This window comes from Escherichia sp. TW09308, assembly GCF_000208565.1.
In the GTDB taxonomy this organism is placed as follows: Bacteria; Pseudomonadota; Gammaproteobacteria; order Enterobacterales; family Enterobacteriaceae; genus Escherichia; species Escherichia marmotae.
Map to the genome: position 1 here is coordinate 2,012,202 of NZ_AEME01000001.1, position 113,521 is coordinate 2,125,722.

A 113,521-nucleotide genomic window follows, 5' to 3' on the forward strand; every position below is an offset into this window, starting at 1 on the left:
GTGGAACGACTATCTGTTTGCGTCGATTTTCCTCTCCAGCGCCAGCAATTTCACCTTACCAGTGGGCCTGAACGCGCTGTTCAGTACGCCTGATTACATCTGGGGACGGATGATGGCGGCCTCGCTGGTGACCGCATTGCCGGTGGTGATTATGTATGCGCTTTCGGAACGTTTTATTAAGAGTGGTTTGACCGCCGGTGGCGTGAAGGGCTAAAGCGGCCAGTTTCTTTACAAGGAGTTTTACATGAAAAAGTTAGTAGCCACAGCACCGCGCGTTGCTGCGCTGGTTGAGTATGAAGATCGGGCGATTTTAGCCAATGAAGTGAAGATCCGCATGCGTTTCGGCGCACCGAAACACGGAACGGAAGTGGTCGACTTCCGCGCCGCCAGCCCGTTTATCGATGAAGACTTTAACGGCGAATGGCAGATGTTCACCCCGCGTCCGGCAGATGCGCCGCGCGGCATTGAGTTTGGCAAATTCCAGCTTGGCAACATGGTGGTTGGCGACATTATCGAGTGCGGAAGCGACGTTACCGACTACGCGGTGGGCGACAGCGTATGTGGCTACGGCCCGCTCTCCGAGACGGTCATCATTAACGCAGTGAATAACTACAAGCTGCGCAAAATGCCGCAAGGCAGCTCCTGGAAAAACGCCGTCTGTTACGACCCGGCGCAGTTTGCCATGAGCGGCGTGCGCGATGCCAACGTACGCGTAGGGGATTTTGTCGTGGTGGTAGGGCTTGGCGCGATCGGTCAAATTGCCATCCAACTGGCGAAACGCGCTGGCGCATCGGTGGTAATTGGCGTCGATCCTATTGCCCATCGCTGTGAAATTGCCCGTCGCCACGGTGCTGATTTCTGCCTTAACCCCATTGGCACTGACGTAGGCAAAGAGATCAAAACGCTGACCGGCAAGCAGGGTGCTGATGTGATTATCGAAACCAGCGGTTACGCCGACGCGCTGCAATCGGCGTTGCGCGGTCTGGCCTACGGCGGCACCATCTCTTATGTCGCGTTTGCCAAACCATTTGCTGAAGGTTTTAACCTCGGACGCGAAGCGCATTTCAATAACGCCAAAATTGTTTTCTCCCGCGCGTGCAGCGAACCGAACCCGGATTATCCGCGCTGGAGCCGTAAGCGTATTGAAGAAACCTGCTGGGAACTGCTGATGAACGGTTATCTCAATTGCGAAGATTTAATCGACCCGGTAGTGACCTTTGCCAACAGCCCGGAAAGCTACATGCAGTATGTCGATCAGCATCCGGAACAGAGCATCAAAATGGGCGTTACGTTTTAATTCAAAGGAATGAAAAAATGAAAATAGGCACACAGAATCAGGCATTCTTTCCGGAAAATATCCGCGAGAAATTTCGTTATATCAAAGAGATGGGCTTCGATGGTTTTGAGATTGACGGCAAACTGCTGGTCAACAACATCGAAGAAGTCAAAGCGGCGATCAAAGAAACCGGTTTACCAGTGACCACCGCCTGCGGCGGCTATGACGGCTGGATTGGTGACTTTATCGAAGAGCGTCGTCTTAATGGCTTAAAGCAGATCGAACGCATTCTCGAAGCGCTGGCAGAAGTGGGGGGTAAAGGTATCGTCGTTCCGGCAGCGTGGGGCATGTTTACCTTCCGCTTACCGCCGATGACCTCGCCGCGTAGCCTGGACGGCGACCGCAAAATGGTGAGTGATTCCCTGCGCGTACTGGAACAGGTCGCCGCGCGTACCGGAACCGTGGTGTATCTCGAACCGTTAAACCGCTATCAGGATCATATGATCAACACCCTCGCCGATGCTCGTCGTTACATCGTCGAAAACAATCTTAAACATGTGCAGATTATCGGCGATTTCTATCACATGAACATCGAAGAAGATAACCTGGCGCAGGCGCTGCACGACAACCGTGACTTGCTCGGTCATGTGCATATTGCGGATAACCATCGCTACCAACCGGGCAGTGGCACCCTCGATTTCCACGCGCTGTTTGAACAACTGCGCGCCGATAACTATCAGGGTTATGTGGTGTATGAAGGGCGTATCCGGGCAGAAGATCCTGCCCAGGCGTACCGTGATTCGTTGACCTGGTTGCGTACCTGCTAAGAGGTCTTTGTGAAAAGTGCAATGACAAGCTCTCCACTGCGGGTCGCGATAATAGGCGCAGGCCAGGTGGCGGATAAGGTTCATGCTTCGTACTACTGCACCCGCAACGATCTGGAACTGGTGGCTGTCTGTGACAGCCGCCTTTCCCAGGCGCAGGCGCTGGCAGAAAAATACGGGAATGCATCCGTGTGGGACGATCCGCAGGCCATGCTGCTGGCGGTGAAACCTGATGTGGTTAGCGTCTGCTCACCTAACCGTTTTCATTACGAACATACCCTGATGGCGCTGGAAGCGGGCTGCCATGTGATGTGCGAAAAACCGCCCGCCATGACGCCAGAACAGGCGCGGGAAATGTGCGATACCGCGCGCAAACTGGGCAAGGTGCTGGCCTACGACTTTCACCATCGTTTTGCGCTCGATACGCAACATCTGCGTGAACAGGTGACCAACGGCGTTTTGGGAGAGATTTACGTTACCACCGCCCGCGCCCTGCGTCGCTGCGGCGTTCCCGGCTGGGGTGTCTTTACCAATAAAGAACTGCAGGGTGGTGGCCCGCTGATCGACATCGGCATTCATATGCTGGATGCTGCGATGTATGTGCTGGGCTTTCCGGCGGTGAAAAGCGTGAATGCGCATAGTTTTCAAAAGATCGGCACGCAAAAGAGCTGTGGTCAATTTGGCGAGTGGGATCCGGCAACTTACAGCGTCGAAGATTCGCTGTTTGGCACCATTGAATTTCATAACGGCGGCATTCTGTGGCTGGAAACGTCATTTGCACTCAACATCCGCGAACAGTCGATTATGAACGTCAGTTTTTGTGGTGATAAAGCCGGTGCGACGCTGTTTCCAGCACATATCTACACCGATAACAACGGTGAATTAATGACGCTGATGCAACGGGAAATGGCAGACGACAACCGCCATTTGCGCAGCATGGAAGCTTTTATCAATCACGTACAGGGCAAGCCCGTGATGATAGCCGACGCCGAGCAGGGGTACATCATCCAGCAACTGGTGGCGGCGTTGTATCAATCCGCAGAAACAGGGACACGTGTGGAATTATGACCAGGCCAGTAACGTTATCAGAACCCCATTTCAGCCAGCATACCCTGAACAAGTATGCATCGCTGATGGCGCAGGGGAACGGCTATCTTGGGCTTCGCGCCAGCCATGAAGAAGATTACACGCGCCAGACGCGCGGCATGTATCTGGCGGGGCTGTATCATCGGGCGGGTAAAGGTGAAATCAACGAACTGGTGAACCTGCCTGATATCTTGGGGATGGAGATTGCCATAAATGGTGAGGTTTTCTCGTTATCCCGCGAAGCCTGGCAGCGTGAACTTGACTTTTCCAGTGGAGAATTACGCCGTAGCGTTGTCTGGCGTACCAGCAACGGCACAGGTTACACCATCGCCAGCCGTCGCTTTGTTTCGGCAGACCAACTGCCGCTCATTGCGCTGGAAATCACTATTACGCCACTGGACGCCGACGCGTCAGTGCTGATTTCAACAGGCATTGACGCCACGCAAACCAACCACGGTCGCCAGCATCTCGACGAAACCCAGGTGCGGGTGTTTGGTCAGCATTTGATGCAGGGGATCTACACCACCCAGGATGGGCGCAGTGATGTGGCCATCAGTTGTTGCTGCCAGGTGAGCGGTGATGTGCAGCAATGCTATACCGCCAAAGAGCGCCGTTTACTGCAACATACCAGTGCGCAGCTTCATGCAGGCGAGACAGTGACGTTGCAAAAACTGGTGTGGATCGACTGGCGGGATGACAGGCAAGCTGCTTTAGACGAGTGGGGCAGCGCGTCGCTTCGCCAGCTTGAAATGTGCGCGCAGCAGAGTTACGACCAACTTCTTGCAGCATCAACAGAAAACTGGCGTCAATGGTGGCAGAAACGTCGTATCACGGTAAATGGCGGCGATGCGCACGATCAGCAAGCGTTAGATTATGCGCTTTATCATCTGCGCATCATGACGCCTGCTCACGACGAGCGCAGCAGCATTGCGGCAAAAGGCTTAACCGGCGAAGGCTACAAAGGCCACGTTTTCTGGGATACAGAAGTATTTTTACTGCCGTTCCATCTGTTTAGCGATCCGACGGTTGCCCGAAGTTTACTGCGTTATCGCTGGCACAACTTGCCAGGCGCGCAGGAGAAAGCGCGACGCAACGGCTGGCAGGGCGCGCTATTTCCGTGGGAAAGCGCGCGCAGCGGCGAAGAAGAGACGCCGGAATTTGCCGCCATTAACATTCGCACCGGGCTGCGGCAAAAAGTGGCCTCGGCGCAGGCGGAACATCATCTGGTGGCCGATATCGCCTGGGCGGTTATTCAATACTGGCAGACCACGGGGGATGAAAGTTTCATCGCTCATGAAGGCATGGCGCTACTTCTGGAAACTGCAAAGTTCTGGATTAGCCGCGCGGTGAGGGTTAACGACCGTCTGGAAATTCATGATGTTATTGGGCCAGACGAATATACCGAACATGTCAATAATAACGCCTTCACCAGCTATATGGCGTATTACAACGTCCAGCAGGCGCTGAGTATTGCCCGCCAGTTTGGCTGTAGCGACGACGCGTTTATTCATCATGCCGAAATGTTCTTTAAAGAACTGCGGCTGCCAGAAATTCAGCCCGACGGCGTTTTGCCGCAGGATGATTCGTTTATGGCTAAGCCGGCGATTAATCTGGCGAAATACAAAGCGGCGGCGGGGAAGCAAACCATACTGCTGGATTATTCACGCGCAGAAGTGAACGAGATGCAGATCCTCAAACAAGCTGATGTGGTGATGCTCAATTACATGCTGCCGGAGCAGTTCTCAGCGGCATCGTGTCTTGCCAATCTGCAATTTTATGAACCGCGCACTATTCACGACTCGTCATTAAGTAAAGCAATCCACGGCATTGTTGCCGCACGCTGTGGCCTGCTGACCCAAAGTTATCAGTTCTGGCGCGAGGGGACTGAAATCGATCTTGGTGCTGATCCGCATAGTTGTGATGATGGTATCCATGCTGCCGCAACTGGCGCTATCTGGCTGGGGGCAATTCAGGGTTTTGCCGGGGTGAGCGTGCGTGACGGTGAATTGCATCTCAATCCGGCGTTACCTGAGCAGTGGCAACAGTTGTCTTTCCCTCTGTTCTGGCAGGGCTGCGAATTACAGGTCACTCTCGACGCGCAGCGTATTGCGATTCGAACTTCTGCGCCCGTTTCACTGCGTTTGAACGGTCAGCTTATATCCGTGGCTGAAGAATCTGTTTTCTGTTTGGGTGATTTTATTTTGCCCTTCAATGGGACCGCTACCACGCATCAGGAGGATGAATGAAACTGCAAGGGGTAATTTTCGATCTGGATGGTGTAATCACCGATACCGCGCATCTGCATTTCCAGGCGTGGCAGCAGATTGCCGCTGAAATTGGCATCAGCATTGATGCGCAGTTTAACGAATCCCTAAAAGGGATCAGCCGCGATGAGTCTCTGCGGCGCATTCTGCAACACGGGGGCAAAGAGGGCGACTTTAACCCGCAGGAGCGGGAGCAACTGGCGTATCGCAAAAATCTGCTTTACGTCCACTCACTGCGTGAGCTGACGGTTAATGCTGTGCTGCCCGGTATTCGCAATTTGCTGGCAGAGCTCCGTGCACAGCAGATTCCGGTAGGGCTGGCTTCCGTCTCCCTGAATGCGCCGACGATTTTAGCGGCGCTGGAGCTGCGCGAGTTTTTCACCTTCTGCGCGGATGCTTCCCAACTTAAAAACTCGAAACCGGATCCGGAAATCTTTCTCGCTGCCTGTGCCGGGCTGGGCGTGCCGCCGCAGGCATGTATCGGCATTGAAGATGCGCAGGCGGGCATTGACGCCATTAACGCCAGCGGTATGCGCTCGGTGGGGATCGGCGCGGGCTTAACCGGGGCGCAATTACTGTTGCCCTCAACGGACTCCCTGACCTGGTCGCGGTTATCGGCCTTCTGGCAAAACGTATAGCAAAGGAATCAACATGGCTCAGCTTTCGTTACAACATATTCAAAAAATCTACGATAACCAGGTGCATGTGGTGAAGGACTTCAACCTGGAAATTGCCGATAAAGAGTTCATCGTGTTTGTCGGCCCGTCGGGCTGCGGTAAATCGACCACCCTGCGCATGATTGCCGGGCTTGAGGAGATCAGCGGCGGCGATCTGTTGATCGACGGCAAACGAATGAATGACGTTCCAGCCAAAGCACGCAATATCGCGATGGTGTTCCAGAACTACGCGTTGTATCCGCATATGACGGTCTACGACAACATGGCGTTTGGCCTGAAGATGCAAAAAATCGCCAAAGAGGTGATTGATGAGCGGGTGAACTGGGCGGCGCAAATTCTCGGCCTGCGTGAGTACCTGAAACGCAAGCCGGGCGCGCTTTCCGGCGGGCAACGCCAGCGTGTGGCGCTCGGGCGGGCGATTGTGCGCGAAGCGGGCGTGTTTTTAATGGATGAACCGCTCTCTAACCTTGATGCCAAGCTGCGCGTACAAATGCGCGCAGAGATCAGCAAGCTGCATCAGAAACTGAACACCACCATGATCTACGTGACCCACGATCAGACCGAAGCGATGACCATGGCGACGCGGATTGTGATTATGAAAGACGGGATTGTTCAGCAAGTAGGTGCGCCGAAAACCGTTTATAACCAACCCGCGAATATGTTTGTTGCCGGATTTATTGGATCACCAGCGATGAATTTTATTCGCGGCACGATCGATGGCGATAAATTCGTTACGGAAACGCTTAAATTAACCATTCCCGAAGAGAAATTAGCGGTTCTGAAAACACAGGAAAGTTTGCATAAGCCCATCGTGATGGGAATACGCCCGGAAGATATTCATCCGGACGCGCAAGAGGAAAATAACATTTCCGCCAAAATTAGCGTGGCAGAATTAACCGGTGCGGAATTTATGCTCTACACCACGGTTGGGGGGCACGAGTTAGTGGTCCGTGCTGGTGCGTTAAATGATTATCATGCAGGAGAAAATATCACTATTCATTTTGATATGACGAAATGTCATTTCTTTGATGCAGAAACGGAAATAGCAATTCGCTAAATACAGGGGGAAGGCATTCCCCCAGGATAATACAAGGAACAATAATGAAAAAGTTATTACCCTGTACCGCACTGGTGATGTGTGCGGGGATGGCCTGCGCACAGGCCGAGGAAAGGAACGACTGGCACTTTAATATCGGCGCGATGTACGAAATAGAAAACGTCGAGGGTTATGGCGAAGATATGGATGGGCTGGCGGAGCCTTCAGTCTATTTTAATGCCGCCAACGGGCCGTGGAGAATTGCTCTGGCCTATTATCAGGAAGGGCCGGTAGATTATAGCGCGGGTAAACGTGGAACGTGGTTTGATCGCCCGGAGCTGGAGGTGCATTATCAGTTCCTCGAAAGCGATGATTTCAGTTTCGGCCTGACCGGCGGTTTCCGTAATTATGGTTATCACTACGTTGATGAACCGGGCAAAGACACGGCGAATATGCAGCGCTGGAAAATCGCGCCAGACTGGGATGTGAAACTGACTGATGATTTACGTTTCAACGGTTGGTTGTCGATGTATAAATTTGCCAACGATTTGAACACGACCGGTTACGCTGATACCCGTGTCGAAACGGAAACAGGTCTGCAATATACCTTCAACGAAACGGTTGCTTTGCGAGTGAACTATTATCTCGAGCGCGGCTTCAATATGGACGACAGCCGCAATAACGGTGAGTTTTCCACGCAAGAAATTCGCGCCTATTTGCCGCTGACGCTCGGCAACCACTCGGTGACGCCGTATACGCGCATTGGGCTGGATCGCTGGAGTAACTGGGACTGGCAGGATGATATTGAACGTGAAGGCCATGATTTTAACCGTGTGGGTTTATTTTACGGTTATGATTTCCAGAACGGACTTTCCGTTTCGCTGGAATACGCGTTTGAGTGGCAGGATCACGACGAAGGAGACAGTGATAAATTCCATTATGCAGGTGTCGGCGTAAATTACTCGTTCTGATAATGGGCTAAATTGCCGGATGCGGCGCGAGTACTTTATCCGATCTATAAATGTAGGCCGGATAAGATGCGCTAGCATCGCATCCGGCATTCAGGCAAGGTAGCTGGTATTTATTTCAGCGTCATATGCGTGGCAACGGTAATATTCTGTGGTGACGGTTTTCCAGAAATTAAGCGGAATAATAACTCGCAGCTTTGTTGACCTAACTCCTGCGTCGGAACATCGATGCCGCCCGGTGCAGGCGTTAAAATAAATGACAGCGTTTCATTGCTATAACCCACCACCGCTAACTGCTGCGGAATAGCAATATTTTTCTCTGCTGCCGCACGATAAATGCTCATTAATTTCAGGCTGTCAGTGGCAAACACCGCCTCAGGCAGCGGTGACTGGCTTAATAATTCTCTCGCGGCTTGCAGTGCTGTTTCATGGGTATAACCGCCGTCAACAATCCATTCATCACGCACTGCAATATTATGCGCGGACAGACTTTGCTTATAACCATTTACCCGATCCACTGAAACATGGACATCAAGCGGTGCATGAAGGCAGGCAATGTTTTTATGTCCATTCTCAATTAATGCATCAGTTAGCGCAATGCTGTCACCAAAATTATCGGTATCGACAGAATAAACATGGGCATATTGACCTTCAACTTTGCCAATCACCACGACAGGAATATCGTATTTATCAAGTTGGGCAAAAAATGACTCATCCGCTGGCGAACTTAGCATAATAATGCCTTTAATCATTTTCTGCTTAATTTTGCTTTCACATTTTTGTAAGTCTTCTGCCAGGTTGTGCGACGTTTGTAATATCACGTCGAAACCTTCTTCTTCCGCTTTGGCGGTGATGGCATGTAGAACTTCAGAGAAAAACGGATTACCCGCCGTAGTTTTGGTCGAACGGGTAGAAATCACCATAATGGCATCAAAACCCGAAGAGGTCAGCGCGCGGGCCAGCTTGTTTGGCTGATACTGTAATTCTTCAATGGCCCGTAACACTTTTTCGCGCGCTTCCGGGGAGATATTGGTTTGCTTATTCAGCACGCGTGATACGGTGGATTTTGATACGCCTGCAACCCTGGCAATATCATAAATAGTAGGGGACATAGGTCAGGAACTCCGTCCGAACGTGAATGCTGCACATCTTATGGAGTTCGCCCGTCGATGACAACACGGGTAGTTGATAATCAATGGCCTGGCCCCCACATTCATATCCTTACGAACGATTTTTTTTCTGGTCTTCAGAGCAGCACAGGACAGCAATGAAGCGACTTAAAAATGAACTCAATGCGCTGGTGAATCGGGGTGTCGACAGACATCTGCGCCTCGCTGTAACCGGTCTTAGCCGCAGTGGGAAAACAGCGTTTATCACCGCGATGGTTAATCAGTTGCTCAATATTCATGCCGGAGCACGTTTGCCGCTATTAAGTGCGGTGCGTGAAGATCGTCTGCTGGGCGTAAAACGCATTCCCCAGCGTGACTTTGGCATTCCGCGCTTCACCTATGATGAAGGTCTGGCGCAATTATATGGCGATCCTCCGGCCTGGCCGACGCCAACGCGCGGCGTCAGCGAAATCCGCCTGGCATTGCGTTATAAATCGAATGATTCGCTGCTGCGTCATTTCAAGGACACCTCCACGTTGTATCTGGAGATTGTTGATTATCCCGGCGAGTGGCTACTCGATTTGCCAATGCTGGCACAGGATTATTTAAGCTGGTCGCGGCAGATGACGGGCTTGCTTAATGGTCAGCGTGGCGAGTGGTCGGCAAAATGGCGGATGATGTGCGAAGGGCTGGACCCGTTAGCTCCTGCCGACGAAAATCGTCTTGTGGACATTGCCGCCGCGTGGACCGATTATCTCCACCATTGCAAGCAGCAGGGGCTGCACTTTATCCAGCCTGGTCGCTTTGTCTTGCCTGGCGATATGGCGGGAGCGCCTGCGTTGCAGTTCTTCCCGTGGCCGGATGTTGACGCCTGGGGTGAGTCCAAACTGGCACAGGCCGATAAACACACCAACGCCGGGATGCTGCGTGAGCGGTATAACTATTACTGCGAGAAAGTGGTGAAAGGTTTCTATAAGAATCACTTTCTGCGCTTCGACCGCCAGATTGTACTGGTGGATTGCCTGCAACCGCTCAACAGTGGTCCGCAGGCTTTTAACGATATGCGCCTGGCGCTGACGCAACTGATGCAGAGTTTTCATTATGGGCAGCGCACGCTGTTCCGGCGCTTGTTCTCGCCGGTTATCGACAAATTACTGTTTGCTGCGACGAAAGCGGACCATGTGACCATCGATCAGCACGCCAATATGGTTTCATTACTGCAACAACTGATTCAGGACGCCTGGCAAAATGCGGCGTTTGAAGGGATCAGCATGGATTGTCTGGGGCTGGCCTCAGTTCAGGCGACCACCAGCGGCATTATCGACGTTAACGGTGAGAAAATTCCGGCGCTGCGCGGCAATCGATTGAGCGATGGCGCACCGCTCACTGTTTATCCTGGCGAAGTTCCCGCACGTTTGCCCGGTCAGGCGTTCTGGGATAAGCAAGGTTTCCAGTTTGAGGCGTTTCGTCCGCAGGTAATGGATGTCGACAAACCGCTGCCGCATATTCGTCTTGATGCCGCGCTGGAATTTTTAATAGGAGATAAATTGCGATGACCGAACCGTTAAAACCACGTATTGATTTCGACGGTCCGCTGGAGGTCGATCAGAACCCTAAATTCAGGGCGCAGCAGACCTTTGACGAAAGTCAGGCGCAAAATTTTGCACCGGCGACGCTCGACGCAGCACAGGAAGAAGAAGGGCAAGTTGAAGCGGTGATGGATGCCGCATTACGCCCGAAACGCAGTCTGTGGCGCAAAATGGTGATGGGCGGGCTGACGCTGTTTGGCGTGAGCGTTGTTGGTCAGGGGGTGCAGTGGACGATGAATGCCTGGCAAACCCAGGACTGGGTGGCGCTGGGCGGTTGTGCCGCTGGGGCATTGATCATCGGCGCTGGCGTTGGCTCTGTGGTGACGGAGTGGCGGCGGTTATGGCGCTTGCGCCAGCGTGCTCATGAGCGTGATGAAGCGCGAGATTTGCTGCATAGCCACGGTACTGGAAAAGGGCGAGTTTTTTGTGAAAAGCTGGCGCAGCAGGCGGGGATCGATCAGTCGCATCCGGCGCTGCAACGCTGGTATGCCTCGATCCATGAAACGCAGAACGATCGCGAAGTCGTCAGTTTGTATGCCCATCTGGTTCAGCCGGTGCTGGATGCGCAGGCGCGCCGCGAAATCAGCCGTTCAGCGGCAGAATCTACGCTGATGATTGCCGTCAGTCCGCTGGCGCTGGTGGATATGGCGTTTATTGCCTGGCGCAATCTGCGGTTGATTAATCGCATCGCCACGCTGTATGGCATTGAACTGGGTTATTACAGCCGTTTGCGTCTGTTTAAACTGGTGCTGCTGAATATCGCTTTCGCCGGGGCCAGTGAACTGGTGCGCGAAGTGGGGATGGACTGGATGTCGCAGGATCTCGCAGCACGCTTGTCGACGCGCGCTGCCCAGGGAATTGGTGCCGGGCTACTGACTGCGCGTCTGGGAATTAAAGCTATGGAACTTTGCCGTCCGTTGCCGTGGATTGACGATGACAAACCCCGTCTGGGTGATTTCCGTCGTCAGCTTATCGGTCAGGTAAAAGAGACGCTGCAAAAGGGCAAAACGCCCAGCGAAAAATAACGCAATATCGGGTACTGATCGGATATCTTTACGCCGAAGTGCCCGTTTATTCGTCTTTGTGTCAATGTTTGTTGACAGAAACCTTCCTGCCACTCGAATAGTGTCATATCATCATATTAATTGTTCTTTTTTCAGGTGAAGGTTCCCATGCGTCTGGAAGTCTTTTGTGAAGACCGACTCGGTCTGACCCGCGAATTACTCGATCTACTAGTACTAAGAGGCATCGATTTACGCGGTATTGAGATTGACCCAATCGGGCGGATTTACCTTAATTTTGCCGAGCTGGATTTTGACAGTTTCAGCAGCCTGATGGCGGAAATTCGCCGTATAGCAGGTGTTACCGATGTACGCACGGTGTCGTGGATGCCTTCCGAGCGTGAACATCTGGCGCTGAGCGCATTGCTTGAGGCATTGCCTGAACCCGTGCTTTCTGTCGATATAGAAAAGTAAGTGGACATGGCGAATCCGGCGAGTTGTCAGCTATTTGGTCAGAAACTTGAGCGTTTACGCAATCATACCGCTGCGCAATTGATTAACGGATTTAATTTTTTACGTTGGCTGGAGAGTGACCCGCAGGATTCGCATAACGAACATGTGGTGATCAACGGGCAGAATTTCTTGATGGAGATAACGCCGGTCTATCTTCAGGATGAAAATGACCAGCACGTTTTGACTGGTGCGGTGGTGATGCTGCGTTCGACGATTCGTATGGGGCGTCAGTTGCAAAATGTGGCTGCGCAGGACGTCAGCGCCTTTAGCCAGATTGTCGCCGTTAGCTCGAAAATGAAACACGTTGTCGAGCAGGCGCAAAAACTGGCGATGTTAAGCGCGCCGCTACTGATCACGGGTGACACGGGTACAGGTAAAGATCTCTTTGCTTATGCCTGTCATCAAGCCAGCCCTCGTGCCGGTAAACCTTATCTGGCGCTGAACTGTGCATCTATTCCGGAAGATGCCGTTGAGAGCGAACTGTTTGGGCATGCCCCGGAAGGGAAGAAAGGGTTCTTTGAGCAAGCGAACGGCGGTTCGGTGCTGCTGGATGAGATTGGTGAGATGTCGCCACGGATGCAGGCTAAACTGCTGCGTTTCCTCAATGATGGCACCTTCCGTCGGGTTGGCGAAGATCATGAAGTGCATGTTGATGTGCGGGTGATTTGCGCGACGCAGAAGAATTTGGTTGAGCTGGTGCAAAAAGGCGTATTTCGGGAAGATCTCTATTATCGCCTGAACGTGTTGACGCTGAATCTGCCGCCGTTGCGTGACTGCCCGCAGGATATCATGCCGTTAACCGAATTGTTCGTCGCGCGCTTTGCCGACGAGCAGGGAGTGCCGCGTCCGAAATTGGCTGCCGATCTGAATACCGTGCTGACACGTTATGGTTGGCCGGGTAACGTGAGGCAATTGAAAAATGCGATTTACCGTGCACTAACGCAACTGGATGGCTACGAACTGCGCCCACAAGATATTTTGCTGCCAGATTATGACGCTGCTACCGTCCCTGTGGGGGAAGATGCGATGGAAGGTTCGCTGGATGAGATCACCAGCCGATTTGAACGATCGGTATTAACCCAGCTTTATCGCAATTACCCCAGCACGCGCAAACTGGCAAAACGTCTGGGTGTTTCCCATACCGCGATTGCCAACAAATTGCGTGAATACGGCCTGAGTCAGAAGAAGAGCGAAGAGTAAACACGTAAAATGCCTGATGGCGCAATACCATCAGGCATAATAACTTACGCTTTCAGTACAGCCAGAGCTGCGTCGTAATCCGGCTCGGTGGTGATTTCATTCACCAGTTGGCTGAAAATCACATTGTCATTTTCATCAATTACGACAACTGCGCGCGCTGCCAGACCTTTCAAGGGGCCTTCAGCGATCTCAACACCGTAAGCTTTCAGGAATTCGCTATTACGGAAAGTGGAAAGGGTGATTACATTGTTCAGACCTTCCGCACCGCAGAAACGAGACTGGGCGAATGGCAGATCGGCAGAAATACACAGTACAACGGTGTTATCGATTTCTGTCGCCAGTTGGTTAAACTTACGTACTGATGCGGCGCAAACACCGGTATCAATACTCGGGAAAATGTTCAGCACTTTGCGTTTACCCGCAAACTGACCGAGGGTGACGTCAGACAGATCTTTTGCCACGAGAGTAAAAGTCTGCGCTTTGCTACCCACTTGCGGGATGGAATTGGCGACTGTAACCGGGTTGCCCTGGAAATGAACGATTTGTGACATGATTATCTTTCCTGTTTACATATAGTTAACGTCACATCTAGTTTATGCTAACTGTCAATAACACAGCAAACGCTATTTGCGCTTAATCCGCAAACCACCGCGGCAACAAGGAGTAAAGATGAGAACCGTAAAGGTATTTGAGGAAGCCTGGCCGTTACATTCCCCGTTTGTGATTGCGCGAGGTAGCCGTAGTGAAGCGCGTGTGGTGGTGGTTGAACTGGAAGAGGATGGTGTTAAAGGCGTAGGGGAATGTACTCCCTATCCGCGCTACGGTGAAAGCGATGCTTCGGTGATGGCGCAAATTATGAGTGTTGTGCCGCAACTGGAAAAAGGACTGACACGAGAAGAGTTGCAAAAAATTTTGCCCGCTGGTGCGGCACGCAATGCGCTGGATTGTGCGTTGTGGGATCTCTGTGCGCGTAAACAGCAGCAGACGTTAGCTGAATTTATCGGCATAACGCTTCCCGACACTATTACCACGGCGCAGACAGTGGTTATTGGTACGCCGGATCAGATGGCCAGCAGTGCATCAGCACTCTGGCAGGCGGGGGCGAAATTGCTGAAAGTGAAGCTGGATAACCATCTTATTAGCGAGCGGATGGTGGCGATCCGCGCAGCGGTTCCGGATGCGACGTTGATTGTTGATGCTAATGAATCCTGGCGCGCGGAAGGGTTGGCGGCGCGATGTCAGTTGTTGGCTGATTTAGGCGTCGCTATGCTGGAACAGCCGCTCCCGGCACAGGACGATGCGGCGCTGGAGAATTTTATTCATCCGTTACCCATTTGTGCTGATGAAAGCTGCCATACCCGCAGTAACCTGAAGGCGCTGCAAGGGCGCTATGAGATGGTTAACATCAAACTCGATAAAACCGGCGGGCTAACAGAAGCGCTGGCGTTGGCGACCGAAGCGCGTGCACAAGGTTTTAGCCTGATGTTGGGCTGCATGCTATGTACTTCACGCGCCATTAGCGCCGTTTTACCGCTGGTGCCGCAGGTCAGTTTTGCTGATCTTGATGGCCCGACCTGGTTGGCGGTGGATGTGGAGCCGCCGCTACAGTTTACGACCGGCGAATTGCATCTTTAGGATGCCAACGCAGTAAATTCGCCATTGCAAAGAGATACTTTTCGCTGGCTTCATCTGAGGAGACAGGCGGAAACTCGGCGGTAATACAGTGCAAGTTCAGATCAGCACACCAACTGCCGAAGGAGCCGGGCGTTTCATAGCCGACGCTGGTCACCAGCGGTAATTCAAACGCCTGAGCCAGCCATTCACCTAATTCACTGTGCCTGGGATCTTCAATACAAGCCAGCGGATCGTGAAAAGAGACTATCCAGGCGGGTTGGATACGATGAATGAGCTGGCACAACGCCTGGGTTTCAGGTTCTGAGCCTGGTTTATCTCCGGTCAGCAAGACCACGTCGCGCTTTTCGGCGGCGCTGTTCCAGCGGTACACCGTTTCACCTTCTTTCCAGTTCGCTGCAGGAAAGTTTCTGTTCAAATCCACACCATTAGCATTGGCTCGTAAACCAAGCTGGCAACCGTCAGGATTCACACAGAGCACGACATGATGGCGGCGCAGAGAAGGGGTTAATGTGCGTAATGCGCAGGAGAGGGTGACGACGGAAGAATTTTCGTCGCCGTGGGTGCCAGCCAGAATCAAACCACTTTCGCTGCTGGCTGCAGACGCCGGAAACCAGATCAATGGCGCACCTAATAATGAACGTCCGTAATGTTCGGTTCCTGGCGGAAAAGCGCCCCGTTCGGCGCGCGGGCGGGTCACGGTCATAATCGTCTCGAATATAAGAAGTATTACAGGCAGTGTTGTGCAAATTTTGCGGATTATCAAATCCTTTTCGACAACGATATGTTATCGATCCTTTATCACTTTTTTACCGGAAGTTATTTGCATTTCTTCAAGGAGAAACAAATAATTACGCATCAATCTTAACATCGTTTTGAGGGTATCTTATGAAGCACTCTGTTTCAGTCACTTGTTGTGCGCTGTTAGTCAGCAGCATTTCCCTGTCGTATGCTGCAGATGTTCCGGGCGGCACAGTACTGGCAGAGAAACAGGAGTTGGTGCGCCACATTAAAGATGAGCCTGCATCATTAGATCCCGCGAAAGCCGTGGGTTTGCCAGAGATTCAGGTCATTCGCGATTTGTTTGAAGGGTTGGTGAATCAGAACGAGAAAGGCGAGATTGTGCCTGGCGTTGCTACCCAGTGGAAAAGTAATGACAACCGCATCTGGACTTTTACCCTGCGCGATAACGCCAAATGGGCCGATGGTACACCGGTAACGGCACAGGATTTTGTCTATAGCTGGCAGCGTCTGGTGGATCCGAAAACGTTGTCTCCGTTTGCCTGGTTTGCCGCACTGGCTGGAATCAACAACGCCCAGGCAATTATTGATGGTAAGGTGACGCCAGCTCAACTTGGCGTCACCGCTGTTGATGCCCATACTCTGAAAATTCAGCTTGATAAACCGTTGCCCTGGTTTGTGAATTTAACCGCTAACTTTGCTTTTTTCCCGGTGCAAAAAGCCAACGTTGAAAGCGGTAAAGAGTGGACGAAGCCCGGGAATCTGATCGGCAATGGTGCTTATGTACTTAAAGAGCGCGTAGTAAATGAAAAGCTGGTCGTGGTGCCGAATACCCATTATTGGGATAACGCTAAAACGGTGCTGCAGAAAGTGACTTTCCTGCCAATTAATCAGGAGTCCGCCGCGACCAAGCGCTATCTTGCAGGTGATATTGATATCACTGAATCCTTCCCAAAAAATATGTATCAGAAACTACTGAAGGATATTCCAGGGCAGGTTTATACGCCGCCGCAGTTGGGGACGTATTATTATGCATTTAACACGCAAAAAGGGCCAACGGCAGATCAACGTGTCCGTCTGGCATTAAGCATGACGATTGATCGTCGTCTGATGGCAGAAAAAGTATTAGGTACAGGTGAAAAGCCGGCATGGCATTTTACGCCAGATGTTACCGCCGGATTTACGCCAGAACCTTCGCCGTTTGAGCAAATGAGTCAGGAAGAACTGAATGCCCAGGCGAAAACATTGTTGAGCGCTGCCGGATATGGTCCACAGAAACCGTTGAAACTTACACTGCTGTATAACACTTCGGAAAATCACCAGAAAATTGCTATTGCCGTCGCGTCGATGTGGAAAAAGAATCTTGGTGTAGATGTCAAATTACAAAATCAGGAATGGAAAACCTATATCGATAGTCGTAACACCGGTAACTTTGATGTTATTCGCGCCTCGTGGGTCGGGGATTATAATGAACCATCGACTTTCTTGACGCTGTTAACATCAACGCACTCAGGGAATATTTCACGTTTTAACAATCCGGCATACGACAAGGTACTGGCTCAGGCATCGACTGAAAATACCGTTAAAGCGCGCAACGCCGATTACAACGCGGCAGAGAAAATCCTGATAGAACAAGCACCGATTGCGCCGATTTATCAATATACTAATGGTCGGTTAATCAAACCGTGGTTGAAAGGTTATCCAATTAATAACCCGGAAGATGTGGCGTATAGTCGGACTATGTATATAGTGAAGCATTAATATGATGTCATCTGGCGCGGTTAAGCGCGCCAGATTTAACAATCCCGATAAAATCCCTTCTTTTTTTAAATCCTCCCTATAAAAAATCATTCCAACGATGGAATTTTGAAGTTTTCTGGCAATATCGAACATAAATAATAATCAAATGTTTTATTTGTCAGGTGTATTACATACGCTGAATATAAGCTGTGCTTTACTTTTCTTTACAACGTAAAGTGAATTGCATTCCTGGTGAAATATCTTCATTAGAAAACAGACATACAGCTAAAAAATGGGGTGGTAAAATGAAAAAACTTTCAGCTATTCCGTTAGTTATCTCGTTATTATTCATTAATTATTCCTCTTTAACGCTGGCCGCAGAATCACTGCCCGATGCCTCATCGCTGGGACTGGAAAACTTAACGAATGATCTCTCCCGGCAAGAATTGTTTGTGAAAATTCTGGAATCGGATCCTTCGCGTGATAAAGAGTTTGATTCCTTTGCTGTAAAAAAATATTTTAAATTTCCGGCTGATGTTGCTTACGATTCAGTATTGAATCAACCACGACCCAGTTCTTTATTTGGTGTGGATATCAGCCATCATAACGGCAGGAACTTCCCGATCGAACTGTTGGCAAAAAATAAGTCTGTGTTCTTGTATATGAAGTCCAGTCAAGGAACACGTTATGTTGATCCTGAATTCGCCGGCTTTTGGCAGCGGGCCGGCGATACTGAACGAGGGATAAAACTTCACCGTGGAGCCTACCACTTTCTTTCCAGCGGTACACCGGCAGACGACGCAGAATTGTGGGGACGCAAGCAGGCAATGACGTTTGTCAAAGTTATCAAAGCTAACGGTGGGCTAAGGGCGACAGACATGCCACCGGCAGTGGATGTTGAGTGGGATGTGGATTCATTAACGGGTAAGGACCGCTGGCAGAAGCGCAAACCTGCGGAAATTATAACAATGATCAAGGCTTTTACCGCGCAGGTAGAAGCCGATTTAGGGCGTAAACCGGTTATCTACACTGCACGTGCGTGGTGGAAAGATGCCGTTGGTGGGGAAAATAGTTTCGCCCAGGTCGCAGAACATAAACTGTGGCTGGCTGATTACTCTAATCAGGCACAGGCCAGTGAAACCCCGCGTTCAATTAACCAGACAAAATGGGCAATCTGGCAGTTTACCGATGCTGCACAGCTTAATTTGGGATCGAGTAAGAAATTCGATGCCAGTATTTATAAAGGACCGACTGCTGAGTTTTATTCCACTCTTGGTGTTCAGGAGTTTTAAATTATGAACAGACGATGGCTAATTTTATGTAAATCGGCCCTTGGGCTGTTCATTGCAGGAATATCACTGGGAATGACTGACGTCCTGGCAGATGATATTTGCAAAAATGGCGCAATGGTCCCTGATGAATATTGTCGTTTTTTTATCCATTATGGCTCTGAGAACCCTGGGAGACTGGATATCCGAATCAGTGACGCATTAAAAATACCTGATCAGGATGCAGCAAAAACTCGCTCCATCGGGTTGATTATTGCAATTTCAAAATATCCACTTTTGCATGAGGATATTCCTGCCGCAGCGGTAGATGGCCAAAGAATGGCTGATTTTCTTATCAACGGACAGAAGTTTGATGAGGTTATTTTATTAAAAGATCAGGATGCATCGCTGGATAATATTAATTATTTTTTGAAAGAATATCTACCTGCCAGAGGGACGATGTTTGATAAGAAAGCCCGTTTGTTAATTGCTTATTCAGGACATGGGCGTTTTGGTACTCAAAATGGTAATTCTGATAAAGCACCGGCATTTGTTTTGAGTAATGCTACAGATATCGATGGTTCAAAAGGGATGTATGAAATGCCAGCGCTGAATGCACAGCTTAATATTCTGGCAAAGCGTTATTTCCATGTTCTGACTTTAGTCAATGCTTGCTTTGGTTCTGGCTTGTATGGCATGACCATCGGAGCGGGTAACTCTAACTCGTACAGTAATCCGGGTGCGTATGCAATAGCTGCCGGTGACGATAAAACAGAGGTTTACTCGCTGGATGCAAAGCGCGGAAGTGTCTTTTTTGATACAATTATCAAAGGGGTAACGAATGGTGTTGCCGACGAACGTTTTGGTAAGTCATATATGGTAAAGGTAGATGGTAAGAAAGAATACTATGCCGGAATAACCAGAACGTTGAGTTTATTTATCTATGTTAACGATCAATATTCAGATATTAATGAAAAGCTGGATGAACAAGGGAAGGGATTACATTTAAGTGATGCCTGGATTGGTGCAACAGAAATACCCGCAGGCCCTGGGGGATTCTTCTTCATCAATGAGCCTGCGGCAAGTCGTCTGGATAATAAGACTCAACTGGCTGCGGGAAAAGCAGGAGAGTTTACTAATATCGATGTGGCATCATTCTCTATTGATAAGCCAGATTCTTCCCCCGCAGATAATCAAGAAAAAGATAATAAATCAATTGAGATTCCTTATGGTCCCGTAAGTGCAATTCCCCATCGTCCTGATATTCGTATTTTTAAAACGCCGGAGATTTATCCGATCCATGGACATGATATTTCATCTAATGATGGTGAGATCGACTGGAAATTGTTTCAGGAAAAATCGTCTGCGCGTTTTGTATATACGAGAGTAGTTGGCTGGAGAGGTCCTGATTCATCATTTAAGTCTCACTGGAAACAATTAGCTGATTCAAAATTTGACCGTGGAGGTTATTTCAAATTTGATTTTTGTCGCACTCCTGAAGCACAACTGGAAACGGCAAAAAGCCTCCTGCCTGCTGATCCAAATATGTTACCGCCCGGTATTTTATTGGTAAACCCTGAAGGTGAAGATACAACTCAACTAGCCTGTTTTAAAAAATCGGGAATGGCGAAAGCACGTAATGATATTTTGCACTTTGCTGGTCTGGTCTATCAAAATTATCATAAGACCCCTATATTTTATGGCAATCATAATAATCTGTCCCACTTCATGGATAGTCGATTTGAGCAGTATATGGTGTGGATGGGGTATTGGGGACAAGCTGGCGTGAAGCTTGAGGGGCGCAATCCCTGGACGCTTTGGCAATATTCAGGGAATGAAACTGTACCGGGGATCGGCCACAGCACTGAGTCGGAAGTTTTCTTTGGTACTGAAGAACAGTATGTTCAGTTTAAAGCGGGTGAGAATAATGTAGCACTGGCTGCTGTTAATTGAAAAAATAAATAAGACTGGATGGCAAATATGTATATCGCCATCCAGTTTCTGCGGGTTGTTACTTCATCTGATCCGGCGGTGTAATATTATCCATATACAACGTCTGGCTTGGGAAGGCAAAATCTGCGCCATGCGACTGTACAATATCGATAATCTTCAAATAAACATCCTGTTGGACTGCCAGCCATTCGGCCCATACCGTGGTTTTGGTAAAGCAATAAACCATGATATTTAATGACGAGTCAGCAAACTGGTTGAAATAGACCAGTAAGGTTTGTCGCTGATCGATGTCGGGGTGATTTTTCAGCATTTCGCGTACTGCTTCGACAACGGCACCCACTTTTGCCGCGTCTTCATAACGTAAACCGATGGTCGTAGTAATACGACGGTTGGTCATGCGTCCCGGGTTTTCTACGCTGATAGACGAAAACAGCGAGTTTGGCACGTACAGAGGACGGTGATCAAAGGTGTTTATTTTAGTGATACGCCAGCCAATTTCTGCCACCGTACCTTCGATATTTCTGTCCGGTGAACGGATCCAGTCGCCAATGCTAAAGGGGCGATCGAAATAGAGCATAATCCCGGAAAAGAAGTTACTCAAAATATCTTTACCGGCCATACCGACAGCAAGACCACCAATACCACCGAAGGTCAGCAACCCGGAAAGGCTCATACCAAAATGTTCACCGTAAAGCAGAACAATCACCACAATTATGCAGATTTTGATGATACGTGACATAATCCGCGCACTGGTGATATCACGGCCTTTTTTTATCTGTTGTTTTTCAAACTGGTTAATCAGAAGGAATAACTTAACCGTCAGAATAAGCGCAATCAGTGACGTACAAATAAAATCGACGGCGTCTGGTGTGATAAATTTGAGTTTGTAATTTTCAATGACATAATTAATGATGCTGCCAACAGCACTAATAATTATGGTGTAGATCAAAAATTGAACCGCATGGAATAAGAATCCTTTCTTGTTACGATTCCCACGACGAAACAAAAAGCTCATCAGAATCAATGCTGCGCAGCTACCGAAAATAATGACCAGATTAAGCGCATTATTTGTAAACAGTTCAGCGATCATTGTTTTATCAGGCTCCTCCAGATTGGTTGAAGTCATGCCGGAAACCCCTGGCGGGGCTATTTTACCGCGACAAATGATTCATATCATCAATAGTAAGGGAAGGAAGTAGCAACATCAGCGAATTGATCAATAGATTGATGATATAAACGTCAACAATCTGACGCCTTCAGAGCAGACAACGACAAAATGTCATGGTATTGTTACGCGTAAGTAACAGAGAGTTTGTTTGCACAAGGATTACATTATGATCATGATGAAATTAAAGTCAGCGAGGGGAAGAAAGTTTCTCTTAGGCTTGTTGGCGGTTTTTATTATTGCGGCGTCGGTGGTGACTCGCGCAACCATTGGTGGTGTTATTGAACAATATAATATTCCGCTGTCTGACTGGACGACATCAATGTATGTGATTCAATCTTCGATGATTTTCGTGTACAGCCTGGTTTTTACCGTGTTGCTGGCAATCCCGCTGGGAATTTATTTCCTCGGCGGCGATGAGAAATAAGCAAGAAGAAAAGGCCCGAAATATCGGGCCTCGTGAGTAATTAAAGAACGATTAATCGTCGTCGTCTTCTTCTTCTTCGTCATCCAGTTCAACTGGCGTCTGGTATTGATCGGGTTTGATTACCAGCAGGTCGCAACGGAGATGATCAATCACCTGTTCCGCCGTATTGCCAAGGAATGCCGCGGAAATTCCGGTTCGTCCTACGGTGCCAAGAACGACAATTCCTGCCTGCAAATGTTCCGCCAGATCAGGAATCACTTCTTCCGGCAGACCTTTTTCGACGTGCGTCATGTTTTCATTAATACCGAATTTCTGCCGCAGGGCTTTCATCGCCAGCAAATGTTGTCCGCGGATAGCGTCGTTATAAACGCTTGGATCAAATTCCGGCAGCTCAATAGCAATATTAATAGGAGTAACGGGATACGCGCCAACCAGATGGACTTCGGTGTGATTCACCTGTGCAGCCAGTTCAATCGTCTCTTTCACCAGTTTTTCATTGAGCGCATTATGATACGGCTCTTCGCTGGCGAGATTTACTGCCACCAACGCCTTACCGCCTTCCGGCCACGGTTGATCTTTCACCATCCACACCGGGCTTGGGCATTTACGCAACAGATGCCAGTCGGTAGGGGTAAAGATAACCGCTTCCAGACGATCATGTTGGTGTGCCATTTTCAGGACTAAATCGTGCCCACCGCTGACCACTTCCTGAATGATGGCTTCGAAAGGACGGTTATGCCAGACCACTTTGATTTCAATGGGGACGCCAGCGTTAAGATAATATTTCGCCTGCTCGTGTATCCACGCAGTTCGCTGACTGATAACACCCTGACGCATGGCGGTGCGCTCGTCCGGGGAGAGCAGGGTAGTCATTTCGTATGAGAAATCATAAATCGGCAAAAAAGCTTTAATTTTGCCACCAATCCGTTGATGTAAATAAACAGCTCGCCGTAATGCTGGTTGATCGTCCTGGTTAGGATCGATAACAACGAGCATGTTCTGATACATAGCCATACAGGGTCTCCTTACAACAACTGTCAATGCAGTTTGTAATTAAAAGATTAACCCATATCTGGTGAATGAAACAGTGATGAACCTTCTGCCAGATCAATAAATCAGAAAAATTTAATGATATGACAGAAGGATAGTCGATTATGCGGAAAAATCAGGCGACGTTGCGCGTATGACCAGCAAGCAGGGCCAGCGCATCGTTATTTTCGATGGTGATGTATTTACCTTTGACTGCCAGCATGCCGCTTTTTTGGAAGCGTCCCAGCAGACGGCTGATGGTTTCTACCGTCAGGCCCAGGTAGTTGCCGATATCGCCACGAGTCATCGTCAGGCGGAATTCACGAGGGGAGAAGCCGCGTTGGGCAAAACGACGGGACAGGTTGTAGATAAAAGCAGCCAGACGTTCTTCTGCATTTTTCTTCGACAGCAGCAGAATCATGTCCTGATCGCCTTTAATTTCACCGCTCATCAGACGCATCATCTGCTGACGCAGATTCGGCATTTTACCAGACAGATCGTCCAGTGTTTCGAACGGGATTTCACATACCATTGACGTTTCCAGCGCTTGGGCGAAGCTAGGGTGATGACCGCTGCCAATAGCGTCAAAACCTACCAGATCGCCTGCTAAATGGAAGCCAGTGATTTGCTCGTCGCCTTGCTCTGTGATGGTATAACTTTTAATCGTACCGGAGCGGATGGCATAAAGCGATTTAAGTTCATCACCAGCCTTAAACAGCGTCTGGCCTTTCTGAATAGGCTTCTTTCGCTCAATGATATTATCAAGCTGATCAAGCTCATGTTCGTTTAGTGTGAACGGGATGCAAAGCTGACTGATGCTGCAATCCTGGCAATGGATAGCACAACCGCCAGACTGAATGCGCCGTATAATTCGCTTTTCCGGGATCATAGGTCTGCTCAAGCCGTAATTGATATTTGTCAATTTTAACATCTTTTTAGGGAGCAAGTAAGTCTAAGCAAACCTTAACAGCGGAGAATTCCGATAATAGATGTAAATATATATCTATCTACTTGAAAATTCTTAAATTATTAAGGATGGCTTTACATAAAACTGTGAGCAAACCGGCACAAATTGTTTAAGGTCTACAGCAGTAGATAGCCTTCATGGCGCAATAACCACTCTTTTCGCTGCACTCCGCCTGCATATCCGGTCATCGTGCCGTTTCGTCCAATAACCCGGTGGCAAGGTACGACAATACTGATCGGATTTGAACCGTTCGCCGCGCCAACGGCGCGCGCTGCGCCCGGACGACCCAGATGTTCTGCCAGTTGACCGTAATGCATTACCTGGCCACAAGGAATAGTGCGCAATGTTTTCCACACTTCCCGCTGAAATGGAGTACCACCAGTAGCGGTAGGAAGGGTATCAATAATGCTAAGATTACCGGCAAAATAGTCGCGAAGTTTGTCGCTAAGACCGCCGGGATTGGTTGCGGAAATTCGCTCATAACCTTCTTTGCGATAATGGATGTCCAGCAATTGCACCATGCGATCACTGTACTCTTCCCATTCAACCGCCCGCAGACGGAATTGTTCATCGCAAATCACCCATAGTGGACCCAATGGGGTGGCAATTTTTTCTTCAAGTAATCTCAGCATCCGTTCTCTCTCAAGACAAACGTGGGTAAAACCCGGACTAATCAGTAGACCGACAAGATACCATGCCAGCAATATCAGCAGCCATACCACCAAGAATATAAGAGGAGACAGTAAGGCTAACAAATTGTAGGTATCCAGTTTGGCGACTGGCTTATATCGTTGCAGGAGTCAGAGAAACAGAGATATTAGTGCTGATAGTTATATAGAGGTGCAAACAATGCAAAAAAGGGGGCAGGCAGCCACTGCTGATCGCGTTTTTAGTCTGCGAATGTGATTATCTTCTGCGCACGCATAAAAAAATAGAGCCTGTCGACATCCGCCAGACTCTACAGTACACACAGCAGTGCATCCGCGTCTTTATTCCGGCCTGGGTTCCTGTCTGCCGGTGACAGTGTTATAACGGTTTTACCACTCTGTTGCCAATTTTCTTCAGTGACCGGTTTCACGAAAATATAAGTTAAATCAGCCGCTATACAACTGAGTCATCATGCATTAATGCTTCGCCGTAATATATGTTGTTCCTAATCTGCATACGGGAAATTGCGCCAGACCGTTGTCGGCCTGATGGGGCACAGTTATTATATCGCGCTCTGTATTGCGTGAGGATGCTACATGAACCCTGACGACAAATCGCTGTTTCTTGACGCCATGGAAGATGTCCAGCCACTGAAATGCGCTACTGATGTCTACTGGCATCCAACGCGTAACCAACGTGCGCCGCAGCGTATAGATACGCTGCAACTTGATAATTTTCTCACCACCGGATTTCTTGACATTATTCCACTAAACCAGCCGCTGGAATTTCGTCGGGAAGGGTTGCAATATGGGGTGATTGATAAGCTACGCAGCGGCAAATATCCGCAGCAGGCCAGCCTGAATTTACTGCGCCAGCCGGTGGAGGAGTGCCGTAAAATGGTATTCAGTTTTATTCATCAGGCGCTGGCGGACGGCTTGCGAAATGTGCTTATTATTCATGGCAAAGGGCGGGAAGATAAATCACACGCGAATATTATTCGTAGCTATGTGGCGCGTTGGCTGACGGAGTTCGAAGACGTACAGGCCTATTGCACCGCACTACCGCATCATGGCGGTAGTGGGGCATGTTACGTCGCGCTGCGTAAAACGGTGCAGGCGAAGCTGGAAAACTGGGAACGCCACGCTAAACGTAGTCGATAATTAAATGACGCTTCCGCGTTTTTGAATATATCAGGCGGCTAACACGCGGTTGCGTCCGTCATTTTTTGCCCGATACAAGGCATCATCAACACGCTTAAACAGTTCATCGATGTTTTCATTTCCTTCGTGATGCGCCACGCCAATACTGACTGTGAAGCGCGGTAAGCCCGAAATACTCACTTTTGCCACGCTCAAGCGGATAGTTTCAGCCAACGAAAGTGCAGTATCCAACGGGGTTCTCGGCAACAATAAGACGAACTCTTCCCCCCCCCAACGAAACACCAAATCGCCTTTGCGGGCGCAACTTTCAAGAGTATGGGCAAGCGAGCATAACACTTCATCTCCTTTCTGATGACCGTATAAGTCATTGATATGCTTAAAACGATCGGTGTCGATGAGCAACAAACTATAATCCTGAGCTATTGCCAGGTGCTGCATCTGTCCGGGGTCGGTTATGTGATAAAACTGCCGACGGTTGAGTAATCCCGTTAGTGCATCATGGTGGGCTGCATGTTCCAGTTGTTCCTCCAGCCGTTTTTGCTCTGTAATATCATGTACGATGCATAACATTAACCTGTCGCCGTAAATCTCAATTGGCCCGGCATAAGTTTGCACATGCCGAATGGAGCCATCTGCCAGTTTATGGACAAAATTGAGAGGCTTATGGCCGCCGGGCAACCGTGAAATTTCATGCATGACTGGCATGATGCGACGCCCAAGCATATTTATTTCCCAGGTGTGCTTCTGACACATTGTTTCATGGTTGTAGCCGTAGAAATTGAGCGCGGCCAGATTAGCATCGACGATTTGGCCATCACGTGAGGGATCAATTAACAGCATCGGTGCAGAATTGGTCAGAAAAAAACGAGCATAAAACCCTTGTTTTTTACGCTGATAATTCGCTGAACGACTGGCTTTTAACCCCAGTGTTGCTGGAGTTTCCATTCCTTCGAAGATAATTACTTTTCCCGTCTCACTCATCTCTTTGAGGGTCAATCGGCAGCTTAATGCCGCCTCTTCACCATTACGCTGGACAGTGAGAATTTCTACAATATCGAGCTGGTTATGCAAGTCTGTGAGGTATTTAGGAAGCTCGTTTTGTGAGGAGATGGAATAGAGGCCGGTACGTAGCTGACTAAAGGTGAGTTCTTGCATCAAAAGTCGCGCTGCACTATTGGCATAAATTAATTGTTCTTCAAAGGGTGAAACGATCCAGACAGGACTGGTTAATAAGTCCAGAGTATTGAAGTTGTGCGTAGTCATTGAAATCCCGTTATTTTTATCAATCTTTTGTTACTACCTGATCGCAAAAATGCCACGACAAATGATCAGATAATTCTGATAATGATAGACGCTATTTAACGCTTTACACGTTTTCAAATCAGGAAAAGTATTTTGCTTTCTGTATTTAATTTTGACAGGATTTTATTAATCATTTCAGGGTAATGGGGTGATGAGATGTTGCGTAAGATGACCAGAAGACTAGACTACAAAATAATGCGTTGACAATGGAGGCACTGTGGAAGTGATTAAGGGAGCGGACGTAAATGTCCCGGATGCAGTATTTGCCTGGATGTTGGATGGTAAAGGCGGAGTTAAACCGCTGGAAAATACAGATGATATAGATGAAGCGCATCCTTGCTGGCTCCACCTCAATTATGTGCACCATGACAGTGCCCAATGGCTGGCGACAACACCCTTGTTGCCAAATAACGTACGCGATGCGCTGGCGGGGGAAAGCACGCGGCCCAGGGTCAGCCGTCTTGGGGAAGGGACGTTGATTACTTTACGCTGCATTAATGGCAGTACTGATGAACGTCCCGATCAACTGGTCGCCATGCGTGTTTATATGGATGGACGGTTAATTGTCTCGACCCGACAACGTAAAGTGTTGGCGCTGGATGATGTGGTTAGCGATCTGGAAGAGGGAACCGGCCCGACCGATTGTGGTGGCTGGCTGGTGGATGTGTGTGATGCGTTAACCGATCATTCCAGTGAGTTTATAGAACAACTGCACGATAAAATTATCGACCTGGAAGATAATCTGCTCGATCAACAAATACCGCCGCGCGGTTTCCTGGCGTTGCTGCGTAAACAATTAATTGTGATGCGTCGCTATATGGCACCGCAGCGTGATGTTTATGCTCGCCTTGCCAGTGAGCGTCTGCCGTGGATGAATGACGACCAACGCCGCCGAATGCAGGACATTGCCGATCGTCTCGGACGCGGTCTGGATGAGATTGACGCCTGTATTGCCCGAACCGGCGTGATGGCAGATGAAATCGCTCAGGTCATGCAGGAAAATTTAGCGCGTCGTACTTATACGATGTCGTTGATGGCAATGGTCTTTTTACCCAGTACGTTTTTAACTGGGTTATTTGGTGTCAACCTCGGTGGTATTCCTGGCGGGGGATGGCAATTCGGCTTTTCGCTTTTTTGTATTCTGTTAGTTGTTCTTATTGGTGGTGTTGCTTTATGGTTGCATCGTAGTAAATGGTTGTAACAAAAGAAAATTTGTCTACTTCCTGTATATAAAAACGCCGTAAAGTTTGAGCGAAGTCAATAAACTCTCTACCCATTCAGGGCAATATCTCCCTCGCAGGTGAATGCAACGTCAAGCGATGGGCGTTGCGCTCCATATTGTCTTACTTCCTTTTTTGAATTACTGCATAGCACAATTGATTCGTACGACGCCGACTTAGATGAGTCGGCTTTTTTTTGCCTGTAATTTTTCAGCGTCTACCCTTTAAGAGTCCACCCCATGACCGGAGGGAAATATGACGACACTCATTTATTTGCAAATTCCTGTCCCTGAACCCATTCCTGGCGATCCCGTACCAGTGCCAGATCCCATCCCTCGTCCGCAACCCATGCCAGACCCGCCGCCAGATGAAGAACCGATTAAATTGTCGCATCGTGAGCGTAGATCTGCGAGGATACGCGCCTGCTAATTTTGCGTCGATGACCACGAGAATAGATTGTGACCGCTTTTTCTACCCTGAACGTTTTGCCTCCCGCCCAGCTCACTAACCTTAATGAGTTGGGCTATTTAACCATGACGCCGGTGCAGGCCGCCGCGCTTCCGGCGATCCTTGCCGGAAAAGATGTTCGCGTGCAGGCGAAAACTGGCAGCGGCAAAACGGCGGCATTTGGCCTTGGCTTGTTACAGCAAATTGATGCGTCGCTGTTTCAGACCCAGGCTTTAGTGCTGTGCCCGACCCGTGAACTGGCGGATCAGGTTGCCGGAGAGTTGCGCCGGCTGGCGCGTTTTCTGCCGAATACCAAAATCTTGACCTTATGCGGCGGCCAGCCGTTCAGCATTCAGCGCGATTCGCTGCAACATGCGCCGCATATCATCGTGGCAACGCCGGGTCGTTTGCTCGATCACCTGCAAAAAGGCACTGTATCGCTGGATACCCTGAATACGCTGGTAATGGATGAAGCCGACCGTATGTTGGATATGGGATTTAGCGACGCAATTGATGACGTCATCCGTTTTGCGCCTGCTTCTCGCCAGACGCTTCTGTTTTCTGCAACCTGGCCGGACGCAATTGCCGCGATTAGCGGTCGTGTACAACGCGATCCTTTAGCGATTGAGATTGATACGTCAGATGCTTTACCGCCTATTGAACAACAATTTTATGAGACATCCAGCAAAGGCAAAATTTCGTTGTTGCAGCGGTTATTAAGCTTGCATCAGCCATCATCTTGTGTGGTGTTCTGTAATACAAAAAAAGATTGCCAGGCTGTGTGTGATGCTCTGAATGAAGTAGGGCAAAGTGCATTGTCGTTACATGGCGATCTGGAACAACGCGACCGCGATCAGACGTTGGTTCGTTTTGCCAATGGTAGCGCACGTGTGCTGGTGGCGACCGATGTCGCGGCACGTGGTCTGGATATCAAATCTCTTGCGCTGGTGGTGAACTTTGAGCTGGCGTGGGACCCTGAAGTTCATGTACATCGCATCGGGCGTACTGCGCGAGCGGGGAATAGCGGTCTGGCGATCAGTTTCTGTGCTCCGGAAGAGGCGCAGCGGGCGAATATCATTTCTGACATGTTGCAGATAAAACTTAACTGGCAAACGCCACCAGCCAGCAGCGCCATTGTGCCGCTGGAAGCAGAAATGGCGACGTTGTGCATTGATGGTGGGAAAAAAGCGAAAATGCGTCCAGGCGATGTGCTGGGGGCGCTGACGGGGGATATTGGTCTGGATAGCACAGATATTGGCAAAATTGCCGTTCATCCAGCACATGTCTACGTCGCAGTGCGTCAGTCTGTTGCCCATAAGGCATGGAAACAGTTACAGGGCGGAAAGATTAAAGGGAAAACGTGCCGGGTGCGGTTATTAAAATAACGAAATGTTGAATTGCCGGATGCGACGCTGGTTGCGTCTTATCCGGCCAGCACAAGAATAGCCCGATAAGCTTGCGTATCGGGCGCTATCCTGGTTATTTCACTTCAACCACATTCAGGCGTAACTCATCCAACTGATTTTCATCTTCTTCAGGCTGCCAGCCCGCGGGTTGTAGTGGTAGCTCTTCGCGATCAAACGCCAGATCACCGCCGTTAACCACTTCAGAACCGTGGGTAATGCCTTTGAAATCGAACAGATTGGTATCGCACAGATGTGACGGCACCACATTCTGCATCGCGCTGAACATTGTCTCAATACGCCCTGGATAACGCTTATCCCAATCACGCAACATATCGGCAATCACCTGACGTTGCAGGTTAGGCTGTGAACCGCACAGGTTGCACGGAATAATCGGGAACGCTTTCGCATCGGCAAAACGCTGAATGTCCTTTTCACGGCAATAAGCCAGCGGACGAATTACGATATGTTTGCCGTCATCGCTCATCAGTTTTGGTGGCATACCTTTCATCTTGCCGCCGTAGAACATGTTTAAGAACAGCGTTTGCAGGATATCGTCACGATGGTGACCCAGTGCGATTTTCGTCGCGCCCAGTTCTGTTGCCGTGCGGTAAAGAATACCGCGACGCAGACGAGAGCAGAGTGAGCAGGTGGTTTTGCCTTCCGGGATCTTTTCTTTCACGATCCCATAAGTATTCTCTTCAACAATTTTGTACTCAACGCCCAGCTTTTCAAGATACTCCGGCAGGACGTGCTCCGGGAAACCGGGCTGCTTCTGGTCGAGGTTAACGGCAACCAGCGAAAAACTGATTGGCGCGCTTTGCTGCAAATTCCGCAGGATCTCCAGCATGGTATAGCTGTCTTTCCCCCGGAAAGGCAAACCATAATGCGGTCGCCATCTTCAATCATATTGAAGTCAGCAATGGCTTCGCCCACATTGCGGCGCAGGCGTTTTTGTAATTTGTTCAGGTTGTATTGTTCTTTCTTTTTAATTTGTTGATTTTCTTGCATTATTTCAGTTCTCTGGTACTAAATGGGGCAAATTGGGGGCAAACTTTGCAACTACGATAACCGCGCATTCAACATGGCTATCTGTTCGTCGTTCATGTCATCAATCCACATACCGTAAATTTCATACACCATCTGCGCAGTTTCATGCCCCATTTGGCTGGCTATAAATGCCGGGTTCGCTCCTGCCGTCAACAGCCAGCAGGCAAAAGTATGTCGCGTATGGTACGGATTACGGCGGCGAATACCAGCACGTTTTACTGCTGCATTCCACCTTGCCCCCAAACTGCTTACCGAGTAATAAGGTTTTTGTTTTCCGTTACACACCCTGGGCATGAAAACAAAATGCAGTTTTTGCTTTTCGGTTCTGCCGTACTCCCGATGATAAAAGGTGATTTCGCTTTTGCGATGATGCCCGGTCAGTTTGTATTGCTCCTTCAGTGCTTCAAGAGCAGGCTGCAGTAGTGTTACTGTTCGGATCCCGGCATTTGTTTTTGGGGGACCGAACATATCAAGTATCGTCAGGTTTCTTCTGACATTCACTATTCCCTTTTCGAGATCCACATCCTCCCACGCCAGAGCTGCCAGTTCCCCGTGACGAAGTCCTGAGTAAACGGCAAATTTCCACAAGTTCTGGCTCTGTCCTTTTTCACTTTCCATTAATGCATTGAATTCTGTTTTAGATAACGGATCAGGCTTTATTCTGTTTCGCTGTAATTTTTTTACTCCTTCAAATGGTTTGGTTGATATAAATCCCGACTGATACGCAAAACGCAACAGCGAACAGAGCAGGGCGATATAGTTATCAACTGTGCGCACGGTTCTTCCTTTTTTGTTGGATCTTGGATTATCCAGGTAAAGCGTTTCTCCATGCAGCAGTTCATTCCGGTAGTTTAAGATATCGCTATAACGAATATGTGATATCGGGGTACTTTCACAAATTATTATTCTGAGTGTTTTTAATTGTGATTTCGTTTTCTTCATTGTGTTTGTTGTTAACTCTGTCTCTTTAATTTTTGTCCAGATATCACAAAGCTCTCCGAACGTTTTTATGACTCTCGTTGTCACCATTTTTGGCCCAGTGCTGGACTGGGGAAAACGTCTTAAATACTCAAATTCACCGGAGTTTATTTCATGAACTATCAGCGCTCTTAAATTTCCGGCCTTTTTAATATTACTGTTTGTAATCTCCCAGCCTTTTAATGTTTCCCGACATCGTTTTCCTCGAAACATGAACCAGATGCGAATGTATCTACCTCTAATCTCGACACCTGTTGGTAATTTAGACATATCATGAGTCTTTGATAAACTGATTTATCTTTGGATAGTTGTACCAGATAATCCCTCGTTTGCTGTCTGGCTTACCTAAAGGAGATACTCGTTTGAAGTGGAAGCCCTCCACCCAACAGTTCTGGCGGTATGCTTCAATTTGTCTGGCCCCCAGACCAGTGCGAAGCATCAGGCCGTATTCAACCATCCACTCTTCATTAAAGATTACTTGTGCCATCGCATCACCTCTGGCAGGCGCCAATGTTAGACTGAAATTGACGCCCGATGTTGATTATTAATAATCAGCTATGAAGTTTTAATTTGAATACAATGCAATTCTCGAGGACTGAAGTTTCTCGCAATTAAAATTTATCAGTTTTACTTTCTGCTCTCTGGAAACGCCTGCTTCTTTTTTACCTGAGAGCATTTTTTCGCATTCTGATTTCGTTAGTTTAGATTTTGAATATCTTGTCCAGTTAGTAGGAGTGCCACCTTCCTTTTCAATAGTGGCGGTAATTTTATACATGAACACCTCCATTATTATTTCCAGTGGTTCGTTTATTCCATCTTTCGAGTGCTTCTTTTTCACTTCCACCATAACCGGTTCGGGATTCGCATCCGTTACACTTCGCTCGGTAATATCCTGAAATGGCTTTCACCGTTACTGATGGACAACCACAAAATGGACATGGTTTAACATTGTCATATCTCATAATTTTTCTCATAAAAAATATTTCAAGTTGGCGGTGCATTACACCGCCAGGCTGAATTATTCCTCTGAATTATCGATTACACTGTATTCCCCGGTTAATACAGAGGAATCTGCAGGATCGATTGTCAGTGGTTCCTTTTCATCCATTGATACTGCACGCTGGATCTCAATTGATACGGGCAAATATTTGAACAGGCGACGAATAGCCGTTTTCTTTGCCATTTCTTCCCAGTGAGTTACCCACGGCCCGTTATTACCAGCTTTACTCAGGCTGCGCACCAGCTCAATCTGTTTGCGCGTCATAACTTCAAACTGAGTACCTCCGTCTTTCAGTCTTGCGACAGCATAGACGTGGGTAACCGGGGCATCTTCGTTTTCTCCCGGGCGGTGTATTAACTTTTCATCAAGGCCAAATTCGAAGCTAAACTCGTCACCTTCACGGACAACACGGGCTGACAGGCTGGCGATTTGACCAGAACGGCGAGCCAGATCAATCATGCCGCGATAGCCAATGATTAGCTGAACGTTCTTTTTACCGCTCTTTTCGTTTTTATTACCAAAAGGCAGTAAATATGCATGACCGAGGGCGCTACCTGGCTCAAGTCCGAGCTGTGAACACTGTACGATCGCACTGACAAAACTCATAGTGTCACAGTTTCCTAACGCCGGAACTTTACGAATTTCTGTGGTGGCGATACGGATCATACGTTCAGCCGTCATATGGCGTGGAAGAGCTGCTGCCAGTTGCTCTTTCATTGATGGCTGGTTAATAAAACTAATCACGTCGCTATTTTTAACTGCTGCTGGTGCACGGTTTCCCTGAGTTTTTTGCAGATCGGCTTTTGCGATTGGTGGTTGCTTAGTCATTTGCATATTCCTTAGCCCAGCGGGGCAGTGATAATGTCTTAATAGCTGGCCATTCATCGGTATTCAGGCAGTCAGACAGGGTTCGCAGATTGCGGTGATATTCCTGTTGACCTGCCAGTTTTGCTTCTTCGCCCATCATGAAAATTTCAACCGGATAACGTCCGCATTCAATAGTTGTGCTGGCAACCAGAAAAACGAAAGTTGGCTGCACTCCAAACTGTGCTTCATAACCGTCACTGTAGAATGCATCCTGAACGTGATAGCGGTAGTCGTAATAAGCGGTTTTGAATCGTTGAATATCCGCCGTAGTTTTCACGTCCATAATCCAGTGAAATTCAGGGATAATTTTGTCCGGACGGCACCGACACAAAATTCCTGTTTCAGGATCTTCCCAGTAAATTGATGATTCAGCGTGTCCGGCGCTTTCAACAAGCCATTGCCCCAGCGGCAAAGCCATAACGCTTTGATACATGAGTTCAATTTTCCAGCCTTCTTCCGCAGTGATAACCGTTTTTCCTGTGCTTGCGCATTCCATCAGAAACGCTTTCTCTTCTTCTTTTCCGGCGTTTGTACGGCGGTTAAATTCAGGTGCTACGATAAAGCGGTTACTGAATTCTTCCGGTTCAAGTACCCGGCAGTGGAAAGCGGTTCCTAAATCGAGCGTTTTTGTCTTTGTGGTGTCCACGGGGGCATTTTTACGCCACAAATACAGTGCCGGAGTATCAGCAATGTCGTCGAGCTGAGACTTACTGACACCGGGACCCGCGTGGTAATTCTCATTCGAAATTCCGTAATAAATACCTGGCTCTATGTCTTCTACGATTACGGGATCTGCGACTTCGCCAGTTTCATCACTGCAATCGTGATGCGGATCGCTGCCTGCATTCTCATTGTGCGGATGTTCAGCGCCTTCCATTTCCTCCGGATCATTTTCCTTAGCTTCAACCTGATTCTCTTCATCGAATGTTTCCTGGTATGTTGCGTCGCCCATCACCGCACCACAGTCAGGGCAGTTATCCCCGCCAGTCTGACCGCAGGCATTGCAGACTATTTCCGGTTCCTGTTGCACTACTGGCTCAGGTTGTTTCACATCCGGGCTGGTTTTTTCCGTTTCTGGCGTGTTTTGTTCCGTTTCTGGCTGGTTCTGGTACACAGAATCGCGAGTCTGGATCCCCTTAACCCATTTCGGATTGTTCGGGTCGCTAATTCCGTCAACAAATTCACCACGTGATGCAGCAAGCAATTTATCGTCATCGACAGGATTTTTTGATGGAATGTTTTTCCGGGCTTCATGGAGTTCTGCCCGCAGTTCCTGATATTTCGCATCAACAGAATTTACCTGTGACTGAGCATCCAGCGGCTGCGTGTCCTGATGATGTTCAGTTGCGTCCGGTTCCATTGTTTCAGCCTCTCCCTGTTCAACTGCCGTTGTTCCAGATGGTTGCGGTTTTTCTTCATCATCCTGTTTTCCTTCTTCTGTTACTCGCTGCGGCATCGGGGCAGAGGAGCGACCGCAGGCAATATCCACGATTTCCGGATCAGGGTTGGCATGATCGGTTTCAGTCAGTACTTTGTTCAGATATTCAGTGACGTGCGCGGGGATGACCTCGATCCCAATTGGTGCTTCTTTTACGGACGCAACCACGATGGCGCGGGAATAATCCAGCCCGCCAGGCATGGTGATGAATTTGTCGCGGAAAACAGAAAAGGGCGGTTTATTTTCAGCGATAATTTCCTCAATGCGTTTAGCGTGTGCCGGATGAAGGTTATAGATGTCCAGATCCATTGAACGGGCCAGTACGCCAGTGGCTACGTCGCGCGCCAGTGACGTCAGATCGTGTACGAAACCTTCGCCGCGATCGGTGAGGTTTCCGCCGCCAGCATTAGCACCGGAAGCCGTGCGAGTGATGTGTGAAACACGATTACCCTTCATCCACTCTTTTGTCAGCAGTCCTCGATCGGTGTAGTCAGCGTTCAGGTATGCTTCGAAAAAAGCAGTTATCAGTCCCAGGTTTGAATTACCAGGATTAGGGAAAACTTTGTCAGTGTCACGAACCAGTTTGTGGAGTTCGCGAATTTCCAGCGGGTCGAGCAGGCTGGTTTTGTGGGAAACAGCCAGGGCAGTAACAGCCGGTAGTTCTTCAGCCCGAGCAATGTGTAATGCCTGGAGTCCGTCGCGTGAAACGTGCGTTACCGGTTTTTCGCTGCCGTGTTGAGCAAGCCAACGAATGGGCAGTTCCTGGCCAGAAATTGGGAGTAGCATATTCTCCTCAATCTCAGTCATGTCTTCGCCGTTGACGTTGGTATTGCCTTGATAGTGAGCGTTGTCTGGTGCTGCTCCCGGTTTTAGTTCCCATGTCATGGAGTCTTTGCTGAGTTGATAGCGTTCACTCCAGGTAAAATCGATCTCACCTTCAGCGGGCAGGTCATTAACGACAGGAAAATTCGTGGCAACAGCTTTAAAATAGCTGCTCAGTTTTTTACCTGACTTAACGATCAGGTAGTCCAGAGTGGCACAGGTCGATTCAAAATCGTTGCTTGCCCACAGGACGACGTCAGGTTCACCGGATGATTTTTTCGCTTTCCGTAACAGGAAGAGTGGTTTTGTGCTCATTGTTTTTTAACCTCAACTCAGATTAAAATTCGTTTTGTTCAGTGAATGATCTTGCCGGATACACACTGTTCATAGCCTGCGCCATACGCAGGCTATTTCTTTCAGATTTCACCTTTTAATTTCATTGCAATTAGAGTTGCCAGAAATTCGGCTTTTTTTTCTGCGGGCAGATTCTTTCCGATATGCACCAGGCACATTTTTTTGACACCTTCATCAAGTGTTTTTACGTTGCCTGATGGACCATCGATATCAACCACAGTGAATGGGGTTTCTTTATTTTCTGTTTTAATTACGTAGCCAATGCGCTTTCCTTCCAGATTCACCTCGTGAACAATGTCATCGGTAGTTACAACAGTGGCTTCATAATTGGTAATCATGTTTTTCTCCTTAATTAAGGTTGAGCGAATACCTGCCATTTCTGGCATAAATTCAGTTTCGAATAGTCAATTAATTAAAGTTCATGTGCCATCTGGTCTTTTTCGGCACAAGCTTCACTGCAATATTTTCTCGGTTCGTCTTTTGATAAAATCCCGTGCATGAAGTGAAGCATTCTTTCAATAGCTTTGCTTTCTTCAACGTCTTTTTTGCAAAGGTGGTAAGCACATTTTATTTTCTTAGTCATCACCATGACTCCGCCTTTACAGGTAAACCATCACGACCGAGGAAGACTTTAATCATGCGGTCAGTAATGCATGTTTTTGTGGTCAGGTTACGAATATATAGTTTTCGCTTTTTAATATTGTTTGCCGAGGCAATATATGTCCGGCCTTCATGAAGAACATAATCGCCAGGAGTCACACACTGACGTGGTATTTCATCAGTTCCGAAGTGATGTGCAATCATAATTATCTCCATTTTTACAAATGAACTTTGTTGATGCGGTGCCTGGTGCCTCCAGGTGACTGCAACCAGTTAACAATTACAGTCGGCTTTCCCACCCAAACCAATAAGGACTAACATGACTTTTAACTGTGCCACGTGCGCTTAGCCGCATTCACCGCATCACAAAATTCACTTTAAAAAGGGCGGACATCAGCCGAACTTCAAGAAAAAAACTGATGCCGCCAGGACTACACACAGCAATGTCGTTATTTACAACCGGAGGCGCACTCCCACCATTTAAATTTAACAGACAAGACCGACTCTTTATGGATATCGGAAATGCGCCTTCGTGTTGTGCCCGGTTTTATTTCACCACCTCCGGGCTTCGGTGGTCTCGGCTATACCCCTACAGCGAGAGCTTGTGTTAACATTTCAATACCCTTACAGTTGAGAGTTATTGATATGTTGGATGTATTTACTCCATTGTTGAAACTTTTTGCTAACGAGCCACTCGAAATACTTATGTATACGATTATCATTTTTGGTCTCACTCTCTGGCTGATACCGAAAGAGTTTACTGTCGCATTCAATGCTTATACTGAAATACCTTGGCTCTTTCAGATTATCGTTTTTGCCTTTTCTTTCGTGGTCGCCATTTCCTTCTCAAGATTGCGAGCACATATTCAAAAGCATTATTCATTACTACCAGAGCAACGAGTATTGCTTCGTTTATCTGAGAAAGAAATCGCTGTATTTAAAGATTTCCTTAAAACAGGAAATCTTATTATCACTTCTCCTTGCCGTAACCCGGTTATGAAAAAATTAGAACGGAAGGGCATCATTCAACATCAGAGTGATAGCGCAAACTGTTCTTATTATCTCGTCACCGAAAAATACTCCCATTTTATGAAGTTATTCTGGAACAGCAGGAGTAGACGTTTTAATCGTTAGCTTACTGTATGCTTCTCCAACCATCGGCGCGCACCAGTTTCGGTTTTAAATGTTTTGCTTTTGGTATACGTCATGGCAGTGAACGTTCCATCCTGGTTGGGGAACACGCCGCACACCAGGGATTCGTTGTTGCCGAGGTCGATTTTTTGCATTTTGCGAATCTCACATCTTGTTGCTGTGTATAGCGACTTCTGCCTGCCAGAGATCCCAGTCGTTGCTGCGTAAAGCCTGCACAGCCTGGTTGTAAGTGATACCGCAACAATCCATCAAATACTGAACTACTTCGTAATGCACCATCTTATCTCTCCCCTTAACGCCGGGTGGCGGAACTGAAACCTGCTGCACTGCAAAATCTGAACCCTGCCGTCATGTTCATACGCCTCGGGCTGGCTACTTAACCCCTGACCACTGCCTGGTAACTCGAAGTATTGCCCTGCGTTCTGTGGGGCGGGGTGGGTTGGTAGGTATATAATGTACTTTGTGTTCATTGATGTAAAGTACTTTAAGTACATTTTGTGTGTAAAAAAATGAGATGGGATAAAGTGAAGCACAAACCCGGAGGGGGACGCTACCGGATTTATGCTGGTTTAAGAGGCTTTTTGTTTTTTCTTTCGTGCTAGCTCTTCGTAAATTGCATTGTACTTCTGTTTTTTCTCCTCAAGAGTTTTTAAAAGTTCATCTGTCTCACTGTCAGGGAGCTCGTCCAGAAGGTCAATGATGATTTTTTGTCTTGGATTTAACTCCTGATAGAAACGTACCTGTCCACTTTCTTCTGTATCCTCTCCCAAAAGATAGGTTGGTGTTGTTCCAATGAGTGTTGCTAATTCCCTTAATTTCTCTCGGCGAGGAATTGTTTCGCCATTAAACCATTTGCTAACCGCTTTTGGTGTTAATTTCATTCGACGGGCAATTTCTGCCTGCCTTCCATGTTGTTCATAACCAGCGTTTTCACAGGCTAGCGCAAGCCTACTGGCGAACTCTTTACGCGCTTTATCTTCATGAACCATAAGTTCAATGATATTCGCTCTTGAATGTACTGTCAGTTCTGTTATAGCATGTACTCAAAGTTCACATTGTGAGGGTGATATGAACCAGAAAACACTTGAAGATGTAATCAAAACTGTTCGCGTTTCTGTTGTGGCCGACGTTTGTGGTGTCAGCCAAAGAGCAATCTACAAATGGATGGATAACGGAAAATTGCCTCGCACAGAATATACCGGCGAAACAAATTACGCTGAAAAAATCGCTCATGCATCAAACGGATTATTTTCTGCTGATGTAATTTTAACTATTGGCAGAAATAAAACTACTACGAAAAAGCTGATGGGAGTTGATTCATGAAAATCAAGCATGAGCACATCGAGTCAGTGTTGTTAGCCCTGGCAGCCGAAAAAGGGCAGGCATGGGTAGCCAATGCCATTACTGAAGAATATCTGCGCCAGGGGGGCGGCGAATTGCCCCTGGTACCAGGCAAGGACTGGAATAATCAGCAGAATATCTATCACCGTTGGTTGAAAGGTGAAACGAAAACGCAAAGAGAAAAAATTCAGAAGCTGATCCCAGCAATTCTGGCAATCCTTCCGCGCGAGCTGCGTCACCGACTCTGCATCTTCGATACCCTGGAACGCCGTGCATTACTGGCGGCGCAGGAAGCGTTAAGTACGGCAATTGATGCGCATGATGATGCAGTCCAAGCCGTTTACCGGAAAGCGCATTTCAGCGGCGGCGGGTCTTCCGACGATTCTGTCATTGTTCATTAAGCAAAAGTTTCCATGCTGTTTGTGCTTATTCTAAGCCACCGGGCAGCATCATACGGGGCAATTATGGCCGCATTACCATACATGCAACTGTACATAGCTGATTACCTGGCTGACACCATGCATTTGTCAGCAGAGGAGCATGGTGCGTATTTGTTGCTGATGTTCAATTACTGGCAAACAGGAAAGCCAATACCTAAAAACAGGCTGGCAAAAATTGCCCGTCTGACTAACGAGCGATGGGCTGATGTTGAACCATCCTTGCAGGAGTTTTTTTGCGATAACGGCGAGGAATGGGTGCATCTTCGGATTGAGGAAGATCTGGCATCAGTCAGGGAAAAATTAACCAAAAAATCAGCCGCAGGAAAAGCATCTGTTCAGGCCAGAAGAAGCAGAAAGGAAGCAGATGTTCAAACAAAACAAGAGAGAAATTTAACAGGTGTTCAAACAGATGTTGAAGTGGTGTTTGAACATGATGTCAACACAAAGGCAACTAATAAAGATACAGATAAAGATCTAAAAACAGATCCCCCCCTAAATCCCCCCCGGGGGAATCGAGGTGTCAAAAAGTTTGACCCTCTGGATATTGCTTTGCCGAACTGGATTTCTGTCTCGCTTTGGCGTGAGTGGGTTGAATTTCGCCAGGCATTGCGAAAACCGATTCGAACGGAGCAGGGCGCTAACGGGGCGATACGGGAGCTGGAAAAATTCCGCCAGCAGGGTTTTTCACCTGAGCAGGTGATTCGACACAGCATCGCCAATGAATACCAGGGCTTGTTCGCGCCGAAAGGTGTTCGACCTGAGACGTTACTCCGACAGGTTAACACCGTCTCGTTACCGGATAGTGCGATCCCGCCAGGCTTCAGGGGGTAACTGACCATGAAAAATATTGCGACAGGCGACGTTCTTGAACGTATCCGCAGACTGGCCCCGTCACATGTAACCGCGCCATTCAAGACGGTAGCGGAGTGGCGCGAGTGGCAACTTTCCGAAGGCCAGAAACGTTGTGAGGAGATCAACCGTCAGAATCGCCAGTTGCGGGTGGAAAAAATTCTGAATCGCTCTGGCATCCAGCCATTGCACCGCAAATGCTCGTTTTCGAATTACCAGGTGCAGAACGAAGCGCAGCGATACGCGTTGAGTCAGGCGAAATCCATCGCTGATGAACTGATGACCGGGTGTACAAATTTTGCGTTCAGCGGAAAACCTGGTACCGGGAAGAACCACTTAGCGGCAGCTATCGGGAATCGCCTGCTGAAAGACGGTCAGACAGTGATTGTGGTTACCGTGGCTGATGTTATGAGTGCCCTGCACGCCAGCTATGACGATGGGCAGTCAGGCGAAAAATTTTTGCGGGAACTATGCGAAGTGGATCTGCTGGTTCTTGATGAAATTGGCATTCAGCGCGAGACGAAAAACGAGCAGGTGGTGCTGCACCAGATTGTTGATCGCCGGACAGCGTCGATGCGCAGCGTGGGGATGCTGACAAACCTGAACTATGAGGCCATGAAAACATTGCTCGGCGAGCGGATTATGGATCGCATGACCATGAACGGCGGGCGATGGGTGAATTTTAACTGGGAGAGCTGGCGTCCGAATGTCGTCCAGCCAGGAATTGAGAAGTAATTTTTACCGGGAGGAAATTTTTATGGAGACTGTTTTTGACGCACTGAAAGCAATGGGAAAAGCCACATCCATAGAACTTGCTGCGCGACTTGATATCAGTCGTGAAGAAGTGCTGAACGAACTATGGGAACTGAAAAAAGCTGGTTTCGTTGATAAAAGCGCGTACACCTGGCGTGTGGCTGATAACAACGTTCAGCAGGAACAGCCAATGCAGGCAGAACTGCCGGAAGAAACCACCACGGCAACTGTAGTGAAAATCTCAGAGTGCGATTTAACCGCGACGATTGAACAACGCGGACCACAAACGGCGGATGAACTGGCTACGCTGTTCGGTACAACATCCCGCAAAGTTGCTTCAACGCTGGCAATGGCAATCAGCAAAGGACGCCTGATTCGCGTAAACCAGAACGGTAAATTTCGTTACTGCATGCCGGGCGATAATTTACCAGCAGAGCCGAAAGCTGCATCGGTAGCGGAAACTGATGGTAAAGCCTTTCCTCAGCCAGCCGGTGTTGCGTTACCAGTACAGGAAGCGGCAACACAGGAAGATATTAAAACAGAAACTGTGGCGGACATTGTGCAGTCGCTGCCATCGTTTACTGAAACGCAAGCGGATGACCTAGTTTTACCATCGCTGCATATGGCAAACCGCGAACTGCGTCGGGCGAAAAATCATGTCCAGAAGTGGGAGCGAGTCTGCGCCGCGCTGCGGGAGCTGAACAAGCACCGGGATATTGTCCGACAGATTGTCGATTCCTCCAGTCGTATTGTGTCGGAAAAGTGATTGCCGGAGGCGCTTATGGCAAAAGTTTTTACACAGGAAGAGCGTGAAAAAATTAAGGAGCAGGTTGTTGAGTTGGTACGCCAGAGTGGGCGCGAGACGTTAAGGCAACTGGAGGCCAAGACAGGTGCGACAAGATATCTGATGAGCATTCTTGCCAGAGAGTTGGTTGCCAGTGGCGATGTATACAACTCTGGCTATGGGTTATTCCCGTCTGAACAGGCTCGTAAGGATTGGAAAAACGCCCGCAAAAAACTATCCAGGGCAAAGGTGAAAAAAACGGTTGTGGTTGATCCTGACCTTATCTGGTCATTACCAGACGGAGAAATACGCCGCTATGACAGGCGTCAGAACATAATCTGTCGCGAGTGCCGGAAGAGTGAAGTTATGAAACGTGTACTGGCATTTTATCAAGGAAATCTTCGGTATTTATAGACGTTACTAGATCAAAGAGCATTAGTTCATATGTAAATTGACATTTTTCTGGCACAGGGGAGAGCTAGCGTGGTTGTCCGCTTTGTGCCAGAAGCGGAAGTTAGAAATTATCTGCCAACCGATAAGATGGCTGCCTAAGTCGTAGCGATTCAGCACTGTTTTAGCGGCGCTCGATTGCAAAGTCGTGCTTTGCTGACTTGCGATTGTGCTCTTTACGAGCAAAGCTTTCAGGTATAGTAAGTGCTAACTGTAGTGTAAAATTATAGGGATAGATGAAGAAAACAACGAGGCTTTAGCTAATCTTTGCAGTTGTGTCTGCTATAATAAGGCGAAATTTTATCTGCATGATTTTGTTTGATTAACTCCGAAAGCCAGCTCTCTCGGTGAAGATTGGGAAGGGATATCAATGAGTGATGATAGCTATAAATTTCAAAAGTTAACGCCGTTCAGCGATGTTGAGCTGGGTGTATATAAAAATGCGATAGATTTTGTTTTTGCCAATAACGATCTAAAAAATGTTGCGATATCAGGGCAATATAGCGCAGGAAAAAGTAGTCTTATCGAATCCTATAAGAAAAGTCATTCAAATATAAAGTTTGTTCATATCTCACTTGCTCATTTCAGATCGATTGAGGAAGCTGAAACTAATGAACCAAGTAAAGATATAAATGAAACCGCGTTAGAAGGTAAAGTTCTTAACCAGTTAATTCACCAAATTAATGCTGATGATATTCCCCAGACACATTTTAAAGTAAAGAAAAAAATAAAAACTAACAACATTGTGATAAACACCATCTTTACGGTGTTATTTATCGCTATGATACTACATATCACGCTATTTAATAAGTGGGAAAAGTTTGTTTCACTTTTATCTGAAGGTAATATAAAGACACTACTTACATTATCAACTAAATACGATACGCTTTTAATTAGTGGGTTTATATGTACTATCCTATCTTGTATTTTCATTTACAAGTTAATAAAAACCCAAAAGAATCGTAATGTTCTTAAGAAAATAAATTTACAGGGTAATGAAATAGAGATTTTTGAAGAAAGTAACGAGTCTTATTTCGATAGATATTTAAATGAAGTATTGTACCTTTTCGAGAACGTTGATGCTGATGCCATTGTTTTTGAAGACATGGACCGTTTTAATAGTAATAACATCTTTGAACGTCTTCATGAGGTTAACAGACTGGTTAATATTCAACGGGACACAGCAGGGCACAAGAAATCGACGTTACGTTTTATTTACTTGCTTCGTGATGATATCTTCATTTCGAAGGATAGAACCAAATTCTTTGATTATATCATTCCAGTTATTCCTGTTGTTGATAGTTCTAACTCTTACGATCAGTTTATCACACATTTTGATGGTGGTGGTATTCTCAAGTTGTTCAATGAAAGATTTCTACAAGGGATGTCTTTATATATTGATGATATGAGAATATTGAAGAATATTTATAACGAATTTCAAATTTATTATAACAAATTAAACACGACAGAACTTGACTGTAATAAAATGTTGGCCATTATTGCCTATAAGAATATTTTCCCAAGAGATTTTAGTGAGTTGCAACTTAATCAAGGTATGGTTTATACCATATTTAGTGAAAAAGACAACCTTATTATTGAAGAAATAAAGAAAATAGAAAAAGATATTAGAGATAGAAAAAAAGAGATTGAGGCAATCAATGATGAAATACTCAACTCTAGTCAGGAGGTTGATGCTATATACGATAAGGAATTATCTAGATATAATAATCATCCTCACTATAATCAGGCTGAGAAAGCTGATATAGCAAAGAGAAGGGCGGCTAGAAAAGAAAGTGTTGAAAATAAATTTAATGGTAAAATAGAAGAAATTAATGAGCTTATATCAAGATCAAGAGAAAGTTTGGTTGATTCTAGAAACAAAAGACTTAAAGAAGTAATAACTAGAGAAAACATTGATGAAATATTTAAACTCACCTATACCAATGAAATTGGAGAGGAAAGAGACTTTAATGAAATAAAAAGCAGTGAGTATTTTGACTTGCTTAAATACCTTATTCGTGATGGTTATATTGATGAAACCTATACCGACTATATGACCTATTTTTATGAAAATAGCCTGAGTCGAATTGATAAGATGTTTTTACGCAGCATTACCGATCAAAAAGGCAAAGAGTTCACTTATCAACTCAAGAACCCCAAGCTGGTCGTTGCCCGCCTTCGAGAAGTGGATTTTGAACAGGAAGAGGCGCTTAATTTTGATTTATTAGCTTATCTGCTTCAAACGCCAGCCCAGGTAAACTTAATAAAACGTTTATTCAAACAACTAAGAAAAGATAGAAGAGTTGAGTTTATTCGTGGTTACTTTGAAACTGAGAGGGCTCAGCCTGTCTTCATTAATCGATTAAATACACAGTGGCCTGAGTTTTTTTCTTATGCGCTGACAGAGAGTGAATTTTCTGCTGATTGGGTTAAACTCTACTCTATAGGCACGTTTTATTATTCTGCCAATGACGCCATCGAGGCCATTAATATTGATGATTGTCTGACTGATTACATCTCTGATTCGGCAGGTTATTTAGCAATATCAGAACCGAAGGTTGACAAATTAATTAGTGGTTTTAAGTTGCTTAACGTCTCTTTTGTCAGTATTAAATTTGAAAACGCAAATAAAGTACTCTTTGATGCGGTTTACCAGCATTCACTTTATGATATTAATTTTTCCAACCTGACCTTAATGCTGAGTAAGGTTTACACGCTTAATAGTGAAGATGATATTCGCCATAAGAACTATACACTAGTGATGTCACAACCTGATTCTCCCTTGGCTAGTTATGTTAATAACCATATTAGGGACTATCTGGATATGGTTTTATCTAGTTGTGATGGTTCAATCGTGGATGATGAATCCATTGTTTTATCCGTTCTTAATAATGAGGGAATATCTGATGAACAAAAAGGCCAGTATATAAACGCTTTGCAAACTTTCGTGACATCTCTGAGTGAGGTTGAGAGCGAATCTTTATGGTCATCTTTGTTGGATAAAGATAGAGCAGTGTGCTCTGAGGAAAATATTGTCTCTTATTTTGAACATGTTGATGGACTGGATGACTCACTTATCGAATTTATCAATAGAACTGATGTAGACCTGAATTTTCAAAATATTAATATTGATAACGAGCTTAAAGGTAAATTATTTAAATCGATTGTTATCTGTAATGATTTATCAAATGATAAATATGAAAAATTAATTTGCTCACTAAATATTATTTGTAAAACATCCTTTAGCGCTAGTAATATCGCGAGTGATAAGTTCAAAATATTAGTGGATAAAAATATTATTCGTATGAATGTTGCGCCACTTAATTTCATACGAGATAACTATTCAGAGCAACTTTCCTATTATATTCATAAGAATATCAGGGCATACGTTGAATTAATGACGATTGATAACTTTATTTTGGATGAGGCTATATCAATACTTTCTTGGAAAGTTGATGATGATTTGAAAGTTAAGCTACTCGAGTTTGTTAAAACTCCGTTGGCTATTTATAGTAAGAATTACTCTCAGGTCGTTAATGACTATATTTTAGAAAATAATTTTAAACCAGATGAACTTCTAATCTTGACGTCATCTTATAAAACTTGGGGAACCTCTACTCAGTCGCTCATCTTGAGTCGAGCAATACAGGATATATCAGCATTGATAGCAAGTCCTAATGATGTTTCTGAACCGTTACTAAAAAACCTGTTTGTCGCAGAGGGACTGAATATGCAGAATAAAATAGCACTGCTAATCGCTTTGTTGCCGGGTAAGGATTTGAGTAAGACGACTTGCAAAGAGTATCTTGATCTGCTTGGTTTATCGGAGTTCAGTAAAATTTTGGGGCGAGGCAAACCTAAAATTGAAGTTGATTCAACTAATCAAAGTTTATTAACAGCATTAAGAGATAACCACTTCTTCTCTGATTTTGAGGTGGATAATGAAAATCCCACTTATTATAAAATAACAAGGCGGCGCTCTATGTTTGGCTCAGATACATAGCATTATGTATTTTTCTACAGTTTGGGCACTTTTATAGTGCCCAATTTTTACGCTGAAACTTACGCAGATAATCTGACTTTTTCCCAGTTGACGAGTACACCTAGGTGTTCGTGAAGCCCTCAGTGTGTTGGGACAGATGCGAGCGTCCGCTCTTCGCTCAAAGCGGACTAAAATGTTGGCTTGTTTCTGACTTAGAGCATTTAAGGAAGTGCTGGTGGTGACTGGTTGTTGTGTTCCATTTCTACAGAACAAAATCACAGAAACTATACCCAATAGTTGCATTGAATCACTGACGAGACATCCTCATATTTATCAGGACTGGTGTACGCCCAATACAGGAGGTTGTCGTGCTGGTTCTCAAATGTGCGCTAGCTATTGCGGCTGTAATGGCAATTTATTGTCTTGCTGTTGTTCTTATGGATCGCCTTTCTGATTGATTTTATATTGGCGAGGTGACGGGGGTTAAGTAGAATTGCTGCGGGTGCTTGAGGCTATCTGCCTCGGGCATGAACACCAACGGCAGATAGAGAAAAGCCCCAGATAACATTACGCGTCCGGCAAGACGCTTAACATTAATCTGAGGCCAATTTCATGCTTTGCACATGTAGGTTAGCCTCTTACGCGCCGGAAGGCAAGGAGAAGCAGGCTATGAAGCAGCAAAAGGCGATGTTAGTCGCACTGATTGTCATCTGTTTAACCGTCATAGTGACGGCACTGGTAACGAGGAAAGACCTCTGCGAGGTGCGAATCCGAACCGGTCAGACGGAGGTCGCTGTCTTCACAGCTTACGAACCTGAGGAGTAAGAGTGACCAGGCGAGGGAGAAATCCCTCGCCGCCTCTGATGTGTCAGGCATCCTCAACGCACCCACACTTAACCTGATTCGGCGAGTTTATTTTATCTGTGAATATTTTTATAAAAATAATGCCCATACACAGCAAAAAACAAAAAGTATTACAGATAAAAAAGGAGCGTAATGTGCAGATTTGTTGTTTTCCATATTTACTCACCTTAATATGATTAATCCTGATAGGATTGTTATTTCAGCGGTTTTCAAATGAGATATTATGCTGATCTGGCAGATTTGCATAACATTAAAATTTAATTTGTCTAACCGCTTTTAATAATAAGCGTTGTATTTTATCCCAGCAATCTATTGTTTGATTTTTATTCCATCAATGTGGGGGCTTTACACTGGAACCAGTTTATTTATACTTTATACGTCAGCCTGAACAACTGGCATCTGCTGCACTGCGCCATCGAGAGATTGAGAAATGGCGCATATACAACTGGTCAAACAAACTTCTTCTGGTTTACTTCTCCCGGCGACGCCGGAGAGTTGCGATTTTCTGCATCAAATCAAAATAGGTGAGTGGATACACGCAGACTTTAAGCGTGTGCGTAACTACGCATTCCACAAGCGTTTTTTCAAACTCCTGCAACTGGGATTCGATTACTGGACTCCGGTCGGTGGGGCGATCACGCCTCGCGAACGAGAACTGCTGTCTGGTTTCGTTGATTACCTGTGCGAATCAGTTGGTCGGGAACACACGCCAGCCCTGAGTGATGCCGCAGAGCAATATCTGAATACAGTTGCGACACGCAGAACCCGGGATACGGCATTGCTAAAGTCGTTTGAGGCTTTTCGCGAGTGGGTAACCATTCAGGCTGGATTTTACACCGAACATTTTTATCCGGACGGTAGCCATGGGCGTCTGGCGAAATCCATCGCTTTTGCGAACATGGACGAAACCGAGTTTCAGCAGGTTTATAAATCTGTACTGAATGTGCTGTGGAACTGGATCCTGTTCCGTAAATTTTCCTCTCCGGAGGAAGTCGAAAATGTGGCCGCACAGTTACTGGAGTTTGCGTAATGGTGGATTTACGTAAAGCGGCGCGGGGGCAGATGTGCACCGTCAGAATTCCTGGCTACTGCAATCACAATCCCGAAACATCTGTGCTGGCGCATTACAGGCTGGCGGGGACGTGCGGAACAGCGACAAAACCACACGATATGCAGGCAGCGATTGCCTGTAGCTCATGCCACGATTTAATCGACGGGCGGGTAAAAACCAGCGATTACACCAAAGAAGAATTACGCCTGATGCATGCAGAAGGTGTTTTTCGCACACAAGAAATCTGGAGAAAGGAAGGTTATTTATGATTTACCCAACAAATACAGGCAAAAGCGGGGAACACCTTCGTCTCACCACGCTGGAAAGTGTCTGGATTCAGGGAAAACTGCGCATGTGGGGGCGCTGGTCGTATATTGGCGGCGGTAAGACGGGAAATATGTTTAACCAGTTGCTGGCATCCAAAAAATTGACGAAAACAGCCGTCAATGAAGCCCTGCGCAGGATGAAAAAAGCGGGAATAGAGAAACCTGAGCTGGAAGCGTTTTTGCGAGAGATGATCAATGGCAAGCAAAAGACCTGGCTGGCGCATTGTACTGATGCAGAGGCGTTATGTATTGATAGAGTCATAAGTGAGGTGCTGGCAGAGCATCCTGGATTGATTAGTGTCCTCCGGCAACGGTATGAAGGACGGGGGATGACTAAGCGCAAAATGGCTGAATTGCTAAATGATGCACATCCTGAGTGGTGTTTTAGCACATGCGAAAAGCGAATTGCTAATTGGTTGGCTGTTGCTGAGTATGCCCTATATATTCCCATGCGAGAATCATTTGCTCAAAAAATAGCTTGATTTTTTACGCATAAACTGCTTCAATTCCGGTATGCTTCGCAAAGCTGTATCGCGAGGCGAACCAAGCGCATGAACTTTACCAGAACCCGCCATTGAGCGGGTTTTGTTGTTTCTGGTACTGGCGAACCTGATGTTTCATTTCTGGAGCGCGATTCCTGGCGGAATACCTAGAATCGAGACATTCTGGTAAAATTGTTTTCAGTACAGGATGTGGAGGTGAGATGAGAGAACTACCTAAAGATTATTTTTTAGGAGTAGATGATGAGCTCGTCGATTATCTTGAAAAACAAGGGGAAGAGACGATACGAGAGATTCATCTTTCTAACAAAACCAATGTTGAGAATGGATACAAACTTCTGAACATTCAGATTGTTGGAATTGGTTCATCTTTTTTATTGCTGACACAGAAAACTAATTTCGATTTTCTCACCGCCGGAATTACCACATTTACATTACTATGGACATGGTGCGCCATTTACTTGGTATGTACTGGTTTATCTGTGAAGGTTAGGGGCCTGATCAATGCCCCTCCTGATCATCTATATCATGAAAAATATAAGGATATGGAGCCCTCGAGCTTTAAAATATTCGCTGATGCAGGATATTTAGGACCTGATAAGTTATTGCCGCTTATACGAAGGTATCGCCTTGTTGACTTGAGTGATACAGCAAGAGAGTTACTGTTGGAAAATGAGAAAATCCGCACGAGTCTCGATAAAGCAAGGATGTATACCATCCTTGCTCCGGTAGCGGCGATGTTTATCTCGGCTGTTTTTTTATATGTTCAATGACTGAGTCGGCAGAATCTCCAACAAAAACACGACGTGTAGCAAAGTCTGTAGTACTTTGTGTTGGAGTTGGTTTTGGTGCCACGGGTTGCTGAGGTTTATTTTCACCTTGTGGTTTGTTTTTTTCAGACATAAAAATCCTCTTTGTTTGAATTGTTACTTTTGGCGATTTAACGATATCAAACACGAGTATATACCGCCAGAAGCTTAATCTGGCACTCCATCTGGCCCCGGCATGTCCCGGGGCTTTTTCGTTGTTAGGCTCCGGAAACATCCTCGACTTCTTGTTAGCAAGCCTGAGAGCCTGAATCTTACACTTAGCACCATCCGAACTCTCGGAGGTGAGGCTTATGAAAATGCACAATGCCCCTCATTCCTGGCCTGACTTACTGGAACTCTTACAAAGTTGGTGGCGTGGAGATACGCCGCTGGGTGCAGTGGTTATGTCAATTATTATGGCTGGTTTGCGCATTGCCTATTTTGGCGGTGGCGGCGGCTGGAAACGAAAAACGCTTGAGATTCTGCTTTGTGGTGCTCTGACGCTGACCTTTGCATCCGCGCTTGAGTATGTCGGATGGCCTAAATCACTTTCTGTTGCCATTGGTGGTGGGGTGGGGCTGATTGGTGTTGATGCTATTCGTGGTGCGGCAATGAGGGTCATCGGTAACAAGTTCGGTGCCCATAAGGAGTAATTAATGCAGACACTTAATTCCCAGCGTAAAGCTTTCCTTGATATGGTGGCATGGTCAGAAGGAACAGATAACGGACGGCAGAAAACCAGAAATCACGGTTATGATGTTATTGTCGGTGGCGAACTGTTCACTGATTACTCCGATCACCCCCGCAAACTTGTCACGCTAAATCCGAAACTCAAATCAACAGCCGCTGGACGTTACCAGCTTCTTTCACGCTGGTGGGATGCCTACCGCAAGCAACTTGGCCTGAAAGATTTTTCTCCAGAAAGTCAGGATGCTGTAGCGCTGCAGCAGGTACGATATAGCATCAATCCAAGTAAAAATGCGCTTTCATTTCACATTAACTTACAGCCATTGGTATACGATTAGGTATACGCACAAAAACTGAATTAAACAAAATCATTAAAAATCAAAGCAATACAATATTTATTCAAACTCCGCCAGCCAATCATGATTAGACGGTGTAAGAACAACACCAACAAAAACAGGAAGTTAGCAGTCTCAGCAGGACACCGACCAGACGGTGAGGAGACAAAAAAGGATACGCAAAGGAGCCGCAGCTCTTTAGTGACATAGAAGCCCGCTTATGCGGGCTTTTTTATTTTTTCATCTGCTTAATTTGGCTGTGCTTCATCTATCCCCTCAACAAGCACCATTCTTTTCGTTCACAGCTTCCATATATCAACCAGCCACGAATGCCTTTCAGCCATAAAAAATGAATGTCTGTTATGAGCTCTGAGTTCAACGGGTCGATGCAACGCTATCCTTAATCAAGGGGGCCGTTGCTCTTCTGAAATGCAAAAGGGTCTCTAAATGTGAATGGCACGATTATGCGGGATACTTACATAATGTATGGAGACTACGCATTATTCTCCCCCCTGCCAAACAGGTGAAGAACTAAAACTCACCTGTTTACAACAGGTTATTTCAAATTAACTCAATCGTGTATTAAATCGCAGGACACGTTTGTTTTGAAGTTTGAAATCACACCCAATACTCACCTCCTATAACCATCACTAACTTATTATTTTAAATAATTATTTCTCTAAAAAAGCATCTATAACTCACCTCACCATATGTTAATAAAATATTGTTTTTGATCACAATAAGAAAACAATATGTCTCTTTTGTGCGCATTTTTCAGAAATGTAGATATTTTTAGATTATGGCTACGAAGTGAGCATCGCCATGTCACCCTACATCTCATAAGAGGATTGCTTCTGATGAATGCACTGACCGCCGTACAAACCAATACTGTCGATTCAGGCCAGGACTATAGCGGATTCACCCTCATACCGTCGGCGCAATCCCCGCGTCTGCTGGAACTCACCTTCACCGAACAGACGACCAAACAGTTTCTCGAACAGGTTGCCGAGTGGCCCGTGCAGGCGCTGGAGTACAAATCGTTTCTGCGTTTTCGGGTGGGCAAAATTCTCGACGATCTGTGTGCAAACCAACTACAGCCGCTGCTGTTGAAGACGTTGCTAAACCGCGCTGAAGGTGCGCTGTTGATCAATGCGGTAGGTGTCGATGATGTGAAGCAGGCGGATGAGATGGTGAAGCTGGCGACGGCGGTGGCGCATCTGATTGGTCGCTCAAATTTCGATGCGATGAGCGGTCAGTATTATGCGCGTTTTGTGGTGAAAAATGTCGATAACTCAGACAGCTATCTGCGCCAGCCGCACCGCGTGATGGAGTTGCATAACGACGGCACCTATGTCGAAGAGATCACTGATTACGTGCTGATGATGAAAATCGACGAACAAAACATGCAGGGCGGAAATTCGCTGCTGCTGCATCTCGATGACTGGGAACATCTGGACCACTTTTTCAGCCACCCGCTGGCGCGCCGTCCGATGCGTTTTGCCGCACCGCCAAGTAAAAACGTCAGCAAAGATGTCTTCCATCCGGTGTTCGACGTCGATCAGCAGGGGCGCCCGGTGATGCGCTATATCGACCAGTTCGTCCAGCCGAAAGACTTCGAAGAAGGCGTATGGTTGAGCGAGCTTTCCGACGCCATTGAAACCAGCAAAGGCATTCTGTCTGTCCCCGTTCCCGTTGGCAAATTCCTGTTGATTAACAACCTGTTCTGGCTGCACGGTCGCGACCGCTTTACCGCGCATCCGGATCTGCGTCGCGAACTGATGCGCCAGCGTGGCTATTTCGCTTACGCCACTAACCACTACCAGACGCATCAGTAAGCGCAAAGGAATTGAGCGGATGTATGATTTTGTGATTATTGGCGGCGGCATCATCGGCATGTCGACCGCCATGCAACTGATTGATGTCTATCCGGACGCCCGCATTGCGTTGCTGGAAAAAGAGTCCGACCCGGCCTGTCACCAGACGGGCCACAACAGCGGTGTGATCCATGCCGGGGTCTATTACACGCCCGGCAGCCTGAAGGCGAAATTTTGCCTGGCGGGAAACCGCGCCACCAAAGCCTTTTGCGATCAAAACGGCATTCACTACGACAACTGCGGCAAGATGCTGGTCGCCACGTCCGCTCTCGAAATGGAACGGATGCGCGCGTTGTGGAAACGCACGGCGGCGAACGGGATCGAGCGCGAATGGTTAAACGCCGACGAACTGCGCGAGCGCGAACCGAATATCACCGGGCTTGGCGGTATTTTTGTGCCGTCCAGCGGCATTGTCAGCTATCGCGAAGTGACGGCGGCGATGGCAAAAATCTTCCAGGCCAGAGGCGGTGAGATTATCTATAACGCCGAAGTCAGCGCGCTCAGTGAGCATAAAAACGGCGTGGTGATACGTACCCGTCAGGGCGACGAATATGAAGCATCGACGCTGATTAGCTGTTCCGGACTAATGGCTGACCGGCTGGTGAAAATGCTCGGCCTCGAACCGGGCTTTATCATCTGCCCGTTCCGTGGCGAGTATTTCCGCCTTGCGCCGGAGCATAACCAGATTGTTAACCATCTGATTTACCCCATCCCCGACCCGGCGATGCCATTTTTGGGCGTTCATCTCACCCGGATGATCGACGGCAGCGTGACCGTCGGGCCAAACGCGGTGCTGGCTTTCAAACGCGAAGGCTATCGCAAGCGCGACTTCTCATTTAGCGACACGCTGGAGATTTTGGGCTCTTCGGGGATTCGCCGGGTGCTACAAAACCACCTACGCTCAGGACTGGGCGAGATGAAAAACTCGCTGTGCAAAAGCGGCTATTTGCGGCTGGTGCAAAAGTATTGTCCCCGGCTTTCGTTAAGCGATCTCCAGCCCTGGCCCGCCGGTGTGCGGGCGCAGGCGGTATCGCCGGACGGCAAGCTGATTGACGATTTTCTGTTTGTCACCACCCCGCGCACGATCCACACCTGCAATGCGCCCTCCCCGGCAGCGACATCAGCAATTCCTATTGGTGCGCATATTGTCAGCAATGTACAAACGCTGCTGGCAAGCCAGAGTAACCCCGGACGCACGCTGCGAGCGGCACGTAGTGTGGATGCCTTACACGCCGCATTTAATCAATAACCTTTGAAAACAGGATGTAGCGATGAAACTTAACGACAGTAACTTATTCCGCCAGCAGGCGTTGATTAACGGGGAATGGCTGGACGCCAACAATGGCGAGGTCATCGATGTCACCAATCCGGCGAACGGCGACAAGCTGGGTAGCGTGCCGAAAATGGGTGCTGATGAAACCCGTGCCGCTATCGACGCCGCCAGCCGCGCCCTGCCCGCCTGGCGTGCGCTCACCGCCAAAGAACGCGCCACCATTCTGCGCAACTGGTTCAATTTGATGATGGAGCATCAGGACGATTTAGCGCGCCTGATGACCCTCGAACAGGGCAAACCGCTGGCTGAAGCGAAAGGCGAAATCAGCTACGCCGCCTCCTTTATTGAGTGGTTTGCCGAAGAAGGCAAACGTATTTATGGCGACACTATTCCCGGTCATCAGGCCGATAAGCGCCTGATTGTGATCAAGCAGCCGATTGGCGTCACCGCAGCCATCACGCCGTGGAACTTCCCGGCGGCGATGATTACCCGCAAAGCCGGTCCGGCACTGGCGGCAGGCTGCACGATGGTGCTGAAGCCCGCCAGTCAGACGCCGTTCTCTGCGCTAGCGCTGGCAGAGCTGGCGATTCGCGCGGGCATTCCGGCTGGCGTGTTTAACGTGGTCACCGGTTCGGCGGGCGCGGTCGGTAACGAACTGACCAGCAACCCGCTGGTGCGCAAGCTGTCGTTTACCGGCTCGACCGAAATTGGCCGCCAGTTAATGGAACAGTGCGCGAAAGATATCAAAAAAGTGTCGCTGGAGCTCGGCGGCAACGCGCCGTTTATCGTCTTTGACGATGCCGATCTCGATAAAGCCGTGGAAGGCGCGCTGGCCTCGAAATTCCGCAACGCCGGGCAAACCTGCGTCTGCGCCAACCGTTTATACGTGCAGGACGGCGTGTATGACCGCTTTGCCGAAAAATTGCAGCAGGCGGTGAGCAAACTGCAAATCGGTGATGGACTGGAAAAAGGCGTCACCATCGGACCGCTGATCGATGAAAAAGCGGTAGCAAAAGTGGAAGAGCATATTGCCGATGCGCTGGAGAAAGGCGCGCGCGTGGTTTGCGGCGGTAAAGCGCACGAACGCGGCGGCAACTTCTTCCAGCCGACCATACTGGTGGACGTTCCGGCCAACGCCAAAGTGTCGAAAGAAGAGACGTTCGGCCCCCTCGCCCCGCTATTCCGCTTTAAAGACGAAGCCGATGTGATTGCGCAGGCCAATGACACCGAGTTTGGCCTTGCCGCCTACTTCTACGCTCGTGATTTAAGCCGCGTCTTCCGCGTGGGCGAGGCGCTGGAGTACGGCATCGTCGGCATCAATACCGGCATTATTTCCAATGAAGTGGCCCCGTTCGGCGGCATTAAAGCCTCGGGTCTGGGTCGTGAAGGTTCGAAGTATGGCATCGAAGATTACTTAGAAATCAAATATATGTGCATCGGTCTTTAACTGGAGAACGCGAATGAGCAGCAATAAAGAGTTAATGCAGCGCCGCAGTCAGGCGATCCCCCGTGGCGTCGGGCAAATTCACCCGATTTTCGCTGACCGCGCGGAAAACTGCCGGGTGTGGGACGTTGAAGGCCGTGAGTATCTTGATTTCGCGGGCGGGATTGCAGTGCTCAACACCGGGCACCTGCATCCAAAAGTGGTTGCGGCGGTGGAAGCGCAGTTGAAAAAACTGTCGCATACCTGCTTCCAGGTGCTGGCTTACGAGCCGTATCTGGAGTTGTGCGAGGTTATGAATCAGAAGGTGCCGGGCGATTTCGCCAAAAAAACGCTGTTGGTCACCACGGGTTCGGAAGCGGTGGAAAACGCGGTAAAAATCGCCCGCGCCGCCACCAAACGCAGCGGCACCATCGCCTTTAGCGGTGCGTATCACGGGCGCACGCACTACACGCTGGCGCTGACCGGCAAGGTGAATCCGTACTCTGCGGGTATGGGGCTGATGCCGGGCCATGTTTATCGCGCGCTTTACCCTTGCCCACTGCATGGCATCAGTGAAGATGACGCTATCGCCAGTATCCACCGAATCTTCAAAAATGACGCGGCGCCGGAAGATATCGCCGCCATCGTGATTGAGCCGGTTCAGGGCGAAGGCGGTTTCTACGCCGCGACGCCAGCCTTTATGCAACGTTTACGCGCGCTGTGTGACGAGCACGGGATCATGCTGATTGCCGATGAAGTCCAGAGCGGCGCGGGACGTACCGGTACGCTGTTTGCGATGGAGCAAATGGGCGTTGCACCGGATCTCACCACCTTTGCGAAATCGATCGCGGGCGGCTTCCCGCTGGCGGGCGTCACCGGACGTGCCGAAGTGATGGACGCCGTCGCACCAGGTGGTCTGGGCGGCACTTATGCGGGTAACCCGATTGCCTGCGTGGCGGCGCTGGAAGTATTGAAGGTGTTCGAGCAGGAAAATCTGCTGCAAAAAGCCAACGATCTGGGGCAGAAACTGAAAGACGGGTTGTTGGCAATAGCCGAAAAACACCCTGAGATCAGCGATGTGCGCGGGCTGGGGGCGATGATTGCGATCGAGTTGTTTGAAAATGGCGATCACGACAAACCGGATGCGAAACTCACCGCCGAGATCGTAGCGCGCGCCCGCGATAAAGGTCTGATTCTTCTCTCCTGCGGCCCTTATTACAACGTACTGCGCATCCTTGTCCCCCTCACCATTGAAGATGCTCAGATCCGTCAGGGTCTGGAGATCATCAGCCAGTGTTTTGCTGAGGCGAAGCAGTAGCACCGCTCCATGCCGGAGGCGACGCTTTGCGTCTTGTCCGGCCTACGGGAATCCAGGTCGGATAAGGCGTTTACACCGCATCCGACACCCGGCGCACCCATGCCGGAGGCGACGCTTTGCGTCTTGCCCGGCCCTGAGTTAACGTGCGTGAAGATACGTGTAAAAATTAATCGATAGATATTATATGTATAAGGATGTGTATAAATGAATTATAATAGAAAAATATAAACGATTTGAATCAAATGGTTATATGGCAATTTTGACTCCTGTGATCTTCCGCCAATTTGCCTCTTCTGAACTCTCCCGACATTCACAAAACCTCTTCTATTTCCTTATATACCTGGCTTTATTTGTATCCTGTGACCCGTCCTGAATAGCGTTATTTTTGGGGTATCAGGTTAGTTACTGGCGCACATCCCCCTGGATGATGGATTCGTCAAAAGCCGGAGGATGTCATGGCACTCGATTACCAGAAAGGCAGTGGGCATATCACATTCAAGCGGCTGGATCTGGTGGGTAAGATGAATGACATGGTGGCGAAGCACTATCCGTCAGCGTTATCAGCAAAATAACACTGTTCATATGCGGTTCTCTGGCATACTACGTGAGTTATAGCATTGCGGATTTGATTCTAACGGAGGCGGCATGTCAGACAAAGACTTAACCCAGTCCCCAGAAGGCGAATTTATTATGTTTGCCAGCGGTGACGGAGAAGTGCGTGTTGAATGTCGCTTTGAACAAGAAACACTCTGGCTCCCTCAGGCAACCATCGCAAACCTTTATCAGATCACTCCTCAGGCCGTCACGCAGCACATTAAAGCGATCTATGAAGAAGGCGAACTTGACCAAAACGCAACCTGTAAGTCTTACTTACAAGTTCAACAGGAAGGTAACCGCCAGGTAAGTCGCAACAAGCTACATTACAGCCTGCCTGTAATACTCGCTGTTGGCTATCGCGTTCGCTCGCCTCGCGGCACTCAATTCCGTCAGTGGGCAACGCAGACGCTTCAGGAATACCTGATCAAAGGTTTTGTGATGGACGATGAGCGACTGAAGAATCCCCCTGTCGGTTCATCGGTTGTGCCCGACTATTTTGATGAGATGCTCGAACGTATCCGCGATATTCGCGCCAGCGAGCGCCGGGTATATTTGCGGGTACGGGAGATCTTTGCATTAGCTGCTGACTATCAGCCTTCGTTAAAAGAAACCACGCAATTTTTTCAAACCATCCAGAACAAACTGCATTTTGCCTGTACCGGGCATACCGCTGCTGAACTCATTCATCTGCGTGCCGATGCCAGCCAGCCGCATATGGGGCTGACCAGCTATAAAGGTGAAGAGGTGCGTAAGAGCGACGTGACGGTGGCAAAAAATTATCTCACCCAGGATGAAGTCAGCGAGCTTAATCGCGTGGTTAACATGTGGCTGGACTTTGCCGAGGATCAGGCCCGTCGTCGTCAGCAGGTCTTTTTGCGCGACTGGCAGGATAAGCTGGATCAGTTCCTGCAATTTAATGACCGTGAGGTTCTACACGGCGCGGGTAAAATCAGTAAGAAAATGGCCGATGAAAAAGCGCAGACGGAGTATGTTCAGTTTGCCAAACAACAACGGTGCTTAAAAGAGGCCGAAGGCGAGAAGGATATTGCCGCTTTGCTACAGTGGAATAAAGAGTCGAAAAAGTAGCTCAGAATGCCCCCAACTCCATATGCAAAACCATTTGGGGATACTTATGGGGGTTACTCATTTATCCAATTCAAAATATGAATATTAAATCAATAAATTAACCATCAAATACGACCCCGATAATCTTCCGCCAATTTGCCTCTTCTGAACTCTCCCGACATTCACAAAACCTCTTCTATTTCCTTATATACCAGGTTTTATTTGTATCCTGAGGTCAACCGACTTCAACCTGCGGCACGTTATTTTTGGGGGGTCATTGGGGGTATCTTACCTGACTGATCTGGCCGCAATCACCGGGAAATCCTGTTCCCCGATGCTGCTTCATATCGACCTGGCTTTACCTGCGCTAATGAAACAACGGGAGCTGAAGCTGGCATTCCCTGGGATTTCTGGCTTACTACTGCGCCTGTTTTTCAACAAATCAACAGCAAGCAGGAGAGATCGTCCCCGGTATTGATCATGTCGATCGCTTTATCCATCCGCTGATTGATAATTGGCGAATGCAAGGTTTTCTCAGCAAGGCTCGCCACAATCTTCAGCACCGTTGCCTCATCTGGAGTGACTTCCAGCGATATCACACTCAGCAAATGCTTTGTGTAGAAATAGTCGAGGATCAAACGGTAAACCTGGCGCATAACCGTTGAGAAATCAGCCTCAGGAAAATGGCTGTGGTAAATTTTGTAAGTCAGTAAATTGCGCAATACATGCGGAGCGCTGAGGATAGATTCCTGGCAAAGCTGCTGCCACTGCTTGTCCAGAACTGCAAACTTGTCAGCCAGAACCTGCTTATCCGGGCTGTTTGCTACGTCTAAATACACTGCCATCTTTCGATGCGCATCAGCAATAATACGATCCCTGCTGCTCTTATTCGCGACAAGCGAACCCAATACCGTCAGCGCACGCACCTTCAATCCCACCGACTCCGTAGGCGTTGATTGACTCATCAGGCTAATACCTGCCGCCAGCTCGCTTAATAACTCCTGATGGTACTGTTCAGCCTGCACAAAATAGCGGTGCAGATCGAACTCAATACGCTGTAGGTAAACCATAAACTGTGCCAGCGCTATCAGATTCTCTTCAACGTTCAACGATGGCGACTGCAGGAGGTGCCAGGCAAAGAGATGCACAATCTGGTGGATCTGATTAACCGGCTGCCTGGCAGTGAAGGGGGTTTTCGCCTTCGCCAACAGCTCATCCTGTTCGTGCACTAACATGCTGTCGGCATCAAACAATACCAGTCGGGCTACTTCTGGACATGAGAGCACCATCGAATGGCGAGTTGTATCCGCGTAGTGCCTTTTGTTACGTGGATAAGTAGAACAGGTTTCTGAAAGCGCTTCTTCTCCCAGATCGCGATGAACCAGGCAGAGTTTATTTTCATCGAGAAACGGACACTGCCCCTGCGCGTCCAGTTTGATTATCGAATAGCGGCTTTTACCATTTCGCACCCGTAATAGATTCTCTTTCGCCAACTGGGCAATTTTCGGGTGTTGTTCGTTGAGGTAAGTATGATGGGTTTTCTTGTCGATGTGTATATTCCATCCCTGACAGCAGGAAATCAGGCAGTTGGGACCGACGCAGGAAAACTTCTTCACAAACTCGGGGGTTATTACTTTATGGATTTGCATAGCATTCTTCGCGTTTAAAAAGCGAACAGTAGCACGCTGTCAAAAAAAAGTGATAACGCCATAACATGACAGTTTAACAAGCATTTCACTGGTTTTATAAATATGCCTTGCACGAACACGGCCATCCTCGCCATTTTTGCTATCATGCCTGCAACATAAACGACAAAACAGTATGCAGAGGAAAATATGAGTTCCACCAGAAAGGGGATGCTGAACGTTCTAATTGCCGCCGTTTTGTGGGGGAGTTCAGGGGTCTGCGCACAATACATCATGGAGCAAAGCCAGATGTCATCGCAGTTTCTTACCATGACGCGACTGATATTTGCCGGGTTTATTCTGCTGACACTCTCATTTGTCCACGGCGATAAAGTCTTCTCAATCATTAGAAATCATAAAGATGCCATCAGCCTGCTGATTTTTTCCATCGTTGGCGCGCTGACCGTCCAGCTTACTTTCTTACTGACCATCGAAAAATCCAATGCCGCTACAGCAACGGTGCTGCAATTTTTATCACCAACGATTATCGTGGCCTGGTTCTCACTAGTACGTAAATCACGCCCCGGCATTCTGGTATTTACCGCGATTTTGACCTCTCTCGTGGGCACCTTTTTGTTGGTCACCCACGGTAATCCGACATCGTTATCGATCTCTCCTGCCGCGCTGTTCTGGGGGATAGCTTCAGCCTTCGCTGCCGCATTCTATACAACATACCCCTCAACGCTCATTGCCCGTTACGGCACACTGCCCGTCGTTGGCTGGAGTATGCTCATTGGTGGTCTGATCCTGCTACCTTTTTATGCCGGGCAAGGAACAAATTTCGTGGTTAATGGCAGCCTGATCCTGGCGTTTTTCTATCTGGTGGTAATTGGAACTTCACTGACCTTTAGTCTGTATTTGAAGGGCGCACAGTTAATTGGCGGGCCGAAAGCCAGCATTTTGAGTTGCGCAGAACCGTTAAGTAGCGCGCTGCTTTCTTTGCTGTTACTGGGGATCACCTTCACATTACCAGACTGGTTAGGGACACTATTGATTCTTTCATCAGTAATATTAATTTCTGTAGATTCCCGCCGCCGCGCCAGAAAGATTTAACTATCCAGCGCGGTACGGTTGATGATTACCAGCCCGGCACCGCGCCACCGTTAAAGATAGTTTCTGCCGCTTTAGCCACTTCCGGTGATTGATAAGATTGCAAAAATTCCTTCACATTTTCTGCATCCTTATTATCTGCCCGCGCCACCAGAATATTCACATACGGCGAATTTTTATCTTCAATAAAAACGCTGTCATGCACCGGGGAAAGCCCGGTTTGCTGAATATAAGTCGTGCTGATAATTGCCACATCCACTTTCGGATCATCCAGCACTCGCGGTAATTGTGCCCCTTCCAGCTCCATTATCTGCAAATGGCGCGGGTTCCCGGTAATATCCAGCGCCGTTGGCAGTAAACCTTTTCCCTCTTGCAGGGTGATCAGTTTCTCTTTTTGCAGCAGTAACAGCGCACGCCCCAGATTGGTCGGATCATTCGGAATTGCTACTGTCGCCCCATCTTCTAGCTGATCGACCGTTTTGATTTTTTTCGAATAACCAGCCATCGGGAAGACAAAGGTATTTCCCACCGCCACCAGCTTGTAACCATGAGCCTGATTATCCTGTTCAAGGAAAGGGCGATGCTGGAAAACGTTGGCATCCAGTTCACCATGATTTGTTGCATCATTAGGCAGCAATGAGCCACTAAATCCTACCAGTTCAACCTCAAGGCCATACTTCTCTTTGGCCACTTTTTTAGCGACTTCCGCCACATCCTGTTCGGCACCGTTAATTACGCCAACTTTAATGTGTTTTGTATCGCTGCTTTGCTGGTCGCAGCCTGCCAGCAAGATCCCCGCCAGTAATAATGCAGCCCCTGTCCGTAGATGATGTGTTGTCAGTTTCATTTTTTATCCTTTTATTAATGATTACCTGACTATAGCGGTAAGGTCGCTGCGGTTTAAAAAACGAAACGCTATCGATAAGAATAAAAAGGAATAAAAGAGGCATATAAGGTCTGGCACTTCTTACTGACTACACAAGCGCGTTTCGTACAGCATGATGAGAGCGAATAAAGCAAACTACACTTATGCTTTATTCGATGCGCATTTGTAAGAGGTTGAATCCATGAAATCAACGACACTACTGCTTATTTTCACCGTTTTTACTGTGCCAGATATCGTATACGCCGAGTCACCTTTTAGCTCATTACAATCCGCAAAAGAGAAAAATACGGTATTGCAGGATTTGCGGAAAATTTGCACCCCACAGGCTTCATTGTCAGATGAAGCATGGGAAAAGTTAATGTTGTCAGATGAAGGCAATAAACAACACATACGCGAAGCCATCGTGGCGATGGAGCGTAATAATCAGAATAACTACTGGGAAGCGTTGGGTCGGGTAGAATGCCCGGATATGTAAGAGTGGCAATGACCTCTGACTAACGCCTCTTTAACCTGACATCAGGATTTCTTCATTTTCACCTTTGCGGTAACCAACAGTGCGGTAAGCAACATCAACGTACCGGACAATATTAACGGCGAAGTCAGGCCAATGTTATCCAACGCATAACCGCCGATTGCCGCGCCACAGGTATTGGCAAGCTGAATAACGGCCACCTGAATAGACCCGGCTTTTTCTGCTTGATCAGCCAGTGAGCGGGTGATCCACGTTGACCAGCCAACGGGAATTAAAGCAAAGGTCAGCCCCCAGATAATCGCCACGCCGGTAGCAACAATTTTATCGCTTCCCCACAACACCAGTATCAGCGCGCTAAAGGCGAGCACTAACGGTGCGCCCGCTAAGGCCAGTTTTACCGAACGTTTAAGAATGATCGACGAAAGCGATGTACCGACAAAGCTGGCGAGACCAAAACTCAGCAGTACCAGCGTTAAACCATCTACGCCGAATCCCGCCAGATTCATATACACAGGGCGAATATAAGTGAAGAAAGCGAATTGCCCCGCAAAGGACATAAAGATAGCGATCATCCCGGCCATCACCCCCGGACGCTGCAACAGGCGGAAGGTATTTTGCTTCTGATGTGACGGTTCGCCAGGCAGTGAGGGCAATGATTTAATAATCCAGAAAATACACAGAACGCCCATCACTGCCGCCGCGTTAAAGACATTGCGCCAGCCGATAAGCTCGCCTAAAAAGCTGCCTAACGGCGCGGCAATCACCAGCGCGATAGAAACGGCACCGAAGATCACCGACAGAGCCTTCGGCACCATTCGAGGCGGCACCAGCCGCATGGTCAGCGACGCTGACATTGCCCAGAACCCACCCAGCGCCAGTCCCAGACAAGCGCGGCCGATTAACAACATCCTGAAGGAACTGGCAAAGGAAACCAGCAAGCAAGAGAGCGTCAGCAAAACGGCAAACAAAATAACAACGTAGCGACGGTCAGTGGCCTGAATTGTCTGGGTAATAAACAAACTGGCAAACATCGCTACAAAGGCGGTAACAGTCACCGATTGTCCGGCAACACCTTCCGAAATACCTAAATCCTGAGCCATTGGCGTCAATAAACTGACAGGCAAAAACTCAACGATAATCAGGCAAGCGACGCAAAACGCCACCGAGAAAACGGCTGACCAGTTCGGTCGGCTGATGGCACCCGCGCCGCGGTTTTCTGTAATAAATTCACTCATGGTGTTACTCGAGGCATGTTTCAGGGGAAAAGCCGACCACTTTAACATTGAAATGTGTGATGCATTTAACGTTTTTGCAACTTTTACGGTGTCGCATGAGGTAAGGGTAAGATTGAAACGGAACAAGACAAAGATTGCCGGATGCGGCGTGAACGCCTTATCCGTACTCGGTCTGTAGGCCTGATAAGACGCGCCAGCGTCGCATCAGGCAAAGCGGTTTTAATGCAGCCAGTGAACGCCCTCAGTAGGCTGAAAAAACGCGTTATAGCGCATCTGGAAAGCGGTAATTTCCTGCATTTCAGGCTCTGTCTCTCGTAGAAAACCCAGCGCCAGCCTCACCTGTGCATCGGTAATGGGTGCGGCGAGACGGGCTTTTTGCAAAATTCGATGCCACTGATGCAGGTTCTGTTCACTGCCATCGACAATGACAATTTGCCAGATGAGCAACACCTGCGCGGCGTTTTGCAAGTGCGACTCATCCGGGCGATGCAGATAACGTAAAAATTCGTCACCGGCTAATTTTCCCATCTGATCGACCATCGATTCGACAGGCACCACGTCAATATTCAGCCGATCGCTCAGGCGGCGAATCGCTTTTCTGGCCCCGGATGTCAGCACCCGAAAACCAACCACAAACACCACCGCCAGCGTGGCAAGCATTATCCAGATCATGAGTTCTCCTGCGTAAACGGCACTCATGATATCTGGAAACACTTATCAGATACTAATCCACCAGGATGATTTTCAACGCAAATAGCGCCGCTACCACCACCACACACAGGTTCAGATCGCGCCAGCGCCCGGTGCACACTTTCATGATGCAGTACGACATAAAGCCCAGCGCGATACCTTCAGTAATTGAAAAGGTAAAAGGCATCATTACCGTGGTAATAAATGCGGGCACCGATTCGGTAAAATCATCCCAGTTAACGCGCGCCAGACTTGAAGTCATCAACACACCAACAAAGATTAACGCCCCGGCGGTTGCGTAAGGAGGAACCATCGCCACCAGCGGCGAGAAAAACATAACCAGCAGGAACATAACGCCGACCACTACCGCAGTCAGCCCCGTGCGACCACCGACCGCCACACCAGAAGTACTTTCAATATAGGCGGTAACAGAAGAGGTGCCGATAAACGCGCCAGCCACCGAACTGACGCTATCGACATACAGCGCCTTATTCATATTCGGGAATTTACCGTGGCTATCTATTAAGCCAGCTTTATCAGTTACGCCAATTAATGTTCCTGATGAATCAAATAGGTTGATCAACATAAAGGAGAAAATGATACCGGCCAGTTCAAGCGACAATGCTCCGCTCAAATCAACTTCACCAATAACACCGCTAATATCAGGTGGAATGGAATAGATGCCGCTAAAATGAACATCACCAAAAAATAATCCACAGCAGGAAGTAACAACAATAGAAACCAACACCGCGGCGTGAAAATTACGTGATGACAACACGGTTATAATAAAAAAACCTAAAATACCCAACAACACACCATGAGAACTTAAATCACCAATCATCACCAGCGTATCTTTATTGGCGACAATAACACCGGTGTTTTTTAATCCCATTAAGGCAATAAATAACCCGATGCCACTGGTGATACCAATACGTAAACTTAACGGAATGTTAGATATCATCCAGTAACGTATACGAAAAAGCGTGAGCAAAAATAGCCCTATTGCGCCCCAGAATATAGCGCCCATACCGGTCTGCCAGGAGATGCCCATTGCCCCCACCACCACAAACGCAAAGAAGGCATTCAGCCCCATTGCTGGAGCCAGCGCTACGGGTAAGTTAGCAAATATCCCCATCGCAATGCTGCCGATACCGGCAATCAGACAGGTGGTGACAAACACCACTTTCGGATCCATTTGCGCCGCACCGAGAATTTGCGGGTTAACGAAAACGATGTACACCATGGTTAAAAAAGTGGTCATCCCTGCAATCAATTCTGTGCGGACGGTGGTCCCATGTTGCGGCAGTTTAAATAATCGCGAAAGCGTCCCTGATTCATTACTCACGTAATCGGTATTGTCATTATTCATTTTTTTGTCCATTGAAGGAGATTTAATTCCTTGCTTTTGTAAAACAAATGACAACAACGGTTCAGTGATAATTATCACATTTCAATTGCACATTAATGGATATTCTTTAATAATCTCGCGACGTTTCTTTATGATAAATAATAATCAAACTGATAAAATCAAAATGAGAAAAACATGAATAATTCTATTAGCCATAAATTTCATCACATTAGTCGGGGCAAATACCAGGAATTGTTAGCCGTATCCCGTGGAGAAGCCGTTGCCGATTATATTATTGATAATGTCTCTATTCTGGATCTGATCAATGGCGGAGAAATTTCCGGCCCGATAGTGATTAAAGGGCGTTACATTGCCGGTGTTGGCGCAGAATACGCCGACGCTCCGGCTTTGCATCGAATTGATGCTAACGGCGCAACGGCAGTGCCGGGGTTTATTGATGCTCACCTGCATATTGAATCCAGCATGATGACGCCAGTCACCTTTGAAACCGCCACCCTGCCGCGTGGCCTGACAACCGTCATTTGCGACCCTCATGAAATCGTCAACGTCATGGGTGAAGCCGGATTCGCCTGGTTTGCCCGCTGCGCTGAACAGGCAAGGCAGAATCAGTATTTGCAGGTCAGTTCTTGCGTTCCCGCCCTGGAAGGCTGCGATGTAAACGGTGCCAGTTTTACCCTCGAACAGATGCTCACCTGGCGGGATCATCCGCAGGTTACCGGTCTGGCCGAGATGATGGACTATCCAGGCGTGATTAGCGGCCAAAATGCGCTACTCGATAAACTGGACGCGTTTCGCCATCTGACGCTGGACGGTCACTGTCCCGGTTTGGGTGGTAAAGAACTTAACGCTTATATTGCTGCGGGTATTGAAAACTGCCACGAAAGTTATCTGCTGGAAGAAGGTCGCCAGAAATTACAACTCGGTATGTCGTTGATGATCCGCGAAGGGTCCGCCGCCCGCAATCTCAATGCACTGGCACCGTTGATCAACGAATTTAACAGCCCGCAATGCATGCTCTGTACCGATGACCGTAACCCGTGGGAAATTGCCCATGAAGGGCATATCGACGCCTTAATCCGCCGCCTGATCGAACAACACAATGTGCCGCTGCATGTGGCATATCGTGTAGCCAGTTGGTCGACGGCGCGTCATTTTGGTCTTAATCATCTCGGTTTACTGGCACCAGGCAAACAGGCCGATATCGTTCTGCTAAGTGACGCGCGTAAGGTCACAGTACAACAGGTACTGGTGAAAGGCGAACCGATTGACGCACAAACCTTACAGGCACAAGAGTCGGTAAGACTGGCGCAATCTGCCCCGCCGTATGGCAATACCATTGCCCGCCAGCCAGTTTCCGCCAGCGACTTTGCGCTGCAATTTACTCCCGGAAAACGCTATCGTGTCATTGACGTTATTCATAACGAACTGATTACGCACTCCCGCTCCTGCGTTTACAGCGAAAACGGTTTTGATCGCGATGATGTGTGCTTTATTGCCGTGCTTGAGCGCTACGGACAACGACTGACTCCGGCCTGTGGTTTGCTCGGCGGCTTTGGCCTGAACGAAGGCGCGATGGCGGCGACGGTCAGCCATGACAGCCATAATATTGTGGTGATCGGTCGTAGCACCGAAGAAATGGCGCTGGCGGTGAATCAGGTTATTCAGGACGGCGGTGGGCTTTGCGTAGTACGTAACGGTCAGGTACAGAGCCACCTGCCGTTGCCCATTGCCGGGCTGATGAGCACCGACACAGCGCAGTCACTGGCGGAACAAATTGACGCATTGAAAGTCGCCGCCCGTGAATGTGGTCCACTACCGGATGAACCGTTTATTCAGATGGCATTTCTTTCCCTGCCAGTGATCCCCGCGCTGAAACTGACCAGCCAGGGTTTGTTTGATGGCGAGACGTTTTCCTTCACTACGCTTGAGATCGCGGAATAAAAAAAGCCCGGCATCATGCCGGGCAAAAGTCACCAGTTACGTTTATGCCACTGTCAACTGCTGAATTTTTTTCTCGCGGCGGATTTTGCGTTCTTCCATCACCGCGACTATCGCCATCAGGCAGATACAGCCAATTGCGGCGATATCCAGCGCGGCGAAGGTTCCAGCCCAGCCGGTAAGGCCGAATACCGGAGTACCATCGGCAATCATCCCCAGACCTAACTTGGCAAAGCTGTCACCAATCAGGTAGGCGAAGGTGCCTTTAATCCCGTCGGCAGCGCCGATCGCTTTTTTCGGTACAAAGCCAACAGCCGCCACACCAATCAACAGTTGCGGACCAAATACCAGGAAACCTAATGCAAAGAGAGAAGCCAGGTAGATGTATTGATTGCTGGCGTGCTGATACACACCGAGTGTCGCGATAATCAGTGCCAGCGCGATGCAGGCCACCAGGCCACGGCGACCATTCGCCAGGTCGGAGAGCCAGCCCCACAGCAGCGTACCGACCAGTGCGCCTGCTTCAAACAGCGTAAAGCCCTGAATCGCTACCGCTTTAGAGAGTTTGAGTTCCTGGAAAGCGTAGACGGTTGACCACTGGTCGATACCAATACGCACCACGTACAGGAAGATGTTGGCGAAGCACAGCAGCCAGATCACTTTGTTTTTCAAAACATATTCGACAAAGATCTGCCACTTGGTCATATCCGTGGATTCCGTCTCTTTGTCCTCTTCGCTGATCTCTTCACCGAACAGTTCTTCGGCTTTGCCAAGACCATAAGCTTCAGGGGAGTCACTTCCGTAACGCAGACCAATAAAACCGACAATCAGTGCAATAATCGACGGGAAAATAAACATGCCAATCACGTGGCCATCGAACAGGTAATTTGCGCCGAACAGCGCCACACCCGCCGCACCCGCGCCGCCGAGGTTGTGGGAAATGTTCCAGAAACCGAGGAACGTCCCGCGCTTACGACGCGGCGTCCATTTGGTGATGGTGGAGTAACTGCACGAACCGCCGGTGCTCTGGAAAAAGCCGCTTAAGGCGTAGAAAGCAATCATCAGGAACAGGCTAACCGAGCCGCTGCCCATACTGGCACTGAACCCCAGCATACAAATAGCTGAAAGGATCAGCATGAATGGCAGGAACTGCTTAGTATTTTTGCCGTCAGCGTAATAGGAAACCAGCGTTTTACCCACGCCATAGGTGATGGAGAAGCCCAGTCCTATCATCCCCAACTGCGTCATGCTCAGCCCGTAGGTGGAGATCATGTCGTTCTGCGCAATGTTAAAGTTCTTACGAATCAGGTACATCGTCAGGTAGCCAATAAAGACCACCAGGTAGGATTGCATGAACGGTTTGAACCACATTTTGCGCCGCACTTCGAGCGGAAGATCCAGAGTCGGCTTGCGAACCTGGTTGAGGAAAGCCAGCATGGGTTACTCCTGAAATGAATACCTGCGTGAGGTATTCATTGTAAAAATCAGCAGCAAATCAGGCCTGGGATAGCGTCCAGGCAAAACCAGGAAAATTTCTTAGTTTTGCCGGATATGAAGTAAAAAGGTGAGATGCATCACGCTTCGCGTGGTGCCTGAGCATTCAAAAAGGGCAGTAACAGCAGCGCCGAAATCCCGGCGGCGATAGCGATAACCACAAAAAAACCGCTCCAGTGCCAGGTATCGAGCACTTTCGCCAGCGGCCAACCGGCGAGCGATGCCCCAAGATAAGCAAACAAGCCGACAAACCCCGTCGCTGCCCCTGCCGCCTCTTTGTGAGAACACTCTGCCGCTGCCATGCCGATTAACATCTGCGGGCCAAAAACAAAAAAACCAATGGTGAAAAAGCAGGTCGCCTGCATCACGTAACTGGCAAACGGCATCAGCCACAGCGAGCCGACAGAAAGCAAAATCCCCGCGGCGAATATCAAATTCATCGGCCCACGGTTACCGTTAAACAGTTTGTCCGATCCCCAGCCTGCAACCAGCGCACCGATAAATCCGCCCAGTTCAAACATGGTTACCGCGGTATTCGCCGTCACCAAATCGACGCCCAGCGTCTCGGACATGTACAAGTTGCCCCAGTCGTTAATCGCTGCACGAACCACGTAAACCAGCACGTAGCAGAACGAAAGCAGCCAGATGTATGGATTCAGCAACACATATTTGGTGAGGATCTCTTTACGTGTCAACCCCGCCCCTTCCTGTTGCTGGGCTACCTCCAGTGCGTCATGCCGCCATTCTCCGACCGCCGGTAAACCTAACGCCTGCGGGCGGTCGCGTAGCCGCCAGCAGAGAAAAACCCCCACTATAATGGCTAAACTTCCGGCAATCATCATCCCGATACGCCAGCTATAATGCAGCGCAACTGCCGCCATCACGATGGGGATCAACGCACCGCCAACGTTATGTGCCGTATTCCACAGCGCCCACCAACCGCCACGCTCGGTACGTGAATACCAGGCAGTTAACAGACGCGCACAAACCGGCGACCCCCAGCCCTGGAAAAAGGCGTTCAACACCCAGAGCACGGCAAACGCCCATAGCGAAGTGGAAAATCCAAACAGAATGTTGATGATGCCAGTCGCGATAAGCCCAATCCCCATAAAATAACGCGCATTTGAGCGGTCGCTGACAATGCCGGAGACAAACTTCGACAAACCGTAGGTGATATAAAACAGGGTTGCTAACAGGCCAATATCGCTACGACTTAGCACGCCGGTAGCAAGGATTTCCGGCATAGCGGCGTTAAAACTTTTACGCGTGAAATAAAACAGCGCATAACCTAACCAGATGGTCAACAAAATATGCCGACGCCAGTAGCGGTAGCAGGCATCAATTTCACGTTTATCACTCATCAGCGGCGCGTCGGCAGGCGCTTTCAGAAACTGCAACATCATCAAGCCTTAGACATAACGTTGGGGGAGAGAGACACTGACGCGTGTGCCGTGCAGACAGGAGATGGTTAAGGTGCCGCCCAGCGCCGTCACGCGCTCACGCATTCCGGTGAGGCCAAAACCGTGTTGCCCTGAGTCTGGCGGCAAACCGCTACCATCGTCTTCAATCACCAGCATTAACCGCTCATCCTGCTGCCAGCCTTGCAGCGTGACCGCACTGGCATCGGCATGTTTCACAATGTTGTTCAGCCCTTCCTGGCAGACACGAAACAGCGTTACTCGCTGGTTTTCACTTAACGCCGATTCATCTATCCGCCATTCGAGATGACTGATAATACCGCGCCCCTCCAGTTCCATTTCTCGCATCAGTGAACGGATGGCCTGCTCAAGAGTGAGGTCATCCAACTGACGTGGGCGTAACCGCCCTAACAAGCGGCGCACCGCGTCGTAAACGCCCAGCGACAGTTGTTCGATTAGCTGTCCACTCTGCTTCACACTGGCGTTATCCGCTGCCAGTCGCTGAACAATGCCCGCCTGGGTGCGAATAGCGGTGATGGTCTGGCCGATATCATCGTGCAGTTCACGCGCTACGTCGCGGCGCACGCTCTCTTCGGTTTCCAGCAAACGTTCGGCAAGATGCTGATTGCGCGCCAGTTCCTTTTGCAGCGACTGGTTAAGCTCGCGCAGTCGCTGAATACCTGCACCAAGCAACAAGCCTGTAAGGCTTTGCACCAGCAGCGAGAGCAATAAATCCACCGGATGATCATGCCATGTCTGGCTGGCAATCAACGCAATGGCGTTCATCAGCGTCGCAATCAGCGCTCCTTGCCAGCCATAGTGCCAGGCCAGGGCAATAATCGGCAGCGCCAGGCAGAATGGCGTAAAGCGCGACAGTTCGTTCGGCAGCCCCAGTTGCAGCCAGAGACTGATAACAAACAGCAGCAAGTACCAGACCAGATGGCGTCCACGCCAGTTTATCGGCTGAGAAACCAGCGACGGCCCCAGCGGTAGCCAGGTGTTATTCGCCAGGTAATGCCAGAACACGAGACAAACAGGAGCCAGCGTCAGACCGCCAGTTAAGGTCAATAACAGCGCGTTCCACGACTCGTTTCCATACCTGTGCCAAAGCCAGGGCAGTGACTGTAACAACGCTGCCGCCGTCAACGCTGCTCCTTGTAACAGCAACGTGCGCCAGTCACGCTGATGGCGATAGCGAGAAATCAACGCCACGGGCAGTAACGTCAGTAAACTACCGATCATCAATAACGGAAAATGCGTTAACCCAACCGCCTGCATCAACCAGTAAATCAGCAACCATTCCGCGCCCAGCAATACGGGCCAGTATCCGCGCGGGCATTGCAACATCAGTCCCAGCCGCAAGCCAAACGGGAACAGCAGCACAGCCAGCTCCGGGCGTTCAACCAAATGCAGGCTGATACTCCACAGGCAAAACCACGCGGCAGAGAAAATAAAAAAGCAGGCTATAACGGTAATTAAGCGGGAAAAAAACGTCTTCATCACCAGCCATCAAACATGCGGCGAGCCAGTTCAACGTCGTTACTGACGCCCAGTTTTTCCATCAGATTAGCGCGATGTACGTGCACCGTTTTAGGCGACAACCCCAGTTCAGCGGCGATCTCTTTTACTGCCATCCCTTGCGCCAGCTTTTCCGCCACCTGACGTTCGCGTTTGGTCAGTGGGTCCTGGCGGCCGGATGCCAGCTTAATGGCGATGTCCGGCGTCAGATAACAGCCGCCCGTGGCAACTGTATGCACGGCGGCGATCAGTTCGTCCGGGCTACAACGTTTGGAGAGAAAACCGCGCGCGCCCGCATTAAGCGCCTGTTCAACCAGCGCCGGACTGTCATGAACGGAGAGCATAATTGTCGCCATCCCTTTTGGTAGCAGACTTAGCAACTCCAGCCCCGAAATATCCGGCATTGAGATGTCGCAAATACACACCTGCACACCGCGCCCAGGCAATCCGGCCAGCGCCTCGCGCCCCGAGCCAAACTCAGCAACTACCTGCAAATCAGGTTCCAGCCCCAGCAACTGCGCAAAGCCGGAGCGGACGATAAGGTGATCGTCTATAAGGGCAACGGTGATCATGGTCTTGTCCTGGCGGGTAAAAAAACGCGCTTACCTTAACGATAAGCGCGCCGCTGTTCAAGCCTTGAGCGGTTACTGAAAGAACACTGCAATCTTGTTAAACATGGTCGGGTCAGACTGATTACGCTGCACTTTGACCACATCTTCCAGTTTGTCGATTTGGCTTATCATCTGCTCCAGCCGCTGGTCATCATTAACCAGTAGCCAAATATGGCTTTTGTCGCTGTCCTGAATCGGCAGGCAGAGAATACCCTCGACGTTAAAGGCGCGGCGGGCAAAAAGCCCACAAACGTGGGTCATTACGCCCGGATGGTTGCGAACGGTGAGTTCCAGAATCACGTTGTCATGAGTTGTGTTTTGCATGGTTTATTCCCCCACCATTTCAGTATTCGCCGCACCTGGCGGCACCATCGGGTAAACTTTTTCTTCGGCATCAATGCGCACGTGGATCAGCGCCGGGCCAGGGCGATTAATAATTTCCTGCAACGCAGCCTGCGGATCGGCTTCGTTATTCAAATCACAGGTTTCGAGACCGAATCCGGCGGCTATTTGCATAAAGTTGATTTTGCCCGGATAGGTGGCGGCAAAAACGCCCTGCTTGTAGAACAGGCTTTGCTGCTGATGCACCAACCCTAACGCTTCGTTGTTCATCAGAATGATTTTGACATCCAGTTGGTTTTCGCTGGCGGTGGCCATCTCCTGAATATTCATCATCAGACTGCCGTCACCGGAGAAACATAAAACTTTGCGATCCGGGTTTGCCAGCGCTGCGCCAATCGCCGCTGGCAGGCCAAAGCCCATGGTTCCCAGCCCACCGGAGGTCAGCCACTGACGAGGACGATTGAGCGGATACGCTTGTGCGGTCCACATCTGGTGCTGACCAACATCGGTCGTGATAATCGCGTTGTCATCCACACAGGCGGCAACGGCGTTGATCAGGCCGTAATGCGTTAACGGATCGCATGCTTTCGGGATAGGGCACGGGAATTCGCGTTGTAAATCAGCCACCTGTTGGTGCCACTCTGTACGCGGTTGGACTTCCACCAGTGGGATTAATTGCGACAACACATCATCAACATCCGCCTGAATCGCCACGTGCGCTTGCTTAACTTTGCCCAGCTCTGCGCGGTCGATATCAACATGAATGATTTTCGCGTTCGGGCAGAACTCCTCGGTTTTGCCTATCGCCCGATCATCAAAACGTGCACCGAGCACAATCAGCAGATCCGCCTCCTGCAAGACAAAGTTGGTGCTGCGTACACCGTGCATTCCCAGCATACCCAGCGACAGCGGATGCGCTTTTGGCAACATGCCCAGCGCCATTAAGGTCATGGTGGTGGGCAGTTGCGCTTTCTCTGCCAGTTCACGCACCCGCGCAGGCGCGTTGATCACACCGCCTCCCAGATAAAGCACCGGGCGTTTGGCTGCGTTAATCATCGCTGCCGCGTCACGAATGCTCTCTTCACTAAAGGCAGGCGCGGCGGCTTTTTCTACCGGAGCAGGTTGTTCTTCAATCTCAAAAACCGCTGTTTGCACATCCTTAGGAATGTCTATCCACACCGGGCCAGGGCGGCCTGATTGCGCAATGCGAAAGGCATCGCTCATGACCTGCGGAAGTTCTTCGATATGTCTGACCAGATAGTTATGTTTGGTGATGGGGATAGAGATGCCGTAGGTATCGACTTCCTGGAAGGCGTCGGTGCCAATCATTGAGGCCGGAACCTGACCGGTGATGCAAATCAGCGGAATGGAGTCCAGCCTCGCATCGGCAATGGCAGTCACCAGATTAGTCGCTCCCGGCCCACTGCAGGCCATGCAAACCGCTGGTTTTCCGTCGGTGCGCGCCATCCCCTGGGCGATAAATCCCGCTCCTTGTTCGTGACGGGCCAGAATATGGCGGATTTGTGTACTTTGGCTTAAGGCGTCATAGACAGGGAGAATTGAGCCACCAGGGATCCCCGTCACAACCTTAATGCCCTGTTGTTCCAGGAAATAAACGATAAATTCTGCGCCAGTAAAGCGCTTACGTGTCGATGTTGTGCCCGAACTTGCCATGCTCCAGTCCTTTTCTTCTGGGCCGACTTTCCGGGGGTGCTTAAACGAAAAACCCCGCCCGGTTTGCGCCGGCGGGGTTTTGGAATCGTGTGTTGTTCCAGTCCCTACGGCGCATTGCCGACGACCACCACCACACGCACGACGACCACTGCGGCGGATGGCGCAGTTGGTAGTAGTTTTGCGTTGAGCATGGAAGTAGTCATTGGGGACCTTGTTTGTTTTGTGTTTAACAATATTTATACAAGCACAGGTTTACAGGAGAGACAATGGAAAATTTTTCATCAGGGAAAAAATGAGGGACTGATCACGTTTTGTACTGAAACGTAAGAAGTAAAAGACCACCTCCTGAGGAGGTGGTCTTTTACATTCTGCTGGCAGATTCGTGTCGATGCGATGCTGACGCATCGTATCCACCCTACAGAATTTATTTAAACTACAATCCATTCCGGAAACATTTATTGCCGCTGTTGTTTATATATTCTGCCGCTTCGTTATTCATCATTCCATATATATATCTGGCTAACATTTATCAATGTGATAGATTCCTCTCCCGCATTTATTGGAATGCGTAGCAACTTATTCTAAATATTCTTATATAAGCATCTGTGATAATGAAAACGCATAGAAACATCAATTTATTATTGATGTTGGTATTACTCGTGGCTGTCGGTCAGATGGCACAAACTATTTATATTCCAGCTATTGCCGATATGGCGCGCGATCTCAACGTCCGTGAAGGGGCGGTGCAGAGCGTAATGGGCGCGTATCTGCTGACCTACGGTGTCTCACAACTGTTTTATGGCCCAATTTCCGACCGTGTGGGTCGCCGCCCGGTGATCCTCGTCGGAATGTCCATTTTTATGTTAGCAACGCTGGTGGCGGTCACCACCTCCAGCCTGACGGTATTAATTACTGCCAGCGCAATGCAGGGAATGGGAACCGGTGTCGGTGGTGTGATGGCGCGTACATTACCGCGTGATCTGTATGAACGGACACAGCTACGTCACGCTAATAGCATGTTAAATATGGGTATTCTCGTCAGCCCTTTGCTTGCGCCATTAATTGGCGGTCTGCTGAATACCATGTGGAACTGGCGGGCCTGTTACCTGTTTTTGCTGGTGCTCTGTGCCGGTGTGACGTTCAGTATGGCGCGCTGGATGCCGGAAACGCGCCCTGTCGATGCGCCACGCACGCGCCTACTGACCAGTTATAAAACTCTTTTCGGTAACGGCGGTTTTAACTGCTATTTACTGATGCTTATTGGCGGTCTGGCAGGAATTGCCGCTTTCGAAGCCTGTTCTGGTGTGTTGATGGGCGCAGTATTAGGGCTGAGCAGTATGACGGTCAGTATTTTATTTATTCTGCCAATCCCGGCGGCATTTTTCGGCGCATGGTTTGCCGGACGCCCGAATAAACGGTTCTCTTCGTTAATGTGGCAGTCAGTTATCTGTTGCCTGCTGGCAGGACTGATGATGTGGATCCCTGGCTGGTTTGGCGTGATGAATGTCTGGACACTACTCGTTCCCGCCGCGCTGTTCTTTTTTGGTGCCGGAATGCTATTTCCGCTGGCCACCAGCGGCGCGATGGAGCCGTTTCCATTCCTGGCAGGTACTGCTGGCGCACTGGTTGGCGGCCTGCAAAACATTGGTTCCGGCGTACTGGCGTCGCTCTCTGCGATGCTGCCGCAAACCGGCCAGGGAAGTCTGGGGCTGTTGATGACCTTAATGGGGTTATTGATTGTGCTTTGCTGGCTGCCGCTGGCAACGCGGATATCACACCAGGGGCAGGCCGTTTAAGCTCGCATCACCGCAGCATCGTCATCAACTCCATGGGAGAACGATGCTGCTTTATCAAGTCGCGCATCACCCGCATGTACGGTGCCGAGTGGGAATAAAAAGCTTGATAGCCAGCACAAAGCACGTCGTCCGGCTGATCATCCCATGCTTGTGGGCAAAGACGATGCCAGTCACATCCCTGACAGCCTCGCCGGGGTTGCAGTTTTTCGCTCCTGCACCATTTTTGCAGGGTGGCGTCGAAAAGCTCAATTGATATACGACTGATATCTGCCCGCACCCAACACTCGAACAGGGCAATTAAAAATTGCCCCCACAGCTCCTCTGTCATCGAAGCTGCCGTCAGCTCGCCCCGGTCATCAAATTCAATGTGGGGAATAAGTTGCACGGAGCGGATGCCTCGCTGTTTGAAATTTTGATAAAAATCGGCAGGTTGCAGAGCGTCTTTATACTCTATAACCAATTTGTGCCTGTCCTCTTCAGCATTTCTAACCTGACTTCCTGTCATGTGATTCTCTCAATTAATACGATAATTTGATGTATATGCGTTACAGCAAACAGTATTGCAAGAGATAACACCGCGAGGGAGATCATAAATTTGTCACGGATTACGTAAAATTGGGAAAAATCGCTATTAGTGACATCCATTAAATTGCGATTGCGGGTATAGCGCCAGAGGATCAATGCCACAAAGGAAAGGATGCCAATAGAAATCCAGAACAATGTGCCTGACTGATGCCAGTTGTGTTTGATTGCCAACGCCATCAACGCACCGTAACCCAGCATGGTGCGAAACCATGCCAGCGATGTGCGTTCCGGCTGAAGACCCGGGTCGGCAATCCGTCTGGCTTTGCGGCTATCCGGCATACAGTACCAGTCCCATAACGATCACCGCCACAATCATCAATATTAAGCTAATGATTAATAAGCTGTTGGTGTAGGGTAAATCTTCTTTCAGACGCATCGCCTTTTCGTTACGTAGCCAGCGCAGGTAACCATACATCGCTAACCCGCCGGAAAACAGACACAACAACAATGCCAGCAGTTCGCGAATGACCGGCGTGGCGAAATCCGGTGCAAGCTGATCCAGTCCAACACCTGCCGCCAGAAAACCCAGCGCAGTTCGGATCCACGCCAGAAAGGTACGCTCATTAGCCAGAGAAAAACGGTAATCGGGCGCTTCTCCGAGTCGGGAAATTTTCACTGTGGCTCCTTAGTCGTTTCGCAATAGCGATGTCTTATTCGTCTATTTTTAGGAATGTCGTCCGGCGCTTTCCTGATATGCTTGCCATCCGCTACAAGGAGGTCAGATGGGTATCATAGCGCAAAATAAAATCAGTTCACTGGGTATGCTGTTCGGTGCTATCGCTTTAATAATGGGCATTATCCACTTTTCATTCGGCCCTTTTTCCACGCCGCCGCCAACGCTGGAAAGCGTTATTGCAGAAAAAACGGCGGAAATTAAAAGAGGTCTTCTCGCCGGAATAAAAGGCGAAAAAATCACCACAACGCAGAAAAAAGAGGACGTTGATGTCGATAAAATCCTCGATCACGGCGGTATCGCCCTGGCCATTGCCGCGCTACTCTGCGCGTTTGTTGCCGGTATGCGTAAAGAAAATCGCTGGAGCATTCGCGGTGCACTGTTTTTTGGTAGCGGGACGCTGGCTTTCCATACCTTGCTTTTTGGTATCGGCATCATCTGTGGAATTGTGCTGATATTCCTGATCTTTTCTTTCCTGACCGGTGGTTCACTGGTTTAAGTAACTCAGTAATGTTCAGAAACGCCTGTGAATACCGGGTGGAGTACCATTTACGGCGACTCCACCCGGAAAAGGGTTAACCTATGCCCCAGAAAAGCACCGCAAGTAACTGGGGTGTGATGATGCGCAGAAACATGACTAATGGATACACCGTGGCGTAAGAGAGAGCCGCTGCACCACTGGTTGGATGAAGATTATTGGCAAACGCCAGCGCCGGTGGATCGGTCATTGAACCCGCCAACATCCCACACATAGTGAGATAATTCATTTTGGCTAACATCCGCGCCAGAATGCCGGCTGTGATCAGCGGAATCGCGGTAATCAATGCACCATAGCCTATCCAACTTAGCCCTTCGCCATTAACCAATGTATGGATAAAATCGCCGCCGGATTTCAGACCAACAACTGAAAGGAACAGTACGATACCCAGTTCGCGCAGTGCCAGGTTGGCACTTGGCGGCATAAACCAGTACAGCTTACCGATACTGCCGATACGTCCAAGGATCAGCGCCATAATCAGCGGACCACCCGCCAGCCCCAGCTTCAACGCCGCCGGGAATCCTGGCACGAACACCGGAATGGAGCCTAACAACACGCCAAGACCGATACCAATAAACACGGGTAACATCTGAACCTGTTGCAGTTTTTGCTGCGCATTACCTAATACATTGGCAACGGCATCAATAGCCGACGGGCGTCCAACCAGGTTGAGGATATCGCCAAATTGCAGGCTAATATCGCCACTGGCGACCAGTTCAACCCCGGCACGATTCAGTCGCGAAATGACGACATCATAGCGCTCCTTAAAATGCAGGTCGCGAATACGCTTGCCGAGCACATTTTCATTGGTGACCACCACGCGTTCGACACGCAAATCGGTGCCTTTCGTCGACAGCGAAGTATCCACTTCCTGACCAATCACCAGTTGTGCATTATGTAAATCCGCAGGCTGCCCCACCAGATGCAGTAAATCTCCCAACTGAATAATGGTCTCTGGCGAAGGTACTTTTAGGGTTTCTTCTCGTTTCAATCGCGAGCAGATAACTTTATCGCCATTGAGAATCGGCACATCTTTAATGGCTAAATTATGCAAATTAGGATTCTCAACACGGATATTAATCGTCCTGATTAGCGCACCGCCGTTGGTTCGTGTCGACTCGTGCTGCAGGGCTTCCGTCTCAACATTGACGCGAAAAATAACCCGCAGTATCCACATGGTGAACAAAATCCCGCAAATGCCGAATGGATACGCCATCGCATAGCTCATCCCCATCTGATCAACCATCTCCATCGGTGTGCCGAGGTCGCGTAAGATCTGCTGACCTGCGCCCAGCGCTGGCGTATTGGTGACCGCGCCGGAGAAAATACCCAGCACCACGGGAAGTGGGATATCGAACAATTTATGCAGGATGGCGGTGACCAGGCCACCGATGATGACAACCAAAACGGCAAACAAATTAAGGCGTAATCCGGAGACACGCAACGAGGCAAAGAATCCCGGCCCCACTTGAATGCCGATAGTGTAAACGAACAGGATCAGACCAAATTCCTGGATAACATGCAGCATGTCGCTACTTAATGTCATCCCAGCCTGTGAAACAAAATGGCCGACGATGATCCCACCGAACAGTACGCCGCCAATGCCCAATCCAACGCCGCGAAACTTGACGTTGCCGATAAACAAACCGACGACCGCCACCAAAGCCAGAATACTGACTGTTAATGCTATATCACTCATCGTCCATTTCTCTTGAGATAACATTTTAATTGCTATGGATTATGGCTGAATCGGTGAAGCAGATTTGCCTTATGGCGCACATTATCACGGGAAAGAGAGTGCAGGAACATCTTAAATTGGCGAAAATTAACACATTGTTGAAGATGGTAAATAAAAAAAGCCCCACCAGGCTGGCGGGGCAAAAAGAATAGCTAATTAGCTATTTAACGCGGGACGTTCGCTGATAGCGATACGCTGCGCTGCGATGGGTTCAGGCTCATTACGAATTAAATCAATATGCAGCAAACCATTTACGAAGGTTGCACCAGAGACTTCCATATTTTCTGCCAGCGTAAAACTCAGGCTAAAAGGCTGATTCATAAGACCTTGATGCAGCCATTTTTTCTCTTCTTTGGGCTGCTCCGGCGTGCCTTTTACGCTCAGGCGAGTACCTTCCAGTTGAATATCTAAATCTTCCTGACGGAAGCCCGCCAGCGCAAGAGTAATGCGGTAGTGGTTATCGTCGCTTTTCTCAATGTTGTACGGCGGGAAGCTCTGGCTTTCACCGGCGTTTTGCAGTGCGTTGGCCAGTTTGTCAAAACCGATCCATTGACGCATCAGTGGGGATAAATCGAAGTTACGCATAGTCATTTCTCCTTCTAAGAAGCGAGTAAGTACCTGCAAATCCGAGGATTCGCATATGCTCCCTGACGGCGAGCATGAAGTTGCCAGGCCGCGCCAGGCGGCCTTAGAGAATTAGTTGATTTCGATACGGCGCGGTTTTTTCGCTTCCGGAATCACGCGTTCGAGATCGATATACAGCAGACCGTTCACCAGGTTAGCGCCACGAACATGAATGTTTTCTGCTAACTGGAATTTGCGTTCGAAGTTGCGTTCAGCGATGCCCTGGTACAGATAGGTGCGCTCTTTTTGTTCGTCGGCGTGAGCACCTTTCACCACCAGCAGATTGTCCTGGGCGGTAATTTCCAGTTCACTCTCAGCAAAACCAGCTACAGCGATAGCAATGCGATAATGGTTTTCGTCTACCAGTTCAACGTTATACGGAGGGTAGCCACCATTACTCTGGCTCTGGTTGTTTTCTAAGTGGTTAAACAAACGGTCAAATCCAATTGCAGAACGATAAAGCGGGGATAAATCAAAGTTACGCATAATCAATAGCTCCTGAAATCAGCGAGAATGTAAGACCTTCCACAATGGACAGGTCGGATAGCCAGAACACCCATCAGGCGCGTTCTCATCGGCTACGGTATAAAAATGGGTCTGGATATGCACTTTTCAAGTCTTTCCAACGGACTTTTTTTTGCAGTTTATGGTCTATTGCATAGACTGAGGGGCAGCACGAAACGTTAAAGTGCGATAGCCGCCACAGTGCGACATGATGATGATGTTATTTTCAGCAAGGGATCGCTATAACACATCATGCCAACACCAACGATCAACTGATGAATTTATTATGATAAGAAATGTGTTGTTAGCACTCTTAATGTGCAGCGGGATGGCGTTAATGACAGGATGTTCCAGCGTGATGTCCCATACAGGGGGCAAAGAGGGAACATACCCTGGCACCCGTGCCAGCGCCACCATGATTGGTGACAATGAAACCAACTGGGGCACTAAGTCACTGGTGATTCTTGATATGCCGTTTACCGCTGTTATGGACACGCTTTTACTGCCGTGGGATGCATTCCGCAAAGACAGTTCAGTGCGCTCACGCGTGGAAAAAAGTGAAGCCGACGCGCAGGCCATCAATGCCGTCATTCCACCAGCCCGAATGCCAACGAACTGAATTAGTGGCCAGTTTCGGTGACCCACAACTGGCCAGCTTCCATCCACGCCAGCCATTGACCATCTGGCGAGAAGACCACGGCGTCTGCCGAAGGTTGGTTGGCGTGATTTTCGGTTAAATACTCAACTTCACCGCTTTGCGCATGTGCACAGGCAATACGATTATCCAGCACAAAACCCAGCCATTCTCCTGACGGATGCCAGTTAAACGCTGACTGAATATCCGTTTTGTTATCGGTTAACTGGCGCGGTTCGCCGCCCTGTGGGGAGATAAGCCACAATTGCACAATACCGTTATCGCCACGCATTAAAAACGCGATTTGCGTCCCCTGTGGGTTACAACGCACCCAATGGCGTGGAACGTTGACTAACCCTGGGTAAGTACGATGGTGAGTAAAGGTTAAACGTCGCTGCACGACACCACGCGGCGGCGCTGGCAGGGTTGATTCCGTGCCGCTTAACGGCTCCTCACCAGCCGCTTTCCAGCCGTTTTCATTTTGTGGCAGCTCTACAATAAACAGCTCCGGTACTTTCTCGCCGTTCAGCGAAAGTGTGTCGCCAATAAACGCCAGCGCGTGGTTTCCGACCCATCCCTCTTCATAAGCGCGATTGATTTCATCACTGCCCGGCTGCGGCGTGGGCGTGGTTTTACTTACCAGCACGCACCAGTGGCTGCCGCTGTATTCGCGCGGATGCTGTTTGTGTACGTTAACCGGGCCAAACGGTGCCGCAACCCCGACGTTTCGCAAATCCAGCGCCGGGCAGCATTCATGTAGTACATGGTCGTTATAGGTAAAACTCACCATTTCACCGTTCGGGCTAAAGACATGTACATGACTGCCGCCACGTAGCGCCCCAGGAGTGTACGGAACGGTAATATCCATGGCATCGAGATTGCTCATCTTTCCGCCTTCAACAATCACGCCGCGGCGGTGATGGAAATCGTAATGCCATGTTTCATCAGGATTTTCTGGGCCGTGGATGAAGACATATTTCTCCAGCTTCGGATGAACGGTCACCACGCCAACGTGTGCACCCTGTGACGCCCGGTAAATAACTTCAACCTCGCCGGTATGGATATTCACACGCTCAATTGTCTCGCCGGTAAACGACGCGCCAGAAGGCCGCACGTCAAATACCAGCCACTGGCTATCGGGTGTCCAGGTGTTGGTATTGGTGAGCAGGTGATTTCGTGAAGCGTTGGTGAGTTGTTTCATGGCGTGATCCTGATACAAAACGGTTTCCGTCATCATACTTCACAAGGACTTCACTTTCAGACAATAGTCTTTTGCCATCGTGATGAATGTGAGTAAAAAGATGGAACATTTTGACGTAGCGATTATCGGCCTCGGCCCGGCGGGTTCCGCACTGGCGCGGCAGTTAGCAGGAAAAATGCAGGTGATTGCACTGGATAAAAAGCACCAGTGCGGTACAGAAGGTTTCAGCAAACCTTGCGGTGGTCTGCTGGCACCGGACGCGCAGCGTTCTTTTATTCGCGACGGGCTAACGCTCCCTGTCGATGTGATCGCCAACCCACAGATTTTCAGCGTCAAAACCGTCGACGTCACAGCATCGCTCACGCGTAACTACCAGCGAAGCTATATCAATATTAATCGTCATGCCTTCGACTTGTGGATGAAATCGCTGATCCCTACCAGCGTTGAGGTTTACCACGACAGCCTGTGCCGGAAAATCTGGCGTGAGGATGATAAATGGCATGTTATTTTTCGCGCCGATGGCTGGGAGCAACACATTACTGCCCGCTATCTGGTCGGTGCTGATGGTGCAAACTCGATGGTGCGGCGACATCTCTACCCGGATCATCAGATTCGTAAATATGTCGCTATCCAGCAGTGGTTCACAGAGAAACATCCGACGCCGTTCTACTCCTGTATCTTTGATAATGCGATAACTGACTGTTACTCATGGAGTATCAGCAAAGACGGTTATTTTATTTTTGGCGGTGCCTATCCGATGAAAGACGGCCAGGCGCGTTTTGCGGCGCTGAAAGAGAAAATGAACGCCTTTCAGTTCCAGTTTGGCAAAGCGGTGAAAAGTGAAAAATGCACCGTGTTGTTTCCCTCACGCTGCCAGGATTTTGTCTGCGGTAAGGACAATGCTTTTCTTATTGGCGAAGCAGCGGGATTTATCAGTGCCAGCTCGCTGGAGGGGATTAGCTATGCGCTGGATAGCGCGGAAATACTGCGTTCGGTGCTACTGAAGCAGCCGGAGAAAATCAATGCCGCTTACTGGCACGCCACCCGCAAACTGCGTTTAAAACTCTACGGTAAGATCCTGAAAAGCCGATGCCTGACCGCACCGGCCTTAAGAAAGTGGATTATGCGCAGTGGCATTGCACATATTCCACAGTTGAGAGATTACCCAACGCGCTTCACATCGCCTACCAGCAGGATGTAAGAGAGCGCGCCAATCAACGCGACGGCGGAGATATAAACCAGTGCAGGTGCAAAACCGTAACCCTGCGCCAGGTAACCCACCACCAGCGGAACGGTGATACCCCCCAAACCACCGGCGAAGTTAAACACCCCGCCGGTTAAACCAATCAGGCGCATCGGTGCCAAAGAAGAGACCAGCGACCAGGTAATCGAAGCAAAACCGTTACCGAAGAATGCCAGCGCCATCAGACACATAATCATCATCGGGTCATTGGTATAGTTAGCACCCATAATGCAGGTGGAGATCAACAAGCCGCAGATTATTGGTGTTTTACGCGCAAAGCCCAGCGAAAAGCCCTTCCGCACCAGCAGATCCGCTACCCATCCTGAGAGCAGTACACCGACAAACGCAGCGAGAAATGGCACCGTGGTCATAAAGCCCGCTTTCAACGCCGTTATCCCTTTTTCCTGGGTTAAATAGTTCGGGAACCAGGTTAAGAAGAACCACAGCGTAGACGCCACCGCAAATTGCCCGAGATAGACGCCGATCAGTTTACGATGGAACACCAGTTTCCAGTCTTTTGCCGTTAACGGCTGACGCGCCTCTTTTTTCACCGGCGCATCGCCATCCACCAGACCGCCACCATCACGAATGTAATCCAGCTCAGCTTTGCTGATGCCTTTAGTCAGGCGCGGCGGCTGGTAAACTTTAAACCAAATCAGCGACCAGATAATGCCGATACCGCCGGTGACAATGAACACCCAGTGCCAGCTCAACATCTCCTGAATCCAGATCAGCAGCGGAGTCAGAAACGCCAGACCGACAAACTGACCAGAGGTATAAAAACCAACGGCAGAAGCACGTTCATGTTCCGGGAACCAACTGGTCACCATACGGTTATTGGTCGGGAAAGCGGGCGCTTCGAAAATACCGGTTATCGCCCGCAGACCAATTAATGACATTAAGCCCGTGGCAAATCCCTGGAATAATGTCGCCACCGACCAGCCAAATATCGCAATAAAATAAGTCACACGTGAACCCACGCGATCTAAAAACCAACCGCCGGGGATCTGACATAAGGTATAAAGCCAGGCGAAGGCCGAAAATACATAGCCCATTTCAGCTTTAGTAATACCGAACTCTTCCTGAATATGGGCGGAAGCCACGGCCAGGTTGGCGCGATCGACATAACAAATCACTACCGTAATAAAAATCATCACTAACGTCAGATAACGCCGACGCCCCGGCTTTGCTGCATTTACGGGAATATCCATAGCGAGCTATCTCCTGATTTTGGGCATAGCGAGGCCGCTCACCATGCCCTGTAAGTTACAGAGGGTTATATTTTTGTATTGCTGTTTTAGTGCCCGATGAGGGGCTTACGTGGCAGGAATTACCACTCTGCTACGCTGTTATCTTCATGACGCCAGAGCGGATTACGCCAGTCCGGGGCATTTTTACTGAACTCAATGACTTTGGCTTCGTCGATTTCCACGCCTAAGCCCGGTTTCGTTAGCGGTTTAAAGAAGCCGCCGACCATGCTGAAGTCCTCTTTGTTTTTCACAAAGTCGAGTAACTCCGCGCCTTTGTTGTAATGAATGCCCATACTTTGTTCCTGAAGTACGGCGTTATAGGAGACAAAGTCGATATGCAGGCAAGCAGCCAGTGCAATGGGGCCGAGCGGACAGTGCGGCGCAAGAGTCACGTCATAGGCTTCCGCCATTCCGGCAATTTTGTAGCATTCGGTAATACCGCCCGCGTGGGAGAGATCCGGTTGCAGGATCGAAATTCCCCCCGCCTCCAGCACGCGTTTAAAATCGAAGCGCGAGAACATGCGCTCCCCCGCTGCCAGAGGAATGTGAGTTTGCGCCGCCAGTTTGGGGTAGTATTCGGCTTGTTCCGCCAGCACCGGCTCTTCAATAAATAGCGGGCGATACGGTTCCAGTTCTTTAATCAGCACTTTCGCCATCGGCGCGCTGACGCGACCGTGAAAATCAAGGCCAAACTCAATCTGATTACCAAAGGCTTCACGAATTTGTGCCACGGTGTTGACCGCCGCATCTACCGCGCGGGAGTTATCAATCAGACCCAGTTCTTCACAACCGTTCAGTTTGAAAGTATCGAAGCCGATTTCACGCAGGGTTTTAATGCCGTCGATAACATCCGCCGGACGATCGCCGCCGACCCAACTGTAGGCTTTGATTTTGTCGCGGACCAGGCCACCCATTAGTTGCCAGACGGGCGCATTCAGCACTTTGCCTTTGATATCCCATAACGCCTGGTCGATCCCGGCGATGGCGCTCATCAGAATGGGGCCGCCACGATAAAAACCGGCGCGATACATCACTTGCCATAAGTCGTTGATGCGCGATGGATCCTGACCAATCAGATAGTCACCCAGCTCGTGAACTGCCGCTTCCACCGTGCGGGCGCGGCCCTCGATCACCGGTTCGCCCCAACCGACCACGCCTTCATCGGTTTCAATTTTCAGGAACATCCAGCGGGGAGGTAAACGATACGTGGTAATTTTGGTAATTTTCATTGCACTGCCTCTCGATACGCCTTAACAAATGCTGCAGCCTGCTGCGCGGTACGTTCCACGGACTGTCCGGCGCGATAGAGATCGCTACCTAAGCCCGCTCCAGCACAACCAGCGTCTATCCACTGCGCCAGGTTTTCTGGCGTCACGCCGCCAACGGCAAAGACCGCGATGTCCTGCGGTAATACCGCTTTTAATGCTTTGATGTATTGCGGGCCAAAAGCCGATGACGGAAATATTTTCAGTGCCTGCGCGCCTGCTTCGAGCGCGCTAAAGGCTTCGGTCGCCGTCGCACAACCGGGGCAAACGGTCATGCCGTAACCCACCGCACGACGAATGACCTCACTATGGATATTGGGCGTAACGATGAGCTGGCAGCCCATCCTGGCGAGCGTATCAACCTGCTCAGGTTTCAGTACCGTACCTGCGCCAATCAACGCTTTGTCGCCGTATGCTTCAACGACTGCGGGAATGCTTTGCTCCCATTGGGGAGAATTCAGCGGGATTTCAACCGCGTCGAACCCGGCGTCAATCACCGCGCCAACATGCGCCAGCGCCTCGTCAGGCGTAATGCCGCGCAAAATGGCGATCAGCGGGAGTTTAGTTTGCCACTGCATGAGCAATGCTCCTTATACCAGCCAGAAATGCCGTGTCGCCCGCCACCGCCGTTACGTCGCAACCCATAGCCTGAAAGGCTTGTTGGTAACGCACGGTCAGCGATGTTCCGGCGACAAGGGTGATAGCCTGTTGATGAGCCACGTCGTCGCGCATACTGCCGACCTCAGCACCAATCAACAAACCAGAGAGAAATTCGCTGACCTGTTCGCGGGGAAGCGTTCCCAGCACATGCGAGGCGCGAACTTCAAAAAGTTGCGGCAATACGGCTGGAGCATTAAGGCCGCGTTCAAGACCGGCCGCGAAGGCATCGGCAGAGTTTTCCTGCGGCGGCAAACCAGCCCCAATCAATGACTGATTTAGCAGTAAATGGTGCAATTCACCGGTCATCACGGTGCGAAAATCGTTGATTTTCTGGCTATCGGCTTGCACCCATTTGCAATGCGTACCGGGCATAACATAAAGAGAGGAAGGAGCAAGAGCACGCGCGCCAAGCAATTGTGTTTCTTCGCCGCGCATCACATTGTGGTTATCATCATGAGAGACGCATAATCCGGGAATAATCCAGATATTGTCGCCAACAGACGTTAACTGTTCACCAATAGATGAGAAACAGGCAGGAACGGATAAATAAGGAGCGACTTTCCAGCCAACATTGCTGCCGACCATTCCTGCCATCACCACTGGCGTATTCTCTTCACGCCAGCCTGCTATCACTTCTGCTAACACCGCAGCCGGAGATTTTCCGTTCAGGCGCGTGACGCCTGCTTCTGATTGCCTGCTGTCCAGGCAGTTGTCGCTCTGATAAAGCCAGGCGCGCAGATTGGTCGATCCCCAGTCAATTGCGATGTAGCGAGCTGTCATGTGATTTCCTTTAATCTTCGTGTCGAGCTGGCGATCATGGTAAGCGCCGCCTGCTCTGCCGCATCGCCGTCCTGATGCCGTATCGCATCGAACAGCGCCTTATGTTCCTGAAGCGTTTGCGGCATGTTGGCCTCATCGCCCATCCAGGTTCGTTCAAAAACTGCCCGCTGCAGCGAACTAATCGCGATGCTAAGTTGCTGTAACACCGGGTTATGTACCGACTGAAGTACCGCCTCGTGGTAGCGAATATCAGCTTCGTTAAACGCCTCGCGATCCTGATTGTTGGCAATCATCTCGTTCAGCGCCGATTCAATCTGCGCCAGATCGCTGGAGGTCGCGCGCTCCGCCGCCCAGCGGGCAATCGCTGGTTCCACCAGATTTCGTACTTCGCTCATTGCACTGATAAGCCGTGGGTCGTAGTCGTTTTCCAGCACCCATTGCAGTACGTCAGTGTCGAGGTAATTCCACTGGTTACGCGCTGCCACAAACGCCCCGCGATAACGTTTCATTTCAATCAGGCGCTTCGCCATCAGCGAACGGAACACTTCACGGATGATGTTGCGCGAGGTTGCAAACTCCTCACAGAGTTCCGCCTCGGCCGGAAGCGGCGAGCCTGGCACGTATTTGCCGTGAACGATCTGTTTACCCAGCGTAATAACGATGCGATCGGTTTTATTGAGAGTCATGGAGAGTCCTTGTGCTCTGTATGTTCTTCTCTACTTTACCCCGATCGATGCATAACGCGGCAACTTTGTAGTACCAGCATGATGATATTCGCGTTTACTGTACGTGTAATGTAGTACAAATTTATATTGTTGTACTACAATTTAGATCACAAAAAGAACAATGCATAAAAAAATGACATGCGCCGGGCAGAAATCTGAAAAGGGATGTCGGGCGCTAAACAGGGGGGAAATAAGAGTATGCTTTCAACGGCTTAGCACTCTTGTTTAAAGGATTAATCATGAAGTTGAATTTTAAAGGATTTTTTAAGGCTGCCGGTTTGTGTTTTTTGGCATTTGCGTTGACAGGATGTCTAACCGCAGGACTGCTGTTCAATACCGCAAGCCCTCCACATGCCGAGCAATGGCGGTCAGACTCGATTAAGGGTTTATCGCTGGCAAAGGATAGTAACGGTACGAAAGGCTATGTTTTTGTTGGCGAGTCGCTGGACTACCTGTTAACCACGGGTGGTGGTGAGGTGGTTAAAATGCTGAACGACCCGGTAATTCATGGCGAAAGAATCACCGTTTCCGATAACGCGAAATTTATTTTAAGCAGCGGTGATACGAATTTTTCTGGTGCCATAACGCTCTATTACGACTGGGATAATGAGGAAGATAAAGCACTGGCGACACAATATGGCTTTGTGTGTGATACCCAGCGTTGTACATGGATGCTGGACGGCCTGAAAGGCTCTATCCACCAGAAAAATAAAAAAGCGGATTACTCAAACGTGATGGTTTTCCATCAACCCTTTACAGTGGGATTTTATAAGTACAAAACAACAGATGGCGTCCCGCGCGGCCTCGCTAACGCGTTGCTGCCAGTCACTCTTACGCTGGATATAGTAACATCACCACTCCAGTTCCTGATTTTATGCACGACCAGAAATTGTTAATCGCTGCGGGCAAACGCGTTTATGCAGTTTGCCCGCCCACTGATTAATTCAGCACATACTTTTCAATAGCAAACGCCACGCCATCTTCCAGGTTGGATTTGGTGACAAAGTTCGCCACTTCTTTCACCGAAGGAATAGCGTTATCCATCGCCACACCGACGCCTGCATATTCAATCATTGCGATGTCGTTTTCCTGATCGCCAATCGCCATAATTTCTTCCGGTTTAATGCCCAGCACATCCGCCAGCGATTTCACACCGGTACCTTTATTGACGCGTTTGTCGAGGATTTCGAGGAAGTACGGCGCGCTTTTCAGTACGGTATATTTCTCTTTCACTTCCTGCGGAATACGCGCGATGGCCTGGTCGAGGATGGCGGGTTCATCAATCATCATCACTTTCAGGAGCTGTATATTGGGGTCCATTTTTTCCGCTTCGCAGAATACCAGCGGAATGGTCGCCACAAACGACTCATGTACCGTGTAATAGCTGATATCACGGTTAGCGGTGTACAGCGTGGTGCGGTCCAGCGCGTGGAAATGGGAACCGACTTCGCGAGAGAGTTTTTCCAGGAAACGATAGTCGTCATAGCTCAATGCTGTTTGCACCACGGTGCTGCCATCAGCAGCCTTCTGTACCAGCGCGCCGTTGTAAGTAATGCAGTAGTCGCCTGGCTGTTCCATATGCAGCTCTTTCAGGTAGTTGTAAACGCCTGCATAAGGGCGACCTGTCGTCAGCACGACATTCACCCCGCGGGCGCGAGCTGCGGCAATCGCATTTTTAACGGCGGGTGAAATGGTGTGATCGGGCAGCAGAAGGGTGCCATCCATATCGATAGCAATGAGTTTGATAGCCATGAGTTCCCCAGGTAGATTGATTCCTGACCCATGCTAACGCGATTCCGCTCAAAAATCAGTACAACACCCGAGGGAAAAGGGGGATGCAACGCGCCTTGCGTGCTCCCCTTTTGCTTAGCGGAAGAGTTTCCCTTTCAGCAACTCCATGCCTGCGGAAAGCAGATCGTTATTGGCTTGCGGTGAAACTTCGCCCTGCGGAGATAGCGCATCAATAATCTTCGGCAATTGTTCCGCCAGCATGTTGGAAGCAGCACTGGTATCTACGCCGAGTTTTTGCCCGAGATCGGCTACTGCATTCGTACCCAGTGCCGATTCCAGTTGTTCGCCGCTAACCGGTTGATTGCCCTGTTGATTACTCAACCAGGTTGAGAGAATGGCACCTAAGCCGCCACTTTGCAGTTTCTCCAGCAGCACCTGGATGCCTCCCTGCTCTTCAACCCAGCTCAGAATGGCCTGATATTTCCCCGCATCGCCTTTCAGAAAGGCACCGACAACTTCATCGAAAAGTCCCATGATAATCACCTGTAAAGCGTTACGTGTTGACTCAGAAAGTATAGTTCTGCGGGATGATAGTTGCGGATTACAGGAGTAAAAAGGGCGGAGATCATCTCCGCCCTTTTCTTATAGCTTCTTGCCGGATGCGGCGTAACCGCCTTATCCGGCCTGCAAAATCATGAAAATTCAATATATTGCATGAGTATTGTAGGCCTGATAAGCGTAGCGCATCAGGCACGCTCGCATTGCTAATGCCATTAAATATCGATATTCGCCGCTTTCAGAGCGTTCTCTTCGATAAACGCACGACGCGGTTCAACGGCATCACCCATCAGAGTTGTGAACAACTGGTCGGCAGCAATCGCATCTTTAACGGTAACGCGCAGCATACGACGGCTTTCCGGATCCATAGTGGTTTCCCACAACTGCTCCGGGTTCATTTCGCCCAGACCTTTATAACGCTGGATGGAGAGGCCACGACGGGACTCTTTCACCAGCCAGTCCAGCGCCTGCTCGAAGCTGGCTACCGGCTGACGACGCTCACCACGTTCGATAAACGCATCTTCTTCCAGCAAGCCACGCAGTTTCTCGCCCAGCGTGCAGATACGACGATATTCGCCACCGGTGATGAACTCGTGATCCAGCGGATAGTCAGTATCCACACCGTGAGTACGCACGCGAACAATCGGCTCGAACAGGTTTTTCTCGGCATTGGTGTGGACATCAAACTTCCACTGGCTGCCATGCTGCTCTTTATCGTTCAGTTCTGTCACCAGCGCATTCACCCAACGGGTAACAACCTGCTCGTCAGAGAGATCCGCTTCCGTCAGCGTCGGCTGATAGATAAGCTCTTTCAGCATCGCCTTCGGATAACGACGTTCCATACGAACGATCATTTTCTGCGCCGCATTGTACTCAGACACCAGCTTTTCTAACGCTTCGCCAGCTAAAGCTGGTGCACTGGCGTTGGTATGCAAAGAAGCACCATCCAGCGCGATGGAGATTTGGTACTGATCCATCGCCTCATCGTCTTTAATGTACTGTTCCTGCTTGCCTTTCTTCACTTTGTACAGCGGCGGCTGGGCAATGTAGACGTGACCGCGTTCAATGATTTCCGGCATCTGACGATAGAAGAAGGTCAACAGCAACGTACGAATGTGCGAGCCGTCGACGTCCGCATCGGTCATGATGATAATGCTGTGATAACGCAGTTTGTCCGGGTTGTACTCGTCACGACCGATACCGCAGCCAAGCGCGGTGATGAGCGTTGCCACTTCCTGGGAAGCCAGCATCTTATCGAAACGGGCTTTCTCGACGTTGAGGATTTTACCCTTCAACGGCAGAATCGCCTGGTTTTTGCGGTTACGCCCCTGCTTCGCAGAGCCGCCCGCGGAGTCCCCTTCCACAAGGTACAGTTCAGAAAGCGCCGGATCGCGTTCCTGGCAGTCCGCCAGTTTGCCCGGCAGGCCGGCTAAGTCCAGTGCACCTTTACGACGCGTCATTTCACGCGCACGACGTGCCGCTTCACGGGCGCGGGCAGCATCGATAATTTTACCAACCACGATTTTCGCATCGGTTGGGTTTTCCAGCAGGTATTCTGCCAGCAGTTCGTTCATCTGCTGTTCTACCGCCGATTTCACCTCAGAAGAAACCAGTTTGTCTTTAGTCTGGGAGGAGAATTTCGGATCTGGTACTTTCACGGACACAACCGCAATCAGGCCTTCACGCGCATCGTCGCCGGTGGCGCTGACTTTGGCTTTTTTGCTGTAACCTTCTTTGTCCATGTAGGCGTTCAGAGTACGGGTCATCGCCGCACGGAAGCCCGCCAGGTGAGTACCGCCATCACGCTGCGGAATGTTGTTGGTAAAGCAGTAGATGTTTTCCTGGAAGCCATCGTTCCACTGCAATGCCACTTCAACGCCGATACCGTCTTTTTCGGTGGAGAAGTAGAAGATGTTCGGGTGGATCGGCGTTTTATTCTTGTTCAGATACTCAACGAACGCCTTGATACCGCCTTCATAGTGGAAGTGGTCTTCTTTGCCGTCACGTTTGTCTTTCAGGCGAATGGAAACGCCGGAGTTAAGGAAGGACAACTCTCGCAGGCGTTTCGCCAGAATTTCATATTCAAACTCGGTTACATTGGTGAAGGTTTCGAGGCTCGGCCAGAAACGTACCATAGTGCCGGTTTTATCGGTATCGCCGGTAACCGCCAGCGGTGCCTGCGGTACACCGTGCACGTAGATCTGACGGTGAATTTTACCTTCACGCTGGATAACCAGCTCCAGTTTTTGCGACAGGGCGTTTACTACCGAAACACCAACGCCGTGCAGACCGCCGGACACTTTATAGGAGTTATCGTCAAATTTACCGCCTGCGTGCAGCACGGTCATGATCACTTCTGCCGCCGATACACCCTCTTCCGGGTGAATACCGGTCGGAATGCCACGCCCGTCATCCTGTACAGAGACGGAATTATCAGCATGAATAGTGACGATAATTTCTTTACAGTGACCCGCGAGCGCTTCGTCGATAGCGTTATCTACCACCTCGAATACCATGTGGTGCAGACCGGTGCCGTCATCCGTGTCGCCGATATACATACCAGGGCGCTTACGCACCGCATCCAGCCCTTTCAGGACTTTGATACTGGAGGAGTCATAAGAATTCGACATCAACGTTTCTCGCTCATTTATACTTGGGTTAATCCGTTATTTTACCCTTTTCCACGGTAAACATCTTCGAATTTTCGTCCGACATGTCTATAACGTGTTCAGCACTGATCGCGCTGACAAAGACCTGTGATTGCGTCGCTTTTAAGCGGCTGGCAAGCAGCCCGCGACGCTCATCATCAAGCTCAGAGGCAAAATCATCTATCAGGTAGAGACACCGCCGCCCGCTTTCACGGGTGAGGAACTCTCCTTGCGCCAGACGTAAGGCGCACATCAGCAGCTTAAGCTGCCCACGCGATAAGGTATCTTCCACCGGCGCACCGTCAGCGCGAATGCGTAAGTCCGCTTTATGCGGGCCGTGCGCGGTGTAGGTTAGCTGGCGATCGCGTTCAAAATTACGTTCCAGCACCTCAGCGTACTCTGTCTCTTTCTCCCAGCCGCGCTGGAAAGAGAAAGTCAGAGAAAACTCAGGGAGAAATTGCTTACAGGTATCGGCCATATCGGCGGCGATACCAGCGCTGTACTGGGCGCGCCAGGCGCTGATTTGCTCCGCCAGCGGGATCAGTTCTTTATCCCACGGGCGGAGCTGTTCGTAACGTGACACCTGCCTCAGCGCCGCATTACGCTGCTTGAGCAATCGCTTGAGATTGCTCCAGGCGGTGAAAAATCCGGGTTCGTTGTGAAAGCATCCCCAGTCGAGGAATGCTCTTCTGTATTTGGGGCCACCGTTGAGTAAAGTAAACCCCTCAGGCGTTATCAACTGCATCGGCATCAGGTGCGCCAGTTCCGCAACTTTATGCCCGTCAGTACCGTCAATACGGACTTTACTGTCGCCCTGTTTGTCTTTGGTTAAGCCAATCGCCGTCTCGCGCTCTGCGCCCTGTAAACGCCCGTGAAGAACAAACGCCTCCTGCTCGTGGCGAATGACGCGACCAATCTGCAAACTGCGAAACGCCCGGCCGTGGCCGAGCGTATAGATAGCTTCCAGCACGCTGGTTTTGCCACTGCCGTTGGCACCCACCAGAAAGTTAAAGCCGGGAGATAAAGCGAGATCCGCGGTTTCGATATTGCGGAAATCGCGGATCAACAAGCGGGTGAGGGACATTACAGTCTCATTGGCATGACAACATAAGCCGCACTCTGGCTGGCCGCATCTTCAATCTGCACGCTGGAAACTGAATCGGTCAGCATCATGCGCACGTTTTCACATTTCAGCGCGTTCAGAACATCCAGCACATAGCTGACGTTAAAGCCGATTTCCATCTCCGCGCCGCTGTAGGTGACGTCGAGGATCTCTTCCGCTTCTTCCTGTTCCGGGTTGTTGGCGGTGATCTTCAGTTGATTTTCACTGACATACAGACGCACGCCACGGAATTTCTCGTTAGAGAGAATTGCCGCACGAGCAAACGCCTGCTTGAGCAGATCGCAGCCTGCTTCCAGATGTTTGTCCGGGTTCTTCGGCAGAACGCGACGGTAATCCGGGAATCGACCATCCACCAGTTTGGAGGTAAAAATAAAGTCACCTACGTGGGCGCGAATGTTGTTGCTGCCAATCTGCACGCGCAGCGGATTGTCGCCGCCGTCGAGCATACGCATCAGTTCAATCACGCCTTTACGCGGCACGATCACCGAATGGCTCGGCAAAGACTGACCAATTGGCATTGAACAGACCGCCAGGCGGTGGCCGTCAGTCGCCACGGTGCGCAGTTCTTCACCTTCGGTTTCGAACAGCATACCATTTAAGTAATAGCGAACGTCCTGATGCGCCATCGAAAACTGGGTCGCTTCAATCAGACGTTTCATCGTTGCCTGCGGCAGGGTAAATTCAACTTCGCTCTGCCAGTCATCAAGATTCGGGAAATCCGCCGCTGGCAGAGTAGAAAGCGAAAAACGGCTGCGCCCGGAGCGCACCAGCATCCGCTCACCTTCCAGTTGCACAGCAATTTCCGCGCCTTCAGGCAGACCACGGCAGATATCAAAGAATTTGCGCGCCGGAACGGTCGTCGCCCCTGGTTCGTGCGGCTGAATCAGCGCAACACGAGCCACCATTTCCATCTCGAGATCAGTACCGGTCAGCGACAACGTACCGTCAGCAACCTGTAACAGCAGATTACCGAGAATCGGTAGCGTAGGACGACCACCTAACGGACCGCTCACCTGTTGTAGCGGTTTTAATAAATGCTCACGTTCTACGGTAAATTTCATAGGTTTACGATGACAATGTTCTGATTAAATTTGAAAAATCTTCTTTGATATCATGGCTCTCTTCACGCAACTGCTCGATCTTACGGCAGGCATGAAGCACCGTTGTATGGTCACGACCGCCAAACGCATCACCGATCTCCGGCAGACTGTGGTTAGTCAGCTCTTTCGCCAACGCCATCGCCATCTGGCGCGGACGTGCCACCGAGCGAGATCGACGCTTGGAAAGGAGATCTGCGACTTTGATCTTGTAGTACTCCGCCACCGTCTTCTGAATATTGTCGATGGTGACCAGTTTTTCCTGCAATGCCAGCAAATCGCGCAACGCTTCGCGCACGAAGTCAATGGTGATCGCCCGTCCGGTAAAGTTGGCGTTAGCAATAACACGGTTCAGCGCCCCTTCCAGCTCACGCACATTAGAGCGTAGACGCTTGGCGATAAAGAATGCCACTTCACCCGGCAGACGAATGTCATTTTCGTCTGCCTTTTTCATCAGGATCGCCACACGGGTTTCCAGCTCTGGCGGTTCGATCGCCACAGTCAACCCCCAGCCGAAGCGGGATTTCAAACGATCCTCAACGCCGTTGATCTCTTTCGGATAACGATCCGAAGTAAGAATGATCTGTTGATTACCTTCCAGCAAGGCGTTAAAGGTGTGGAAAAACTCTTCCTGGGATCGTTCTTTATTAGCAAAAAACTGAATATCGTCGATCAGCAGCGCGTCAACAGAACGGTAGTAGCGTTTAAACTCTTCGATCGCGTTGTTTTGCAGGGCTTTTACCATGTCCTGAACAAAGCGTTCGGAGTGCATATAAACCACTTTGGCATTCGGCTTGCGCGCCATAATGCCATTGCCCACCGCATGTAGCAGGTGAGTTTTACCCAGCCCCGTGCCGCCATAAAGGAACAGCGGGTTATAGGCACCGCCAGGGTTGTCTGCCACCTGACGAGCCGCCGCGCGCGCCAGTTGGTTAGATTTACCTTCGACGAAGTTATCAAATGTATGTTTAACGTTAACGTTGGAACGATAGGTCGGTTCTGCCGGAGCCGGAACGTTATCCCAACCTGAGCGCGTAGAAGGCGCAGCACGTTGCGGTTGCACCTGAGCAGCCTGAGCCGGTGCAACTGTATTGCTGGCAGGGACTTTCAGCGTTTGTGTCACAGGCTTTGTGCCCACTTCAAAACGCAACTGTGGGGCATCCGCTCCGCAGAAACTGGTTAGCAGTCCATTGATATTATTGAGGTACTTGTCCCGTACCCAATCGAGGACAAAACGGTTTGGCGCGTACAAGGCCAGCGTGTTATCGCTCAGTTCCGCCTGCAATGGGCGTATCCACATACTGAATTCTGTGGCTGGTAACTCATCCTGCAATCGGGCAAGACATTGCTGCCAAAGCGAAAGTGACACGGCGGACTCCACTCGAACAAAAGTCGATTATGACTAAGGCTGAAACATTCATGATTGTTGACGCACGTCGAAAAGACCCTGCATAAGGGTGACGCACGAACCGCTGTCTGCGGTTATATGCCCGATCAAGATCCTGCAAAACGATCGGGACCGCGGATCATAGCCTAAACTGCGCAAGAGATCTTCTGTTTCTCACAGATTTTCCCGATTTATCCACAGGATGATCCAGAACCCGCTAAGTGTAAACGATCCAGACACCAGGCGGGCACGATTTAAGCCGCATATTGGAAAATTTAATGACCATAGACAAAATTAGGCTTAATCGATCTAATAAAGATCCTGGACGATCCTTGCGCTTTATCCGGTAGCCCGTATAATCCTCCACCCGGCGCGTAATGCTGGTTTTCACCGGTATATAGTTGTACTTTTTCCCTGTGAAAAGGTGCGGAAAAGCGCGGTAAATAAGGAAAGAGAATTGACTCCGGAGTGTACAATTATTACAATCCGGCCTCTTTAATCACCCATGGCTTCGGTGTCCATCGTTCGGTTTTCGGGCGGATATCCAATAAAGCCATTGAATTTATTCAAGTTTAGGTAGAAATCGCCATGAAACGCACTTTTCAACCGTCTGTACTGAAGCGCAACCGTTCTCACGGCTTCCGTGCTCGTATGGCTACTAAAAATGGTCGTCAGGTACTGGCACGTCGTCGTGCTAAAGGCCGTGCTCGTCTGACCGTTTCTAAGTAATAAAGCTAACCCCTGAGTGGTTAAGCTCGCATTTCCCAGGGAGTTACGCTTGTTAACTCCCAGTCAATTCACATTCGTCTTCCAGCAGCCACAACGGGCTGGCACGCCGCAAATCACCATCCTCGGCCGCCTGAATTCGCTGGGGCATCCCCGTATCGGTCTTACAGTCGCCAAGAAAAACGTTCGACGAGCGCATGAACGCAATCGGATTAAACGTCTGACGCGTGAAAGCTTCCGTCTACGCCAACATGAACTCCCGGCTATGGATTTCGTGGTGGTGGCGAAAAAAGGGGTTGCCGACCTCGATAACCGTGCTCTCTCGGAAGCGTTGGAAAAATTATGGCGCCGCCACTGTCGCCTGGCTCGCGGGTCCTGATAGCCCTCATTCGGGTCTACCAACGCCTGATTAGTCCGCTACTCGGGCCGCATTGTCGTTTCACTCCAACTTGTTCAAGCTACGGAATTGAGGCATTGCGCAGGTTTGGAGTGATAAAAGGCAGTTGGTTGACGGTGAAACGCGTATTAAAATGCCACCCTTTACACCCTGGTGGTGACGATCCCGTCCCGCCCGGACCATTTGATACCAGAGAACACTAACGATGGATTCGCAACGCAATCTTTTAGTCATCGCTTTGCTGTTCGTGTCTTTCATGATCTGGCAAGCCTGGGAGCAGGATAAAAACCCGCAACCTCAGGCTCAACAGACCACGCAGACAACGACCACCGCAGCGGGTAGCGCCGCCGACCAGGGCGTACCGGCCAGTGGCCAGGGGAAACTGATTTCGGTAAAAACCGACGTGCTTGATCTGACCATCAACACCCGTGGTGGTGATGTTGAGCAGGCTCTGCTGCCGGCTTACCCGAAAGAGCTGAACTCTACCCAGCCGTTCCAGTTGCTGGAAACCTCACCGCAGTTTATTTATCAGGCACAGAGCGGTCTGACCGGTCGTGATGGCCCGGATAATCCGGCTAACGGCCCGCGTCCACTGTATAACGTCGAAAAAGACGCTTATGTGCTGGCCGAAGGTCAAAACGAACTGCAGGTGCCGATGACGTATACCGACGCAGCAGGCAACACGTTTACTAAAACGTTTGTCCTGAAACGTGGTGATTACGCTGTCAACGTCAACTACAACGTGCAGAACGCTGGCGAAAAACCGCTGGAGATCTCCACCTTTGGTCAGTTGAAGCAATCCATCACTCTGCCACCGCATCTCGACACCGGAAGCAGCAACTTCGCACTGCACACTTTCCGTGGCGCGGCGTACTCCACGCCTGACGAAAAATACGAGAAATACAAGTTCGATACTATTGCCGACAACGAAAACCTGAACATCTCTTCGAAAGGTGGTTGGGTCGCGATGCTGCAACAGTATTTCGCGACGGCATGGATCCCGCATAACGACGGCACCAACAACTTCTATACCGCTAATCTGGGTAACGGCATCGCCGCTATCGGCTATAAGTCTCAGCCGGTACTGGTTCAGCCTGGTCAGACTGGCGCGATGAACAGCACCCTGTGGGTTGGCCCGGAAATCCAGGACAAAATGGCGGCAGTTGCTCCGCATCTGGATCTGACCGTTGATTACGGTTGGTTGTGGTTCATCTCTCAGCCGCTATTCAAATTGCTGAAATGGATCCATAGCTTTGTGGGTAACTGGGGCTTCTCCATTATCATCATCACCTTTATCGTTCGTGGCATCATGTACCCGCTGACCAAAGCGCAGTACACCTCCATGGCGAAGATGCGTATGCTGCAGCCTAAGATTCAGGCCATGCGTGAGCGTCTGGGCGATGACAAACAGCGTATCAGCCAGGAAATGATGGCGCTGTACAAAGCTGAGAAGGTTAACCCGCTGGGCGGCTGCTTCCCGCTGCTGATCCAGATGCCAATCTTCCTGGCGTTGTACTACATGCTGATGGGTTCCGTTGAACTGCGTCAGGCACCGTTTGCACTGTGGATCCATGACCTGTCTGCACAGGACCCATACTACATCCTGCCGATCCTGATGGGCGTAACGATGTTCTTCATTCAGAAGATGTCACCGACCACCGTGACCGACCCGATGCAGCAGAAGATCATGACCTTTATGCCGGTCATCTTCACCGTGTTCTTCCTGTGGTTCCCGTCAGGTCTGGTGCTGTACTATATCGTCAGCAACCTGGTAACCATTATCCAGCAGCAGTTGATTTACCGTGGTCTGGAAAAACGTGGCCTGCATAGCCGCGAGAAGAAAAAATCCTGATTCGGTGAGTTTTCGCTAAAATAAGGGCGGTCAGTTGACCGCCTTTTTTCTTTTCGTAGGGCGGATAAGCACAGCGCATCCGCCAAACAAAGCAACAGGAACATCATGAGCGATAATGACACTATCGTAGCCCAGGCCACGCCTCCAGGACGTGGCGGTGTGGGTATCCTGCGCATCTCCGGCCTCAAAGCGCGCGAGGTTGCCGAAACCGTGCTGGGTAAGTTACCCAAACCGCGCTACGCCGATTATCTTCCGTTTAAAGACGCCGACGGCAGCGTGCTGGATCAGGGCATCGCGCTATGGTTCCCCGGCCCGAACTCGTTCACCGGCGAAGATGTGCTGGAGCTGCAAGGTCATGGCGGTCCGGTGATCCTCGACCTGCTGTTAAAACGTATCCTGACCATTCCAGGCCTGCGGATTGCCCGCCCAGGTGAGTTTTCAGAGCGCGCATTTCTCAACGATAAACTTGATTTAGCCCAGGCCGAAGCGATTGCGGATCTTATCGACGCCAGCTCCGAACAGGCGGCTCGCTCGGCGCTTAACTCACTGCAAGGCGCATTCTCTGCACGAGTTAATCATCTGGTAGAAGCCCTCACCCACTTGCGCATTTACGTCGAAGCGGCGATTGATTTCCCCGATGAAGAGATCGATTTCCTCTCCGACGGCAAAATTGAAGCCCAGCTTAATGACGTGATTGCCGATCTCGACGCGGTACGCGCCGAAGCACGTCAGGGCAGCCTGCTGCGTGAAGGCATGAAAGTGGTGATTGCCGGGCGTCCTAACGCCGGTAAATCGAGCCTGCTAAACGCGCTGGCGGGCCGTGAAGCCGCTATCGTTACCGATATCGCCGGAACCACGCGTGACGTACTGCGTGAGCATATCCACATTGATGGGATGCCGCTGCATATCATCGATACCGCCGGGTTACGCGAAGCCAGCGACGAAGTCGAACGCATTGGTATCGAGCGCGCATGGCAGGAAATTGAACAGGCCGACCGCGTGCTGTTTATGGTCGATGGCACCACGACAGACGCTGTAGATCCGGCAGAAATCTGGCCGGAATTTATTGCCCGTCTGCCTGCCAAACTGCCGATCACCGTGGTGCGCAATAAAGCCGATATTACTGGCGAAACGCTGGGGATGAGTGAAGTTAACGGCCATGCATTGATTCGCCTCTCAGCACGCACTGGCGAAGGTGTGGACGTTCTGCGTAACCATCTCAAACAGAGCATGGGCTTTGATACCAATATGGAAGGTGGTTTCCTGGCGCGTCGCCGTCACTTACAGGCGCTGGAGCAAGCGGCGGAGCATCTGCAGCAGGGTAAAGCGCAACTGCTGGGCGCATGGGCGGGTGAATTACTGGCGGAAGAACTGCGTCTGGCGCAGCAGAACTTAAGCGAAATCACAGGAGAATTTACTTCTGACGATCTGCTGGGACGGATTTTCTCCAGCTTCTGTATTGGTAAGTAACCCGCAATTACGAAGCCGCATTCTGATTGTCAGATGCGGTTTCGCTTTCTTGTTGGCACTCTTATTATTAATCAACCCTTTTTATAAAAATTAAACTTCTCACATAATTTATTCTCTTAAAAAGAGCATTTAATATTGCTTCACGACCGTTTGTGATTCGATTCACATTTAAACAATTTCAGAATAGACAAAAATCTTGAGTATTATACTGTAGCGTCGTGTCTTTCGAGGATAAGTGCATTATGAATACCTTACATATATGTGTGACCTCAAAGTGGTTTAATATTGACAACAAGATTGTCGATCACCGCCCTTAATTTGCCCTTCTGTCGCCATCACCAGAGTCAAACCGATTAGATTCAATGTGATCTATGAGTTTGCTATATCTTTATTTTCCTTTTTATCTACATTATTTCCGTCTTAATTGCTTTATTAAGCTAATAATTGTAGATGTATATATTCTGGAAATTAATAGATATTGCAAATGTAATATTCACAGGGATCATTGCAATTAAAATAAATGAAGGATTATGTAATGGAAAACTTTAAACATCTCCCTGAACCGTTCCGCATTCGTGTTATTGAACCCGTAAAACGTACTACCCGCGCTTATCGTGAAGAAGCGATTATTAAATCTGGTATGAACCCATTTCTGCTGGATAGCGAAGATGTGTTTATCGATTTACTGACCGACAGCGGCACCGGGGCGGTGACGCAGAGTATGCAGGCAGCGATGATGCGCGGCGACGAAGCCTATAGCGGCAGTCGTAGCTACTATGCATTAGCTGAGTCAGTAAAAAATATCTTTGGTTATCAATACACCATTCCAACGCACCAGGGCCGAGGTGCAGAGCAAATCTATATTCCGGTACTGATTAAAAAGCGTGAGCAGGAAAAAGGCCTGGATCGCAGCAAAATGGTGGCGTTCTCTAACTATTTCTTCGACACCACTCAGGGCCATAGCCAGATTAACGGCTGTACCGTACGCAACGTCTATATCAAAGAAGCCTTCGATACTGGCGTGCGTTATGACTTTAAAGGTAACTTTGACCTTGAAGGATTAGAACGCGGTATTGAAGAAGTTGGCCCGAATAATGTGCCATATATCGTCGCGACCATCACCAGTAACTCCGCAGGCGGCCAGCCGGTTTCACTGGCGAACATGAAAGCGATGTACAGCATTGCGAAGAAATATGACATTCCAGTGGTAATGGACTCCGCACGCTTTGCCGAAAACGCCTATTTCATCAAACAGCGCGAAGCGGAATATAAAGACTGGACTATCGAGCAGATCACCCGTGAAACCTACAAATATGCCGATATGCTGGCGATGTCCGCCAAGAAAGATGCGATGGTGCCAATGGGTGGCCTGCTGTGCGTGAAAGATGACAGCTTCTTCGATGTCTACACCGAGTGCAGAACTCTTTGCGTGGTGCAGGAAGGCTTCCCGACATATGGCGGTCTGGAAGGCGGCGCAATGGAACGTCTGGCGGTAGGTCTGTATGACGGCATGAATCTGGACTGGCTGGCCTATCGTATTGCGCAGGTGCAGTATCTGGTCGATGGCCTGGAAGAGATTGGCGTAGTGTGTCAGCAGGCGGGCGGTCACGCGGCATTCGTGGATGCCGGTAAACTGTTGCCGCATATCCCTGCAGACCAGTTTCCGGCACAGGCGCTGGCCTGCGAGCTGTATAAAGTCGCGGGGATTCGTGCGGTAGAAATTGGGTCTTTCCTGTTAGGTCGCGATCCGAAAACCGGTAAACAATTACCATGTCCGGCTGAGCTGCTGCGTTTAACCATTCCACGCGCAACTTATACGCAAACACATATGGACTTCATTATTGAAGCCTTCAAACATGTGAAAGAGAACGCGGCAAATATTAAAGGGTTAACCTTTACATACGAACCCAAAGTATTACGTCACTTCACCGCAAAACTGAAAGAAGTTTAATTAATATACTCAGAGTGGCTATAAGGATGTTAGCCACTCTTATTCTCTACATCCTCAATAACAAAAATAGCCTTCCTCTAAAGGTGGCATCATGACTGAACAATCAGAAAAAAAACACTCTGCATTTTGGGGTGTCATGGTTATAGCGGGTACAGTAATTGGTGGAGGTATGTTTGCTTTACCTGTTGATCTAGCTGGTGCCTGGTTTTTTTGGGGCGCATTTATCCTCATCATTGCCTGGTTTTCAATGCTACATTCTGGGTTATTGTTATTAGAAGCAAATTTAAATTATCCCGTCGGCTCCAGTTTTAATACCATCACCAAAGATTTAATCGGTAACACCTTGAACATTATTAGTGGTATTACGGTTGCTTTCGTTCTCTATATTCTCACCTACGCCTATATCTCCGCTAACGGCGCAATCATTAGCGAAACGATATCGATGAATTTCGGCTATCACGCTAATCCTCGCATTGTTGGGATCTGCACGGCCATTTTCGTCGCCAGCGTACTGTGGATAAGTTCGTTAGCCGCCAGTCGTATTACCTCGTTGTTTCTCGGCCTGAAAATTATCTCCTTTGTGATTGTGTTTGGTTCTTTCTTCTTCCAGGTCGATTATTCCATTCTGCGCGATGCCACCAGCACGACTTCGGGGACGTCTTACTTCCCGTATATCTTTATGGCTTTGCCGGTATGCCTGGCGTCATTTGGTTTCCACGGCAATATTCCCAGCCTGATTATTTGCTATGGCAAACGCAAAGATAAGCTAATCAAAAGCGTGATCTTCGGTTCGCTGCTGGCGTTGGTGATTTATCTCTTCTGGCTGTATTGCACAATGGGGAATATTCCGCGAGAAAGCTTTAAGGCGATTATCTCTTCGGGCGGCAATGTTGATTCGCTGGTAAAATCGTTCCTCGGCACCAAACAGCATGGCATTATCGAGTTTTGCCTGCTGGTGTTCTCAAACTTAGCTGTTGCCAGTTCATTTTTTGGCGTCACGCTGGGGCTGTTCGATTATCTGGCGGATCTGTTTAAGATTGATAACTCCCACGCCGGACGTTGCAAAACCGTGCTGTTAACCTTCCTGCCACCCGCTTTGTTGTATCTGGTCTTCCCTAATGGCTTTATTTACGGGATCGGCGGTGCCGGGTTGTGCGCCACCATCTGGGCGGTGATTATCCCCGCGGTACTGGCTATCAAAGCCCGCAAGAAATTTCCCAACCAGATATTCACAGTTTGGGGCGGTAATCTTATTCCGGCGATTGTTATTCTCTTTGGCATAACCGTGATTTTGTGCTGGTTTGGTAACGTCTTTAATGTGTTACCCAAATTTGGTTAAGCACTTCAAAAAGCCAGCGGTCATTCGCTGGCTTTTTGCCTGTCAGGAAATCACTCATGTCCAAATGGCAACTCGCCTGATTCTCTTTCACCACGTATGCTTTGCGTCACCTTACCGTCAGGACGCTAGCCCATGTCCCGTTTTTTGATTTGTAGTTTTGCTCTGGTTTTACTTTATCCCGCAGGTATTGATATGTATCTGGTCGGCTTGCCACGCATTGCCGCCGATCTCAATGCCAGCGAAGCGCAGTTGCATATAGCTTTCTCGGTTTATCTGGCGGGGATGGCGGCAGCAATGCTGTTTGCCGGTAAAGTGGCCGATCGTTCAGGAAGAAAACCTGTCGCCATTCCCGGCGCGGCGCTATTTATTATCGCCTCTGTGCTCTGTTCACTGTCTGAAACCAGCACGCTATTTCTTGTCGGACGCTTTATGCAAGGGCTGGGCGCTGGCTGCTGTTATGTCGTCGCATTCGCGATTTTACGCGACACGCTGGATGATCGACGCAGAGCAAAAGTGCTGTCATTGCTCAATGGTATTACCTGCATCATTCCGGTGTTAGCTCCGGTACTCGGGCACCTGATTATGCTCAAATTTCCGTGGCAGAGCCTGTTCTGGACAATGGCGATGATGGGCATCACTGTACTCATGTTGTCTTTGTTTATTTTAAAAGAAACACGCCCTGCTGCACCTGCTGCTTCGGACAGACCACGAGAGAATACCGAGTCGCTGCTTAATCGTTTTTTCCTTAGCCGTGTGCTTATCACCACTCTCAGCGTTTCCGTGATTCTTACCTTCGTGAATACGTCGCCTGTATTGATGATGGAAATTATGGGCTTCGAACGTGGTGAATACGCCACCATTATGGCGTTAACCGCAGGCGTCAGCATGACCGTTTCGTTTTCCACGCCGTTTGCATTGGGAATTTTTAAGCCGCGCACACTGATGATCACCTCGCAAATGTTATTCCTGGCGGCGGGTATCATCCTTGCAGTTTCGCCTTCCCATGCGGTTTCGCTGTTTGGCATCACGCTGATTTGCGCCGGTTTCTCAGTGGGCTTCGGCGTGGCAATGAGCCAGGCATTAGGCCCGTTTTCATTACGCGCAGGCGTGGCCAGCTCGACGTTAGGCATTGCACAGGTTTGTGGCTCGTCACTGTGGATTTGGCTGGCGGCAGTGATTGGCATCAGCGCCTGGAATATGCTGATCGGGATTCTGATTGCCTGTAGCATAGTAAGCCTGTTGCTGATTATGCTCGTCGCACCTGGACGCCCTGTTGCCGCTCATGAAGAAATCCATCACCACGCTTGATCTCAATTTACTGCTCTGCCTGCAATTACTGATGCAGGAGCGCAGCGTGACCAAAGCGGCGAAGCGGATGAACGTAACACCTTCGGCAGTGAGTAAATCGCTGGCAAAGCTTCGGACATGGTTTGATGATCCGCTCTTTGTGAACTCCCCGTTGGGTCTGACGCCCACACCGCTGATGGTCAGCATGGAGCAAAATCTGGCGGAGTGGATGCAAATGAGCAATCAACTGCTGGACAAACCGCATCATGAAACGCCGCGCGGCCTGAAATTTGAGCTGGCGGCGGAGTCGCCGCTGATGATGATCATGTTTAATGCGCTATCGAAACAGATCTACCAGCGTTACCCCCAGGCGACTATTAAATTACGTAACTGGGATTACGATTCGCTGGATGCCATTACTCGTGGTGAAGTGGATATCGGTTTTTCCGGGCGTGAAAGTCATCCACGCTCCCGGGAACTGCTAAGTTCACTGCCGTTATCCATTGATTATGAAGTGCTATTTAGCGATTTACCCTGCGTCTGGCTGCGTAAAGATCATCCGGTGCTGAATGAAGCGTGGAACCTGGACTCGTTTCTGCGTTATCCGCATATCAGCATTTGCTGGGAACAGAGCGATACCTGGGCGCTGGACAATGTATTGCAAGAATCAGGACGCGAACGCACGATTGCTATGAGTCTACCGGAATTTGAGCAGGCGCTATTTATGGCGGCGCAGCCTGACAATCTGCTACTGGCGACCGCGCCACGCTACTGTCAGTACTACAACCAGCTCCACCAGCTTCCGCTGGTTGCTCTCCCTCTCCCGTTTGATGAAATCCAGCAAAAAAAGCTGGAAGTACCGTTTACTCTGCTGTGGCACAAACGGAATAGCCATAACCCGAAGATTGTCTGGTTACGAGAAACCATTAAAAATCTTTACGCCTCGATGGCATAATCAAGTTGTATGAAATACGACCATATCTCGCGTTTAAATGTAAAATATATGTAATAAGTTTATCCGAATCGAACTTTTCGCCGCTTTAGTCTGTCCATAGTTCCAGTAAATGATTACTCTTGTATTCATAATGGACCATTAAGCATGGAGCGAAAAATGGCGACTCACTTTGCCCGAGGAACGTTAACGGAAGGACATCTGATATCTGTTCGCCTACCCTCGCAGTGTCATCAAGAAACCCAAAATATTCCCCCTCATCGTCAAAGCCGTTTCCTGGCGTCCAGAGGTTTACTCGCAGAACTGATGTTCATGCTGTATGGCATTAGTGAATTGCCGGAAATCGTCACCCAGGCTAAAGGAAAGCCAGTTTTCCGCGATAAAAGTTTGCCATCATTTTCAATATCCTATGCCGGAAATATCGTCGGTGTGGCGTTAACAACCGAAGGCGAATGCGGCCTCGATATGGAACTCCAGCGCGCGACACGCGGGTTTCATAGCCCCCATGCACCCGATAACCCTATTTTTTCCAGCAATGAATCGTTATGGATCAGCAAACAGAACGATCCTAACGAAGCACGAGCGCAACTCATTACTTTGCGTCGAAGCGTGCTAAAACTTACCGGCGATGTACTGAATGACGACCCGCGCGATCTGCAATTGATGCCCATTGCGGGACGCCTGAAATGTGCCCATCTCAATCATGTAGAAGTATTATGCGACGCAGAGGACGTGCTGGTGTGGTCCGTGGCAGTCACTCCGGCAATTGAAAAGCTCAATGTCTGGGAGTTTGATGGCAAACAAGGCTGGAAAAGCCTGCCTGATATTCACAACCGTGCCAACAACCCCACCAGCCGGATGATGCGTTTTGCCCAGCTCTCTACCGTGAAGTCTTTTTCGCCAAATTAATAAACAACCACAGGAGTCATCATGTCTGAAAAATTGAAGGTGGTTACGTTATTGGGGAGCCTGCGTAAAGGTTCATTTAATGGCATGGTTGCACGTACGCTGCCGAAAATTGCCCCGGCGGCAATGGAAGTCAACGCGTTGCCTTCCATTGCCGATATTCCCCTGTATGACGCAGATGTTCAGCAGGAAGAAGGCTTTCCCGCGACAGTTGAAGCTCTGGCGGAACAGATCCGTCAGGCTGACGGTGTGGTGATTGTCACGCCGGAATATAACTACTCGGTGCCGGGTGGGCTGAAAAATGCCATCGACTGGCTATCTCGCCTGCCGGATCAACCGTTGGCCGGTAAACCGGTGCTGATTCAGACCAGTTCAATGGGTGTGATTGGCGGCGCACGTTGTCAGTATCACCTGCGCCAGATTCTGGTCTTCCTCGATGCGATGGTAATGAACAAACCTGAGTTTATGGGCGGCGTGATTCAGAACAAAGTCGATCCGCAAACCAGAGAGGTGATTGATCAGGGAACGCTGGATCACCTGGCCGGGCAGTTAACTGCGTTTGGCGAGTTTATTCAGCGGGTGAAAATCTAAATAAAAAACCCGCCAGCAATAACGCATGGCGGGTTTTTTAGCGTGCTATCGATTTTAATGAGCGTCAATAAACACAATTTTCAGGATAAACAGCAGTGCAACGATGACTACGCACGGGCTTAGATCACGCAGGCGTCCTGTGCCGATCTTCATCACGCAGTAGGAGATAAAGCCCAGCGCGATACCTTCGGTAATCGAGAAACTGAACGGCATCATCACAGCGGTAATAAACGCCGGAACGGATTCAGTCAGATCCTGCCATTTCACGCGTGCTAAACTGGAAGTCATCAGTACGCCAACGTAAATCAGCGCACCAGCAGCAGCATAGCCAGGCACCATTCCCGCCAGCGGCGACAAGAAGATAACCAGCAGGAACAGCAAACCAACAACCACTGCCGTCAGACCGGTACGACCGCCAACAGAAACACCAGAAGAAGATTCAATATACGCCGTGACAGAAGATGTACCGATAAACGAACCGGTAACAGAAGAGATACTGTCGACATACAGCGCCTGCTTCATGCGCGGGAATTTACCCTTTTCATCAGCCAGACCCGCCTTATCGGTCACGCCAATCAGGGTGCCGGAGGAGTCAAACAGGTTGACCAGCATGAAAGAGAAAATTACGCCTGCCAGGCCGAGGTTAAACGACCCGGCCAAATCCACGTGCCCCACCACCGTCATTACGCTCGGTGGCGCAGAGACGATGCCGTTGTAGTGCACATCACCCAGCATCCAGCCCAGAAGCGTCGTCACCACGATGGAAACCAGCACCGCCGCGTGAATGTTGCGCGAGGCCAGAATAGCAATGATGAAGAAGCCGAGGATACCCAGCAGTACGCTGTGAGATGTCAGGTTACCGATACTCACCAGCGTTTCCGGGTTAGCAACAATCACCCCCGCGTTTTTCAGCCCCATCATACCAATGAACAGACCGATACCGCTGGTAATGCCCACACGCAGACTTACTGGAATGTTGGCAATCATCCAGTAGCGAACGCGGAAAATAGTCAGCAGCAGCAGACCAATCGCGCCCCAGAAAATTGCGCCCATCCCGACTTGCCACGGCAAGCCCATCGCCTGCACCACTACAAAAGCGAAGAACGCGTTCAGGCCCATAGCGGGAGCCAGCGCGACTGGCAGGTTAGCAAACAGCCCCATCAGAATACTGCCGAACGCAGCAATCAGACAGGTGGTGACGAAGACGGCGCTGGTGTCCATGCCAGCTACGCCAAGAATTTGCGGGTTAACAAAAACGATGTAAACCATCGTCAGGAAAGTGGTAAAACCGGCGATCACTTCGGTCCGTGCCGTCGTGCCATGTTCGCGCAGTTTAAACACGCGTTCCAGCATCCCCTGGCCAGAAGCCTGGGTTGTGTGTTGTTGACTCATTATCTATTTCCGAACAAGGAGGGAAAATCCGTCGCTATCCTATACCAAAATGAGACAATATGGACGGCTGAAGATAACTTTTTTTAATTGTATTTGCTTATACGGCAACGATTGCGTCACTCAAATCTGCATGACGAAAACGTTAAACTAACGATAAAGGAAAGACATGTCCCAGATAGAAGCGGTATTTTTCGACTGCGACGGTACGCTGGTCGACAGCGAGGTTATTTGCTCTCGTGCCTATGTCACGATGTTCAAAGAGTTTGGCATTAACGTTGACCTTGAAGAGATTTTTACCCGCTTTAAAGGCGTAAAACTCTACGAAATCATCGACATCATTAGCAAAGAACAGGGCGTAGAAATAGTCCGTGCCGATGCCGAACACGTTTATCGTGCAGAGGTGGCGCGTCTGTTTGATAGCGAACTGGAGGTGATTGCGGGAGCAAACGCCTTACTGGAAAGCGTGAAAGTGCCGATGTGCGTCGTCTCTAACGGTCCGGTCAACAAAATGCAGCATTCACTCGGCAAGCTCAACATGCTGCACTATTTCCCGGAAAAACTGTTCAGCGGTTACGACATTCAGCGTTGGAAACCCGATCCGGCATTAATGTTCCACGCCGCAAAAGCAATGAATGTGAACGTTGAAAACTGCATTCTGGTCGATGACTCCAGCGCAGGAGCACAGTCAGGAATCGATGCCGGTATGGAAGTGTTTTACTTCTGCGCTGACCCGCACAATAAGCCGATCGTTCATCCGAAAGTCACTACCTTTACCCATCTTTCGCAGTTGCCGGAACTGTGGAAGGCGCGTGGCTGGGATATTACACGGTAAATAAAGAAACCCGGTGATATGTTCACCGGGCAGATTACATATTCACATTTTGCCGGATGCGGCGTAAACGCCTTATCCGTCCTACAGTTAGCGTTACTTTTTCGGTTCTTTTTCTGCCAGCAGTTTATCCAGCTCATCACCGCCTACGTGGCGGAAATCTTGCCCCTTCACGTAGTAGAAGATGTATTCGCAGATATTCTGGCAGCGGTCACCAATACGTTCGATGGAGCGTGCACAGAACAGCGCGGTAAGTACGCTCGGAATGGTGCGCGAATCTTCCATCATGTAGGTCATCAGTTGACGAACAATACCTTCGTACTCCTGATCAACTTTTTTATCTTCACGATAGATTCGCACGGCTTCGTCAATGTCCATGCGCGCGAACGCGTCCAGCACGTCGTGCAGCATTTGGATGGTGTGACGCCCCAGCGACTCCAGACTGACTAACAATGGCTGATGCTGCTGGGAGAATTTCTCCAGCGCAGTACGGCAGATTTTGTCCGCCACATCACCAATACGCTCCAGCTCAGCGATAGTTTTACTGATCACCATCACCAGACGCAGGTCGCTCGCCGTCGGCTGACGTTTGGCAATAATGCGCACGCAGGCTTCATCGATCGCCACTTCCATCATGTTGACGTTTTTGTCGCCTTCGATCACGCGCTTCGCCAGATCGCTGTCCTGGTTGTGCATCGCAGTGATGGCATCGGTAAGCTGTTGCTCCACCATCCCGCCCATGGTCATCACCTGCGTGCGGATGCTTTCCAGTTCGGCGTTGAACTGGCCGGAAATATGTTTATTAAGATTGAGACTGTCCATAACGCACTCCTGAATCAACCGTAACGGCCGGTGATGTAGTCTTCTGTTTGTTTCTTCGCTGGCTTGGTGAACAGATCGTCCGTGTTGCTGAACTCAATCAATTCGCCCAGGTACATAAACGCCGTGTGGTCAGAACAACGCGCAGCCTGCTGCATGTTGTGAGTTACGATCACTACGGTGTAATCCTGCTTCAATTCGGTGATCAGCTCTTCAATACGCCCGGTGGAGATAGGGTCGA

Annotated in this window: 114 protein-coding genes, 7 pseudogenes and 1 other annotated feature (2 of these 122 only partly in view); of the genes and pseudogenes, 65 read left to right on the forward strand and 56 right to left on the reverse strand. The window is 49.4% G+C overall.

Annotated features, from left to right (window positions below; all coding sequences use genetic code 11):
* The 8 genes in view from ESM_RS0109655 to ompG are tightly spaced (at most 44 nt apart) and all read left to right on the forward strand, a layout consistent with a single transcriptional unit that may run on beyond the window.
* Positions 1–214, forward strand: partial view of a carbohydrate ABC transporter permease gene (locus ESM_RS0109655; protein WP_000224666.1) — the final stretch only. 629 nt of this gene lie to the left of the window's left edge; the window shows 214 of its 843 coding nt (coding positions 630–843); its start codon lies off the left edge, out of view; its stop codon occupies positions 212–214.
* 30 nt (positions 215–244) lie between these two features.
* Positions 245–1,297 carry a zinc-dependent alcohol dehydrogenase gene (locus ESM_RS0109660; protein WP_000737322.1) on the forward strand — a complete coding sequence of 351 codons (1,053 nt, stop codon included), beginning with the start codon at positions 245–247 and terminating at the stop codon, positions 1,295–1,297.
* Between the two features lie 17 nt (positions 1,298–1,314).
* Entirely contained in the window at positions 1,315–2,103 is a 789-nt protein-coding gene (locus tag ESM_RS0109665) for a sugar phosphate isomerase/epimerase family protein (protein WP_000690254.1), read from the forward strand.
* A gap of 9 nt (positions 2,104–2,112) precedes the next feature.
* On the forward strand, positions 2,113–3,168 hold the full coding sequence (locus ESM_RS0109670) for a Gfo/Idh/MocA family protein (RefSeq protein ID WP_010377727.1): 1,056 nt from the start codon (positions 2,113–2,115) through the stop codon (positions 3,166–3,168).
* Positions 3,165–5,432, forward strand: a complete 2,268-nt coding sequence (gene ycjT, locus ESM_RS0109675) for a kojibiose phosphorylase (RefSeq protein ID WP_000198018.1) — start codon at positions 3,165–3,167, stop codon at positions 5,430–5,432. The genes ESM_RS0109670 and ycjT overlap by 4 nt, the downstream gene beginning before the upstream one ends.
* Positions 5,429–6,088 carry a beta-phosphoglucomutase gene (gene pgmB / locus ESM_RS0109680; RefSeq protein ID WP_000775782.1) on the forward strand — a complete coding sequence of 220 codons (660 nt, stop codon included), beginning with the start codon at positions 5,429–5,431 and terminating at the stop codon, positions 6,086–6,088. The genes ycjT and pgmB overlap by 4 nt, the downstream gene beginning before the upstream one ends.
* A gap of 13 nt (positions 6,089–6,101) precedes the next feature.
* Positions 6,102–7,184 carry an ABC transporter ATP-binding protein gene (locus ESM_RS0109685; RefSeq protein WP_000057972.1) on the forward strand — a complete coding sequence of 361 codons (1,083 nt, stop codon included), beginning with the start codon at positions 6,102–6,104 and terminating at the stop codon, positions 7,182–7,184.
* Positions 7,185–7,228: 44 nt separating this feature from the next.
* Positions 7,229–8,134, forward strand: coding sequence for a monomeric porin OmpG (ompG, locus tag ESM_RS0109690; RefSeq protein ID WP_000735260.1), 906 nt, complete (start codon positions 7,229–7,231; stop codon positions 8,132–8,134).
* A 110-nt stretch (positions 8,135–8,244) separates the two neighbouring features.
* Here ompG and ESM_RS0109695 read toward each other — a convergent pair whose 3' ends face one another.
* Positions 8,245–9,243 carry a LacI family DNA-binding transcriptional regulator gene (locus ESM_RS0109695; protein ID WP_000075356.1) on the reverse strand — a complete coding sequence of 333 codons (999 nt, stop codon included), beginning with the start codon at positions 9,241–9,243 and terminating at the stop codon, positions 8,245–8,247.
* A 155-nt stretch (positions 9,244–9,398) separates the two neighbouring features.
* Between ESM_RS0109695 and ESM_RS0109700 the strand changes: the two genes are divergently transcribed.
* From ESM_RS0109700 to tyrR, 3 genes and pseudogenes are all read left to right on the forward strand, one after another.
* A complete protein-coding gene (locus ESM_RS0109700) occupies positions 9,399–10,796 on the forward strand; it encodes a YcjX family protein (RefSeq protein ID WP_010377734.1) in 1,398 nt (465 codons plus the stop codon).
* A complete protein-coding gene (locus tag ESM_RS0109705) occupies positions 10,793–11,854 on the forward strand; it encodes a YcjF family protein (RefSeq protein WP_000138736.1) in 1,062 nt (353 codons plus the stop codon). Before ESM_RS0109700 ends, ESM_RS0109705 begins: the two co-directional genes overlap by 4 nt.
* Positions 11,855–12,001: 147 nt before the next feature.
* A pseudogene (gene tyrR / locus ESM_RS01000000124505) lies at positions 12,002–13,543 on the forward strand (transcriptional regulator TyrR).
* Between the two features lie 44 nt (positions 13,544–13,587).
* Here the strand turns inward: tyrR and tpx are convergent.
* Positions 13,588–14,094: a thiol peroxidase gene (tpx, locus tag ESM_RS0109715; protein ID WP_000078458.1), complete on the reverse strand. Its 507-nt coding sequence runs from the start codon at positions 14,092–14,094 to the stop codon at positions 13,588–13,590.
* A gap of 118 nt (positions 14,095–14,212) precedes the next feature.
* Here tpx and ycjG point away from each other — a divergent pair, with 118 nt between their 5' ends.
* Positions 14,213–15,178, forward strand: coding sequence for an L-Ala-D/L-Glu epimerase (ycjG, locus tag ESM_RS0109720; RefSeq protein ID WP_001516473.1), 966 nt, complete (start codon positions 14,213–14,215; stop codon positions 15,176–15,178).
* Here ycjG and mpaA read toward each other — a convergent pair.
* The gene (gene mpaA, locus ESM_RS0109725) at positions 15,153–15,881 is read right to left on the reverse strand and encodes a murein tripeptide amidase MpaA (RefSeq protein ID WP_001516472.1); all 729 of its coding nucleotides are present in this window, start codon (positions 15,879–15,881) and stop codon (positions 15,153–15,155) included. The genes ycjG and mpaA overlap by 26 nt on opposite strands.
* A 182-nt stretch (positions 15,882–16,063) precedes the next feature.
* Between mpaA and mppA the strand changes: the two genes are divergently transcribed.
* The 3 genes from mppA (at position 16,064) to ESM_RS0109740 (ending at position 20,877) form a co-directional block, all read left to right on the forward strand.
* Entirely contained in the window at positions 16,064–17,677 is a 1,614-nt protein-coding gene (gene mppA / locus ESM_RS0109730) for a murein tripeptide ABC transporter substrate-binding protein MppA (RefSeq protein ID WP_000682983.1), read from the forward strand.
* 188 nt (positions 17,678–17,865) lie between these two features.
* Positions 17,866–18,948, forward strand: a complete 1,083-nt coding sequence (locus tag ESM_RS0109735; RefSeq protein ID WP_233432056.1) for a glycoside hydrolase family 25 protein — start codon at positions 17,866–17,868, stop codon at positions 18,946–18,948.
* Between the two features lie 3 nt (positions 18,949–18,951).
* A complete protein-coding gene (locus ESM_RS0109740; protein WP_024257678.1) occupies positions 18,952–20,877 on the forward strand; it encodes a GH25 family lysozyme in 1,926 nt (641 codons plus the stop codon).
* Between the two features lie 58 nt (positions 20,878–20,935).
* Here the strand turns inward: ESM_RS0109740 and ynaI are convergent, their stop codons facing one another.
* A complete protein-coding gene (ynaI, locus tag ESM_RS0109745) occupies positions 20,936–21,967 on the reverse strand; it encodes a low conductance mechanosensitive channel YnaI (RefSeq protein WP_001516470.1) in 1,032 nt (343 codons plus the stop codon).
* A gap of 244 nt (positions 21,968–22,211) precedes the next feature.
* Here ynaI and ESM_RS0109750 point away from each other — a divergent pair, with 244 nt between their 5' ends.
* A complete protein-coding gene (locus ESM_RS0109750) occupies positions 22,212–22,469 on the forward strand; it encodes a DUF2534 family protein (RefSeq protein ID WP_000605648.1) in 258 nt (85 codons plus the stop codon).
* Between the two features lie 51 nt (positions 22,470–22,520).
* Here the strand turns inward: ESM_RS0109750 and uspE are convergent, their stop codons facing one another.
* The 4 genes and pseudogenes from uspE to ESM_RS1000000129640 form a co-directional block, all read right to left on the reverse strand.
* The gene (gene uspE / locus ESM_RS0109755; RefSeq protein WP_001262133.1) at positions 22,521–23,483 is read right to left on the reverse strand and encodes a universal stress protein UspE; all 963 of its coding nucleotides are present in this window, start codon (positions 23,481–23,483) and stop codon (positions 22,521–22,523) included.
* Between the two features lie 151 nt (positions 23,484–23,634).
* Positions 23,635–24,387: a fumarate/nitrate reduction transcriptional regulator Fnr gene (fnr, locus tag ESM_RS0109760; RefSeq protein ID WP_000611910.1), complete on the reverse strand. Its 753-nt coding sequence runs from the start codon at positions 24,385–24,387 to the stop codon at positions 23,635–23,637.
* A gap of 194 nt (positions 24,388–24,581) precedes the next feature.
* Entirely contained in the window at positions 24,582–25,097 is a 516-nt protein-coding gene (gene ogt, locus ESM_RS0109765; RefSeq protein ID WP_001516468.1) for a methylated-DNA--[protein]-cysteine S-methyltransferase, read from the reverse strand.
* A gap of 10 nt (positions 25,098–25,107) precedes the next feature.
* Positions 25,108–25,262: pseudogene (locus ESM_RS1000000129640) on the reverse strand (p-aminobenzoyl-glutamate transporter); the annotation flags it as partial.
* A 447-nt stretch (positions 25,263–25,709) separates the two neighbouring features.
* Here ESM_RS1000000129640 and smrA point away from each other — a divergent pair.
* Positions 25,710–26,273 (forward strand): DNA endonuclease SmrA, encoded by a 564-nt coding sequence (gene smrA / locus ESM_RS0109770; RefSeq protein WP_001067537.1) that lies wholly within the window; start codon positions 25,710–25,712, stop codon positions 26,271–26,273.
* 30 nt (positions 26,274–26,303) lie between these two features.
* On the opposite strand, the gene ESM_RS0109775 is transcribed toward smrA, so the two are convergent.
* The gene (locus tag ESM_RS0109775; protein ID WP_000207190.1) at positions 26,304–27,536 is read right to left on the reverse strand and encodes a sensor domain-containing diguanylate cyclase; all 1,233 of its coding nucleotides are present in this window, start codon (positions 27,534–27,536) and stop codon (positions 26,304–26,306) included.
* 195 nt (positions 27,537–27,731) lie between these two features.
* On the opposite strand from ESM_RS0109775, the gene ESM_RS1000000129085 reads away from it, so the two are divergent.
* The 4 genes from ESM_RS1000000129085 (at position 27,732) to dbpA (ending at position 30,627) form a co-directional block, all read left to right on the forward strand.
* A complete protein-coding gene (locus ESM_RS1000000129085; protein ID WP_214678597.1) occupies positions 27,732–27,779 on the forward strand; it encodes a hypothetical protein in 48 nt (15 codons plus the stop codon).
* Positions 27,780–27,792: 13 nt separating this feature from the next.
* Positions 27,793–28,776: a zinc transporter ZntB gene (gene zntB, locus ESM_RS0109780; RefSeq protein WP_000452014.1), complete on the forward strand. Its 984-nt coding sequence runs from the start codon at positions 27,793–27,795 to the stop codon at positions 28,774–28,776.
* 274 nt (positions 28,777–29,050) lie between these two features.
* Positions 29,051–29,224, forward strand: a complete 174-nt coding sequence (gene ynaL, locus ESM_RS1000000128700) for a proline-rich small protein YnaL (protein ID WP_001296046.1) — start codon at positions 29,051–29,053, stop codon at positions 29,222–29,224.
* 29 nt (positions 29,225–29,253) lie between these two features.
* Positions 29,254–30,627, forward strand: coding sequence for an ATP-dependent RNA helicase DbpA (gene dbpA / locus ESM_RS0109785; RefSeq protein ID WP_000123768.1), 1,374 nt, complete (start codon positions 29,254–29,256; stop codon positions 30,625–30,627).
* Positions 30,628–30,721: 94 nt separating this feature from the next.
* Here dbpA and ttcA read toward each other — a convergent pair.
* The 10 genes and pseudogenes from ttcA to kilR form a co-directional block, all read right to left on the reverse strand.
* Positions 30,722–31,656: pseudogene (ttcA, locus tag ESM_RS01000000124525) on the reverse strand (tRNA 2-thiocytidine(32) synthetase TtcA).
* 51 nt (positions 31,657–31,707) lie between these two features.
* Positions 31,708–32,943 (reverse strand): tyrosine-type recombinase/integrase, encoded by a 1,236-nt coding sequence (locus ESM_RS1000000126530; protein ID WP_000040856.1) that lies wholly within the window; start codon positions 32,941–32,943, stop codon positions 31,708–31,710.
* A 1-nt stretch (position 32,944) separates the two neighbouring features.
* Complete coding sequence (xisR, locus tag ESM_RS0109800) at positions 32,945–33,160, reverse strand: excisionase XisR (RefSeq protein ID WP_000079604.1); 216 nt, start codon at positions 33,158–33,160, stop codon at positions 32,945–32,947.
* 78 nt (positions 33,161–33,238) lie between these two features.
* Positions 33,239–33,448 carry a double-strand break reduction protein RcbA gene (gene rcbA, locus ESM_RS0109805; protein WP_000276809.1) on the reverse strand — a complete coding sequence of 70 codons (210 nt, stop codon included), beginning with the start codon at positions 33,446–33,448 and terminating at the stop codon, positions 33,239–33,241.
* The gene (ralR, locus tag ESM_RS01000000124535; RefSeq protein WP_001317028.1) at positions 33,441–33,635 is read right to left on the reverse strand and encodes a type I toxin-antitoxin system endodeoxyribonuclease toxin RalR; all 195 of its coding nucleotides are present in this window, start codon (positions 33,633–33,635) and stop codon (positions 33,441–33,443) included. The genes rcbA and ralR overlap by 8 nt, the downstream gene beginning before the upstream one ends.
* 56 nt (positions 33,636–33,691) lie before the next feature.
* Entirely contained in the window at positions 33,692–34,501 is an 810-nt protein-coding gene (gene recT / locus ESM_RS0109810; RefSeq protein ID WP_000166319.1) for a recombination protein RecT, read from the reverse strand.
* Complete coding sequence (recE, locus tag ESM_RS0109815) at positions 34,494–37,115, reverse strand: exodeoxyribonuclease VIII (protein ID WP_000105144.1); 2,622 nt, start codon at positions 37,113–37,115, stop codon at positions 34,494–34,496. The genes recT and recE overlap by 8 nt, the downstream gene beginning before the upstream one ends.
* Before the next feature lie 101 nt (positions 37,116–37,216).
* Entirely contained in the window at positions 37,217–37,492 is a 276-nt protein-coding gene (locus ESM_RS0109820; protein WP_000632297.1) for a protein RacC, read from the reverse strand.
* Positions 37,493–37,566: 74 nt separating this feature from the next.
* A complete protein-coding gene (locus ESM_RS01000000124540; RefSeq protein ID WP_001352098.1) occupies positions 37,567–37,737 on the reverse strand; it encodes a YdaE family protein in 171 nt (56 codons plus the stop codon).
* Complete coding sequence (gene kilR, locus ESM_RS0109830) at positions 37,737–37,958, reverse strand: killing protein KilR (protein ID WP_000560223.1); 222 nt, start codon at positions 37,956–37,958, stop codon at positions 37,737–37,739. The genes ESM_RS01000000124540 and kilR overlap by 1 nt, the downstream gene beginning before the upstream one ends.
* 441 nt (positions 37,959–38,399) lie before the next feature.
* Here kilR and ESM_RS0109835 point away from each other — a divergent pair, with 441 nt between their 5' ends.
* Complete coding sequence (locus ESM_RS0109835; RefSeq protein WP_010377803.1) at positions 38,400–38,888, forward strand: superinfection exclusion B family protein; 489 nt, start codon at positions 38,400–38,402, stop codon at positions 38,886–38,888.
* Here the strand turns inward: ESM_RS0109835 and ESM_RS1000000125885 are convergent.
* The 3 genes from ESM_RS1000000125885 to ESM_RS1000000125890 all read right to left on the reverse strand — a co-directional run bounded on the left by ESM_RS1000000125885 (position 38,885) and on the right by ESM_RS1000000125890 (position 39,895).
* Positions 38,885–39,040 (reverse strand): YdaF family protein, encoded by a 156-nt coding sequence (locus tag ESM_RS1000000125885; RefSeq protein WP_001169151.1) that lies wholly within the window; start codon positions 39,038–39,040, stop codon positions 38,885–38,887. The two genes, ESM_RS0109835 and ESM_RS1000000125885, sit on opposite strands and share 4 nt — an antisense overlap.
* Before the next feature lie 10 nt (positions 39,041–39,050).
* Entirely contained in the window at positions 39,051–39,185 is a 135-nt protein-coding gene (locus ESM_RS1000000129375) for a hypothetical protein (RefSeq protein ID WP_000233808.1), read from the reverse strand.
* A gap of 290 nt (positions 39,186–39,475) precedes the next feature.
* Positions 39,476–39,895 (reverse strand): helix-turn-helix domain-containing protein, encoded by a 420-nt coding sequence (locus ESM_RS1000000125890; protein ID WP_000233320.1) that lies wholly within the window; start codon positions 39,893–39,895, stop codon positions 39,476–39,478.
* Positions 39,896–39,974: 79 nt separating this feature from the next.
* Between ESM_RS1000000125890 and ESM_RS0109855 the strand changes: the two genes are divergently transcribed.
* The 12 genes from ESM_RS0109855 (at position 39,975) to ESM_RS0109910 (ending at position 51,019) form a co-directional block, all read left to right on the forward strand.
* Positions 39,975–40,229 (forward strand): helix-turn-helix transcriptional regulator, encoded by a 255-nt coding sequence (locus ESM_RS0109855; protein ID WP_001072343.1) that lies wholly within the window; start codon positions 39,975–39,977, stop codon positions 40,227–40,229.
* On the forward strand, positions 40,226–40,648 hold the full coding sequence (locus ESM_RS0109860; protein WP_000693802.1) for a toxin YdaT family protein: 423 nt from the start codon (positions 40,226–40,228) through the stop codon (positions 40,646–40,648). The genes ESM_RS0109855 and ESM_RS0109860 overlap by 4 nt, the downstream gene beginning before the upstream one ends.
* Positions 40,649–40,660: 12 nt before the next feature.
* A complete protein-coding gene (locus tag ESM_RS0109865; RefSeq protein ID WP_000899746.1) occupies positions 40,661–41,518 on the forward strand; it encodes a YdaU family protein in 858 nt (285 codons plus the stop codon).
* Positions 41,519–41,524: 6 nt separating this feature from the next.
* The gene (locus ESM_RS0109870; protein ID WP_000788968.1) at positions 41,525–42,271 is read left to right on the forward strand and encodes an ATP-binding protein; all 747 of its coding nucleotides are present in this window, start codon (positions 41,525–41,527) and stop codon (positions 42,269–42,271) included.
* 22 nt (positions 42,272–42,293) lie between these two features.
* The gene (locus tag ESM_RS0109875; RefSeq protein ID WP_000450674.1) at positions 42,294–43,055 is read left to right on the forward strand and encodes a DUF1627 domain-containing protein; all 762 of its coding nucleotides are present in this window, start codon (positions 42,294–42,296) and stop codon (positions 43,053–43,055) included.
* A 15-nt stretch (positions 43,056–43,070) separates the two neighbouring features.
* Complete coding sequence (locus tag ESM_RS0109880) at positions 43,071–43,487, forward strand: DUF977 family protein (protein ID WP_001151122.1); 417 nt, start codon at positions 43,071–43,073, stop codon at positions 43,485–43,487.
* 406 nt (positions 43,488–43,893) lie between these two features.
* Positions 43,894–47,526 (forward strand): YobI family P-loop NTPase, encoded by a 3,633-nt coding sequence (locus ESM_RS0109885; protein WP_001278661.1) that lies wholly within the window; start codon positions 43,894–43,896, stop codon positions 47,524–47,526.
* A 648-nt stretch (positions 47,527–48,174) separates the two neighbouring features.
* Positions 48,175–48,330, forward strand: coding sequence for a type I toxin-antitoxin system toxin HokD (gene hokD / locus ESM_RS0109890; protein WP_000813269.1), 156 nt, complete (start codon positions 48,175–48,177; stop codon positions 48,328–48,330).
* A 469-nt stretch (positions 48,331–48,799) separates the two neighbouring features.
* The gene (locus ESM_RS0109895; protein ID WP_000940313.1) at positions 48,800–49,399 is read left to right on the forward strand and encodes a DUF1367 family protein; all 600 of its coding nucleotides are present in this window, start codon (positions 48,800–48,802) and stop codon (positions 49,397–49,399) included.
* Positions 49,399–49,689, forward strand: a complete 291-nt coding sequence (locus tag ESM_RS0109900) for a DUF1364 domain-containing protein (RefSeq protein WP_000228038.1) — start codon at positions 49,399–49,401, stop codon at positions 49,687–49,689. The genes ESM_RS0109895 and ESM_RS0109900 overlap by 1 nt, the downstream gene beginning before the upstream one ends.
* Positions 49,686–50,228, forward strand: a complete 543-nt coding sequence (locus ESM_RS0109905) for a DUF1133 family protein (RefSeq protein WP_000640144.1) — start codon at positions 49,686–49,688, stop codon at positions 50,226–50,228. Before ESM_RS0109900 ends, ESM_RS0109905 begins: the two co-directional genes overlap by 4 nt.
* A 221-nt stretch (positions 50,229–50,449) precedes the next feature.
* A complete protein-coding gene (locus tag ESM_RS0109910) occupies positions 50,450–51,019 on the forward strand; it encodes a hypothetical protein (protein WP_001208722.1) in 570 nt (189 codons plus the stop codon).
* On the opposite strand, the gene ESM_RS1000000126550 is transcribed toward ESM_RS0109910, so the two are convergent.
* On the reverse strand, positions 50,988–51,203 hold the full coding sequence (locus ESM_RS1000000126550) for a hypothetical protein (RefSeq protein ID WP_152948782.1): 216 nt from the start codon (positions 51,201–51,203) through the stop codon (positions 50,988–50,990). The two genes, ESM_RS0109910 and ESM_RS1000000126550, sit on opposite strands and share 32 nt — an antisense overlap.
* Before the next feature lie 163 nt (positions 51,204–51,366).
* Between ESM_RS1000000126550 and ESM_RS0109915 the strand changes: the two genes are divergently transcribed.
* The 8 genes and pseudogenes from ESM_RS0109915 to ESM_RS0109950 all read left to right on the forward strand — a co-directional run bounded on the left by ESM_RS0109915 (position 51,367) and on the right by ESM_RS0109950 (position 59,648).
* Complete coding sequence (locus ESM_RS0109915) at positions 51,367–51,708, forward strand: phage holin, lambda family (RefSeq protein WP_000781775.1); 342 nt, start codon at positions 51,367–51,369, stop codon at positions 51,706–51,708.
* 3 nt (positions 51,709–51,711) lie between these two features.
* Positions 51,712–52,011: pseudogene (locus ESM_RS01000000124555) on the forward strand (glycoside hydrolase family protein); the annotation flags it as partial.
* Positions 52,012–52,934: 923 nt separating this feature from the next.
* On the forward strand, positions 52,935–53,912 hold the full coding sequence (glaH, locus tag ESM_RS0109925; RefSeq protein WP_010377831.1) for a glutarate dioxygenase GlaH: 978 nt from the start codon (positions 52,935–52,937) through the stop codon (positions 53,910–53,912).
* A 19-nt stretch (positions 53,913–53,931) separates the two neighbouring features.
* Entirely contained in the window at positions 53,932–55,200 is a 1,269-nt protein-coding gene (gene lhgO, locus ESM_RS0109930; RefSeq protein WP_000271929.1) for an L-2-hydroxyglutarate oxidase, read from the forward strand.
* 22 nt (positions 55,201–55,222) lie between these two features.
* Positions 55,223–56,671, forward strand: coding sequence for an NADP-dependent succinate-semialdehyde dehydrogenase (gene gabD / locus ESM_RS0109935; protein WP_000772889.1), 1,449 nt, complete (start codon positions 55,223–55,225; stop codon positions 56,669–56,671).
* 13 nt (positions 56,672–56,684) lie between these two features.
* Positions 56,685–57,965 (forward strand): 4-aminobutyrate--2-oxoglutarate transaminase, encoded by a 1,281-nt coding sequence (gene gabT / locus ESM_RS0109940; protein WP_000097664.1) that lies wholly within the window; start codon positions 56,685–56,687, stop codon positions 57,963–57,965.
* A 467-nt stretch (positions 57,966–58,432) separates the two neighbouring features.
* Positions 58,433–58,537: pseudogene (locus tag ESM_RS1000000126560) on the forward strand (DUF4942 domain-containing protein); the annotation flags it as partial.
* 73 nt (positions 58,538–58,610) lie between these two features.
* On the forward strand, positions 58,611–59,648 hold the full coding sequence (locus ESM_RS0109950; RefSeq protein ID WP_001280590.1) for a virulence RhuM family protein: 1,038 nt from the start codon (positions 58,611–58,613) through the stop codon (positions 59,646–59,648).
* 413 nt (positions 59,649–60,061) lie between these two features.
* Here the strand turns inward: ESM_RS0109950 and fliB are convergent, their stop codons facing one another.
* Entirely contained in the window at positions 60,062–61,276 is a 1,215-nt protein-coding gene (gene fliB, locus ESM_RS0109955) for a flagellin lysine-N-methylase (RefSeq protein WP_001165572.1), read from the reverse strand.
* A gap of 186 nt (positions 61,277–61,462) precedes the next feature.
* Here fliB and ESM_RS0109960 point away from each other — a divergent pair.
* Positions 61,463–62,387: pseudogene (locus ESM_RS0109960) on the forward strand (carboxylate/amino acid/amine transporter).
* 3 nt (positions 62,388–62,390) lie between these two features.
* Here the strand turns inward: ESM_RS0109960 and nlpA are convergent.
* A complete protein-coding gene (gene nlpA, locus ESM_RS0109965) occupies positions 62,391–63,209 on the reverse strand; it encodes a lipoprotein NlpA (protein ID WP_000779416.1) in 819 nt (272 codons plus the stop codon).
* Between the two features lie 220 nt (positions 63,210–63,429).
* Here nlpA and yicS point away from each other — a divergent pair, with 220 nt between their 5' ends.
* Entirely contained in the window at positions 63,430–63,723 is a 294-nt protein-coding gene (gene yicS, locus ESM_RS0109970; protein WP_000843473.1) for a protein YicS, read from the forward strand.
* Positions 63,724–63,764: 41 nt separating this feature from the next.
* Here yicS and nepI read toward each other — a convergent pair whose 3' ends face one another.
* The 3 genes from nepI to adeQ form a co-directional block, all read right to left on the reverse strand.
* Positions 63,765–64,955, reverse strand: a complete 1,191-nt coding sequence (gene nepI, locus ESM_RS0109975; protein WP_001288577.1) for a purine ribonucleoside efflux pump NepI — start codon at positions 64,953–64,955, stop codon at positions 63,765–63,767.
* A gap of 219 nt (positions 64,956–65,174) precedes the next feature.
* Positions 65,175–65,627: a DUF1198 domain-containing protein gene (locus ESM_RS0109980; protein ID WP_001517442.1), complete on the reverse strand. Its 453-nt coding sequence runs from the start codon at positions 65,625–65,627 to the stop codon at positions 65,175–65,177.
* Positions 65,628–65,679: 52 nt separating this feature from the next.
* Positions 65,680–67,014, reverse strand: a complete 1,335-nt coding sequence (gene adeQ, locus ESM_RS0109985) for an adenine permease AdeQ (protein WP_010377843.1) — start codon at positions 67,012–67,014, stop codon at positions 65,680–65,682.
* Positions 67,015–67,188: 174 nt separating this feature from the next.
* On the opposite strand from adeQ, the gene adeD reads away from it, so the two are divergent.
* On the forward strand, positions 67,189–68,955 hold the full coding sequence (gene adeD / locus ESM_RS0109990; protein WP_001065762.1) for an adenine deaminase: 1,767 nt from the start codon (positions 67,189–67,191) through the stop codon (positions 68,953–68,955).
* Positions 68,956–68,997: 42 nt separating this feature from the next.
* Here the strand turns inward: adeD and uhpT are convergent, their stop codons facing one another.
* The 7 genes from uhpT to ivbL all read right to left on the reverse strand — a co-directional run bounded on the left by uhpT (position 68,998) and on the right by ivbL (position 76,212).
* On the reverse strand, positions 68,998–70,389 hold the full coding sequence (uhpT, locus tag ESM_RS0109995; protein ID WP_000879190.1) for a hexose-6-phosphate:phosphate antiporter: 1,392 nt from the start codon (positions 70,387–70,389) through the stop codon (positions 68,998–69,000).
* Between the two features lie 137 nt (positions 70,390–70,526).
* Entirely contained in the window at positions 70,527–71,846 is a 1,320-nt protein-coding gene (uhpC, locus tag ESM_RS0110000; protein WP_001517439.1) for an MFS transporter family glucose-6-phosphate receptor UhpC, read from the reverse strand.
* A 9-nt stretch (positions 71,847–71,855) separates the two neighbouring features.
* A complete protein-coding gene (gene uhpB / locus ESM_RS0110005; protein WP_001517438.1) occupies positions 71,856–73,364 on the reverse strand; it encodes a signal transduction histidine-protein kinase/phosphatase UhpB in 1,509 nt (502 codons plus the stop codon).
* A complete protein-coding gene (gene uhpA / locus ESM_RS0110010; protein WP_000633662.1) occupies positions 73,364–73,954 on the reverse strand; it encodes a transcriptional regulator UhpA in 591 nt (196 codons plus the stop codon). The genes uhpB and uhpA overlap by 1 nt, the downstream gene beginning before the upstream one ends.
* Positions 73,955–74,026: 72 nt before the next feature.
* Positions 74,027–74,317 (reverse strand): acetolactate synthase small subunit, encoded by a 291-nt coding sequence (gene ilvN / locus ESM_RS0110015; RefSeq protein ID WP_001181706.1) that lies wholly within the window; start codon positions 74,315–74,317, stop codon positions 74,027–74,029.
* Positions 74,318–74,320: 3 nt separating this feature from the next.
* Positions 74,321–76,009 (reverse strand): acetolactate synthase large subunit, encoded by a 1,689-nt coding sequence (ilvB, locus tag ESM_RS0110020; protein ID WP_000168508.1) that lies wholly within the window; start codon positions 76,007–76,009, stop codon positions 74,321–74,323.
* A 104-nt stretch (positions 76,010–76,113) separates the two neighbouring features.
* The gene (gene ivbL, locus ESM_RS01000000124575; RefSeq protein ID WP_001300753.1) at positions 76,114–76,212 is read right to left on the reverse strand and encodes an ilvB operon leader peptide IvbL; all 99 of its coding nucleotides are present in this window, start codon (positions 76,210–76,212) and stop codon (positions 76,114–76,116) included.
* A 408-nt stretch (positions 76,213–76,620) separates the two neighbouring features.
* Here ivbL and emrD point away from each other — a divergent pair, with 408 nt between their 5' ends.
* Positions 76,621–77,805 carry a multidrug efflux MFS transporter EmrD gene (gene emrD / locus ESM_RS0110025; RefSeq protein WP_001517436.1) on the forward strand — a complete coding sequence of 395 codons (1,185 nt, stop codon included), beginning with the start codon at positions 76,621–76,623 and terminating at the stop codon, positions 77,803–77,805.
* A 7-nt stretch (positions 77,806–77,812) separates the two neighbouring features.
* On the opposite strand, the gene ESM_RS0110030 is transcribed toward emrD, so the two are convergent.
* The 3 genes from ESM_RS0110030 to ESM_RS0110040 are packed head-to-tail and all read right to left on the reverse strand — an operon-like array spanning position 77,813 to position 79,006.
* A complete protein-coding gene (locus ESM_RS0110030; protein WP_000148082.1) occupies positions 77,813–78,310 on the reverse strand; it encodes a radical SAM protein in 498 nt (165 codons plus the stop codon).
* Positions 78,307–78,669: a DUF202 domain-containing protein gene (locus tag ESM_RS0110035; protein WP_001113441.1), complete on the reverse strand. Its 363-nt coding sequence runs from the start codon at positions 78,667–78,669 to the stop codon at positions 78,307–78,309. Before ESM_RS0110035 ends, ESM_RS0110030 begins: the two co-directional genes overlap by 4 nt.
* A complete protein-coding gene (locus ESM_RS0110040) occupies positions 78,659–79,006 on the reverse strand; it encodes a YidH family protein (protein WP_000703955.1) in 348 nt (115 codons plus the stop codon). The genes ESM_RS0110035 and ESM_RS0110040 overlap by 11 nt, the downstream gene beginning before the upstream one ends.
* Positions 79,007–79,112: 106 nt before the next feature.
* Here ESM_RS0110040 and yidI point away from each other — a divergent pair, with 106 nt between their 5' ends.
* Together yidI and ESM_RS1000000128800 are read left to right on the forward strand one after the other, a co-directional pair.
* Complete coding sequence (gene yidI / locus ESM_RS0110045) at positions 79,113–79,562, forward strand: protein YidI (protein ID WP_000511286.1); 450 nt, start codon at positions 79,113–79,115, stop codon at positions 79,560–79,562.
* Positions 79,559–79,642 (forward strand): annotated as a pseudogene (locus ESM_RS1000000128800) (GntR family transcriptional regulator); the annotation flags it as partial. The gene yidI and the pseudogene ESM_RS1000000128800, both read left to right, overlap by 4 nt.
* Here ESM_RS1000000128800 and ESM_RS0110050 read toward each other — a convergent pair.
* From ESM_RS0110050 to ibpA, 3 genes are all read right to left on the reverse strand, one after another.
* Positions 79,639–81,300 (reverse strand): putative transporter, encoded by a 1,662-nt coding sequence (locus tag ESM_RS0110050; protein ID WP_001279777.1) that lies wholly within the window; start codon positions 81,298–81,300, stop codon positions 79,639–79,641. The pseudogene ESM_RS1000000128800 and the gene ESM_RS0110050 sit on opposite strands and share 4 nt — an antisense overlap.
* Positions 81,301–81,495: 195 nt before the next feature.
* The gene (gene ibpB / locus ESM_RS0110060) at positions 81,496–81,924 is read right to left on the reverse strand and encodes a small heat shock chaperone IbpB (RefSeq protein WP_001243426.1); all 429 of its coding nucleotides are present in this window, start codon (positions 81,922–81,924) and stop codon (positions 81,496–81,498) included.
* A gap of 111 nt (positions 81,925–82,035) precedes the next feature.
* Positions 82,036–82,449 carry a small heat shock chaperone IbpA gene (ibpA, locus tag ESM_RS0110065; protein WP_001243437.1) on the reverse strand — a complete coding sequence of 138 codons (414 nt, stop codon included), beginning with the start codon at positions 82,447–82,449 and terminating at the stop codon, positions 82,036–82,038.
* Positions 82,443–82,515: a sequence feature (ROSE (Repression Of Heat Shock gene Expression) occurs in the 5'-region of heat shock genes and acts as an RNA thermometer to modulate expression.), on the reverse strand. It overlaps the preceding gene by 7 nt.
* Before the next feature lie 238 nt (positions 82,516–82,753).
* Between ibpA and ESM_RS01000000124580 the strand changes: the two genes are divergently transcribed.
* On the forward strand, positions 82,754–83,086 hold the full coding sequence (locus ESM_RS01000000124580; RefSeq protein ID WP_010377863.1) for a YceK/YidQ family lipoprotein: 333 nt from the start codon (positions 82,754–82,756) through the stop codon (positions 83,084–83,086).
* A 1-nt stretch (position 83,087) separates the two neighbouring features.
* Here ESM_RS01000000124580 and ESM_RS0110075 read toward each other — a convergent pair whose 3' ends face one another.
* Entirely contained in the window at positions 83,088–84,302 is a 1,215-nt protein-coding gene (locus ESM_RS0110075) for a DUF3748 domain-containing protein (RefSeq protein WP_010377865.1), read from the reverse strand.
* Between the two features lie 100 nt (positions 84,303–84,402).
* Here ESM_RS0110075 and cbrA point away from each other — a divergent pair, with 100 nt between their 5' ends.
* The gene (gene cbrA / locus ESM_RS0110080) at positions 84,403–85,503 is read left to right on the forward strand and encodes a colicin M resistance lipid reductase CbrA (RefSeq protein ID WP_010377868.1); all 1,101 of its coding nucleotides are present in this window, start codon (positions 84,403–84,405) and stop codon (positions 85,501–85,503) included.
* Here cbrA and ESM_RS0110085 read toward each other — a convergent pair.
* From ESM_RS0110085 to dgoR, 5 genes are all read right to left on the reverse strand, one after another.
* Positions 85,464–86,756 (reverse strand): MFS transporter, encoded by a 1,293-nt coding sequence (locus tag ESM_RS0110085; protein ID WP_000354284.1) that lies wholly within the window; start codon positions 86,754–86,756, stop codon positions 85,464–85,466. The two genes, cbrA and ESM_RS0110085, sit on opposite strands and share 40 nt — an antisense overlap.
* A 119-nt stretch (positions 86,757–86,875) precedes the next feature.
* Complete coding sequence (dgoD, locus tag ESM_RS0110090; protein ID WP_000705001.1) at positions 86,876–88,024, reverse strand: galactonate dehydratase; 1,149 nt, start codon at positions 88,022–88,024, stop codon at positions 86,876–86,878.
* A complete protein-coding gene (gene dgoA, locus ESM_RS0110095) occupies positions 88,021–88,638 on the reverse strand; it encodes a 2-dehydro-3-deoxy-6-phosphogalactonate aldolase (RefSeq protein WP_001198729.1) in 618 nt (205 codons plus the stop codon). The genes dgoD and dgoA overlap by 4 nt, the downstream gene beginning before the upstream one ends.
* Positions 88,622–89,500: a 2-dehydro-3-deoxygalactonokinase gene (locus tag ESM_RS0110100; protein ID WP_000127140.1), complete on the reverse strand. Its 879-nt coding sequence runs from the start codon at positions 89,498–89,500 to the stop codon at positions 88,622–88,624. Before ESM_RS0110100 ends, dgoA begins: the two co-directional genes overlap by 17 nt.
* The gene (gene dgoR, locus ESM_RS0110105) at positions 89,497–90,186 is read right to left on the reverse strand and encodes a D-galactonate utilization transcriptional regulator DgoR (protein ID WP_000174297.1); all 690 of its coding nucleotides are present in this window, start codon (positions 90,184–90,186) and stop codon (positions 89,497–89,499) included. Before dgoR ends, ESM_RS0110100 begins: the two co-directional genes overlap by 4 nt.
* 278 nt (positions 90,187–90,464) lie before the next feature.
* Here dgoR and ESM_RS0110110 point away from each other — a divergent pair, with 278 nt between their 5' ends.
* Positions 90,465–91,121, forward strand: a complete 657-nt coding sequence (locus ESM_RS0110110) for a hypothetical protein (RefSeq protein WP_010377884.1) — start codon at positions 90,465–90,467, stop codon at positions 91,119–91,121.
* A gap of 43 nt (positions 91,122–91,164) precedes the next feature.
* Here ESM_RS0110110 and yidA read toward each other — a convergent pair whose 3' ends face one another.
* From yidA to dnaA, 6 genes are all read right to left on the reverse strand, one after another.
* Entirely contained in the window at positions 91,165–91,977 is an 813-nt protein-coding gene (gene yidA / locus ESM_RS0110115) for a sugar-phosphatase (protein ID WP_000985563.1), read from the reverse strand.
* Between the two features lie 114 nt (positions 91,978–92,091).
* Entirely contained in the window at positions 92,092–92,490 is a 399-nt protein-coding gene (locus ESM_RS0110120) for a YidB family protein (protein ID WP_000522197.1), read from the reverse strand.
* 239 nt (positions 92,491–92,729) lie between these two features.
* The gene (gene gyrB / locus ESM_RS0110125; RefSeq protein WP_000072079.1) at positions 92,730–95,144 is read right to left on the reverse strand and encodes a DNA topoisomerase (ATP-hydrolyzing) subunit B; all 2,415 of its coding nucleotides are present in this window, start codon (positions 95,142–95,144) and stop codon (positions 92,730–92,732) included.
* Positions 95,145–95,172: 28 nt separating this feature from the next.
* Positions 95,173–96,246 carry a DNA replication/repair protein RecF gene (gene recF / locus ESM_RS0110130; protein WP_000060099.1) on the reverse strand — a complete coding sequence of 358 codons (1,074 nt, stop codon included), beginning with the start codon at positions 96,244–96,246 and terminating at the stop codon, positions 95,173–95,175.
* Positions 96,246–97,346 (reverse strand): DNA polymerase III subunit beta, encoded by a 1,101-nt coding sequence (dnaN, locus tag ESM_RS0110135; RefSeq protein ID WP_000673456.1) that lies wholly within the window; start codon positions 97,344–97,346, stop codon positions 96,246–96,248. The genes recF and dnaN overlap by 1 nt, the downstream gene beginning before the upstream one ends.
* Before the next feature lie 4 nt (positions 97,347–97,350).
* Positions 97,351–98,751, reverse strand: coding sequence for a chromosomal replication initiator protein DnaA (dnaA, locus tag ESM_RS0110140; protein WP_000059100.1), 1,401 nt, complete (start codon positions 98,749–98,751; stop codon positions 97,351–97,353).
* A 296-nt stretch (positions 98,752–99,047) separates the two neighbouring features.
* On the opposite strand from dnaA, the gene ESM_RS1000000129645 reads away from it, so the two are divergent.
* The 13 genes from ESM_RS1000000129645 to yieF all read left to right on the forward strand — a co-directional run bounded on the left by ESM_RS1000000129645 (position 99,048) and on the right by yieF (position 110,240).
* Positions 99,048–99,119 (forward strand): hypothetical protein, encoded by a 72-nt coding sequence (locus ESM_RS1000000129645; protein ID WP_122983130.1) that lies wholly within the window; start codon positions 99,048–99,050, stop codon positions 99,117–99,119.
* 238 nt (positions 99,120–99,357) lie between these two features.
* Complete coding sequence (gene rpmH / locus ESM_RS0110145) at positions 99,358–99,498, forward strand: 50S ribosomal protein L34 (RefSeq protein ID WP_000831330.1); 141 nt, start codon at positions 99,358–99,360, stop codon at positions 99,496–99,498.
* Between the two features lie 16 nt (positions 99,499–99,514).
* On the forward strand, positions 99,515–99,874 hold the full coding sequence (gene rnpA, locus ESM_RS0110150) for a ribonuclease P protein component (protein ID WP_000239730.1): 360 nt from the start codon (positions 99,515–99,517) through the stop codon (positions 99,872–99,874).
* On the forward strand, positions 99,838–100,095 hold the full coding sequence (gene yidD / locus ESM_RS01000000124585; RefSeq protein WP_001307474.1) for a membrane protein insertion efficiency factor YidD: 258 nt from the start codon (positions 99,838–99,840) through the stop codon (positions 100,093–100,095). Before rnpA ends, yidD begins: the two co-directional genes overlap by 37 nt.
* Before the next feature lie 2 nt (positions 100,096–100,097).
* A complete protein-coding gene (gene yidC, locus ESM_RS0110155; protein WP_000378258.1) occupies positions 100,098–101,744 on the forward strand; it encodes a membrane protein insertase YidC in 1,647 nt (548 codons plus the stop codon).
* Between the two features lie 105 nt (positions 101,745–101,849).
* Positions 101,850–103,214 carry a tRNA uridine-5-carboxymethylaminomethyl(34) synthesis GTPase MnmE gene (gene mnmE / locus ESM_RS0110160; RefSeq protein ID WP_001282361.1) on the forward strand — a complete coding sequence of 455 codons (1,365 nt, stop codon included), beginning with the start codon at positions 101,850–101,852 and terminating at the stop codon, positions 103,212–103,214.
* 242 nt (positions 103,215–103,456) lie between these two features.
* Positions 103,457–103,531, forward strand: coding sequence for a tryptophanase leader peptide (gene tnaC / locus ESM_RS01000000124590; RefSeq protein WP_010377944.1), 75 nt, complete (start codon positions 103,457–103,459; stop codon positions 103,529–103,531).
* Between the two features lie 218 nt (positions 103,532–103,749).
* Positions 103,750–105,165 carry a tryptophanase gene (gene tnaA, locus ESM_RS0110165; RefSeq protein ID WP_001517426.1) on the forward strand — a complete coding sequence of 472 codons (1,416 nt, stop codon included), beginning with the start codon at positions 103,750–103,752 and terminating at the stop codon, positions 105,163–105,165.
* A 91-nt stretch (positions 105,166–105,256) separates the two neighbouring features.
* Complete coding sequence (tnaB, locus tag ESM_RS0110170; RefSeq protein WP_000139689.1) at positions 105,257–106,504, forward strand: low affinity tryptophan permease TnaB; 1,248 nt, start codon at positions 105,257–105,259, stop codon at positions 106,502–106,504.
* Between the two features lie 132 nt (positions 106,505–106,636).
* Positions 106,637–107,812: a multidrug efflux MFS transporter MdtL gene (gene mdtL, locus ESM_RS0110175; protein WP_000086015.1), complete on the forward strand. Its 1,176-nt coding sequence runs from the start codon at positions 106,637–106,639 to the stop codon at positions 107,810–107,812.
* Entirely contained in the window at positions 107,787–108,746 is a 960-nt protein-coding gene (gene yidZ / locus ESM_RS0110180) for an HTH-type transcriptional regulator YidZ (RefSeq protein ID WP_001517424.1), read from the forward strand. Before mdtL ends, yidZ begins: the two co-directional genes overlap by 26 nt.
* A 156-nt stretch (positions 108,747–108,902) precedes the next feature.
* Complete coding sequence (locus ESM_RS0110185) at positions 108,903–109,652, forward strand: 4'-phosphopantetheinyl transferase family protein (RefSeq protein ID WP_001517423.1); 750 nt, start codon at positions 108,903–108,905, stop codon at positions 109,650–109,652.
* A 21-nt stretch (positions 109,653–109,673) separates the two neighbouring features.
* Positions 109,674–110,240: a class I chromate reductase YieF gene (gene yieF, locus ESM_RS0110190; protein WP_001291113.1), complete on the forward strand. Its 567-nt coding sequence runs from the start codon at positions 109,674–109,676 to the stop codon at positions 110,238–110,240.
* A gap of 54 nt (positions 110,241–110,294) precedes the next feature.
* On the opposite strand, the gene adeP is transcribed toward yieF, so the two are convergent.
* Positions 110,295–111,632 carry an adenine permease AdeP gene (gene adeP, locus ESM_RS0110195; RefSeq protein ID WP_010377951.1) on the reverse strand — a complete coding sequence of 446 codons (1,338 nt, stop codon included), beginning with the start codon at positions 111,630–111,632 and terminating at the stop codon, positions 110,295–110,297.
* 166 nt (positions 111,633–111,798) lie between these two features.
* Here adeP and yieH point away from each other — a divergent pair, with 166 nt between their 5' ends.
* Positions 111,799–112,464: a 6-phosphogluconate phosphatase gene (yieH, locus tag ESM_RS0110200; RefSeq protein WP_000078042.1), complete on the forward strand. Its 666-nt coding sequence runs from the start codon at positions 111,799–111,801 to the stop codon at positions 112,462–112,464.
* Between the two features lie 93 nt (positions 112,465–112,557).
* Here the strand turns inward: yieH and phoU are convergent, their stop codons facing one another.
* The gene (gene phoU / locus ESM_RS0110205; protein ID WP_000377803.1) at positions 112,558–113,283 is read right to left on the reverse strand and encodes a phosphate signaling complex protein PhoU; all 726 of its coding nucleotides are present in this window, start codon (positions 113,281–113,283) and stop codon (positions 112,558–112,560) included.
* Between the two features lie 14 nt (positions 113,284–113,297).
* Positions 113,298–113,521 carry the 3' portion of a phosphate ABC transporter ATP-binding protein PstB gene (gene pstB, locus ESM_RS0110210; RefSeq protein WP_000063126.1) on the reverse strand. Its footprint extends 550 nt past the window's final position, so 224 of the gene's 774 nt are visible here — the last part of the coding sequence; its start codon lies off the right edge, out of view — the gene reads right to left on this strand; the stop codon is at positions 113,298–113,300.

What these genes read in the sequence shown, in the direction of transcription:
- hokD (WP_000813269.1), top strand. Translation starts at nt 48,175, where the DNA reads ATGAAGCAGCAAAAGGCGATGTTAGTCGCACTGATTGTCATCTGTTTA.
- fliB (WP_001165572.1), bottom strand. Translation starts at nt 61,276, where the DNA reads ATGCAAATCCATAAAGTAATAACCCCCGAGTTTGTGAAGAAGTTTTCC.
- yidA (WP_000985563.1), bottom strand. Translation starts at nt 91,977, where the DNA reads ATGGCTATCAAACTCATTGCTATCGATATGGATGGCACCCTTCTGCTG.
- xisR (WP_000079604.1), bottom strand. Translation starts at nt 33,160, where the DNA reads ATGGCACAAGTAATCTTTAATGAAGAGTGGATGGTTGAATACGGCCTG.
- ilvN (WP_001181706.1), bottom strand. Translation starts at nt 74,317, where the DNA reads ATGCAAAACACAACTCATGACAACGTGATTCTGGAACTCACCGTTCGC.
- ESM_RS0110120 (WP_000522197.1), bottom strand. Translation starts at nt 92,490, where the DNA reads ATGGGACTTTTCGATGAAGTTGTCGGTGCCTTTCTGAAAGGCGATGCG.
- gabT (WP_000097664.1), top strand. Translation starts at nt 56,685, where the DNA reads ATGAGCAGCAATAAAGAGTTAATGCAGCGCCGCAGTCAGGCGATCCCC.
- mpaA (WP_001516472.1), bottom strand. Translation starts at nt 15,881, where the DNA reads ATGACCGTGACCCGCCCGCGCGCCGAACGGGGCGCTTTTCCGCCAGGA.
- dgoA (WP_001198729.1), bottom strand. Translation starts at nt 88,638, where the DNA reads ATGCAGTGGCAAACTAAACTCCCGCTGATCGCCATTTTGCGCGGCATT.
- ibpA (WP_001243437.1), bottom strand. Translation starts at nt 82,449, where the DNA reads ATGCGTAACTTTGATTTATCCCCGCTTTATCGTTCTGCAATTGGATTT.
- ESM_RS0109700 (WP_010377734.1), top strand. Translation starts at nt 9,399, where the DNA reads ATGAAGCGACTTAAAAATGAACTCAATGCGCTGGTGAATCGGGGTGTC.
- kilR (WP_000560223.1), bottom strand. Translation starts at nt 37,958, where the DNA reads ATGATTGCACATCACTTCGGAACTGATGAAATACCACGTCAGTGTGTG.
- ibpB (WP_001243426.1), bottom strand. Translation starts at nt 81,924, where the DNA reads ATGCGTAACTTCGATTTATCCCCACTGATGCGTCAATGGATCGGTTTT.
- yidD (WP_001307474.1), top strand. Translation starts at nt 99,838, where the DNA reads ATGGCGCCGCCACTGTCGCCTGGCTCGCGGGTCCTGATAGCCCTCATT.
- ESM_RS0110030 (WP_000148082.1), bottom strand. Translation starts at nt 78,310, where the DNA reads ATGACAGGAAGTCAGGTTAGAAATGCTGAAGAGGACAGGCACAAATTG.
- ESM_RS0109695 (WP_000075356.1), bottom strand. Translation starts at nt 9,243, where the DNA reads ATGTCCCCTACTATTTATGATATTGCCAGGGTTGCAGGCGTATCAAAA.
- pgmB (WP_000775782.1), top strand. Translation starts at nt 5,429, where the DNA reads ATGAAACTGCAAGGGGTAATTTTCGATCTGGATGGTGTAATCACCGAT.
- yidZ (WP_001517424.1), top strand. Translation starts at nt 107,787, where the DNA reads ATGAAGAAATCCATCACCACGCTTGATCTCAATTTACTGCTCTGCCTG.
- ESM_RS0110075 (WP_010377865.1), bottom strand. Translation starts at nt 84,302, where the DNA reads ATGAAACAACTCACCAACGCTTCACGAAATCACCTGCTCACCAATACC.
- phoU (WP_000377803.1), bottom strand. Translation starts at nt 113,283, where the DNA reads ATGGACAGTCTCAATCTTAATAAACATATTTCCGGCCAGTTCAACGCC.
- smrA (WP_001067537.1), top strand. Translation starts at nt 25,710, where the DNA reads ATGAACCCTGACGACAAATCGCTGTTTCTTGACGCCATGGAAGATGTC.
- uspE (WP_001262133.1), bottom strand. Translation starts at nt 23,483, where the DNA reads ATGGCTATGTATCAGAACATGCTCGTTGTTATCGATCCTAACCAGGAC.
- uhpC (WP_001517439.1), bottom strand. Translation starts at nt 71,846, where the DNA reads ATGTTGCAGTTTCTGAAAGCGCCTGCCGACGCGCCGCTGATGAGTGAT.
- recF (WP_000060099.1), bottom strand. Translation starts at nt 96,246, where the DNA reads ATGTCCCTCACCCGCTTGTTGATCCGCGATTTCCGCAATATCGAAACC.
- ESM_RS0109835 (WP_010377803.1), top strand. Translation starts at nt 38,400, where the DNA reads ATGTTGGATGTATTTACTCCATTGTTGAAACTTTTTGCTAACGAGCCA.
- ESM_RS1000000125890 (WP_000233320.1), bottom strand. Translation starts at nt 39,895, where the DNA reads ATGGTTCATGAAGATAAAGCGCGTAAAGAGTTCGCCAGTAGGCTTGCG.
- adeP (WP_010377951.1), bottom strand. Translation starts at nt 111,632, where the DNA reads ATGAGTCAACAACACACAACCCAGGCTTCTGGCCAGGGGATGCTGGAA.
- ESM_RS0109705 (WP_000138736.1), top strand. Translation starts at nt 10,793, where the DNA reads ATGACCGAACCGTTAAAACCACGTATTGATTTCGACGGTCCGCTGGAG.
- ilvB (WP_000168508.1), bottom strand. Translation starts at nt 76,009, where the DNA reads ATGGCAAGTTCGGGCACAACATCGACACGTAAGCGCTTTACTGGCGCA.
- ESM_RS01000000124540 (WP_001352098.1), bottom strand. Translation starts at nt 37,737, where the DNA reads ATGACTAAGAAAATAAAATGTGCTTACCACCTTTGCAAAAAAGACGTT.
- ESM_RS1000000125885 (WP_001169151.1), bottom strand. Translation starts at nt 39,040, where the DNA reads ATGCAAAAAATCGACCTCGGCAACAACGAATCCCTGGTGTGCGGCGTG.
- yieH (WP_000078042.1), top strand. Translation starts at nt 111,799, where the DNA reads ATGTCCCAGATAGAAGCGGTATTTTTCGACTGCGACGGTACGCTGGTC.
- uhpB (WP_001517438.1), bottom strand. Translation starts at nt 73,364, where the DNA reads ATGAAGACGTTTTTTTCCCGCTTAATTACCGTTATAGCCTGCTTTTTT.
- ESM_RS0109910 (WP_001208722.1), top strand. Translation starts at nt 50,450, where the DNA reads ATGAGAGAACTACCTAAAGATTATTTTTTAGGAGTAGATGATGAGCTC.
- gabD (WP_000772889.1), top strand. Translation starts at nt 55,223, where the DNA reads ATGAAACTTAACGACAGTAACTTATTCCGCCAGCAGGCGTTGATTAAC.
- tnaA (WP_001517426.1), top strand. Translation starts at nt 103,750, where the DNA reads ATGGAAAACTTTAAACATCTCCCTGAACCGTTCCGCATTCGTGTTATT.
- ESM_RS0109685 (WP_000057972.1), top strand. Translation starts at nt 6,102, where the DNA reads ATGGCTCAGCTTTCGTTACAACATATTCAAAAAATCTACGATAACCAG.
- ivbL (WP_001300753.1), bottom strand. Translation starts at nt 76,212, where the DNA reads ATGACTACTTCCATGCTCAACGCAAAACTACTACCAACTGCGCCATCC.
- ESM_RS0109740 (WP_024257678.1), top strand. Translation starts at nt 18,952, where the DNA reads ATGAACAGACGATGGCTAATTTTATGTAAATCGGCCCTTGGGCTGTTC.
- yidC (WP_000378258.1), top strand. Translation starts at nt 100,098, where the DNA reads ATGGATTCGCAACGCAATCTTTTAGTCATCGCTTTGCTGTTCGTGTCT.
- ESM_RS0109950 (WP_001280590.1), top strand. Translation starts at nt 58,611, where the DNA reads ATGTCAGACAAAGACTTAACCCAGTCCCCAGAAGGCGAATTTATTATG.
- ESM_RS0109855 (WP_001072343.1), top strand. Translation starts at nt 39,975, where the DNA reads ATGAACCAGAAAACACTTGAAGATGTAATCAAAACTGTTCGCGTTTCT.
- ESM_RS0109885 (WP_001278661.1), top strand. Translation starts at nt 43,894, where the DNA reads ATGAGTGATGATAGCTATAAATTTCAAAAGTTAACGCCGTTCAGCGAT.
- ESM_RS0110185 (WP_001517423.1), top strand. Translation starts at nt 108,903, where the DNA reads ATGGCGACTCACTTTGCCCGAGGAACGTTAACGGAAGGACATCTGATA.
- rcbA (WP_000276809.1), bottom strand. Translation starts at nt 33,448, where the DNA reads ATGTATAAAATTACCGCCACTATTGAAAAGGAAGGTGGCACTCCTACT.
- yicS (WP_000843473.1), top strand. Translation starts at nt 63,430, where the DNA reads ATGAAATCAACGACACTACTGCTTATTTTCACCGTTTTTACTGTGCCA.
- nepI (WP_001288577.1), bottom strand. Translation starts at nt 64,955, where the DNA reads ATGAGTGAATTTATTACAGAAAACCGCGGCGCGGGTGCCATCAGCCGA.
- ESM_RS0110100 (WP_000127140.1), bottom strand. Translation starts at nt 89,500, where the DNA reads ATGACAGCTCGCTACATCGCAATTGACTGGGGATCGACCAATCTGCGC.
- ESM_RS0109865 (WP_000899746.1), top strand. Translation starts at nt 40,661, where the DNA reads ATGCTGTTTGTGCTTATTCTAAGCCACCGGGCAGCATCATACGGGGCA.
- tnaB (WP_000139689.1), top strand. Translation starts at nt 105,257, where the DNA reads ATGACTGAACAATCAGAAAAAAAACACTCTGCATTTTGGGGTGTCATG.
- ESM_RS0109820 (WP_000632297.1), bottom strand. Translation starts at nt 37,492, where the DNA reads ATGATTACCAATTATGAAGCCACTGTTGTAACTACCGATGACATTGTT.
- ESM_RS0109915 (WP_000781775.1), top strand. Translation starts at nt 51,367, where the DNA reads ATGAAAATGCACAATGCCCCTCATTCCTGGCCTGACTTACTGGAACTC.
- ESM_RS0109870 (WP_000788968.1), top strand. Translation starts at nt 41,525, where the DNA reads ATGAAAAATATTGCGACAGGCGACGTTCTTGAACGTATCCGCAGACTG.
- ESM_RS0109895 (WP_000940313.1), top strand. Translation starts at nt 48,800, where the DNA reads ATGGCGCATATACAACTGGTCAAACAAACTTCTTCTGGTTTACTTCTC.
- ESM_RS0110085 (WP_000354284.1), bottom strand. Translation starts at nt 86,756, where the DNA reads ATGGATATTCCCGTAAATGCAGCAAAGCCGGGGCGTCGGCGTTATCTG.
- fnr (WP_000611910.1), bottom strand. Translation starts at nt 24,387, where the DNA reads ATGATCCCGGAAAAGCGAATTATACGGCGCATTCAGTCTGGCGGTTGT.
- ESM_RS0109660 (WP_000737322.1), top strand. Translation starts at nt 245, where the DNA reads ATGAAAAAGTTAGTAGCCACAGCACCGCGCGTTGCTGCGCTGGTTGAG.
- mnmE (WP_001282361.1), top strand. Translation starts at nt 101,850, where the DNA reads ATGAGCGATAATGACACTATCGTAGCCCAGGCCACGCCTCCAGGACGT.
- lhgO (WP_000271929.1), top strand. Translation starts at nt 53,932, where the DNA reads ATGTATGATTTTGTGATTATTGGCGGCGGCATCATCGGCATGTCGACC.
- ESM_RS0109905 (WP_000640144.1), top strand. Translation starts at nt 49,686, where the DNA reads ATGATTTACCCAACAAATACAGGCAAAAGCGGGGAACACCTTCGTCTC.
- ESM_RS1000000129375 (WP_000233808.1), bottom strand. Translation starts at nt 39,185, where the DNA reads ATGGTGCATTACGAAGTAGTTCAGTATTTGATGGATTGTTGCGGTATC.
- dgoD (WP_000705001.1), bottom strand. Translation starts at nt 88,024, where the DNA reads ATGAAAATTACCAAAATTACCACGTATCGTTTACCTCCCCGCTGGATG.
- mdtL (WP_000086015.1), top strand. Translation starts at nt 106,637, where the DNA reads ATGTCCCGTTTTTTGATTTGTAGTTTTGCTCTGGTTTTACTTTATCCC.
- tpx (WP_000078458.1), bottom strand. Translation starts at nt 14,094, where the DNA reads ATGTCACAAATCGTTCATTTCCAGGGCAACCCGGTTACAGTCGCCAAT.
- ESM_RS0109980 (WP_001517442.1), bottom strand. Translation starts at nt 65,627, where the DNA reads ATGATCTGGATAATGCTTGCCACGCTGGCGGTGGTGTTTGTGGTTGGT.
- gyrB (WP_000072079.1), bottom strand. Translation starts at nt 95,144, where the DNA reads ATGTCGAATTCTTATGACTCCTCCAGTATCAAAGTCCTGAAAGGGCTG.
- ESM_RS0109875 (WP_000450674.1), top strand. Translation starts at nt 42,294, where the DNA reads ATGGAGACTGTTTTTGACGCACTGAAAGCAATGGGAAAAGCCACATCC.
- nlpA (WP_000779416.1), bottom strand. Translation starts at nt 63,209, where the DNA reads ATGAAACTGACAACACATCATCTACGGACAGGGGCTGCATTATTACTG.
- ESM_RS0109750 (WP_000605648.1), top strand. Translation starts at nt 22,212, where the DNA reads ATGATCATGATGAAATTAAAGTCAGCGAGGGGAAGAAAGTTTCTCTTA.
- uhpA (WP_000633662.1), bottom strand. Translation starts at nt 73,954, where the DNA reads ATGATCACCGTTGCCCTTATAGACGATCACCTTATCGTCCGCTCCGGC.
- ogt (WP_001516468.1), bottom strand. Translation starts at nt 25,097, where the DNA reads ATGCTGAGATTACTTGAAGAAAAAATTGCCACCCCATTGGGTCCACTA.
- ycjG (WP_001516473.1), top strand. Translation starts at nt 14,213, where the DNA reads ATGAGAACCGTAAAGGTATTTGAGGAAGCCTGGCCGTTACATTCCCCG.
- ESM_RS0109900 (WP_000228038.1), top strand. Translation starts at nt 49,399, where the DNA reads ATGGTGGATTTACGTAAAGCGGCGCGGGGGCAGATGTGCACCGTCAGA.
- adeQ (WP_010377843.1), bottom strand. Translation starts at nt 67,014, where the DNA reads ATGAATAATGACAATACCGATTACGTGAGTAATGAATCAGGGACGCTT.
- yieF (WP_001291113.1), top strand. Translation starts at nt 109,674, where the DNA reads ATGTCTGAAAAATTGAAGGTGGTTACGTTATTGGGGAGCCTGCGTAAA.
- yidI (WP_000511286.1), top strand. Translation starts at nt 79,113, where the DNA reads ATGGGTATCATAGCGCAAAATAAAATCAGTTCACTGGGTATGCTGTTC.
- recE (WP_000105144.1), bottom strand. Translation starts at nt 37,115, where the DNA reads ATGAGCACAAAACCACTCTTCCTGTTACGGAAAGCGAAAAAATCATCC.
- cbrA (WP_010377868.1), top strand. Translation starts at nt 84,403, where the DNA reads ATGGAACATTTTGACGTAGCGATTATCGGCCTCGGCCCGGCGGGTTCC.
- dgoR (WP_000174297.1), bottom strand. Translation starts at nt 90,186, where the DNA reads ATGACTCTCAATAAAACCGATCGCATCGTTATTACGCTGGGTAAACAG.
- rpmH (WP_000831330.1), top strand. Translation starts at nt 99,358, where the DNA reads ATGAAACGCACTTTTCAACCGTCTGTACTGAAGCGCAACCGTTCTCAC.
- ESM_RS0109665 (WP_000690254.1), top strand. Translation starts at nt 1,315, where the DNA reads ATGAAAATAGGCACACAGAATCAGGCATTCTTTCCGGAAAATATCCGC.
- ycjT (WP_000198018.1), top strand. Translation starts at nt 3,165, where the DNA reads ATGACCAGGCCAGTAACGTTATCAGAACCCCATTTCAGCCAGCATACC.
- uhpT (WP_000879190.1), bottom strand. Translation starts at nt 70,389, where the DNA reads ATGCTGGCTTTCCTCAACCAGGTTCGCAAGCCGACTCTGGATCTTCCG.
- ESM_RS0110110 (WP_010377884.1), top strand. Translation starts at nt 90,465, where the DNA reads ATGAAGTTGAATTTTAAAGGATTTTTTAAGGCTGCCGGTTTGTGTTTT.
- ESM_RS0109880 (WP_001151122.1), top strand. Translation starts at nt 43,071, where the DNA reads ATGGCAAAAGTTTTTACACAGGAAGAGCGTGAAAAAATTAAGGAGCAG.
- adeD (WP_001065762.1), top strand. Translation starts at nt 67,189, where the DNA reads ATGAATAATTCTATTAGCCATAAATTTCATCACATTAGTCGGGGCAAA.
- ESM_RS0110035 (WP_001113441.1), bottom strand. Translation starts at nt 78,669, where the DNA reads ATGCCGGATAGCCGCAAAGCCAGACGGATTGCCGACCCGGGTCTTCAG.
- ESM_RS0110050 (WP_001279777.1), bottom strand. Translation starts at nt 81,300, where the DNA reads ATGAGTGATATAGCATTAACAGTCAGTATTCTGGCTTTGGTGGCGGTC.
- recT (WP_000166319.1), bottom strand. Translation starts at nt 34,501, where the DNA reads ATGACTAAGCAACCACCAATCGCAAAAGCCGATCTGCAAAAAACTCAG.
- dnaN (WP_000673456.1), bottom strand. Translation starts at nt 97,346, where the DNA reads ATGAAATTTACCGTAGAACGTGAGCATTTATTAAAACCGCTACAACAG.
- ESM_RS0109775 (WP_000207190.1), bottom strand. Translation starts at nt 27,536, where the DNA reads ATGACTACGCACAACTTCAATACTCTGGACTTATTAACCAGTCCTGTC.
- ralR (WP_001317028.1), bottom strand. Translation starts at nt 33,635, where the DNA reads ATGAGATATGACAATGTTAAACCATGTCCATTTTGTGGTTGTCCATCA.
- mppA (WP_000682983.1), top strand. Translation starts at nt 16,064, where the DNA reads ATGAAGCACTCTGTTTCAGTCACTTGTTGTGCGCTGTTAGTCAGCAGC.
- ESM_RS01000000124580 (WP_010377863.1), top strand. Translation starts at nt 82,754, where the DNA reads ATGATAAGAAATGTGTTGTTAGCACTCTTAATGTGCAGCGGGATGGCG.
- ompG (WP_000735260.1), top strand. Translation starts at nt 7,229, where the DNA reads ATGAAAAAGTTATTACCCTGTACCGCACTGGTGATGTGTGCGGGGATG.
- ESM_RS1000000126530 (WP_000040856.1), bottom strand. Translation starts at nt 32,943, where the DNA reads ATGTCTAAATTACCAACAGGTGTCGAGATTAGAGGTAGATACATTCGC.
- emrD (WP_001517436.1), top strand. Translation starts at nt 76,621, where the DNA reads ATGAAAACGCATAGAAACATCAATTTATTATTGATGTTGGTATTACTC.
- ESM_RS0109860 (WP_000693802.1), top strand. Translation starts at nt 40,226, where the DNA reads ATGAAAATCAAGCATGAGCACATCGAGTCAGTGTTGTTAGCCCTGGCA.
- glaH (WP_010377831.1), top strand. Translation starts at nt 52,935, where the DNA reads ATGAATGCACTGACCGCCGTACAAACCAATACTGTCGATTCAGGCCAG.
- ynaL (WP_001296046.1), top strand. Translation starts at nt 29,051, where the DNA reads ATGACGACACTCATTTATTTGCAAATTCCTGTCCCTGAACCCATTCCT.
- ynaI (WP_001516470.1), bottom strand. Translation starts at nt 21,967, where the DNA reads ATGATCGCTGAACTGTTTACAAATAATGCGCTTAATCTGGTCATTATT.